Here is a 109,867-nt window from a genome sequence, read left to right on the forward strand (position 1 = left end):
ACGGGATTCAGTGATTACAATCATCAGATAACCGCTAAAAAAAAGTGCATTTTTTGTGGCTTATTTGGTGTGCCCTTAGAAATATTTTACATAGAAGTGTCTCACTGATTTTGTTTTCACACTAAGTCCTCATTTCATTTTGAATGAATGTTGCGCATCTCTATTTATTTAAAAGGAATCGTATAAAAAAAGCAATTATTCAGTTTTGAAATAAGGTAAATTCGCTCAAACTTCCAGCTGTCCTTTCATGCTGTAGCTGAAAAGATTATAATGGTATACAATAGGTTAAGATGCTTTATCAATTAAAAAAACTTGAGGGGGATAAACATGTCGAAGAAAAGATTTGAGACGGCTGTTGTCCATGAAGGATATGATGCAAAGGAGATGTTAGGAAGTTTATCAACTCCATTGTTTCAGACTTCTACATACGAATTTCAGTCTGCCGAACATGGGGAACGAAGTTTTTTAGGTGAAGAAGATGGATATATCTATACAAGGCTTGGAAATCCAACTGTTCAAGTTTTAGAAAAAAGAATTGCTGAACTTGAAGGAGCGGAAACTGGGCTTGCCTTTAGTTCTGGTATGGGAGCGATTTCTGCAGTTCTTATTGCATTAACAAAAGCAAATGATCATGTATTATGTTCATCAGGCTTGTATGGATGTACGTTCGGTTTATTGATGATGATGAAAGAAAAATACAATATGACAGTTGATTTTTCGAACTTTACATCGAAAGAAGAGATTCGCAGTCAAATAAAGAAAGAAACTGCTTGTATTTATATTGAAACACCAATCAATCCAACGATGCAATTAGTTGATTTACAATTGGTTGCAGAGGTAGCTAAAGAATTTGATATTCCTGTTGTTGTTGATAATACATTTTCTTCACCATACATACAAAGGCCTATTGAACTTGGATGTGACGTTGTTGTCCATAGTGCAACTAAATATTTGAATGGTCATGGAGATGTTATCGCAGGGCTCGCAGTGGGTAAAAAAGAATTTCTTGATAAAGTTGCTGCAACCACGCAAAAAGACATTGGGGCAGTGTTGTCACCATTTGATGCGTGGCTTTTACTAAGAGGAATGAAAACATTACCTTTACGAATGGATCGCCACTCAGACAATGCCGAAAAAATTGTCGAAAGAATGTTAAAACACGACAAAATTTCTAATGTTTATTATCCTAAGAATGGTGATGGTGATATTTATAAAAAGCAGATGAAACGAGGCGGCGGAGTAATTTCCTTTGAATATAAAGGAGATAAAAAAGAATCGCAAGCACTGCTTGATCGGCTTTCGTTTGTAAAAGTGGCGGTGAGCTTAGGAGATCCCGAGACACTGATTGAACATCCAGCTACGATGACACACGCAGTAATACCTGAAGAGGAACGATTAAAAATGGGAATTACTGATAATTTAATTCGTTTATCTGTTGGGTTGGAAGCATGGGAAGATATTTGGGAGGATTTAGAGCAAGCGTTAAATAACTAACTGTTTTGATGGATGCCTTTACTTGCAGATAAGAAACCAGTATGGTCCCGCATTCGCAGAAACCACCATCTGTCATGAAAATAGATTGGTTTCATACAAAGTAAAACTTTTTTGACTCGCATAAGTGCATCTATAAAGGCTTGGTGATAAGCCAAGTTTTCTATTATTGTCGTATTGGTTAGGGAAAAGGGGTGAATACCTATGCAATTAATGTCTTTGTTATTAGGTTCTATTATGGTGGTAAACATCGTATTAGCATTTACAGTAATTTTTTTAGAACGAAAAAATGCTACTTCAACTTGGGCATGGTTGATGGTATTATTTTTCATCCCGGTAGTCGGTTTCGTTCTTTACTTGGTTTTTGGTAGAACTTTAACTAAGCAGCGTATATTTACATGGGATACAAAAAGTAGACTCGGGGTAGAGAAGGCCGTTAAATCTCAGCTTGAAATACTAGAAGCAGATCGAATACCTTATAAAGAGGATGTATTGAGGCAATATAAGGAATTATATTATATGCATTTAAAAAATAGTGACGCCATTTATTCACAAAACAATAAAGTTGACCTATTTATTGATGGAAAACAGAAATTCACTCAATTGATAAAGGATCTTGAGGAAGCGAAAGACCATATTCACTTGCTCTATTATATTATTCGTCACGATCAGCTTGGGACAAAAATTGCGAATGTCTTAATCAAAAAAGCAAAAGAAGGGATTGATGTTAGACTACTTTACGATGATATGGGATCTCGTTCGTTAAGTCGTAGTTATATTAGACGCTTGGAAAGAGCCAATATAAAGGTAGGGGCTTTCTTTCCACCAAAAATCCCAAAAATAAATTTTAAGATAAATTTTAGAAATCACCGAAAATTAGCAATAATCGATGGAGAAATTGGCTACATAGGTGGCTTTAATATAGGTGATGAGTATTTAGGACGGTCTGAAAAATTTGGCTATTGGCGTGATACACATTTAAGAATATGCGGTGATGCGGTTAAAACAATGCAAACGAGATTTATATTGGATTGGAACCAAGCGTCTAGAGATCATATACCGTATGAAGAGCGTTATTTTATTGGTGGAGAAGAAGGAGATGTAGGCATACAAATTGTCTCTAGTGGGCCTGATCATGATTGGGAACAAATAAAGTATGGATACATAAAAATGATTATGTCTGCGAAAGAATATGTATATATTCAAACGCCTTATTTTATTCCTGATGAAAGTTTAATGGATGCCCTACGGATAGCCGCCCTTTCCGGAATAAAAATTAAAATTATGATACCGAACAAACCGGATCATATGTTTGTTTACTGGGCAACCTTATCGAATATCGGTGAATTACTAAATGAGGGTGCAGAGGTGTATTTATATCAAAATGGTTTTTTACATGCGAAAACAATTGTAGTAGATGGAAAATTGTCTTCGGTTGGGACTGCCAATATTGATGTGAGAAGTTTTCGGTTAAATTTTGAAGTGAACGCTTTTATGTATGATGCAGATATTGCAGAGAAGTTAGTCGATGTATTTGAAAAAGATATATTAGTTTCAACTCAAATGACAAAGAGTCTTTATGAACAGAGATCCATCGGAATTAAATTTAAAGAATCGATATCGCGCTTATTATCCCCTATTCTATAAGTATGCATTATAATGGATACACGCACGATAAGGAGATGTTTTTATGGAAAAGAAACCTTGTTCAAATTCAAGAACGGTTAAAACTGCACAAATTCTTCCGCCAGATGCAAATGCTTATGGAACCTTGTTTGGTGGAAAATTAATGGCACATATTGATGACGTTGCTGCAATATCAGCAGTTAGACATGCAAGGAAATCTGTCGTTACAGCCTCAACAGACTCTGTAGATTTTTTACATCCTGTAAAGGTTGGAGATTCAATTTGTGTCGAAGGATTTGTTACATCTGTACATAATACCTCGATGGAAGTGTTTGTTAAAGTAGTAAAAGAGGGCTTACTTACAGCAGAAAAAACTGTTTGTGCAACGGCTTTTTTAACATTCGTTGCACTTGGTGAAAATGGCAAACCGGATGTAGTTCCACGAATTTATCCAGAAACTGAAATGGAGAAAATGTTGTACGAAGGTGCGGAACTAAGAAGAGAACGTCGAAATGAAAGAAAGAAAGAATCGCAACGGATGGCAAAATTATTTAGCGCAGAATTTTAATAGGAGGTGCTTTGAAATGGTAGAGCGTATAATTCAAGAAAAATATGCAGATATAACGTTGCAAAAAGGAATAAACTTACAAAAGAATCAGACTTTATTTGTTACAGCCCCTGTAGAAGGGGCTGAATTTGCAAGAATTCTTGCTGAAAAAGCATATGGCTTAGGAGCTAAAAATGTGCATATTAATTGGGAAGACGATACAATCACGAAGTTGAAGTATACAAATGCTGCAGAGGAAGTAATGGAAACCTTCCCTGAATGGCGTAAAGAAATGCAGGAATCTTTTGCAGAAGAAGGAGCTGCTTTTGTTTCGATTCATGCTACAGATCCTGATTTGTTGAATGAAGTTGACCCAAATCGTATTGCAAAAGCGAGTAAAGCTGCAGGCATAGCTTTAAAAAATTTTAGAGAATATATGATGAACGATCGAGTGACATGGACGGTTATCTCAATACCGACGAAAGCATGGGCTAAGAAAATATTCCCTAATCAAATGGATGAAGAGGCTGTTGCGTCACTTTGGAATGAAATTATTAAAATGGTACGTGTCGATCAAGATGACCCGGTTACCGCTTGGGACGAACATAATAATAATTTACAAAAAGCACATGAATATTTAAATGAAAAGCAATATGAGAAGTTAATTTTAAAAGCACCGGGGACAAATTTAGAAGTTGGTTTACCAAAAGGTCATATTTGGCAAGGTGGGGCTGCAGTATCTGAAAAGGGAATTGTTTTTAACCCTAATTTACCAACGGAAGAAGTATTCACTGCTCCTCATAAATATAATGTGAATGGTACTGTTTCAAGTACGAAACCTTTAAATTACGGTGGAACGTTAATTGATAACTTTCAACTAACGTTTAAAGACGGAGAAGTTGTTGATTATAAGGCAGAACAAGGGCAAGATGTAATAAAGCATTTACTTGAAAATGATGAAGGCTCAAGAAGGCTAGGGGAGATTGCGCTCGTCCCGGACGAGTCCCCTATATCTCAATCTGGCCTGATTTTTTATAATACATTATTTGATGAAAATGCCTCTTGTCATATCGCGTTAGGAAAAGCTTATCCGACTAATGTAGAAGGTGGAGCCGATATGAACGAAGCAGAGTTAGACCAAAATGGAATCAATGACAGTATGGTTCATGTTGATTTTATGATTGGTTCTAACGAAATGGACATTGATGGTGTAAAGGAAGACGGAACTCATGAAGCTGTATTTCGTAACGGAACTTGGGCATTTAGTTTATAATAGAAGGAAAATTTCTTAACATATGTAAACGAAAAGAATCCATGACTGTGGATTCTTTTTTTACAAGATAAGAAAGTATATAATTTTACCCTTACCAAGGTGTCGTACACTGTTGTATATTTAATATATGGAGTAAAATATTTTAAAACGAATTTTCTTTGATGAAAATCAGCATTGGGAGTCATTTAAAAAGAAATATGGAGCTAGAATCCGTCCGGTAGTTATCAAGGAGGTAGAGAGGTTTCGTGAATGCTGGAATCCAAAAAAATGGATTTAAGCTCTTTGTTTGCGAAGGCTGCCATGATATTCGAAAAGTACCTTATCAATGTAAAGGGCGTTTTTGCACCACTTGTTCTCTTGGAGAGAGTGAAGAATGGAGTCGTTTACTAACAGAAGATGTACTACAAGTAAATCATCGACATGTTATATTTACGATTGATGAAGGGTTTTACGTGAAATATTTTTGTTGCATCGTCATCTCTTAAAACCTTTAATGGACGAGGCAGCCAAACTTATTTTAAATTACTTTGGGAAAGAAGGCAAAGGTGAAACCGGGTATCATAGTTGGTTTACATACATTTGGTTCAAGAGTGAACTTTAATCCGCATGTACATATGTTGGTCACTATGGGGGGAATAATAAAAAAGGGAGAATGGAAAGGATATGATTTTATCCCTTTTCAAATGCTCAGGAAGCAGTGGCAGACCGTTGTATTAAAGTTAATCAGAAAGAACCTGACAGAGAAAGAAAAGAAACAGGTTCAGCCTCGCTTACAAAAGGCTTTTTCCGAAAATGGGGAAGGCTTCTACGTGTATGCCCCAAAACAAAGAGGAAAAATAAAGGAGCAATTTTGCTACATTGGCCGTTATATGCATCGACCAGCGATTGGAATTAATCGGATTGAGGCATATGATGGACAATATGTTGCATACAAGTATATTAATAAAAAAGATAAGCAAGTGAAGCGTGAAACGCTGACGGTAGAAGAGTTTATCATCCGTTTAATCCGTCTTATTCCGGATGAGCAATTCACTACGATTTGTTATTATGGCATGTATTCGAGAAGAAGTAAAAGCTTAAGCAAAAAAATTCTTGCTACATAGGCAGCAAGGAAGGAAACGATGGATACTGAAAGTAAAGAAAACATTACGCCGCCAAACCTGGAGAGAGCGTGTTATTTCCAGTGACCATAAAGACCCGATGATATGCCCATACTGCGACAATTATTATGATTACATGGGAGAAGTATGTCCTTTAGGATGGCAGACTGGAAATAAAAGCGGCATTAACCGCAGAAGCAAGAAACTATTTGGAAAGGGTGATCAGCCATCTCGAAGGTATCAGGCAAGAGCGGCAAAAAAGGGAAGAGAAAAAGTAGAAAGGAACCGACCACCTACGTTCGAAGAAGACATGTGTCATGAGGAAGAAGAGATTCCGTATGACGTAGTCAGAGAATTTGATTTGATGGATGGAGGAGATCCAAGTACTCCACCCAGATTTAGTTGTGAAAATTGTGGGGGGAGAGATGTATCCAGAGTATTACAAAGGAATACATGGACAGGAATATAAATTATCGGACTTCCGCTAATTATGGTGGATAGAAAAGAACCGGGCGGGGTTTGCCCGGTTTTTCTTATCCCCTCTTAGAATTATATTGATGAATAAATAATCATATATGCGGTAAATTAATTAAAGAAGCCTACGGGAGGTTATTTATATAGCTAATACATTCAAGATGTTAATAATAGTTAACGTGATATGTATAATTTTAACCGGATGTAAACAGATTTATGAAAACTTTGATAATGGTTTTAACGAGGTGGAGAATCTTATTGAGGAGTCAAAGTGGGACGAAGCATTAATAAAGTTAGACAAAATGCAAAAGCAGTATGAGAAATCTCATCAATGGCGAGATTTTTACATAGAACCGGATGATTTAACGACATTGGCTGAACTATTAGGTACATTGAAGGGGTCTATAAAGCAAGAAGAAAGCAAGGAAGCATTGATTCAAATTGAAACAATAAGAGCGTTTATAAAAGAAATTTATTATCAGTAATTTCTCAAAGGAGCTATTACATGCAATTTCTAATTGATTATATAGGCACTCCTATATTTGTATTTTTAATCGGGTATTTACTAGTTAGATTTGCAGGTCAGAAGTCTGTTTCTCAAATGAATAGCTTTGATATCATGATTATATTAATTGTTGGAACATCTATTTCAGAGCCTATTGTATCAAAAAACAACTGGATTTCAGCATGGTATTCGTTTTTAGTTATTTTGACATATGTAGGTTTATCCCGTCTTGTCCTGAATAATAAATTTAAAACGGTTTTAACATATAGTCCCATAGTTTTAATACAAGATGGAAAGATAAAAGAAAAGGGATTAAAAAAGGCAAGAATGAATGTGGAACTTCTTCTCGGTACGCTACGGGTAGAAGGATATTCGAACGTTGCGGATATTAAATTGGCGATGATGGAAGAATCAGGAGATATAAGTGTTATACCAAAATCGGATAAACGTCCACTACAGCCCAGTGATATTCAATTATCTCCGAGTCCTGCATTTGTTTCCATACCCTTAATTATTGACGGGGAAGTTATTAATCACAATTTAAAATTTCTTAATAAAAGTCTCGACTGGTTGTATCAAAAAATGCAAACAAACAATATGGGCAAGGACGATCTCGATAAAATAGCATTAGCTACCTATAATCAACAAGGCATAGTCGATTTTCATACTACTATTCAAAACATTAAGGAAAATAATAATCCATATCAATATAGACCAGGTAATGAGAGTTAACATGACCGCGAAAAAATAGATGCTAGGAAAGAAAACCTAGCATCTACTTTAACTTCCAACTAACTCTTTCTTTTCTTCACTTTGCTGTTGTTTACTTATGTCTTTAATTTGTGCAATGTAAACTGATGGATCTGGACTAATGAATTCCTCTATTTTATTGACTTTATTATTAGATTCTCTCAGTGCAATATGGCGTTTACTAAATTTTGATGGGGAGTCAATCCCACATGAAGCACCAAGCATGAATAACCCTTCACGTCGCATTGTTCGCAAATAGTTAGCTGTTCGGAAACGTTTCTCTTGTACGACAACCCCTGCTTCTAAATGTGGCAGATGTGATGTTATTCCTACCGGACACAGGTTTGTGTGACATTTACCTGCATTAATACAGCCAACTGTATTCATTGCCGCTCTAGCAATATAAATGGATCTGCACCTAGAGAAAGAGCGATAGCCATTTTATCAGCGGTTGCTAGCATGCCTGATGCAAAGATTTTCACCTGATCTCGAACGCCATACTTCTTTAGAGTTTGATCTAAAATATGGATTCCTGAATAAATTGGAACGCCCAAACTGTCAGCCATTTCCTGATACGTTGCACCAGTCCTACCTTCTGCTCCGTCAATGGCAATAAAATCAGGGTGTTGTCCTGTTTCTTGCATAAATTGTGCTAAATCTTCAAAGGAATAATTATCGCCGGCAACTACTTTAATTCCTACTGGTTTTCCTGTAATCTCTTGCCAATGAGTAATCCACTTAAATAACCCTTCCATATCGAAGAATAATGGGAAACGGTTGGGACTTTCGACATCTTTGCCCATCTCTATGCCTCTGATTTTGGCGATTTCTGGGGTAATTTTTTCTTTTGGCAGTTTACCACCACGAACTTTAGCACCTTGTGCCAGTTTTATTTCAATTGCTTTTACTTCAGGCCGTAAAGCACTGTTTAAAAATGTTTCTTCATCGTAAACGCCGTCTTTTCTCGCTCCAAATAGTCCAGAGCCAATTTGGAAAATTAAATTAGCTGTCTTTTGCTCCAAAACACCTTGTTCAACAAGTTGATCCATATGGAACATGACACCTTTTCCGAAACGTTCTTCTAGATCGAAGTTTGAACTGTTCGGATGTTCTTCAAGAAATTCGACGATTTTTTCACTCAATCGATCTCTTAAGTGTTGTTTTCGGTCAATTACTTCATATATGCGTGAAAGATGATACGGAGATATCCCGCCTTCACCTGTATTCATATAACTGCCGCCACTTATGGCGACTCCTTGTGCTAATGCCTTTACTGCACTTTTTGATAAAGCACCATAGCTCATTGCTGAGACCCCCGATCAAATCTTTAACATGAAAAGGATATTTTCTATCTTTTCCTATAATGATTTGATTCTCATCTGATAAATGCCATGGATGTAATTGTACTTGATTACGCTTTTCTTTTATGCTAGCAACTGACTCATTCAGTATTTGGTAAGTGTACGATTGATAAGGTCTTTTATTATCAACACTTAGCTCATTTACGTTTAAGGGAAACATCGAATTTGTTAAGTAGAAACTCGTTAAGGAAAAATCTTTCTTAGAACCAAAACCAATAACCGTATTTGCATATTTTCCTGCTTTTGCAATTGCTTCCTGTGTGTCGCGGTCAATCGGTCTTCCTTCTTTATCGTTTAAGAACCAATATTGTCTGAATTCCGGTCCAATCATTTCAAAAATGTACCGAAGCCTTCCTAAAACAGGATGTGCTTTCAATATTGAATGTTGGTTTTGATACTTATCTTTAATAAATAAATGATAAGAATGATTAGTCCATAGAAAAGAATTAAGGGTAATAGTTTAAATATTGACATCAATATTGACAGTTTAATCACCTCATCTCCATCATATCGCCATTTTATTAATCTTAAAGTCTCTTCATGTAGTTATTCGCTCTTTATCTAAAAAAAGTATAAGACCAATGCCTTTTTGGCATTGATTAGATTGATAAAAAATGATGAGGTATTCGGAAAATAGTGTGGAATTGTCTAGAACTTAATTTCACAAACTACCACATGTTTTAATGTTTATATCACTTTTAAAGTTGCTCTCGGAAATCTTCATTTCACTATTAGAAACTTGCACTTATGTAGTAAGAAAGGTTTATACACAAAAAATAAGAACATCCTTATTAGATGTTCTCAATGAAGTCTTCTTCTTTGTTGGCTTGTTTTATCAATAATTGCTTGGCCATTATCGATTAATCCACTTTGATATTTTTGGAAAGTTACTTGAAAATAACTGCATAAATATTGCATGCTTTCACGTTAATCATAATACAGATTCAAGCATTGTTCATCTTCGTTTCTGAAAAGATAAAATCCATACTTTATATAGGTTTACTGTCTATATCCGGCTAAAAGAATTTCCAGCGTTTTCATGACCTTATTAATTGATTGTTGACGATTTGAATTTTCGGCAATCCATAGAGCAGCTTCATTCATGGCACCAGATAAACAATGGGTCAATACATCAATGGTATCGTTATTATAAATTTCTCCATGTTCTTTCATAAGTTGTAATTGTTCTTTCAAGGAATTCATAGAGTATTTCTGATCCATCTTTCGAAAAGTTCCCATCCTAACACTGCTGGGCCATCAATTAATAAAATTATTTGATTTCGATCCTCAGATGCAGAACTGATAAATGCACGGTAGCCGAAAAGAAGTTGTTCCCAGAGATCTTTTATTGTTTTTTTTCTACATGATGACCTATATCTTTTTGAACCTCTTCAAATACAGCTAAGAAAAGCCCTTTTTTATTTTGAAAATGATGGTAATTGGCACCTCTTGTTAATTCTGCTTCCTTGACAATTTCCTCTAAAGCAACATTGGCATACCCTTTTTCAGTGAAATGATGTCGAACTATTTCTAGTAGTCGTTTAATCGTTAAGTTTGTTTCCTTTTTTGTTTTCCTCATACGTTTTTCACACCTTTACGTCACCGTTTTTCTATTTCATTTATTAAATCTAACGCTTCCTGCTCTTTTTGTTTAATTAATGTTCTTAAACCATGCTTAATGATCCGGGCATTCACATTTTCATGATGAAATTTATATGTTTTTATCCATGATAACACAACTTCAGGAGCGTCTTTTGACAAGTCATTTATGTGATTAGCAACAGACTTCTGAACATATGGTGAAGGGTCTTTCATCAGATTTTCTAATAAACGTAAATTATTTATTGGATCATTTTTCATCGGGTTCATTTTTTTTGCCCATGGAAGCCTTGGGCGTGTACTTTCACTAACAAGTCGTCTTACATGTGAATTTGTATTTATGATCCAATCATGCAGATATGCGAGACATCGATCAATGTCCATGGATAAATATGGACGTATTGCATATTCGGATGTATGTCGCTTTGTTATTTCAACGATAGCAAGCATGGATACATCAAAATGATGTAAACCATATTTCTCCACAAAATAAGCAACTGGCATGAGGAAATAACCTTTTGTAAACATTCCTTCTTCAAATTCGTTTTCTGGGCCAAGAATTTGTAACAAGATTGCTAATGCATCTTCATAATTCTCAGGAAGATGATTTTTTAGTTCATCTCCGATTACCGCAACTCGAGCCTTTAATTCTTTATCCTCCACTTTATTTTGAATATTCTCAATAAATGAAATAGTATTAAAATATGGATAATGTGGTTCTATTAAACGAGATAAATAAACAGCTAATTCCTCATTAAAGTAATATTTTAAAGGGGTATATTCTCCCATAATTATTCATCCTCCCATACTTTTTCTTTATACTGTTCAATATATGATTGATTGGATGGAGTAATTGTAATCACATCAATGAGCACACCATTGGGGTCACTAGTAATAAAATGTCTTTATCCAAATTCCTCATCACGAATATCAAGGTGTATAAGCAGCTGAGCTTCCTTTATAAATTGCTGGTAAATATGATCTGCGTTTTCTACCTCAAAGTTAAGAATAAGTCCTTGAGCAGCTTTTCTATAAGACGACGGAATTGTTTCATGTGTTGCATCGATAATTGCTAACTCATGTCCGGTTTCCTCTTTTTTCAAACTAATGTACCAGTTTGCTTCAAATAGAACTAAAAATCCAAAATGTTTTTTATAAAACTTACTCGTTTTCTTTACGTCGTTTGACATAATCACAGGATAAAAGCTGTTTACTTTCATTTAGTTCACTTCCCTATATGTAATTACTTCGGTATCTCTAAATTACCCCATGTTTAAAAGGATTCACCACTTTTTTAACTACCAAAAAAGCGATCATCTTACAAAGATAATCACATTTTAAAATCTTATTCTACTTTCACTTCATATTCCGCATGTTCATGTAGATCTTCGTTGTCTTGTACATGGATTTGAATATGATATTTCCAGCCTCTTCAAAAGAATGCTGAGCAATATATTCTCCTGTATTGATTTCTTCTGCATCTACCCATTCAGTGCTATCTTCAACGTCATCTTGCCAAATTTCATAACGGACTTCTGCCTCTTCTAGTGCATCTTCATGCATCATTAAATGGACCATTAATTCTGTGTCTTCTCCAGTGGTTACATTTTCAGGTTCCATAAAGTGCATATCAAACCCTTCTGTATGAAAACCATGATCACCATGTTCGTCTTCTCCATGTTCTTCGTGATCATAATCGCCACCTTCCCCTACTGTTATTTCTTTTTTAGTCATTGTGTGCAAGTTTTGTCCGGTGGATTCTTTTTTAAAACGGATAATTAAGGAAGCTATTTTTTATAAATTTTCTGAATAAATTTAATGCTTGTTTGACACTTTACATTCCAATTGTTCCTGTTACAATATTCCCTATATCTATTTTTTGAATAAAAAAATGCCAAATGTAAGGAGCATATCAAATGGAATTATCCCTTTTATTTGTCATAATGTTAATTGGATTTTTAGGGATTTTATCACAATGGTTAGCATGGAAATACAGCTTACCAGCAATTGTCATTATGTCTATTTCAGGGTTATTGATTGGACCGGTGTTCGGCATTATGAATCCAGAGGAAAGTTTTGGAGCATTATATGATCCTATTATTTCCATTGCGGTGGCAATCATTTTATTTGAAGGAAGTCTGAATTTAAACGTTAAAGAACTAAGAGGGTTAGGAAAACCAATATTTCGTATCGCAACAGTTGGTGCATGTATTGCGTGGATATTAGGTTCCTTAACAGCTCATTATATGGCTGGGCTCTCCTGGGAGGTTGCTTTTGTTATAGGTGGGCTGTTCATTGTGACAGGTCCAACAGTTATTATGCCACTTTTGCGACAATCTAAATTAAAACCACGTCCGGCAAAAATTTTAAAGTGGGAAGGAATTATTGTCGACCCAATAGGAGTATTACTTGCAGTTTTTGCTTTTGAAATTATTACGTATTTTACGATAAGTGATAAAAATGGTTCGACCTTATTATTATTCTTTTTAGCTTCGGCTTTTGCTGCATTTTTCGGATGGTTTTGTGGTCGAGTAATTGGCTGGATGTTTGAAATTGGTTATATTCCTGAATTCTTAAAATCTCCTGCTGTCTTCGCAGTCGTTATCTTTTGCTTCACGTTACCGGATGAAATGGTGCATGGTACAGGGCTGTTATCTGTTACAGCGATGGGGATGACGTTAGCAAATATAGGAATCAGTTCATTGAATGATTTTAGACATTTTAAAGAAAATGTTTCGATCCTGCTTATTTCCGCAATATTTATCATGCTTGCAGCTTCATTAAAGATGGAAATAATCATGCAAATATTTAGTCTCAACATTTTGAGCTACGTATTATTTATGATGTTTCTTGTACGGCCACTGTCGATTTTTTTATCAACGATAGGTACAGGACTTTCTTTGCAGGAAAAAACGCTCGTTGGTTGGATTGCACCTAGAGGAATTGTTGCACTAACGGTATCAAGTTACTTTGCAACAATTTTAGAAGAGGCAGGATTTAAGGACGCTGCAATACTGACGACACTTACATTTGGTTTAGTATTTTTCACGGTAGTAGCTCACGGATTCTCATTAGGACCTTTGGCAAAAAAACTCAACTTATCGCTTGAGGGTAGACCGGGAATATTAATCGTTGGAAGTAATCCATTTACTGTTGAACTTGCTAAATCATTTATAAAAAGTGGTTCCCCTGTACTTATTGTTGATTCATCTTGGGAAAATTTACGATATGCAAGAACAGGAGGAGTTCCTTTTTATCATGGCGAGATTTTATCGGAACAGACAGAATATAATTTAGATACAATACCATATGATTTTATAATTGCCGCGACTAATTATCACTCCTATAATTCATTAGTATGTACAACATTCATGCCAGAATATGGTCGTACTAATGTATTTAAAGTTGACCCAGGTGAGGATGAGAATAAGAATAATAAAGATATTGTCGATCGTGTAGGTGGAAGATCTTTATGTAAAGAAGATGTTTCCTTAGATAAATTAAATGAGAGAATAGCTAATGGGTATGTTTTTAGACAAACGACGCTAAGTGATCGGTTCACATATGAAGATTATAAAGAAGAAAAAGATGCAGAGTCGGTGTTTCTATATTTTATAAAGCCAACCGGACAAATGTACTTTTATGCAGAAGATATGCGAGTCCGTCCAAATAAAGGGGACATTATTATTAGCTTGACTCCTCCAAGTAAAGAAATAAAAAAGATTCAAAAGAAATTGGAACAAAAGCTTGGCTGAAAAATAACGTTATTATTAAAAGAATTTATGTTTAATGTATAATCATAAACTGCGACATAAGAGTCTACATGTTATCTATGTATCAACCATGTCTGGGGCAACTCATATATTGGGAATCGACTCAACGTCTTGGAAAATGACTCGACATGTTTGGAAACGACTCGACGTCTTGGAAAATGACTCGACATGTTTGGAATCGACTCGACGTCTTGGAAAATGACTCAACATGTTCGGAATCGACTCGACGTTTTGGAAAATAACTCGACATGTTCGGAATCGACTCGACATCTTGGAAAACGACTCGACATGTTCGAAATCGACTCTACGTCTTGGAAAATGACTCGACATGTTTGGAATCGACTCGACGTCTTGGAAAATGACTCGACATGTTTGAAATCGACTCGACATCTTGGAGATCGAATCATTCTTTTCTAGTGGTGATTAAATAGTTATGTCATTGTTTACTTCACAACTATAAGATAAGAGGATGTTCAAAAAGTCCGGTAAAAATGACACTATGAATTTCTTCATGGCTTGCTTTTCCGCTCCTTGAAAAAGGAAAGCACTTTTTCTGCGTGCTAGATCTTTGCTCATGTATCTAAATGCAGACATTCCGCTACTCGAAACTGCGCCGCCTCGAACTTCTTGGTCCTTTTTATCCTCCGTTTTGAACACGGACTATAAGGAAGTAAAGCAACAATGTTTGAGGTTAGAATCAAAATAAAAGAAGCGAAAAGTTGTTAATCTCAGATTGCAACTTTTCGCTTTATTTTTATTGGTTAATTTCTAACTTTTCAATTTCTTTATTCACTTCTGCAATCTCTTTTTCTAATCGAATGAGCTGCTCTTCTGCGGAGGATACACGTCCGCCAACGAATTCTAATTTGTCCATATCACCTTGAATGCGGATATAGTCTGACTTTAATTCTAATAATTTTGCTTCTAGCTCTTTTTTGTTCATTTATTCACACTCCCTATTTTTAGTTTAGTTGATAATATCTCATAATTACAAGTGTTATAACTTTAGTAGGTTAGAAAAATTTAGTAGAACAAATACAAATTTTGTGATAATATTTGAACATATCACCTTCTTGGGAGGTAAAGTAGTGGGAAAGTGGGAAAGTGTATTCCAAAGCTGGGTTGAATCTGAAGAATTAGAACCAACAGCGAGGAAACAATTGCAGGATTTGAAAAATAATCCAGAAGAAATGAAAGATTCATTTTATCAACATATCACATTAGAAAATGGAAAAATGCAAGGAGTTTTAGGACCTGGCATAAATCGTATGAATATTTACACGGTTAGGAGAGCGATCCAAGGTTTAGCGTACTATTTAAAAGAAAATCTTGTGAATTATAAAGACCGAGGTATCGTAATTGCTTTTGACTCCAGCCATATGTCGAAGGAATTTGCTTTAGAATCAGCAAAAGTGCTAGGGGTACACGGAATAAGAACGTACATATTTGAATCATTGCGTCCAACTCCATTACTCTCATTTGCAGTTCGCTATTTACGAACTGCTGCAGGAATTATGTTCACAGCTAGTCACCATCAGCCTGAATATAATGGGTTTAAAATATATAATGAAGAAGGCAGTCAAATCACATTTGAAGAAACCAGCCATCTAACGAACTATCTTCAACAAGTAAAAGATGAGTTACAGATAGATGTACTACCTGAAGAAGAATTAATAAAACAAAACCTCTTGCATTGGGTGAAAGACGAAGTAGACAATGCTTATGTAAAACAGTTAATTACAATTACAAAAATGGATGAGAAAACAATTAAAGAGAAAAAAGATCTTAAGATTGTTTTTACACCATTGTATGGTACAGCACAGTCTTTAGTCGAAGCAGGATTAAAGCAATTAAATTTTGCCAATATTCACGTTGTTAAAGAGCAAGCTGTAGCTAATTTTGATTTTTCAACTGTAAAATCGCCAAACCTGGAAGAAAGACAAACTTTTGAAAAAGCAATAAAATTGGGCGAAGAGGTCGATGCAGATATTTTATTAGCGACAGACCTAAATGCTGAGCGACTTGGAGTAGCAGTAAAAAATAAACAAAATGAATATACAATACTAACTGGAAACCAGCTTGGTTGCTTATTATTGGATTATATCTTAAAACATGCCAATGAACGTGTATTAAATAATGCCCGTTTGCTTAAGACTATTGTTACAACAGAACTTAGTCGTGCAATTGCAACATCTTATCATGTAAAAACTATCGATACATTATCTGGATTTCAAAATATAAGTGAGAAGATTAATGAATTTGATGCAACCGGTGAAACGTTTATCTTTGGCTTTGAAGAAAACTGTAGTTATTTGATTAATTCATTTTCCAGAGATAAGGATGCTGTTCAAGCAGCAGTCATGACTAGTGAGATGGCATCATTTTGGAAAGCAAAAGGGAAAACGTTATTAGAGGTATTAGATCGTTTATATAAAAAATTCGGATACTATAAAGAAGGATTCGATGAAATTACTTTAGATGGTGTGTCTGGTCAAGAGAAAATGTCTTCAATAGTAAACATATTTAAAAGTGAAGTAGAAGGTCAAATTGATAACCTCCAGATAGAATATATAGAGGATTATTTGACGAAAAAACGGAGATACTGTAATAATAAAGTTGAATTACTCGATTTCCCACACGAAAATGTAGTAAAATATATGTTAGAAGGAAATCGTTGGGTTTGTTTGCATCTTTCTGAAACAACTTCGAAAATTAAATGGTATTATGCTGCTTATGGCAAAACAGCGCAGGAAGCGGATGGGAAATTTAATATGATAAAAAAGTCGTTAAAAGAAACAATTTTACAACCTTTAGAACTTGTGAAATAATATAAAATGTTTAAAAGAAGTAATAAAGGTTATTTAAAATTAAAAAGGGGAGTAGCTGTACAGTTAATGTCGTCATTACGAGGGAATTCCTCCGGCTTAACTGGCAACCGTTGTTGTTAGCAAGACCTTTACTATTTTTTGTTTGGACAAGGAGTGATATTCATTCCATGTTTAAACATAATAAGGTAAAGGTCTTTTTGATTGCATAATTTTAGAATATTAAAGGAGAGAAAAGCCGGTGGATGTTAATTTAATATTGGAATATTTATGGATTTTAATTGTTTTAATTGGCCTGGAAGGATTACTAGCAGCGGATAATGCACTTGTCCTAGCAATAATGGTAAAACATTTACCGGAAAAAAAGAGAAAAAGAGCGTTATTTTATGGTCTTGCAGGAGCGTTTGTTCTTCGTTTTGGTTCTTTGTTCATCATTTCATTTCTTGTCGATGTTTGGCAGGTACAAGCAATTGGGGCAGCGTACCTATTATTTATTTCGATTAAACATTTATTCGATAAAGCAATGAATAGAGATAATACTAAAATACCTAAGCAAAAGGCCGGGAGCGGCTTTTGGATGACTGTTTTAAAGGTTGAAGTTGCTGATTTAGCATTTGCTGTTGATTCTATTTTGGCTGCAGTGGCATTGGCAGTCGCATTACCTCCATCTGGCCTGTTCACGATTGGTAGCTTAGACGGTGCTCAGTTTTTAGTTATTTTTGCTGGTGGAATGATTGGTGTTATTATTATGCGCTTTGCAGCAAATATGTTCGTACAGTTATTAAATAAAAGACCTGGGCTTGAAGTTGCTGCATTTATTATAGTTGGATGGGTAGGAGTCAAACTAGCTGTACTCGTGCTAGGCCACGAAGAAGTAGGTATCCTTTCTGAGCAGTTTGTTCACTCTACTGGTTGGAAAATGACGTTTTATATAGGATTAATTGTCATTGCAGTTGCAGGTTGGTTTTTATCCGACTTTGGGAAAAAGAAAGAAGAAGCTAACAATTAAGTATAACGCAAAACGGAGCGATTACTATGCGAGTAGAGATTAAACTGAAACGAATATACGATAAATCCGACCAGGATGACGGGATTCGAATTTTAATTGACAGATTATGGCCACGAGGCATTTCAAAGGAGGAAGCTAAATTAGATTATTGGTTAAAGGACTTAGCCCCTTCAAATAATTTGAGAAAATGGTTTAATCATGACCCAATTAAATTTGCAGAATTTACAAAAAGGTATCAAGAAGAATTAAAAACTGGAGAACAAATGAAAGCTTTTAAGGAGTTAAAAGAAATTATCAGTAAAAACAACAACCAACGTATTACTCTATTATATGCAGCAAAAGATATAGATAATAATAATGCACAAGTTATTAAGCAACTGATACAATAATAGTATAGGGAGATATTACCGAAATTGTATTGACAATGTGATTTGAAAGACTATATAATCTAAATGGATTAGAGAAGAATTAATTATCACAAGTTATTAGAAAAAAGAATCCCCTTTTTAAAAAGGGGGATATTATAAAAGTAGAGGTAATCAGGAGGAATTGGTTAAGATGGTGGCAAATCATTATCGTGTCGAAGAAGATTTATTAGGGCAAAAAGAGGTTCCGGTGTCGGCTTATTATGGTATTCAAACAGTGCGAGCGCGTGAAAACTTTAATATAACAGGCTATATAATTAACCCAGAATTAATTGTAGCTATCGCACAAGTAAAAAAGGCCGCAGCACTTGCTAATATGGAAGTAGAACGGTTAGATCGCACGATTGGAAATGCTATCGTTCTTGCAGCGGATGAAATCATTGAAGGGAAGCTTCATGATCAGTTTATTGTTGATCCAATCCAAGGTGGAGCAGGTACTTCTGTTAATATGAATGCAAATGAAGTAATTGCTAACCGCGCGCTTGAACATTTAGGGAGAGAAAAAGGTGATTATGAAGTAATACATCCGAATATTCATGTGAATATGGCACAATCAACCAACGATGCTTTCCCGACAGCTATTCATATTGCCACAATTCGTCTTATTGACCAGCTAGTTCAGACATTAGAAGCATTAAAAGAAACCTTTTATAATAAAGGCAAAGAATTTGATCATATAATTAAAATGGGAAGAACTCATTTGCAAGATGCTGTACCTATTCGACTAGGTCAAGAGTTTCAAGCTTATGGTCGTGTTTTATCGAGGGATATAAAAAGAATAAGTAATTCACTTGAATCTCTATTTGAAGTTAATCTTGGGGCAACAGCTGTAGGAACGGGATTAAACGCTGATCTAAGTTACATGGAAAAAGCTGTGGAATTACTTAGAGAAATAACAGAATATCCTTTTCGAAATGCTGAAAATTTAGTTGACGGAACACAGAATACAGATGCTTATACAGAAGTATCCTCAGCACTAAAAATCTGTATGGTTAATATGTCAAAAGTGGCAAACGATTTACGGTTAATGGCTTCAGGCCCTCGTGCTGGTTTTGCAGAAATAAAATTACCAGCGAGACAGCCAGGTTCATCAATTATGCCTGGAAAAGTAAATCCTGTTATTTGTGAAGTAGTTAACCAAGTTGCCTTCCAAGTAATAGGTAATGATCAGACTATTTCTATGGCTTCAGAAGCCGGACAATTTGAACTAAATGTTATGGAGCCAGTGCTGGTATTTAATTTACATCAGTCTCTTCATATGATGAACCAAGTTTTTGATACATTCCGTAAATATTGTATTGAAGGAATTGAGGCAAATATTGATATATGTAAAGCTTATGTTGACAGAAGTGTAGGAATTATTACGGCACTTAACCCTCATGTTGGTTATAAAGTAGCAACTAAAGTGGCTAAAGAGGCGATAGAGACAGGTAAATCTGTACGTGAAATAATCTTACGAGACAACATTTTATCTGAAGTTGCCATGGATCAAATTTTAGAGCCATTTGAAATGACAAGACCGGGAATTGCTGGCGAAGCGATTCAAGCAAATAGTAGAAAGTAACCAAATTATACTTACAAGCTGGAATAATTTTTTAATCATATATTAATCCGAACTCTTATTAAAATTTCTCAAATAAGTTCGGATTTTTATTTTGAATACTTTTGTAAACGTGGTCTCATTTCCATAAACTGTGACATAAGAGTCTATATGTTATGAATCAACTTAGATATCTCGAGGGCAACTCATATATTGATTGCAAATGACTCGACATGTTTGGACTCGACTCGACGTCTTGGAAAATGACTCGACATGTTTGGACTCGACTCGACATCTTGGGAAATGACTCGACATGTTTGGACTCAACTCGACATCTTGGAAAATGACTCGGCTTCTTTTTTTTAAATACACTGGGTAAGCATACCTCCTATAAATTGTTTCTAGTATCTTTCTCCAATTAATGGAACATATATTTTCTAACTAGTCTTAGCGCTCTAAAGCATGGTATTATAGATTATATCTAGATAAAAAGCATTACAATAATGTGAGCGCTTGCAAAATATTGCTGTATACATATTTATGAACTGGGAGTGAAGAAAAATGGCTATTACTGTTCAGGAAATAGTAAATCTTCCAATTTTCAATACTGCTCGAGTGAGAACTGGGATAGATATCTTAGATCAACGAAAAGTAGAATGGATGTCAGCAATTGAAGGTCCTGTAGAGAATTTTGTTCGTAAACAAGAATTTGTATTAACGACAGGGATGGGTTCTGAAAATGATCCTGATTTGCTGTATGAGTTTGTTAAAGATGTCTATGAATCAGGAGCTTCTGCGCTAGGAATAGCAATTGGCCGCTATATATTTGATATCCCTAACGAAATTATCGATTTTGCTGAAAAGAAAAAATTTGTCCTAATTGAACTCCCTTGGGAACTTAGATTTGCCGATATTCAAAGAGAGACAATGAAAGAAATAAATAAAAGACAAGAAAAATTCTCTGAAAAAGCAAGGCATACACAAAAAATGTTAATTGATTTTGTAATTCAAGGGAAAGATTTATCTGAAATCATTCAATATGTTGAAAGAGAGTTAAACTGTACCATTGTTTTTGCAGACAGTAAAGGAAGGTTAAAGTCAACCGGTGTTAATGCTGAAGAAATAATTCGCTTATGGTATACATTAGAGGTAAAAGATGAGATGAATATCAATGAATCTTCCTTTCGACATATTCAGAAGGTTCCGTATAAAGAAGGTTACTTATTAAAAAAAGAAATTACATCCAGTTCTAAAAATCTTGCTGAAGGTTATTTCATTATTTGTTTACGTGATCGAAAACTACTTACGAATAGTGCGCTTCAAGTGTTTGAGAGTTTATCAGCAGCGACGGCTTTATGGATTTCCCGGGAAGATGCCATTGTTAAAACTGAAATACGTCTTCGGAATGAATTTATCTGGGGGTTAGCAAAAACGCCTCATATGAATTTGGATAAAAATGTGCAATCACGTGCAAAGTTATTTGGCTATAATTTAAATGTTCCATATATTTGTTTAGTAGGATATTCTGAAAATCTAGATAAATTAACAGAAGGTCAATATGAGAGTCAAGAAATGGGGTTTAAAAGTATTATTTACTATATCGAGGAAGAGGTAAGGTATGCAGCGTCTGTTGTGGATAAGCATGTTGCATTTACTTTTGATAATGATCGACTTATCATTTTTTTAGAATCTAAAAATGAAGAACAAAATTCGGTCTATCATTTTCTTGATTTAGTTGATAAAAGATTAAACGCACTTATACCTGGTGTGCTTTTTTCATGGGGAATTGGTATGAATCATGATGGAATGATGGAATTTCACGAAAGTTATAAAAAAGCAAATTCAGCTTTAGATTTAGGATTAAAACAAAAGGAACCGGGTGAACGAATTAGTTTTGAAGATACACAGTTGAATCGATTATTACTACATCTTGCAAACAACCCGGAAGTAAAGGAAATTACCCTATCAACAATTGCCCCATTAATTGAGTATGAAGAAAAAAGAGAAATGGATCTAATCGATACATTTATTGCTTACGATAACCAAAATGGAAATGTTAGTCAGGCAGCACGTATATTAAATTTACACAGACAATCATTATTGTATCGTTTAAGAAAAATAGAAAGTTTAACAAAACTATCTCTAGATAATCCGGATGATGTATTTTTGTTAAATATAAGTATTAAAGTTTGGTTGACCGGTGTCTTAAAAACAAAAGAAAAAAAAGATATAAATTGACAATCTTAGCCTAGTTGCTAAGGTTTTTTTATAGAGGATGTATAGGGAAATAAAAAAATACTAAGATCACCGAGGAATTTCGTTATTCGATGAAGGCCGCTGAATTCCAAAGCAAATCTGCTGAATTAAGTTTATACAATTTGTATAGAATTGTTCATAAATAATTCATACAAAATTGTAATTGTTTCGGAAGATTGAAAAGTCGTATAATAAATATACGATATATATTCTAATATTGCCTTTATAAATAAAGTGAATGGGGGCATGTGTATGCTGATTTTTACGGAAAATGAAATCAGACAATGCGTGCAAATGAATGAATCAGTTATAAAAGTAGTTCAATCAGCATTTAACGATCTTGTTACAAAAGATATACAAATGCCACCTACCTCACGTGTTGACGTTCCAAACAATAATGGAGAATTCGTCATAAAAACTGCATTTATTCCAGGGCATGAAATGTTTGCGTTAAAAGTGTCGTCCCATTTTTTTCAGAATTACAGTATGGGTATGTCGAGCACGGGTGGGGTAATGATGCTAATGAATGCCTTAAATGGGAAACCAGAAGCTTTTTTTTATGACAATGGATATTTAACAGATTTGCGAACAGGAGCAGCAGGAGCTTTAGCTGCAAAATACCTAGCGAATGAACATATCAAAGAAGTGGGGGTAATAGGTACAGGTACTCAAGCTCGAGCACAGCTACAAGCGTTAAAATTGGTTCGAAATTTTAAAACGGTATTTGTATACGGAAGAACATGGCAACGAATATCTGAATTTAAGCACGAAATAGAAACATCTCTCCAAGTAGAAGTGAAAATAATGGAAACGCCAAAAGACGTTGTGAGCTCAGCTGAACTACTCATTACAGCAACACCTTCCAAAGAGCCAATTGTGCTTAGTGAATGGATTCGCCCCGGAATGCATATTACTGCGGTTGGTGCGGATGCAACCCATAAACAAGAATTGGATCCAGAAATATTGAAAAAAGCTGATCGGATAGCTTGTGATAAACTCTCGCAATGTGTGGAACATGGTGAAATTGGAGTAACGATGAAACATAATATAAATTTAGATACAACAAAAATTATCGAATTAGGTCATATCTTTGAAAATGAAGAGAATAAAAGACAATCCAAACAAGAAATAACTATTGCAGATTTAACAGGAACTGGAGCACAAGATACAAAAATAGCGCTTTTTGCATATAAAAAATTAACAGAAAAAAGTGAGTGATGTGATGTGAAAATAGTACAAGGAGCTGAATCCTTATTTGATCAATTAAAATTATGGCGTCGCTATTTGCATGAACATCCTGAACTAAGTTTTGAAGAAGAGGAAACTGCAAAATTTGTCGTAAATGAATTGAAAAAAATCAAGAATATTTTTATTGAAACAAATGTAGGAGGTCATGGCATCGTTGCAACGCTGACAACAGGTCAAGGACCTACGATCGCTTTACGAGCAGATATGGATGCCCTACCGATTAAAGAGGAAAACTCACACGATTTTGTTTCCAAAAATGAAGGCGTTATGCACGCATGTGGTCATGATGCTCATACTTCTATGCTTTTGGGGGCAGTTCATTTACTAGCTGAACAATTTAATGAGGGAAAATTATCAGGTACAGTTAAATTTATCTTCCAACCCGCAGAGGAAAGTACAGATATACATGGATTATCCGGAGCTCCATATATGATTAAACAAGGAGTACTGCATAATGTAGACGCTATCATCGCACTCCATGTATGTCCTTGGCACCCAGTTGGAGTTGTTCAGATGAATAATGGATTTAGTATGGCAAATGTTGATGTTTTTGAGGCGACGATTAAAGGGACTGGCGGACATGGGGGATACCCACATTTAGCAACAGATCCATTATGGATGTTAGGGTCGATATTACAAACATTTTATGGAACAGTTGGAAGGAGAATTTCACCACTTGATATTGTTGCTGCAAGTATCGGGAAAATCGAAGCGGGGGCTGTAAGTAATGTGATTCCATCAGATGTAAAAATTGAAGGGACATTACGGTCATATTCCCCTGAAGCAAGAGAAAAGTTAGCGGAAGAAGTCGAAAATGTATTTAAAATGGCGGAAACATTTGGTGGTTCTTATGAATTTGTTTTAGAAAAAGGTGAACCAGCATTAAATAACGACATGGAAGTCAATATGATTATTGAACAATCGATTAAAGAAATTTATCCGGAGATGTACATTCATTGGGAACCATTCGGTATGGGTGGTGAGGATTTTGGATATATGACAGAACAAATTCCAGGTTCCATGTTCTTTTTAGGCTGCTCATTGGAAGATGGTTTAGATCGTGATCTTCACACACCAATTTTTGATATTGATGAAAAATGTTTGCCGATTGGTACTGCGATTTTTGTGGCTACTGTAAATAAATTTTTAAATCGGGAAGAGTTGCATCATCCCTTAAAAAGGAATTCTATTCAGAGAGGTGCGTGAAAATATGATGACGATTGCAAAGGGAAAAAAGATGCTACTAGGTGGAAAGTGGATGGAAAAAGAAGAAACAATTAGTGTTTATGACCCTCAAGACAACTCTATAATTACGACCGTACCAAAGGCATCAAAAGAAGATATGTTAAAAGCAATTACAGCAGCCGAAGAGGGCGCAAAAATAGCGGAAAATATGCCCGCCCATGAACGTATTGCTATCATAAATAAAGCGGCGGATTATGTCGATGAAAAAAGGAATCTTTTTGCAGAAACAATTGCAAGTGAAGGTAGTAAAACAATAGCGGAAGCAAAAAATGAAGTTTTCAGATGTATTCATACGTTACGAGTGTCGGCTGAAGAAGCAAGACGAATTAACGGTGAAACAATTGCCTTTGATCAAATGCCGGGTCATGAAAATCGTGCAGGTTATTATTATCGATTTCCAATCGGTATCATTGCGGCAATTACACCTTTTAATGATCCGCTTAATTTAGTAGCGCATAAAGTTGGTCCTGCGATCGCTTCAGGAAATGCAATTATCGTTAAGCCGGCAACATTAACTCCATTAAGCGCACTGTTATTGGCAGAAGCTTTTGATGCAGCAGGTCTTCCTAGAAAGATTCTTTCTGTAGTAACCGGAAGCGGCAGTGAGATAGGAGATGTATTGATTACTCATCCATCGATTCGTATGGTCTCATTTACTGGTGGACTTGAAACAGGGGAGAATATTGCAAGAAAAGCAGGGTTAAAGAAACTAAGTATGGAGTTAGGATCCAATTCTCCAGCCATTGTTTTAAAAGATGCAGATATTGATGCAGCTGTTAGCAGTTGTGTAGCAGGGGCGTTCGGGGCAGTCGGACAAAATTGTTTAGGGGTTCAAAGAGTATTCATCGAAAAGGAAAACTTCGATAAATTTGTTAGAAAATTCGTACTAATGACTAGTCAATACAAAATTGGCGATAAAAAAGATTTGGTAACAGACATGGGGCCATTAATAACAGAAAAAGAGGCTATCCGAGTTGAACAATGGGTTAATGAGGCGATAGAAGAAGGGGCAAGTCTGTTAGTCGGCGGAAAAAGAGATGGTGCTTTTTATTCACCTACTGTTTTAACCAACGTTCCTGCCGATGCCAAAATAGCTAAGGAAGAAATTTTTGGGCCTGTAGTAATACTATTTCAAGTTAATGATCTTAATGAAGCAATTGAAAAGGCAAATAATGTAAACTATGGACTCCAAGCGGGAATTTTTACAAAAGATATTAATCTTGCATTTACAGCAATTAAAAAGCTAGAAGTTGGCGGAATCATGATTAATGATAGTAGTGATTATCGGATTGATGCGATGCCTTTTGGGGGAGTAAAGGGATCAGGTCTCGGTCGTGAAGGTGTAAAATATACCATTCAAGAAATGACAGAACCAAAAATTGTTAATTTTAAATTAGGATAAATTTTTTATAATAGTTAAAATTTACTATCTACCATGTACAATAACCAAGTATAAAAAGAATTAAGGTTATATCTATTCTGATTAATCAGATACTTTTATTGGATTGTACTGATTGGTTAAGTTACATGAACATAAAGGGAGGAAATAAAAAATGGCTTCAACTACAACAGATAACAAGTTAAAACAGGAATTGGCGGAGCTGGATAAAAAACACTTTATCCATCCGACTTCAAATATGAAACAATTACAAGAGGATGGTCCAACTTTTATCTTTACAGAAGGAGACGGAATTTATTTAAAAGATGTAGAGGGCCGAAAATTAATTGACAGTTTGTCCTCGCTTTGGAATGTTAATATTGGTCATGGCAGAGAAGAACTTGGTGAAGTAGCAAAGGAGCAAATGGGTAAATTAGCTTTCACATCTGCCTTCAGTAACTGGAGTCATGAGCCGGTTATCCGACTTGCAGCAGAGGTAGCGAAATGGACTCCAGGAGATTTAAATGTAACCTTCTTTACTTCCGGAGGTTCTGAAGCAAATGACACCGCTTTTAAAACAGTACGTCATTACTGGAAGATAAACGGACGTCCCGAAAAGAAGAAAATTATTTCAAGAAAAAAGTCCTATCATGGAGTTGCAATGGGAGCAACTAGTGCAACAGGAATACCAGAGTTCCACACGTTTACAACATCTATTGCACCAGATTTTTATTATGTTGACAGTACAATAGAGTCGTTGAAAGAAATGATCGAAACAGAAGGTGCTGATACAATAGCCGCCTTTATCTCCGAGCCTGTTCAAGGTTCAGGAGGGGTTAATTTACCGACTGAAGGTTATTTTGAGGAAATTCGTAAAATTTGTGATGAAAATGACATTCTAATGATTTCTGATGAAGTAATTTGCGGATTTGGTCGTACCGGAACAAACTTTGGGATGGAGAACTTCGGAATTACACCAGACATTATTACGATGGCAAAAGGGGTAACAAGTGGTTATGCCCCTCTTGGAGGAATGGTTATTTCCGAAAAACTTCACAAAGAAATCTATGAAAAAACGGAAGGAAACTTCTGGCACGGCTACACGTATAGTGGTCACCCGACAGCAGCTGCTGTAGCGTTAAAGAACTTAGAAATTATTAAAAATGAAAATCTAATCGAAAATGTTCGAACGATGGGTGAAGAAATGGTTAAAGGTTTCAAATGGATCCAAGAACAAAATGAAAACGTAATTGATGTTAGAGGAATAGGGCTACTCGGAGCTATTAGCCTGGAAAGAGAGTTAGCTGAAGTAGTTCCAGTTGGGCCTAAAGTTGTTGAAGAAGCATTAAAGAGAGGCTTAATCTGCCGTTCCGTTGTCTATGATGGGCAAGACACATTAGCATTTGCTCCACCATTTATTATTAATAAAAAGCAAATGGATGATATAGTTACAATTGTTAATGACTCGATCCAGGCAGTATATAATAAATAAAAACAAAAATACAGGTGGAGTTACCATATACTCCCCCTTTTTTTTATGACTTGGATAAGTTTCCGAGTGTTAATTTTTCCGCTTAAATAGTTTAAAAAGATAGGAGAAAACTAAACTTCCAAAGGTGCTCTAAATTAAGAAAACATTTATGCAAAGTTGGAGGAGTATTAAACTAAATATCGAACCACTTAATTATTATGTCATAAAAAAAGTGCTCCAAACTTTGGTAGAATTGCTGTTGAACACTCTCCAAACTAAAAAAGATGTCAACTAAAGGTTAAAAGCTGACCTCTTCTTCACATGCTCCATGCCGTATAAAACACTTTTTCAACTAATCTCTAATTAGAAACTAACTATGTATCACAGCAACGATAGCCCGTCTTTCTGTACTCCAGTTGTTGCAATTTGCATCCCAGGTAAAGTGGTATTCTCACTAAATGTTCGTCATATGGACAAACGATGAATATATTCATTCCATATGGAGGAGACCGCCTTTCTAGTGTCCCTAACCCAAGTTTCGGCATAATAATATTTTTTAGATCAAAATGGACCTTTTTAGTACTTATAAACCCTGTTGTTAAAGGATCTCAATTTAATATTTGCAATTGTAGTGACCAAACGAAAATTTGATCATTTTCCACTTTTTCCTTTACTGTTATCTTGGAATAAAGAAGGGGTGAAATTTTCTTATTATCAATACAGTAAACTAATTTATAGAATAAACTAAAAAAGGTTGTAGTGACTAAATAAAAAACGAAAATGTTGCTACACGGGGATTTAGTAACCTTTGAATCGAAACTTGGGCTAATAGAATATATGTTTGAGGCTAGAATAGGGTTTTACCAGGAACCGGATTCATCAGATGTTCAAGAAAAAGTAAAGAAATTGTATTGCTTAGCACATAAATAACAACAAATGAAGAAATGGAATCATTAGAATACATCGCTACTACTGATCTTCATGCATTTGGCGAGTGATATACCTGCGACGTGGATGGGTCAAGCGGAGCGAATATGCATGCACTAAATGAATATATTGACTTAGACAGTCTTAAAACTGTAACAAAAACAATAGCCCCATTTATTTTAGATTGGTGTAAGGAGAATAATAGGGCATAATTAATGGTTAAATAAATAAGAGAAAGACAAGTTCATTAGTCTAGTAAAATATTGTACCAGTGAACTTGTCTTCTCATTCATTTTCTTATCCTGCTTTTTTATCTTCTTTTTTTGATATCCTACTCTTCCCTAAAAAGTAAAGGATCATACCTATCATGTACCAGCCTCCAACAATAAGCCATTCGATTGGCCATACAAGAGAAGAAGGCATTCCTGGCATGTAGAATGAAATAAATAGAATACTTAATAGAATTGCTAGAATCCCAGCTGTTTTTCCATATTGAATTTTATATGGGCGTTCTAATTCTGGCTCCAACTTGCGTAATGTAAGGAATGAAATCGATACGATGAGATAACCTAGTACGATTCCAATTCCACCCGCATTTACAAACCAATTTAATGCAGAATGACCTAATAAAGGTGCAAAAAATCCAAGTAATCCTAGGAAGACGATACCGTGAGTCGGTGTCTTGAATCTTGGATGAATATAGGCAAACCATCTCGGGATCATATCACGGACTGCCATCGCATATAAAATACGGCTACCCCCGATAATGAATGCATTCCAACTTGTAATGATTCCGGCAACCCCTGCGATTACAATAATATTAGCGAATGCTTGACTATTAAATAAATTCCCCATCGCATCAGCTGTTGCTAGACTAGAAGTCGTAAGTTCAGCTGGTGTAAGTCCTACCGCAACGCCAAAAGCAATTAAAATATAAAAGATAATCGCTACAATAATAGAAATGATAAGAATTTTTCCGATAAATTTAGGTGGAGCTTTTACCTCTGAAGCAATTTGTGGAATAACATCAAATCCAACAAATAAAAACGGGATCATAATTAATACAGTCATGATACCGCTGATACCTTCACCAAATAGTGGTTGAAGATATTCTGTGTTACCGTTTCCAATTCCGCCACAAACAAGTACCAATCCAATCAGGACAACAGCTGCTGTAAGTATGTTTTGTGCAATAGTCGCTGGCTTGATTCCGAAATAATTAAGTGATGTAAGTAGTAAAGACCCGATGGAACCAATCAATGCCCACGTGAAATAAATTTCAAATCCATCCAAGCTCCACATATAACCTTGATGAGTTACTGGAATAATATAATCAATTACAGTTGGCAGAGCAACTGCTTCAAACGTAATAACTGAAACATAACCAAACAGCACACTCCAGGCTGCTAAGTAACCTAGATTTCGGTGACGCGGGAAGGCACGGAGAACAAAGACCATTCCCCCACCAGCTTCTGGTATTGCGGCTGCAAGTTCTGCATAGGTGAGCCCAATGAAAATAACCAACGAACCACCTAGTCCAAAGGCGATTGCTGTACCTAGAAAGCCAGCATTACTAATCCAAACCCCTGACATAACAACCCACGCCCAACCAAGCATGGCACCCATTGAAAGGAAGAGAACATCGGTCATGGATATGGATTTAGTGAATGTATTACCCCCTGTATTTTTCTTACTCATAAAAAAACACCCCTTGTTTATCTTGATCTTAAGTTTAAAATTTTTAATTCAGTTCAGAATGAAGTGGGCTTGCTTTATATGTGAATGAAACACTCATTAATGTATTTCTTTAATTTTTTTATATCATGTTAACAATGCAATTTATCAAAAGCCCTTCTATTCTAAGATAGGATTTATAAGTTGAAACTCTTTTTATAAAAACTCCATTTATAAGTTATTATCCGCCAAGGAGCAAGTTGGAGGACATTTAAAATGATCTTATAGATTTCCAATCGATAAATATATAGTTTCTAAATAAGGCTCGACTCCCTCACTCTCATCTTTACTACCGATTCCACTTTCTTTCGTTCCTCCAAATGGCGCATGGGTAGTAGATGGTGCTCCGTCGTTCCAACCGACAGTTTCTGGCGCAACCATTTCTGCAAAAAAGTCTTTCAAATCCTAAATGACTCGGTTGGTATATTCATCTTCTGATAATGATTTTGGTCTCTGATATGGATAAGGGAATGGAGCTTGATAGACTTCTGGCGCGAATGAACCAATGCCAATCTTATAAGGCTTTACTTTGTACGGCTATGGAGTCCTCGAATGAACGAGACACCGTCTTGTCTACCTGTATATTTACGAGCTGCTTTAACAGTATTTTCCACCGTCTCTGCATCTGAATTTAAGAGCAGTGCTTGCTTTGTTTTTAGGTGTAATTTCACAAAGTTTTTCGGCAAGCTCAATATAGCCTTCATACATTATGACGTTAATACAGGTGTAAAAATTTATCCATTTGTTTTTTAACCGCTTCTGTTACTTTGGGATGCGTGTGTCCAACTAAAGTATCAATTGCCCCTGCTTGCCCCTGCAAAGTTGATAATTAATTTCCTTCGATGTCCTTAATTAACGCCCCCTGGAAATTCCGGGTAATGTGTAAATCTCCAAACTAACTCCTCAAGGGATGAATATATTTCGTTTATCTTGAAATTCTTCTGTACTTTTAGTTAATGATTCCATTTTATAATGCCTCCCATTTTTAGTATTAATATAATATTATAAGATTCCGTTATAATGAAAAGCGCCAAAATTATAATTAATTTGGTACCAGAAGAAGGGAGAAATGATGATGTTAATCAAAATTGATTGATAAGAGGGATAAAGTTGTGCTTGTGTTGGGATTTGCAATATTTTTATAGAAGAAATTCCGGAAGTGGTCGAACGATTGTAGAGATTCTCACAGAAGATTGAATTAGAGAGGAAGGAAAACCTTTAAGAAAGGAAAAGGGATGGCGAGTCTCATCTTTTTTCATGCAAATTTCTGAATTTTGATTAGTATTTTATGTATTAGAAAATAGTGAGTTTTTTCAATGGTCTTACTGGCGTTCTTGAGAGGTCTTTGTAAGAATTAAGCACATGTCTTTTATGATTAGAATTAGAAATACTTTTCATAACTAGGTACCCCAATTATGAAATACCAATAGTGGAGATATTACACTCGCCAATCCTAATGATGCATTTGTTGCGTTGCAATGATATCTATGTTCTGATAAATGGCGATATTACTGACTAGCACTAAGAGACCGTAAAATAAACCACCAAGAAAGCTACCGATTGCAGCGTGTTTCCCATTTGTCTCATCCCCACCCATAATAAACCACTCACTCCGACTTTTAAGATTGTAGTTGTATATGTGATAATTGAATATAAAGAATGACTCGTGTTTCCTATTATTGGGTACTTTGGAGGCGGCAGTGGTGCATTGTTAGGAAATATGCTATCTTTCTTTGCGGTTGTTTCTGTTGTTCTATATTTAATGATCGGTCAACGAAATGTAAAATCAATTAATCATTGGGTATATAGCTTTCTAGTTTTCTTGGTGGCTGGAGTTACTGTTGTTATCTTTAATTTAATTGGCGGGATCGCTTTTATTGGTTATGGTACAAATGACTGGATCGTCTTCATCATGCTCGCCATTTTTCCAACAGGAGCGTACATCATTTTCAATATGCTATTAAATTATGTCAATACAACAACTGTGTCCATGGCTACGTTAGGAGAACCAATAGGAGCTTCTTTTTAGCAATTTTCCTCTTAAATGAGATGATTACACTAGTGGAAGCCGTTGGTGGTATCCTGATTATTGCTGGAATATTTTATTTTCTAAGGTTGCAGAGAGAATCGAAAAACGGGTGGTTCTCAAGGAATCGGAAAGCTTGTAAAATGAATGGGGACATATCTAAAATATGGATTCATAAAATGAAGGAGGACTAAAATATGATAACTGACACAGATAGGAAGCATTTACGCCGTTGTGTCGAATTAGCACAAATTGCTCTCGAAAAAGGCGACGATCCATTTGGTTCTGTCCTCGTCTCAGCAGAAGGAGAGGTACTTTTTGAAGACCATAACCATGTGGCAAGTGGGGATCACACACAGCATCCAGAGTTCGCTATCGCACGTTGGGCAGCAGAGAATATGACACCAGAAGAAAGAAGCAAGGCGATTGTTTATACTTCAGGTGAACATTGCCCGATGTGTGCAGCGGCTCATGGTTGGGTGGGTTTAGGGCGGATTGTGTATGCAAGTTCGTCCGAGCAACTTGCAGAGTGGATGAGTGAAATGGGAGTTGATCCGTCGCCTGTTCGGAACCTGCCGATTGAAGATGTGCTTCGGGATGCGGTAGTTGATGGGCCAGTTCCCGATCTTGCGGAACAAGTTCGAGAACTACATCGGGAGTTTCATGGAAAATAATATTGTAAATGCGACACCTATGGTTTTTGAATCGGTCGAGGGGCTTGCACCCTCGACCTTTTTTGATAAAAAAACAAAGAGAAGTAAAGCTACACTAGCCATATTCAAGATAATATACATGCAGCTGTATTCGATTCTACTTTTAAGCTACAATCATAAACCATTGCTGTTGGAGAAGTAGAATATATACGGATTAATTACTTAAATTAAACAAATTGTCTAATAATGATTTTTATATTTCATACATATTTCACGTTGATTTAGTACGTATAGATTTTTATAATAAGAAGAAATAAAAGTTCCTATTCCTTACTAGTACCACACATTTATAGCTGTAAGAAAACAACCTTTAGAAGAAGCAGATAGGAGAGAATACAATTGGAATATGCCCCCTATGGTTGGAGAGGAAAAATTGGATTAATTTATATAGCATCAGCTTATTCGATGGAAGTGGAGTTTGCTAATATGGCTCCAAAAGGTGTAACCACCCACACTACAAGAGTTGCGTTATCCGAAGATCCAAATAATTTTACTGTAGACGATTTAAAAGGTTTAAAAGAGGATCTGTTAGATGCAACAAAATTGCTTGCACAAGCCCCATTAAATGCAATTGCATTTGGCTGCACAAGTGGCAGTTTTGTAAACGGTGCCAATTACGATCGTGAACTTGTTAAGCAAATGGAACAAATTGCCAAAGTCCCATGTACAACAACCGCAACTGCAGTTGTAGAAGCTTGTAAAGCCCTACAAATTAATAATATTGCTATTGCAACCCCCTACTCAGAGGAAGTTAACAAATTAGCTTATCAATATTTCACTGAAAGTGGTCTAACTATAACCAATATAACAGGATTAGGAATTATGAATGATTATACAATTTCAAACCTCGGTATAGATTCCATTTTTCAAATGGCCACGGAGGTAAATACAGCTGACGCTGATGCAGTGTTTTTATCCTGTACAGGACTTTCAGCTGTTCCTTTAATCGAAGTATTGGAGGAAGATTTACAAAAACCGGTTATTACATCTAATCAAGCAACTTTCTGGCATGCTTTAAGAATAAGTCAAATAGGTAGTAAATTAAAAAATTGTGGCCAGTTGTTTGATAGATGATGTGAGAAAAATTTTGAAAAGAAACAAAATAAAGTTTCTTAGCGGAGGGGGTGGCAACATGCGAGCTTTACGAGTTGCTGATAAAACGTTGGAGAAAGTTGAAGCAGGAATATTAAGTATTACAACTATTTTAATGAGCGTGATGTTAGTAAGTAATGCAATTAGCCGTTCTTTCTTTAATAAAAGTTGGCCTTTTACAGAGGAAATTGGAAAATGGGGGATTATTGTTATGACATTTATGGGTTTAGGATATGCTGCACGAAAAGGAATGCATATCGAAATGTCTGGACTTTATGATTTATTGCCTAAAAAAGCGCAACGAATTCTAGGGATTTTTGTAAATTTAATATCTGCTCTTGTTCTCATTTTTTGTACGTATTTAGCTATTCAATATGTTCAGCACTTGCATACTACCGGTCAAGTGACTACGATATTACGCTGGCCATTGTATTTAACAATGATGGTCATTCCAATCGGGTTCTTTCTGGCAAGCGTTCGTTATTTTATCGATTTCGGAAAGAGAATAGCTGAAAAAGAGTGACAAAAAACAAAGAAAGGAGGGATAAGATGCTATGTGGTATATGATTGCTATACTTTTTATCTTGTTATTTTTAAATTTTCCTATGATGATTGTGTTGATCGTGCCAGCATTGTTGATGATGCTTATATATGCTCCTAACTTGGATCTTGTTATGTTTAGTCAGCAGCTTTCAAGCAGTATAGAGTCATATGTGTTGTTAGCGATACCTATGTTTATTTTCGCTGCAGATATTATGGTGGAAGGTCGAACAGCAAAGAGATTGCTTGATTTTGTTAATGACTTAATCGGTCATGTTCGTGGGGGAACCGGAATTGTTGCAGCAGCGACAAGTACAATCTTTGGTTCCGTATCAGGATCAGCTCAAGCAACGATTGCTGCAATCGGAAGACCAATACGAGAACGCGCACTCCAATATGGTTACAGTGATTCGCACATCATTGGAAATATTGTAAACTCAGCAGGGATTGCTATTTTAATTCCACCAAGTATCGTAATGATTTATTATGGGATGTTAACGGGTACTTCTATTGGTGATTTATTTGTGGCAGGGATCATTCCTGGGTTAATGGTATTTGCCGGCTTCTCAATTTGGGAATATTTTATCGCGATTAAAAAAGACATTCCTGTAGAACCAAAAGCAACATGGGGTCAACGCTGGAAATCATTCAGAAAAGCCATTCTGACTTTTGGATTTCCTGTCCTTATTTTAGGGGGAATTTATTCAGGGATGTTTAGTCCGACGGAAGCAGCAGCATTTTCCGTTCTATATGCGTTTTTACTAGAAGTTGTAATTTATAGATCGGTTAAACTTAGGGATATTTACCGAATTGCTGTTTCAACTGGGGTTGTTACAAGTATTGTTTTTATCTTGCTTGCTGCAGGTGGGGCTTTTTCTTGGATTATATCGTATTTAAGAATACCCCAAGCGCTTACGGAAACCGTACTTAGCTCTAATCCGTCTCAGCTTGAGATTTTGTTAATAATGTCACTGTTTTTCTTAGTTTCTTGTATGTTCGTGGACTCATTAGTAGCAATTGCAATTTTAACACCAATTTTTTTCCCGATTGCTTCGGCAGCTGACGTTCATCCAGTTGCTGTTGGTATTTTAATTACGATGCAAGCTACACTCGGTACAGTAACTCCTCCATTTGGAGTTAATATATTTACGGCTAGTGCAATATTTAAAAAGCCTTATCTGGATGTTGTAAAAGGGATTGTCCCTTATATTATTATATTTATCGCAATTAACGCGCTATTAATTGTTTATCCAGAAATAATTATGGTATATCAAAATATTTTTGGAACATCGAAAGGTGGCTAATAAATGGTGAATAACCAAGATTTGGGAGGTGTTCCGTTTTCCTATAATAAGTGGGGGTCTTAAAAGTGATAAAAATAAAAGGAGGAAATTATTTGTATAAGAAAAATGAGTTTTATTTATTATTATTAATGTTCATTTTATCAATTGCTTTAGTAGCATGTGGTGGAAATGGCGATGCAGGTTCCGATGATAAAGCAGATAGTGGAGATAATGATGCTGCCTCGGGTGGGGAAGAGTTAGTTCTAAAATTTGCTCATGAAGAAGGGCAAGGGGATGTACAAGATCTCTACGCAAATAAGTTTAAGGAACTAATTGAAGAAAAAACGGATGGAAGAATCACAGTTGATGTATTTACGGCGGGTACGCTTGGAACAAATATGGACGTGCTACAATCTCTCCAAACAGGAGCAATTGAAATTGCAATTACATCTCCAGGATTCTCGGGAGACGTGATCCCAGAATCTAATATTATGTCAATACCATTTTTGTTCTCTGATAGCTTAGAAGTTAACAAGAAAGTCTTGAACGAAAGTGAAGCATTATATGGCCCGTTAGCCGAGAAATATGAAGAACAAGGTCTCACGCCATTTAAATTCTGGCTAGAAGGGTTTATGTGGTGGACAGGAAATAAACAAATTTCTACACCGGAAGAAATGAAGGGTGTAAAATTACGAACAATGCCGTCAAACTTAATTATAGAATCATATGAATACATGGGTGCAAACCCTACTCCGACTGATTCCGGTGAAATTTATACAATGCTTCAAACAAATGGAATTGATGCACAGGAAAACCCATTATTCTATATTATTAGCAGTAACTTCCTAGAAGTGCAAGATTTCTTGATGGATTCCAAACACCATATTTACACGACAGTAACCGCTGCAAACCAAGACTTTTTTGAAGGGTTGTCTGAAGAAGATCAAGAGCTCATCCGCGAAGTTGTTGATGAAGTAAACGAATGGTCTTTCACTATGCAAGATGAGGAGTCACAAAAAGCTCTTGAAGCTGCTCAAAAAGAAGATATTGAAATTATCGAGTTAACGTCTGAACAAAGAGAAGCATTTAAGGAACTATCTTTACCTGTAAGAGAAAAGTATGCAGCAGAAAGTGAAACAGCTAAGGAGATTTTAGAAATAATCGAAAAAGAAATTGAAGAAGCTGAAGCAGAGTTAGGAGATTAATAAAAGGAAATAAAAAGTAAATAAGACTTGCTATTCCTTTTTAACACATATTTCATAAGGAGTCTGATCTCATTTATTAAACCATTTGAATTGGGCTCCTTTTTCTTGTCCAAAAATTAGATACTTCTCTGAACTTTCAATGGTTTGTAGTTGAAGTGAACTGCGGCATAACTATGAAAGAAATACTCGCTCTCCAAGATGTCGAGTCGATTTCGAACATGTCGAGTCATTTACCAAGAAGTCGAGTCGATTTCGAACATGTCGAGTCATTTATCAAGATGTCGAGTCGATTTCGAAGAAGTCGAGTCGATTCCCAAGACGTCGAGTCGATTTCGAAGATGTCGAGTCGATTCCCAAGAAGTCGAGTCGATTCCCAAGAAGTCGAGTCGATTTCGAAGATGTCGAGTCGATTCCCAAGACGTCGAGTCGATTTCGAAGACGTCGAGTCGATTCCCAAGAAGTCGAGTCGATTTCGAAGATGTCGAGTCGATTCCCAAGAAGTCGAGTCGATTCCCAAGAAGTCGAGTCGAACTCAAACATGTCGAGTCATTTCCCAAGAAGTCGAGTCGATTCGCAATATATGAGTCGCCCCCAGACTTGAGTTGATACATAGATAACATGTAGACTCTTATGTCGCAGTTTATGGATTTTGTGGTAAAGCGACTAGTTATTATCGATATTAATTAACTCATAAAAAACAGTAAGAAAGGTAGGATATTATGTTAACTTTTACGAAAGCGGAGTACAAATCAAGATTAACCAAAACAAAAGAAAGCATGGAACAACAAGGGATTGATGTTTTGTTAGTAACTGATCCCGCAAACATGAACTATTTAACAGGATTTGACGCTTGGTCATTTTATGTACACCAATTATTAATCGTCATCGCCGAAGAAGAAGAACCGATTTGGATAGGTCGGGGAATTGACGCTAGTGCTGCAGAAATTACTACTTGGTTAGATAGTAAAAATATCCTTTCATATTCAGATGACCATGTACAATCAACTGTAAAACATCCAATGGACTTTGTTGCTAATATAATAGAAGAGAAAGGTTTATCTAATAAAACCATTGCTGCTGAATATGATGCTTACTATTTTACAGCTAAAAATTATATTCAATTAACCAAGCAACTTCCAAATGCAAAATTTGTCGATGGTACAAGTCTAATAAATTGGATTCGTATTATTAAATCTGATAAAGAAATTGAACTCATAAAACGTGCAGCAACGATTGTAACAGAAACAATGTATAAAGGAATTGAAAGAATAAATGCAGGTGTCAGAGAATGCGATGTCGTAGCAGATATTTTACATACTCAGATTTCCGGTACAGAAGAATTTGGCGGAGATTATACGTCGATTGTTCCACTGCTTCCATCTGGCGAGAAAACATCTGCCTGTCATTTAACTTGGACAGATGAGAAATATAAGAAAGGGGAGCCTGTTATTTTAGAATTAGCCGGATGTCATAAACGCTACCATTCTCCCCTAGCACGAACTCTAGTAATCGGAAAACCAACGTCTGAAATGGAAGAATTAGCAGATGTTGCAATCGAAGGAATCGAAGAAGCACTTGCCGCTGTCAAGCCTGGTGCGACATGTGAAGAAGTAGAATTAGCTTGGAGAAAATCAATCGAAAAAAGAGGATTCGAAAAAGAGTCAAGAATAGGCTACTCTACTGGACTTAATTATCCACCCGATTGGGGAGAGCATACTGCAAGTTTAAGATCTGGAGATAAAACTGTTTTACAACCAAATATGGTTTTCCATATGATTCCCGGAATTTGGCTAGATACGTACGGTATTGAAATCAGTGAGACTTTCAGAGTAACTGATAGTGGAGTAGAAGTGCTCGCTAATGTAGATCGCAAGCTCTTTATAAAATAAAATGTCGTAATCAATCAGAAAGAGTTTAATATAAGTGCGTGTTCAAAAAGGACCAATAAGTTCGAGGCGGCGCAGTTCCCGTCAGCGGAATGTATGCATTTAGATACATGAGCGGCGGAGAAACAAGCATTCGTGCGAAATTCGCAGTGTCATTTTTACCGGACTTTTTGAACATCCTCTATAAACGAATTATTCGAAAGATTTCGCAAGTTATTAAACATATAGCGAAATCTTTCTATTTTTGTTATAATACATTTTTTAACAAAAACTATTGATAAAATATTTAGTCAATTGTATAATGTGAGAAAGAGTCAGTTGAAGAAAGGGGTCTGTCGTGTGGTTGGTTGGATGGAGATGTATGAGATGACTAAGAAGAAACTCGACAGGGAACTGAAACAACAAGAAATTGAATTTTTGAAATGGGTGTATGAAAAGCATAAAGAAGAAGAGATAGAAGAAGAAATAAAATACTAAAGATATAAGGTCTTATCTTAATTCAGATAAGGCTATTTTCTGTGTGGTTTTAGTTTTACGCAGTTTTAAACAATGTTATACTAAAACTAGCATGGTGAGGTGTAATTTGGATGAAAATATCAAGTGAAACAGTAATCAAGAAAATAGAAGAAGAAATTGGTAAAATTAAAAAGGCCGAAAATAATGATCAAATAATTAACCATATTTCCAAAATAAAATTACTAAGTGAATTAATTTTAGAAGAAAGTAACAAAGAAACATGTAAAAAAGAATTAATATTGAAAACGCAAATTTCAAATGAATCTCCCACAAATACTATAAATGATTTAGATGGGGATTCAATTTTTGACTTTTAGCATATGAGAGGAAATGAATGATGAAGGTTTTGTTTATAATTGGAGCAATTAATGGATTTTTAGCAGTAGCTTTAGGAGCATTTGGAGCTCATGGATTGGAAGGCAAAATTTCTGAAAATGCGCTAAAGACATGGGAAAAAGCGGTAAATTATCAAATGTTTCATACGGTTAGTATTCTATTGACTGGAATTTTATTATTAAAGACACAATCAAGCACGCTTTTATGGGCTGGCTGGATGTTTGTGGTAGGAATTTTATTATTCTCAGGAAGTTTATACTTATACTCCACTAGTGGGGTCCGGACTTTAGCAATGATTACGCCATTTGGCGGGGTTGCTTTTTTAATTGGTTGGATTTTATTAGGATATGGGTTAATCAAGGTATTATAAACCTTTCACATATAAGATAAATAAGAATGTGATTAAAAAAAATAATATTACACCTCGTGCTAGCTGCTTCAGACCTTCAAATTTTTGAAATGATATATTGAGCAGTAAAGCATCACAAATGATGCTAATAGCTATAAGTAAAATTGAAAATAGCACTAATAAAAAGGAAAGTTTAAGAATAGCAATGAATCCAATTAATATTGCTAGACCAAGAGTAATCACACTAACGATATTATATCTTTCTCGCTGTTGATACATATTTTCACCTTCTGTTGAAGATCTCATTTCTGTAATTATATGATATGTCTAGCAATGATATGAGTAGGTGAATAGGAGATATAAAAAAGAGAATTTGAGTTATCAAATTCTCTTTATACTTCTAGGTATTTTGGTAATTCTTCTTTTGTAATTTTTGTTCCCACAAAAAACTCTCCAAATTCTCCGTAACGGGAACTAACTTCGTCAAAACGCATTTCATAGACAATTTTTTTTAGTTCAATAACGTCATGTGCAAATAACGTTACACCCCATTCCCAATCATCAAAACCGATTGAACCTGTAACAACTTGTTGTACTTTTCCGGCATATTGTCTACCTGTTTTACTATGTTCGTACAATAATTTTGCTCGGACATCTTTTTCTAATGTATACCAATTATCGTTTGCTTCACGTCTGCGATTCATAGGATAAAACGACATATAGTCCCATTTAGGGAGTGTCGGATAAAGTCGTCCTTGAATGTATGGAGAATTTAGAAGATCCTCTCCAGGCTTTTCTGGCTGATAACGGGAAATTTCAACTACTGACACATAAGAATGTGCAGGGATTAAATATTCAGCGAACTTGGATTTATTTAGCTCAGTTTCAATTTCGTTTAATTCTTCCATCGTAGGTCTTAAAAACATAAAGATAAAATCTGCTTTTTGACCAACGACTTTATAAAAAGCATGACTTCCTTTTTTATCATCTTCAACTTTTTCCCATTTCGATAAAAGTTCCGTGAACTCCTTAATTGCTTCTTGTCTTTCCTCTTCTTGAGCATATTTCCAAGAAGTCCAATCGATAGTACGTAAATCATGTAAACTATACCAACCATCAAAGGTTTCAACTGCTTGTACCATAATATCTTCCTCCAGTATGAATAGAGTATTGTAGACAACCCTACTATACCACACTTGAAGCAAGAAATTCGACATTTGAAAAATTGTCATAAAGATTTCTTGAATTACTTCCTATAACGTTGATATAATTGAACTTGTCTAATAATTCAATATATAAGTAAAATGAATCGTTAGGGTAAAAGAAAAAGGTGGGGGATACTACAGTGAGTGATTTATTTCGCGGTTTAAAAGAAAGTTTACAAAAAAAAGCATTAAAAAACATTGTTTTTCCTGAAGCAACGGATGAAAGAATTATTACTGCAGCATGCAGATTGGCAAATGAAAATTTAGTTAGACCTATTTTGATCGGAAATGTAAATAAAGTAAATCAGTTAGCGGAATCGCTTGATGTAAATATTGCTGGTTGTGAAGTAATTAATCCAACTGATTATGGAAAATGGAATGAGATGGTCGATGCCTTCCTCGAGCGGAGAAATGGACGAGTACAAAGAGAAGAAGCGGAACATGTGTTAAAGGACGAGAATTACTTTGGCACAATGTTAGTTCAAATGGAAGAAGCAGACGGATTAGTTAGTGGTGCAGTTCATTCTACATCAGATACTGTGCGTCCCGCTTTACAGATTATCAAAACAAAAGAGGGTATTAATAAAACATCAGGTGTTTTTGTCATGGTACGAAATGATGAAAAATATATTTTTGCTGATTGTGCGATTAATATCGCTCCAACGAGTGAAGATTTAGCTGAGATCGCTGTTGAGAGCGCTAGGACGTCTAAACTGTTTGATGTTGAACCACGAGTAGCAATGTTAAGTTTCTCAACAAAAGGATCAGCTAAATCCGAAGAAACAGAAAGAGTAATTGAAGCAGTTAAATTTGCAAAAGAGAAACAACCTTCCTTAATTATTGATGGAGAGTTTCAATTTGATACAGCATTTGTTCCAAGTGTTGCGGCTAAAAAGGCTCCTGATTCTGAAATTAAAGGAGATGCGACAGTATTTGTTTTTCCGAGCTTGGAAGCTGGTAATATCGGGTATAAAATAACAGAGCGACTCGGTGGATTTGAAGCGGTCGGTCCCATTTTACAAGGTTTAAATAAACCGGTAAATGATCTCTCAAGAGGATGTAGCACGGAGGATGTCTATAAATTGGCATTAATTACAGCAGCGCAGGCGGAATAAATAGTGTGGAGTTTCAGGGCAAAAAGGTTTGTGCATAGAAAAATTCAGAACTATGATTTAAATTTCTTTCGACTGATTTTGTAAGCTTGATTACTAATTTTCATAAACTGTCCAATGACTTAAGTTGATAATTTATCGGTTAACCTAGATGCTGCCCCGTTGATTTTCGCCTTCGGGCAGTGGCACATCCTTAGTGCATGCTTCAGCCTTCGCTGCACAGGACGTGCTAGCTGCCGGCGTTGGTCACAAATCTTTATGGTGGGACGAAAACGTAGCTACAGTCCCAGGACGTGACCGCTTTTAGCTTCTAGGAGTCGACTGTCCTCCGGCTCTAATCAACTATTGTGACAGTATCAAGCTGCGTAGATGTTACCTTCACCATTACAGCGAAGGAAATACACGGAGACTCCTGTGGGAGGAAAGGCCTCGGTGAGACTACGCAGGAGCGTAGCGACGAGGAGGCTCATCAGCCGCCCACGGAAAGCGGAGTGTATTTCCGTAGCGGTATTTTACTTTGCAACTTGTCTACATTTTCGCAGCGAAAATCAACGAAGCTGTTACTAGTATTTATATTTTCACTACTGCACAGTATACTTCAATTGTGAATTACAATCCCTTGTTGATGTAGCACATTCTAGAGGTTTATCTGTAAACGTCTGCTTTTGAGATGGAATATTTTAGGTAAATCAAATTCATTTATTCTATAAAATTTTGTCATTCCGTTTATGCATTTGTTCTAGGCGTTTTTTAAAAATTTCCTTTTCTTCAGGGATTAGTTCACTGGCTGGATGATCCCCTGTTTCAAGCTGGTGTTGTATTTTTTCGATAAGCCCTTTAACAGTAAAGTCAATTTGTAACAATTCACTGATTGATCCCATTACGTTTGGGTTAACTTCGGGATATTCATATTTCGTCTTTTTTTCTTGCTTGCTTACTTCATAAAATTTTTTAACGATGCTAGCACGCTCAAAACTGCTTCCTTCCACATCAATATAAATCTGAACCGCTACACCATTTCTAACTCGCCGTTGTGAAATGCCGGCAAATTTTATCCCATTAATACTTAAATCATAATCTCCAGGACAATAAGAGCCTTTAATTTCATAGGCTTTTATTTCATTTGTATATTCCTTGAAAAGATAGGTAACCAATTGAAACATAATATGATAACCTTCATGTATAGAGATTTGCTTATTACTTGGTAAGATAAGTGAAATATTAAGAACATCTTTATCGATTAATACAGCGAGCCCTCCCGAGTTACGAATAATTACATTATAATGTAAGCTCCTTAAATATCTTACCCCATCTTCAATACAAGGCAATCTTGAATCGGGGATACCAAGAACAATGGTACGATCGTGAACCCATGTGCGGATGGTCGGAGCTACTAATTTATTTCCTACAGTAGTTGCAATTGCATCGTCAATAGCAAAAGATGCTAGCGCATTATTTGGCTCATTAAATATTGTTCTCTTAGGTGAATGATCTAAAAATCGAATCGTTGAATGTTTAATAATTTCAAAAATATTTTTCACAGTTAGACTCCTTGTTTTTACGATGTTTAAACGTGCACGAAACTATTATATAATAGAATCTAATAGTATGAAAAGAAACGGGTGATCAAGATGTATAAAAATAAACAATTGGATGAAGTTAAAGTTTTTAAAGATCCCGTTCATCGATATGTACGTGTTAGTGATCAAGTAATATGGGACCTAATTGCCACTCCTGAATTTCAGCGGCTTAGAAGAATAAAGCAATTAGGGACTACATATTTGACATTTCACGGTGCAGAACATAGTCGGTTTAACCACTCTTTAGGCGTATATGAAATTGTTAGAAGAATGATTAATAAAATGGAGTCACATGAAGGGTGGAATAAAGAAGAACGGTTAGTTAGTTTATGTGCAGCATTACTCCATGATTTAGGTCATGGTCCATTTTCACATTCCTTTGAAAAAGTGTTTTCCCTAGATCATGAACATTTTACAAAGAAAATTATTTTGGAAGATACGAATGTACATGCAGTATTGAGTCGGGTTGAGCCGGACTTTCCTATAAAAGTTGCGCAAATTATTGATAAATCGTATGTTGATAAATTGGTGGTTAGTATGATTTCGAGTCAAATTGACGCAGACCGAATGGATTATCTATTGAGGGATGCATATTATACCGGAGTTAGTTATGGTCAATTCGATATGGAGAGAATCTTAAGGGTAATGCGTCCAACTGAAGATCAAGTTGTCATTAAATCAACGGGAATGCATGCTGTAGAAGATTATATAATGTCCCGTTATCAAATGTATTGGCAAGTCTACTTTCATCCTGTAACACGTAGTGCCGAAGTGATCTTGACGAAAATTTTTCATCGGGTGAAACATCTTTACGAAAAAGGATATCAGTTCAAGATGAATCCAACTCCACTCCTTTCTTTTTTTAGAGGAGAAGTAAAAATAAATGATTATTTACAGTTGGACGAATCTGTAATTAATTATTACTTTCAGCAGTGGCAGCATGAAGATGATGAAGTACTTCGAGATCTTAGTTCCCGGTTTGTCAATCGGATTTTATTTAAATATATAGAATTTAAACCGGAGAAACATATGGATAAATATGAAACGTTACAAAACCTCTTTCGTGAAGCAGGAATTGACCCAGATTATTATTTAGTTATCGATTCTTCTTCAGATTTACCGTATGATGTCTACCGTGCGGGAGAAGAGCGGATTCCAATTTATTTACAAATGCCATCTGGAGAAGAAAAAGAATTATCAACACACTCTGTTATTGTGGAAGCAATAACTGGAAAAACTAGAGAAGATCATAAAATTTATTTTCCAATTGAAAAAATCAAGATGATACAAGATACTAAACGTAAAGATGAGATAATTGAGCTGTTATATTATCGTTAAATATTGATTATGATACAATGTGAATAAAATACGATTAAAAAGGAGGAGCCTTGACATTATGGAAAATAATAAAAAACCGAAACAACAATTCACAATAATTAAGGATGATTCAACAGATGGACATGGCGGATACGGGATGGGCTCTATTTCTTTAGAAAATATGTCATCTGTCATTGTTGATCCGGTGGAAAATAAAGCCTATGTCGATATGGATGCAATGCATGCTAGAAGTGATATTGAACGCCGTGTTCGCTACTATTCTGATCGAAACGAGGTGCCAGACGGTCGTTTATATTGGATAGTCTGGGTCACTGTTGAGAATGGAGAAAAGGGTCCATATTATTCCGGAGTTGCTGCAAGTGAACTTCGTGTGGATCGTCCAAATAAAAAGGCATATAAATCGATGGCAGAACATGTAACCCATATGGAAAAGTCACTAAAAGGAAAAGTAGTTGTCGAGCATATGGATGAACATTCCCGAACGCTATTAGGTGATTTTCTAAAAAGTTTTGATAACAATATGTGGGAAAATTCAAGTGAAGAATTAAAAAATAACTTTGAAAAGTGAACAGATTGTGACAAATAATTAGTCTCAATGTAAATTCTTGTACTTTAGCTTTATACTTTGTAAGATAGAGATACATGGGCTACAAAGAATTGCTAGGACACTAAAGAAACCGACTCAAAGACGAGTCGGTTTCTTTATTTTGCCAGCTTGTTAGCTAAGCAAGAGGCATCAATCGTTACAATCATGCCAATCGTAAAATAGTTGCGGTTTACATATTTTTTCATGTTCATTAAAAGAATGTAAAAAGCGTCTCATTAAAATTTCTCTCCTTCTTTTTTTAGATTAGAAATTTTGGTCATGCGAGAATGTCTAAAGTTATCATCGAAATGGCATAATGTTTTGTTATCATTCCATAACGGCAATTAACTGAAAAGGTCGAAAAGCCGTTTAAGGAGTCCATCTTCCTTTTCTTGGTTTTGTGGTTGCTCATTCTTAGGAAGATGTGTCGAGCAATAATGGGTAGGTTCTGTTCCTTTTTCGAAATAGGATGTTCTTCTTGTCTCACAATCATTCGTTGCTAACATACCGGTTTCAGGGTCGATCACTCTTTCGACAATGCCCTCAGGAACATTAAAATTATAATCTTTATCCAAAGAATGAGCGGCCTCCATTGTTTCTGCCCATATGTTTTTAGCGACAGATTTTTCACTAGCAAGTTGTATCGGTTGATTGTCGTCATAACCCGTCCAAACGCCAGTTACAACGGATGGGCTAAATCCAATCATCCAGCTGTCTGAATCGGTCGTTCCAGACTTGCCTGCGTAAGGATGATTGATTTTATCGATAATAGAAGAACCTGTTACTTCCATATATCCATTTAATCTTCTGTCAAACATTCCTTGCATTAAATGAGTTAAGATAAAAGCTTTTTTTTGATCGAGAATTTGTTTCTTAGCTGGATCTTCTTTTTCATAGATAATTTTTCCTTTATGGTTTTCAATTTTTTTAATTGTATATCCGTTAACTTCTTCGCCCCCATTTGCGATTCTCCCATATGCTTGTACCATTTCCAAAAGAGTAATTGAGGCGCTTCCGAGTGCAAGGGATGGAACAGCTGGTAAGTCACTTTTAATTCCAAATTTTTTTGTAGTTTCAGCTACGATATCTGGGCTTAGAAAAAGGTTTGTTTTAACGGCATAAATATTGTCGGATAAAGCGATAGCTTGAGCTAAAGAAATCGGTTTGTTAGCGTAATATCCGTTATAATTACTAGGTTTATATACATTTCCTTCATCCATTACAAACGCAGTTGGCTCACTTAAAAGCATTGTCGTTGCTGTATACCCATTTTCGAGTGCAGCGTAGTATAAAAAAGGCTTAAAGGTAGATCCGACCATCCTTTTAGCGTCTGTAGCACGATTGAAAGGGCTTTCCTGGTAGTCTTTACCGCCTACTAAACTAATAATCGCACCATCGTGAGGATCCATAGAAATTGCAGCTATTTCGAATTCACTTTTTGAATCGAGATGAGCTGCGACTTTTTTCTCAAGTTCTTTTTGTAAATGTTGATCCAATGTTGTATAAATTCGGTAGCCACTTGTTAAAATTGTTTCCTCTTTTCCATTTAAAATTTGTCTTGCTTCCTTTAACACGACGTCTTCAAAGAAAGGCGCTAACGTATCGTTTGTGATATTTGGCTTATCGAATTGGAACTCTTCTTTTTTTGCGTTATAGTAAGCCGCTTGTGTAATGATATTTTCTTGTAATAGCAAATTTAATATAAATTCTTGTCGCTTAAAGGCATTTTCTCTATTGTTAAATGGTGAATAATATGTCGGACCTTTAGGGACTCCGGCAAGCATGGCAGCTTCTGCAAGTGTTAAATCTTTAGCACTTTTCTCAAAATAAACATGACTTGCAGCTTCAATTCCGTAAGCTCCATGGCCATAATAAATTGAATTCAAATACCCTTTAAGTATTTCGTCCTTCGAATAAAACATCTCCAGACGAATGGTGTAAAACGCTTCTTTTATTTTTCTAATCCACGTTTTTTCATGAGTGAGATACAAATTTCGGGCATATTGCTGTGTGATGGTGCTGGCGCCTTCTTTTAATCTAGAAGAGCGGATGTTTTTAACGATAGCACGCATGATCCCTTTATAATCAAAACCATGATGTTCATAGAAGTTTTTGTCCTCGGCCTGAACAGTTGCTTCGATTAGTAAAGGTGATATGTCATCCAAACTTAATTGTTTGTGATAGCTGTTCGTATTTTCAATTTCTTTATCATTTTGATCGTATAACACGGTAACATACTCATTGGATAAATCTGGAGGTCCAAGAATATAACTTGCGGTTAGAATGGATCCAATTGTCAATACAATAAAAATTCCTGTATAAAAAGTTAATTTACTAAGTGACTTGATAACCTTCATAATTGCCAGCCTCATTTTTGTTCAGTTATGTACATTATGGTAAAAATTTATTAAAAATAAACGGATTCCTGTTAATTTTGTTATTTTGGTTCTTTTTGTGTGAATGGAAAAACAGTGTATTTATCGCTATAATAAATGGATACAATACAATTTTAAGGAGCGCCAATGAAACTTGTAAAAAAAGACATCGCAGTCGAACTTCGAACTGTCATCGATGACCGAGGAGAAAAAGAACTATCGATTATCAAGCAGATAGGAAATTACGTAAAGAAAGAAAATATTGAAGTGATATCATTTATAGAAAAAACAAACGAATTTGGTGACGTAGAAAACCTTATCACGATTCGACCGAATAAAATCAATATAAAACGTTCAGGGAAAGTATCGATGAATCAACAATTTATTAAGGGGAAGGAGACGGAATGTCTTTATCGTCACCCATATGGTTCATTTCTTTTAGAAATTATGACAAAATCAATTACACACCAATCATTAGCAGATGACCGAGAAGGAAAAGTAATTATACAATATGATGTTAAAGTGAATAAAGAAGAAAGTAGGTATCATCATTTAACACTTACCTACATGGAGGCGAAATTAAGATGAATGCGTTAGTTAAAGTGGAGGAAACACTTAAAAAAGAAATTATAACAGCTATTGAAAAAGCTGACTTGGCCAAGGAAGAAGAAATTCCAACTATTCAATTAGAGAAACCGAAAGAAAAAGTGCATGGAGATTTTGCTGCGAATATTGCGATGCAGTTAGCGAGAATTGCTAAAATGGCTCCAAGGCAGATTGCGGAAAAAATAGTAGATCATATTGATAAGGAAAAGGCAAATGTTAAAAAAGTTGAAATAGCGGGGCCGGGATTTATTAATTTTTTTATGAAACAAGATTTTTTAAGCACTATTATTTCTACTATTTTAGACCAACAAGAAAACTATGGACGAACAGATGCGGGAAAAAATAAACGTGTACAAGTCGAATTTGTTTCAGTTAATCCGACAGGGGATTTGCATTTAGGGCATGCACGTGGAGCTGCATTTGGTGATGTACTATGTAATGTGTTTGACACAGCTGGTTATGACGTAGAACGTGAATATTATATTAATGATGCTGGTAACCAGATAGATCAACTTGCAATCTCAATAGAGGCAAGGTATTTAGAGGCACTTGGTAAAGAAAGTACAATGCCTGATGATGGATATTATGGTGAAGATATAATAAAAATTGGCAAACAGCTTGCTAAAGAATATAAGGATTCTTGGTTCAAAAAAGAGCGAGATGAGAGACTAGCATTTTTCCGAGATTACGGACTCAAATTTGAGTTAGGGAAAATAAAAGAAGATATGGATGCATTTGGCGTCCAGTTTGACAACTGGTTTTCGGAAATGTCTCTTTATAAAAATAACAAGATCGCAGAGACGTTACAACAACTGGAGGAGAAAGGATACACGTATGAAAAAGATGGAGCAATTTGGTTTAAGTCAACAGCTTTTGGTGATGACAAAGATCGTGTCCTCATTAAGCAAGATGGAAGCTACACATATTTAACGCCAGATATTGCGTATCATAAGGATAAATTGGAACGCGGATTTGATAAAATCATTAATGTATGGGGGGCAGATCACCACGGGTATATCCCTAGAATGAGTGCTGCGATTCAAGCACTTGGTTATCCGAAAGAGAAAATGAGTGTGAGTATCATCCAGATGGTAAACGTTTTGGAAGATGGGGAAATTGTTCGCATGAGTAAACGTACAGGAAAAGCAGTCGCTCTAAGAGAATTGATGGAGGAGGTTGGAGTGGATGCGGTTCGTTATTTCTTTACGATGCGCTCAAATGACTCAAAACTTGATTTTGACCTTGATTTAGCCCGTTCTGAATCAAATGAGAATCCTGTTTACTACGTTCAATATGCGCATGCTCGGATTTGTACAATGTTACAACAAGCAGAAGAAAAAGGTTTTAAATTGGAGGCTGATTTTGATTCGACATTGCTTACTTCAGAAAAAGAAACAGCGTTATTAAAACAATTGGCAGAGTTTCCTCAAATGATTGCTGATGCCGCCAAGAGGGAAGCTCCAAACCGGGTAACTCAGTATGTTTACGACTTGGCTTCGCATTTACACAGTTTTTATAATGCAGAAAAAGTGATAAATGAAGAAAATGAAGCCTTGACCAATGCTCGAATTGCGTTGATGAAAGCAGTACAGATTACGATTGCAAATGCGTTGAAAATTCTTGGAGTAACTGCTCCTGAGAAGATGTAGAGCATATTTATTTTTTGAAAAAGATTCCTTAAAGTGTGTGCAAAAAGGAGGATAAAAAGGATCAAGAAGTTCGAGGCGGCGCAGTTTCGAGCAAAGGAATGTATACATTTAGATACATGGGTAGCGGAGAAACAAGCATTCGTGCGAAATTCGTAGTGTCATTTTTACCGGACTTTTTGAACATCCTTTTAAATATGAAACAAAGAATCCGCAATATCTTTTAAACTTATTTTGAAATGATTGAGCGGATTCTTACTCTATTGTTAATAGAAGTTTTGGACAAATCTACCAGTAATATCTACGACGAAATAGATTTAACTAATAAATAGTAACAAATAAAGTTGACTGAATGATCATTCATGTTTTATGATAGAGTTAGTCACACTTTATTAAGGGGGAAGAAAATGAAGTGTAAACGTTAACAAATAATGATAAATAAGAGGAGGAGCGCGGGTGGATACGTTTTTACTCATTAATTGGATCGCTTTTATTGCGGTTACAGCATATGGTATTTTTCTATTTGCGAAAGTGGTTGCAACAAGGATAGCATTTATTAAGCTTGGTAAAAAATCCGAATTTGATCTTGCATTAAAAGAGCGTTTGCGTGATGTTTGGCATATTGTATTTGGCCAATCCAAGTTACTGAAGGATAAAAAATCGGGTATTATTCATGTCATGATGTTTTATGGCTTTATTCTTGTCCAGTTTGGTGCTATAGATATGTTTGTTAAAGGGCTTTCACCAGGAAGTCATTTGCCATTTGGATCGCTTTATCCAGGATTCACTTTTTTTCAAGAGCTAGTAACATTAACGATTTTAGTTGCAGTTATTTGGGCTTTTTATCGTCGTTATATAGAAAAACTAGTTCGCCTTAAAAGAGGATTTTATGCTGGTCTTGTTCTTATTTTTATTGGAACATTGATGGTCTCTGTTTTATTTGGAAATGGTATGTTACAAATTTGGCAGGGTGAACCTGCGACATGGACAGAGCCTGTTGCTAGTTTAATAGCGCTTGCTTTAGGCTGGCTATCTCCAACTGCTGCAATGGTTTTATTTTATGTGGCATGGTGGGTTCATACGATTACGATCTTAGCCTTTTTAGTTTATATTCCGCAGTCGAAACATGCTCATTTAATTGCTGCGCCGGTAAACGTATTTTTAAGTAAACGTGTTCCGGGTAAATTAAAAACGATTAGTTTTGACCTTGACGAGGAATCAGATGAAGAAGATATTTCCTTTGGCGTCGGAAAAGTAGAAGATTTCGATCAGCTTCAAATGCTTGATTTTTATGCGTGTGTTGAATGCGGACGCTGTACAAGCGTTTGTCCGGCTGCAAATACCGGAAAAATGTTATCACCGATGGATATCATGATAAAATTGCGTGATCATTTGAATGAAAAGGGTGCAGCTGTTACAGGGAAGGCCCCTTGGGTTCCGGCGTATGCTTTTGGAAGTAATGGACCAAATAAATATGCAAAGATGGGTCGCGATGAAGCTACTGCAGAAATAAGTCAAATTAGTATGATCGGGGATGTCATTACTGAAGAAGAGTTAGCAGGTTGTACAACGTGTCGAAATTGTGAAGATGCCTGTCCAGTGATGAATGAACATGTCGGCCAGATTATTGACATGCGTAGATATCTTGTGATGACGGAAGGAAAAATGGATTCAGAAATCCAACGAGCAGTCATGAATATTGAGCGTCAAGGAAATCCGTGGGGGTTATCTAAAAAAGACCGGATTAAATGGCGTGAGTTGGATGAAGATGTCTATATTCCAACAGTGAAAGAACTTAAAAAAGAAAAGAAAGATTTTGAATATTTATTTTGGGTTAGTTCGATGGGAGCTTACGACAGTCGAAGCCAGAAGATCGCAATTGCATTTGCAAAGTTAATGAATAAAGCAGGTATAAGTTTTGCAATTTTAGGAAATAAAGAAGCGAATTCTGGAGATACTGCACGTCGAATAGGAAATGAATTTTTATTTCAAGAAATTGCAGAGAAGAACATTAAAGAATTTGAGAAAAATGGTGTGACGAAAATCGTTACAATTGATCCCCATGCTTATAATATATTTAAAAATGAATATCCTGATTTTGGCTTTAAAGCAGAAGTCATCCATCATACACAAATGTTATATGATTTAGTAATGGACGGAAAATTAGATCCAAAGGGAAGAATTGAGCATCGATTAACGTACCATGATTCTTGTTATTTAGGAAGGTATAATGGCGTATATGACCCACCAAGAGAAATTTTAAAAGCAATTCCTGGAATCGAATTAGTTGAAATGGTTCGAACTCGGGATAATGGAATGTGTTGTGGTGCAGGTGGCGGACTTATGTGGACAGAAGAAACAACTGGCAACAGAATCAATGTTGCCCGTACGGAACAAGCATTGGAAGTTAACCCTACAATGATCTCAAGTGCCTGTCCATTCTGTCTAACGATGTTAAGCGATGGAACAAAGGCAAAAGATGTTGAACAAGATATTGGAACGATGGACGTTGCCGAAATCTTAGCATTATCTGTGTTTACTAAAGAAACAGTAAAAACTGCATAATTAATGGAAAAGGGAGTCCTTGTGACTCCCTTTATTTTAAAATAATTCACGTAACGTTTTTCTCCTTATTATACTCAACTTTTGCACCAATAAAGTGAGTGCTAAAAGATACTCGGATTAATATCTTAAATCATTAACTTTAAAATGTTGAGTAGTATTCAAACATACTCAAACTACCATAAAATATGGTCTAAGTTCACAAGATATACTTCCGTACTTAAAACGAATATATTTGTACTTTTTTGATTGAGCGTTCGCTCGACAAAAGAAAGCGATGTCATGTATAATGTAATTAACAAATTTTTCAAGTGACATTTTGTAAAGGAGATGTTCCAGTTGCGAAAAACAGTAATTGTATCGGGTGCGAGAACTCCATTTGGTCGATTTGGAGGTGGCTTAAAATCACTTACTGCCTCAGAGTTAGGTGGAAAAGCGATCCAAGCGGCAATTGAAAAGGCTGACATTGACGTTGGGTCTGTTGATGAAGTAATTATGGGAAATGTTCTTCAAGGTGGTCAGGGACAAATCCCTTCTAGACAGGCAGCAAAAGAAGCGGGGATTCCATGGAGTGTTAAAACAGAAACGATCAATAAAGTTTGTGCTTCGGGTCTTCGAAGCCTTACATTAGCCAACCAGTTAATCCGGTTAGGTGATGAAGAAATTATTGTTGCTGGTGGAATGGAAAGCATGAGCAATGCCCCGTATATTTTGTCAGATGCTCGTTGGGGGTACCGGATGGGCGATAAAAAGGTAGTCGATACAATGGTTCATGACGGATTAACATGCTCCTTCCGTGGTGTACATATGGGAACATACGGAAATAGTACAGCGGAAGCTTTTGAACTAACTCGTGAAGTTCAAGATGAATGGGCTTATCGCAGTCACAATCGAGCAATAAAAGCGATGGAAGAAGGGAAGTTTTCTGAAGAAATTGTTCCAGTAGAAGTGCCACAGAGAAGAGGGGAACCAATTATTGTTGCAGAAGATGAGGCACCTAGGAAAGATACGACAATTGAAAAATTAGTAGGACTAAAGCCCGCTTTTGATAAAGGTGGTACAATTACAGCGGGAAATGCTCCCGGGGTCAATGATGGAGCCTGTGCCTTTGTTGTGATGTCTGATAGTAAAGCTAAAGAACTAGGTAAGAGACCATTAGCAACTATCCTTGCTCAAGCTGAAGTAGCAGTAGAGGCAGAAAACTTTCCGCAAACACCAGGACTTGTTATTAATAAATTACTAGATAAAGTGGGAAAGACAAAAGATGAAATTGATTTGTTTGAAATTAATGAAGCATTTGCAGCGGTCGCTTTAGCGAGTACAAAGATTGCAGGTTTAGACCCTAACAAAATAAACGTAAACGGTGGAGCAGTGGCTCTTGGACACCCGATTGGTGCAAGTGGAGCACGAATTGTTTTGACCTTAGTACATGAATTGATACGACGTGGTGGTGGCTTGGGAGTTGCCGCAATTTGTAGTGGAGGCGGACAAGGAGACGCTATATTAATAGAGGTACCAAAACAGTAAGGGGGCAAATTTCGTGGAGGTTAAAAAAATTGTTGTCATTGGTGCAGGTCAAATGGGTTCAGGGATTGCACAAGTATGTGCTCAATCAGGATATGACGTCTTATTACAGGATATTAATCAAGATGCCGTTGATCAAGGGATCAATTCCATTCATGCATTATTAACTAGAGCTGTAGAGAAAGGGCGAATAACAGACGTTGAAAAAGATGGTACATTAAGCCGTTTAAACACTTCAACAGACTTAGGGGATGTACATGAGGCTGATTTAGTTATTGAAGCCGTAATTGAAAATCTTGATGTGAAAAAAGAATTGTTTCAACAATTAGATAACATTGTTCCGGCGCATACGATATTAGCAACAAATACTTCATCTTTGCCTATTACAGAAATTGCTGCTGTCACAAATAGACCCGAAAAAGTTATCGGGATGCATTTTATGAATCCTGTTCCGATAATGAAATTGGTTGAAATTATCCGAGCGCTTCAGACGGATGATGAAACGTATGAAAAGATCGAACATGTTACAAAAGAGTTGAATAAAACCTCTGTGACAGTGAATGATTTTCCGGGGTTTGTAGCAAATCGAATTTTAATGCCAATGATTAACGAGGCGATTTATACCGTTTATGAAGGAATAGCTACCGTCGAAGATGTGGATACAGTAATGAAGTTAGGGATGAATCATCCGATGGGTCCTTTAACGCTTGCAGACTTTATCGGGCTTGATACTTGTTTGTATATTATGGAAGTGTTGTATGAAGGGTTTGGAGATAGTAAGTACAGACCTTGTCCGCTTTTACGTCAATATGTACAAGCAGGCTGGTACGGGAAAAAATCAGGTCGAGGCTTTTACACGTACGCTTAAGGTTTTGTACAATATCCATAAACTGTGACATAAAAGTCTACTTGTTATGTTATGTATCAACTCCATATCCAGTGGGGCAACTCATATATTGTGAAATGACTCGACATCTTTGAAATCGACTCGACATCTTGGAAAATGACTCGACATCTTTGAAATCGACTCGACATCTTTGAAATCGACTCGACATCTTGGAAAATGACTCGACATCTTTGAAATCGACTCGACGTCTTGGAAAATGACTCGACATCTTTGGAATCGACTCGACGTCTTGGAAAATGACTCGACATCTTTGGAATCGACTCGACATCTTTGGAATCGACTCGACATCTTGGAAAATGACTCGACATCTTGGAAATCGACTCGACGTCTTGGAGATCGAGTCATTCTTTCCTAGTGATAATTAAATCGTTATGTCGCAGTATCCTTCAACTACGACAAAAAAGAAATTAAAATCTACGTAAAGAACGAATAGAATATAATCCATCTAGAAAGTGAGGATATGCTTATGGATATCCATTTAACAGATGAACAAAAAATGATCCAGAATTTAGTACGAGAATTTGCAGAAAAAGAAATCAAGCCACAAATTGAGCAAATGGAAAAAGGTATTTTTCCATCTGAGATCATTAGAAAGATGGGCGAATTAGGGTTAATGGGTATTCCAATCCCCGAAAAATATGGGGGTAGCGGAATGGATTTCACATCGTATATTATAGCGATTCATGAGATTTCTAAAGTAAGTGCAACTATAGGTGTAGTCTTATCGGTTCATACCTCGGTAGGTACAAATCCTATACTTTACTTTGGAAACGATGAACAGAAACAACGTTATTTACCTAAATTGGCATCAGGGCAATATTTGGGAGCATTTGCATTAACGGAACCGCAAGCAGGATCTGATGCAGCAAATATAAAACTACGGGCTAGAGAACAAGATGGCGACTATATACTTAATGGTTCAAAAATGTTCATAACAAACGGAAAAGAAGCAGATACGTTTATTACTTTTGCAAGAACTAGTGAAACAACTGGTTCAAAAGGGATTAGTGCATTTATTGTCGAGAAAACGAATCCCGGACTGCAAATCGGAAAAAGTGAAAAGAAAATGGGATTACATGGTTCCAGTACGGTTTCGTTAAATTTTGATCAATGTAAAGTAAGAAAAGACCAACTGCTTGGGAAAGAAGGAGAAGGCTATAAAATTGCGATGGCCAATTTAAATATAGGCAGAATAGGTATTGCAGCACAAGCTTTAGGAATTGCCGAAGGAGCTTTAGGACACGCTATTTTATATGCAAAAGATCGTGAACAGTTTGGAAAACCGATCTCACACAATCAAGGGATTGCTTTTAAATTAGCTGATATGGCAACAGAAGTTGAAGCTGCAAAACTATTAGTGTATCAAGCCGCCTATTTGATCCAGCAAAATCGGCCTTGTGCAAAAGAAGTTTCCATGGCTAAACTCTTTGCTGCCCAAACAGCAAGGAAGATTGCGATAGAGGCTGTACAGATTTTCGGAGGATATGGTTATACAGAAGATTATCCAGTAGAACGATATTTTAGGGATGCAAAGGTAACTGAAATTTACGAAGGAACGAATGAGATACAACGAATCGTAGTTACAAAAAATTTACTTAAATAACAGGGGGATTTTAAAAATGTTTTTTCAATTAACGGATGAACAAAAAATGTTGCAAAAGATGGTGCGAGACTTTTCCTTAAATGAGGTAGAGCCAACTGCTGCAGAAAGAGACGAGGAAGAACGTTTTGATCGAGAAATATTCGATAAGATGGCAGAGCTTGGTTTAACAGGAATTCCATGGCCGGAGGAATATGGTGGAATTGGATCTGATTTTGTAAGTTATTGTATAGCCGTTGAGGAATTGTCACGTGTATGTGCTTCTACCGGAGTGACATTATCTGCCCACGTATCGCTTGCGAGTTGGCCTATATATAAATATGGTAACGAAGAACAAAAGTTAACATACTTAAAAAGATTAGCGGAAGGTTCTGCACTTGGAGCATATGCTTTGTCTGAACCAGGAGCTGGAAGTGATGTAGCGTCAATGAAAATGACAGCAGTTAAAGAAGGCGACGATTATATTTTAAATGGAAGTAAAGTGTGGATTACCAATGGCGGTGTCGCTGATATTTATGTCGTTTTTGCAAAAACAAATCATGATGCAGGTCACCGTGGAATTAGTGCCTTTATCGTAGAAAAGGGAACAGAAGGTTTTACATTTGGGAAAAAAGAAAAAAAACTTGGAATCCGTTCTTCTCCAACGACAGAATTAATTTTTGAAAATTGTCGTATTCCTAAAGCTAATCTTTTAGGAGATGAAGGGGAAGGATTTAAAATAGCGATGACGACGCTTGACGGGGGAAGAAGTGGGATTGCTGCTCAGGCAGTTGGTATTTCGCAAGGTGCTTTAGACGCTGCTATTGAATACGCTAAAGAACGTGAACAATTTGGAAAACCAATTGCCCATAATCAAGGAATTTCTTTTAAGTTGGCCGATATGGCTACAGAAACAGAAGCTGCCAGACTATTAACATATAAAGCTGCTTGGTTAGAAAGTGAAGGATTGGATTACGGAAATATCTCGGCGATGGCTAAGTTATTTGCTGGTGATGCTGCAATGCGCCATACAGTGGAAGCGGTTCAAATTTTCGGTGGGTACGGATACACGAAAGATTATCCGGTAGAACGATATATGCGTGATGCTAAAATTACACAAATTTATGAAGGAACAAATGAAATTCAAAGACTTGTTATTGGGCGATCTGTTACGAAATAAATGAACAAAAGACAATGGGGAGGAGGGAAACAATTATGTGTTCAGATACCATTTTATCTTCAATAAAAGATTCAACACTAGTAGAAAAACGCAGAAGCCAGATTATTGCTGGAGCCTTAACTTTATTTAAAGATAAAGGTTTCCATCGAACAACGACTAGAGAAATAGCGAAAGAATCTGGCTTTAGTATCGGAACTTTATATGAATATATTAGAACAAAAGAGGACGTATTATTTTTAGTTTATGAAGCGATTAATGACCATGTATATAAACATCTTGAGAAAGTAATTGGTTCTAAGGAACCGTCGATACAAAATTTAATTTATATTATTGATTCGTATTATCGTCTAATGGATGAAATGCAGGATGAAGTTATTATTCTATATCAAGAAGTAAAGTCACTACAGACGAATGTAAAAGGTATTGTGTTAAAGAAAGAGCGAGAAATGGTCATTATGCTTAAAGAAGCAATTATGACTTGTGTATCTGGCACATTGGTAGAAGAAGAAATAGAACTTATTGCAAATAATATTTTTGTTCAAGGACATATGTGGGGATTTAGACGCTGGATGTTGCACCGGAAATTTACAATCGATATGTATATTGAGATGCAGACTAATTTTGTATTACAGTCTTTAGGAATAAAAGATTATTAGTTTCTAGGATTGGCTTTGTGAGTCAAGATAAAGAGGGGGTATAATTCAACAATAAGTGAAGGTGCAGTCCCCTTCAAATTGCAACTGCAATTAGTGGGGGTTAACCTTCACGGTCTTGATTTTGATGTATTCTTTAATTACGGATATAGGTGCTCCCCGGAAGTTAAAATTAAATAACTCCTACTCCAATTTTTGATGACAAGTTGATTAAACAAACAGTTGATCAAAACGTTTAATCAATACTTAACGAAGCTAAACAAAGAAGAGCAGAAGCTGCTTGATTCATGAGATAATATGAAGCAAAAGTATAATGGAGATATATTTATATTTTTGGTAAGAATAAAGAATTAACTATCGATATTACAACCACTTCTTTGTCCGGTCTAAAAATACCTAAAGTTGTTTTCCCCCCACTACTCCGATTGGGGAGATTGCTTAACATGGCTAATGAAAGAGAATGTACCCGGTGAATTCCCATATACGGATGGTGTATTTCCTTTTAAACGAGAAGGTGAAGATCCTACGAGATAATTTGCGGGTGAAGGTACTCCAGAACGAACAAATCGAAGGTTTCATTATTTATCTAGAAGAAAAGGCTATCTACAGTTTTTGACTCCGTAACTTTATATGGAGAAGCCCCTTCCTATGAGCCGGATGTTTATGGAAAAGTTGGGGAAAGTGGAGTAAATGTATGTACATTGGATGTTATGAAAAAATTGTACGATGGATTTGATTTAACGGATCCACAGACTTCTGTTTCGCAGATATTTTAAAAGAAGATCAAGAGCAAAACACTGTATAATCTCAACAGAATTTACACTAAGAATGATGGGCGATATTCAACAGTATTTATTGATTATCAAGTGCGAAATAATTATTCAATTTCTATTTCGGGCTACCATATTGCGGATGCTGGCGCAAATCCAATTACAAATACAGAATCTTAAAAATTTTCACGTAGATAATAAAGGAGTGAAAAATTAAGCAATCGAAAAGCTAAAAAAAGTTACTAATTAAAATGGAAATATATTTGCTGAATTAATGGATACCGTAAAAGTTGTAAGCCTTGGTCAAATTAGTGAGGTTTTATATGAAGTGGGCAGACAATATAGAAGGAATATGTATTGTCAAATGTTAAATTAAATATCGGCGTATTCGTAGCCGATATTTATTTTTTTATAGAAAAATACAACTAATTTCTTGACTAAATTTCTGAAATAGCTATCATATTTTCATGACACTTGATTATAATCTAAAGAATAGTTTATACTACAAAATTATTAGTGTTAATAACTATTTAACAGTAAGAATATTGATAACTTTCTTACTGTATAGGTGCAACTTATTTTTATTATTATTAAAGGATGTGCATAGAAGTGGGCTTAGAAAAGTATAGTGATGATAAAATTCAAAAAATGTCTATGATTGAACTTGCAAATATTATTTTAGCGGATGAGAAAAAAGAGTTGAATTTTCTAGATCTCTTTGCAAAAGTTGCCGAATATAAAAGTTTTACCCAAGAACAGCAAGATGATTTGCTGGCTCGCTTTTATACAGATCTGAATGTTGATGGTCGTTTTACTACATTAGGATCAAATATATGGGGCTTAAAAAGATGGTACCCGGTTGATCAAACAAGTGAAAAATCGTTAGCGGAATCAAGGAAGAGAGATCTGGAAGAAGAAGAGTTAGAAATTGAACTGCTCGATGAAGAACTAGTGGATGAAGAAGTTGATGAAGAGGAACAACTATATGAAGAATATGATGATTTAGAATATGAAAATTATGATGAATAATTTATTCCCTAAGCTGGTAAACTGAATTTTAGTGAACATTAAATAATATATTACATTGAGTATATCTTGACATTTACCAGTATAATGAGTAAAATTTTTATTGGGCTATACAAGAAAAAAGAACTCGTCAAATGCGTTTCCCCTGATTGGGAAACGCATTTATTATTTTACACATGAATGAAAGGGAAAGAGGGTACAAAATTGACAAAGTATATTTTTGTAACTGGTGGGGTTGTTTCATCTTTAGGAAAAGGGATTACTTCAGCATCATTAGGTAGATTGCTGAAAAACCGTGGACTAAAAGTAACACTGCAAAAATTTGACCCATATTTGAACGTCGATCCAGGAACAATGAGTCCCTACCAGCATGGGGAAGTATTCGTAACGGAAGATGGAGCGGAAACAGATTTAGACCTAGGTCACTATGAGCGATTTATTGATATTAATTTAAATAAATTTAGTAATATTACGACAGGAAAAGTATATTCAAGTGTTATCCGTAAAGAACGTGATGGGGAATATAAAGGAGCTACCGTTCAAGTTATTCCTCATATTACGAATGAAATAAAAGATCAAGTATATAAAGCAGGTAAAGCAACAGAAGCCGATGTTGTAATTACCGAAATTGGTGGGACTGTAGGGGATATTGAATCCTTACCATATTTAGAAGCCATCAGACAGATTAAGAGCGATATTGGCCGTGATCAGGTCATGTATATTCATTGTACACTCGTACCTTATATTAAAGCAGCTGGTGAGATTAAGACGAAACCAACACAGCATAGTGTAAAAGAGTTACGTTCTCTTGGAATACAACCAGATGCTATTGTACTACGTTCCGAATTTGCAATAAGTGAAGAAACAAAAGAAAAAATCGCCTTATTTTGTGATACGAGAAAAGAAGCTGTAGTTGAGATGGTGGATACGGATATACTTTATCAAGTACCAATTGCTCTACAAGAACAGAATTTAGATGATTTAGTATGCAGTCATTTAGGATTAGTTCCAAAAGAAGCAGATATGACAGAGTGGAAAGAACTTATTCGCAAAGTTAGAAATTTATCACGAACGGTTGAAATTGGTCTAGTCGGGAAATATGTAGAATTACCGGACGCTTATTTATCGCTAATAGAGTCACTAAAACATGCCGGATATATATATGATACCGATATTTGTGTACATTGGATTAATTCTGAAACATTAGATAAGGAAACGATACATGAAGAACTATCAAATGTAGATGGCATTGTTGTACCTGGTGGCTTTGGTACAAGAGGAATTGATGGTAAGATAGAAGCGATACAATATGCGCGTGAAAATAATGTTCCTTTTTTAGGGGTCTGTTTAGGAATGCAGCTAGCCGCTGTTGAATTTGCTCGCAATGTAATTGGATTAGAGGAAGCTCATTCTGTAGAGATTAACCCAAACACACCGTATCCTATTGTAAAGCTAATTGAAAAACAAAAAAATAATAACGAAATGAGTAATGGATTAAGATTAGGTTCTAAACAAGTTATACTTTTAGATAATACAAAAATAAAAGAAGCATATAATGGAGCAGATAGTGTTGGTGAAAGACATCGCCATCGTTATGAGATTAATGCTGAATACCGTGAACAGTTTGAATCTAACGGTCTCATCATTTCCGCTGTTGGTGAAAAAGCAGAATTCATTAAAGCAATTGAACTAAAAGATCATCCATGGTTTGTTGCATGTCAATACCATCCGGAATTTAAATCAAGACCGACTAAAGCACATCCATTATTGGAAGGATTTATTGATGCAGTGGTTGAAGGGAAATATAATAAATAACATTTGTTTTATTTATTTAAATTGATCATAAACAAGTGAATGGATAGTTGATAAAATTATTTGTTGTTTTGACACAAGATCCATAAACTGCGCAGTTAAATACGCAGTTGATTTTCGCTCCGGGCAGTACGCGCATCCTTAGGGCACGGCGGTCTGCCACTGAAGCAGAAAACCACTGTTTCTGAGTTTCAGACACGTGCTTTTCCCTCAGGAGTCGACTGCCCTCCACTACAATCAACTAGATCGATGACAGAACATTTATCATCCACTGCACCGGCGGAGGAAATACATGGAAACTCCTGCGGAAGGAAAGGCCTAGGTGAGACAACAAAAGTCGCGCAGCAAGGAAGGCTCATCAGCCGCCTGCGGAAAGAGGAATGTATTTCTGTAGCGGTAGTAAATTACGGTCCGAATTAACTGCACAGTTTTCTGCAACAATGAAGATGATAAAACAACAAAACTTTCGAAAGTAGCTAATAAGTGTAAACTACAAGTTGCACCTTGATAATGGACTTGGTATTCTTATGATATGCTTATAATTGAAATTGTCTAAAAACAAAATTAAAGGAGCTGTTCAATATGTCATTAGTTTCGATGAAGGAAATGCTTAATATCGCCAAAGAAAAACAGTATGCAGTAGGTCAATTTAATATTAATAACCTTGAATATACGCAAGGAATCCTTCAAGCTGCCGAGGAAGAAAAGTCACCTGTAATTCTTGGTGTATCTGAAGGTGCCGCAAGATATATGGGTGGATTTAAATTGGTAGTAGTAATGGTAAAAGCGTTAATGGAAGAATATAAAACTACGGTTCCTGTAGCAATACATTTAGACCATGGTTCAAGCTTTGAAAAGTGTGCAAAAGCAATTCATGCTGGATTCACTTCAGTTATGATTGACGGCTCTCATCTACCGCTAGAGGAAAATATTGCTTTAACTAAAAAAGTCGTTGAACTTGCCCATATCCATGGCGTTTCCGTTGAAGCAGAGCTAGGACGTATTGGGGGACAAGAGGACGATCTAGTTGTTGATGATGCAGAAGCAATGTATGCAATTCCTTCCGAATGTGACCAACTAGTTAAAGAAACAAATGTAGATTGTTTCGCCCCAGCACTTGGTTCTGTTCACGGACCGTATAAAGGTGAGCCTAATTTAGGTTTTGATCGTATGGAAGAAGTAATGAAGTTAACGGGTGTTCCGCTCGTATTACACGGCGGTACTGGAATACCATTAAAAGATATCCAACGTGCTATTTCATTAGGTACTGCTAAAATTAATGTAAATACCGAGAATCAAATTATGCAAACAAAGAAAATTCGTGAAGTATTAGCTGAAGATCCAGATGTTTACGATCCAAGAAAATATATGGGTCCAGGGCGTGAAGCAATAAAAGAAACAGTTATTGGTAAAATGCGTGAGTTCGGATCTACGGGGAAAGCATAAACATTTGATAAATGATTTATCTCATTTGAAGGGAGTTGTTATATTATGAAATTTTTTATAGACACTGCAAACATTGACGAAATTCGTGCTGCACATGAATTAGGAGTTTTGGATGGAGTAACAACCAATCCTACTCTTGTTGCAAAAGAGGGTGTATCGTTTCATGACCGTTTACGTGAGATCACTAACGTTGTAACGGATAAATCTGTAAGTGCTGAAGTGATTTCAGAAGATGCAGCAGGGATGATCAAAGAAGGAAAAGAACTTGCTGCTATTGCTCCAAATATTACGGTTAAAATTCCAATGACGTTAGAAGGATTAAAAGCGGTAAAAGCTTTAAGTGATCTAGAAATTGAAACGAATGTGACGCTTATTTTTAATGCGAACCAAGCGCTACTTGCTGCGAGAGCAGGCGCCACGTATGTTTCTCCGTTTTTAGGACGATTAGATGATATAGGTCATAATGGAATGGAGTTAATTGCAACAATTTCAGAAATTTTTACGAACCATCAAATTAATTCAGAGATTATTGCAGCATCTATTAGACATCCTTTACATGTTACAGAAGCGGCTTTAAACGGTGCACATATCGCCACAATTCCTTATAAAGTATTAGCACAATTAGTGAAACATCCGTTAACAGACAAAGGCATTGAACAATTTTTAGCAGACTGGAATCAAGCAAAAGACCTTTAATGTTGTGTTAGAAACTTGGCAGATAAGAAACCAGCATGGCGGGCAGGGGCATGTCGCCACCATCTATCATGAAAATGTTTTCATACAAAAGTATAAAACGTTCTTGACTCGCATAAGTGCAACTAAGGCTTTCGCCAAGACTTGGCGATAAGCCAAGTTTTCTAACCTTTATTTTGTAATGAACATCAATCGTTTGGCTTTTTAGTGAAAAAGTGAGGGTTATAAATGGAAAAAATAATCGTTGAAGGTGGCCGGGTTTTACAAGGGACTGTTAGAGTTAATGGCGCTAAAAATAGTGCTGTAGCATTACTTCCTGCTTCTATATTAGCTGATTCAACAGTTACCATAGATGGGTTACCTAATATTTCTGATGTAGAAACTCTTAATATGATTTTAGAGGATATTGGTGCGAAAATAACGAAGGATTCTAATCAAAAGTTACATATTGATCCGTCGGCTATTGTTTCTATACCACTTCCGAATGGAAAAGTTAAAAAGCTACGTGCCTCTTATTACTTTATGGGAGCAATGTTAGGCAAATTTAAACGAGCAGCCATAGGATTACCCGGCGGCTGTTATCTTGGCCCAAGGCCAATCGATCAGCACATTAAAGGATTTGAAGCTCTCGGTGCTAAAGTAAAAAATGAAAAAGGGGCTATTTACTTACAAGCTGAAGAACTGACAGGAGCAAGAATTTATTTAGACGTTGTAAGTGTCGGGGCAACGATAAATATTATGCTGGCTGCAGTCCTAGCTAATGGGAAGACGACGATTGAAAATGCTGCAAAAGAACCTGAAATTATTGATGTGGCAACGTTACTTACGAATATGGGTGCTAAAATTAAAGGGGTCGGGACAGATATAATCCGAATTGAAGGTGTTGAAAAATTACACGGTTGTAATCATACAATAATTCCTGATCGTATCGAGGCTGGTACGTATACAATTTTGGCAGCTGCTCAAGGGAAAGAAGTAGTTATCGATAATGTCATTCCAGAACATTTAGAGTCTTTGCTTGCTAAGCTAAGAGAAATGGGTGTATCGATAGAGCAAAGTGATGAACAATTATTGGTAACTACTAAACCATCCCTGGCTAGTGTAGATATTAAAACATTGGTTTATCCTGGTTTCCCTACAGATCTCCAGCAGCCATTCACCTCACTTTTAACAAAAGCAGAAGGTACAAGTATTGTTACGGATACAATTTATTCAGCCAGGCTAAAACATATTGATGAGTTAAGACGTATGAATGCAAAAATTAAAGTAGAAGGCGGCTCAGCAATTATTACAGGTCCTTCTACATTGGAAGGCGCTCGAGTAAAAGTCTCTGACCTTAGAGCAGGAGCCGCACTAGTTATAGCAGGTTTAATGGCAAATGGAATTACAGAAATAACTGGTATTGAACATATTGAACGAGGGTACGAGAATATGATTGAAAAATTAGTAAATCTTGGTGCGTCTATTCGTCGGGAACAAATGAGTGAAGCGGAACTAGAACAGTTAAAATCTATTAAATAATTTAATTCGCTAAATTTATAAGGGAGTTGTAACGATGGAAAGAAGTTTAACAATGGAATTGGTTCGTGTCACTGAAGCAGCAGCTTTATCTTCAGCTAGATGGATGGGAAGAGGGCAGGAGAATGAGGCAGACGATGCTGCAACAAGTGCAATGCGTACAGTTTTTGACACAATTCCAATGCGTGGAACAGTTGTGATCGGTGAAGGAGAAATGGACGAAGCCCCAATGCTTTATATTGGAGAGAAATTGGGTACGGGTGAAGGGCCATTAGTCGATGTAGCAGTAGATCCTTTAGAAGGTACAAGTATTGTTGCTAGAGGATCATGGAACGCTCTGTCTGTTATTGCAATTGCAGATGGTGGTAATTTACTACATGCACCTGACATGTACATGAAAAAAATAGCTGTTGGACCTGAATCTGTAGGGAAGATAGATATAAACGCACCGACAATTGATAATTTACGAGCTGTTGCAAAAGCAAAAAATAAAGATATTGAAGATGTTGTCGCAGTCGTTTTACATCGACCACGTCATGAAAAGTTAGTAGAAGAAATTCGAAAATCTGGTGCAAGAATTAAATTAATTCAAGATGGTGACGTTGCAGGAGCCATGAATACTGCATTTGATAAAACTGGTGTTGATGTATTATTTGGAATCGGTGGTGCTCCAGAAGGTGTGCTTTCAGCAGTTGCTTTAAAATGTCTTGGTGGAGAAATCCAAGGGAGACTAATGCCATCAAACGATCAGCAAATTGAAAGATGTAAAAAAATGGGCATACCTGATATCGATCGTGTTTATTATATGGATGATTTCTGTTCAGGAAATGACGCAATATTTGCAGCAACAGGTGTTACAGATGGTGAACTACTAAAAGGTGTGCAGTATAAGGGGCAAATAGCAACTACCGATACAGTTGTTATGAGAGCAAAAAGTGGTACAATCCGCTTTATATCCGGACAACATAGTTTAAAGAAGAAACCAAACCTAGTAATGGAATGATAACTTTTTTTGCGCCAGGATAAAGTAGAGTTGAATATAAGATAAATAACATGTATGATATATCTACTAAATATTTTTGTGTAATCCGTTTTAAAATGAACGAACTTGCTCTGAATATATTAAAGGATGAACATGCACACATAAAATAATCTCCATTCGACTCCTCTTTTCTAAACGCATGTGCTGCGTTATTCTATTAAAAATTTCTATATCTCTCAAAGAATAAATAAAACTTTTCTAACGATTTTATAATGATATAACTCGACTTCGTTCAAATAACAAAACGTACCTGAAAAAATTAAGAATAGGTGTGGTGATGAAGTGTCCGAAATAACAATTTCTCACTTAGAAGACTTAACGCTAAAAGAATTATATACGTTAGCTCGACAATATAAAGTTTCATATTATGCAAAGTTAACAAAAAAGGAATTAATATTTGCTATTTTAAAAGCCCAAGCTGAAAAAGATGGTTATTTGTTTATGGATGGAATATTAGAAGTCATTCCATCTGAAGGCTTTGGATTTTTACGTCCGATTAATTACTCCCCGAGTGCGGAAGATATCTATATATCTGCCTCACAGATCCGCCGCTTTGATTTAAGAAACGGTGATAAAGTTTCTGGAAAGGTAAGACCTCCAAAAGAAAATGAGCGCTATTACGGCTTACTTCATGTAGACGCTGTAAATGATGATGACCCGGAGACTGCTAAAGAGCGAGTTCATTTTCCAGCACTGACTGCTTTATATCCTGACAGATGTATGAAATTAGAAACAAAAGCCCATAATTTATCCACAAGATTAATGGATTTAATGACTCCGGTCGGCTTTGGACAACGTGGATTGATTGTAGCGCCGCCAAAGGCTGGAAAAACAATGTTGTTAAAAGAAATTGCAAACAGTATTTCTACCAATCAACCAGAAGCAAAATTAATAATTTTACTTGTAGATGAACGACCGGAAGAAGTAACAGACATCGAACGGTTTGTACATCCAGATGTGGATGTAGTCAGTTCTACATTCGATGAAGTTCCAGAGAGCCATATAAAAGTCTCCGAACTTGTGCTTGAAAGAGCGATGCGTCTAGTGGAACATAAAAGAGATGTTATAGTTCTTATGGATAGTATTACAAGGCTTGCCAGAGCATATAACTTAGTTATCCCGCCAAGTGGAAGAACGTTGTCAGGTGGGATTGATCCAGCTGCCTTTCACCGTCCAAAAAGATTCTTTGGCGCAGCTAGAAATATTGAAGAAGGTGGAAGCTTAACGATTTTGGCAACGGCTCTTATTGATACAGGTTCACGTATGGATGATGTAATTTACGAAGAGTTTAAAGGCACTGGAAATATGGAACTGCATTTAGACCGCAGTTTAGCAGAAAGAAGAATATTTCCATCCATTGACATTTTACGTTCTGGTACGAGAAAAGAAGAGTTACTCGTTTCTAAGGATCATTTAGAAAAAATGTGGATGATTCGTAAAACGATGCAGGATTCTCATGACTTTACAGAACGCTTCTTAAGAAGATTAAAGAACACAAAAAATAATGACGAATTCTTTCAAATGCTAGATGAAGAAATTAAAAATAAACGATCACAACGTTAAATGAAATTCTTATTTTAGATTTTTCTCTTTCTTGCATTCAACGTTTTATGCTGTTATAATAACAAGATGTGAGGTAAGATATCGTATATAATTTTATTGTTTTAGTAATACTTTCAATGTAAAAGAGGTGGAAGACATGAAAAAGGAAATTCATCCTAAATATCAAAAAGTTATTTTTCTTGATACGGGATCAAATTATAAATTTTTAAGTGGTTCAACAAGAACTTCGGATGAGAAAATGCAATGGGAAGATGGCAACGAATACCCAGTCATCCGTGTTGAAATCAGTTCAGATACACATCCTTTCTATACAGGTAAACAAAAAGCAGACAGAGTTGGTGGACGTGTAGACCGATTCAAGAGAAAATACAATATGAAGTAAAAATGATAACAGAAAACAGGCAGGATTCTTGCCTGTTTTTTATTCGATAAAATTAGTTTCAGAGTAGCGAAGTAGTGTATACTATAGTAAACATAAATTTGTAATATATTTACTTAAGTATTGTCACTTTTAAATTATGTGGTTGATGAATATGTGCAGTAAATTCGTTTAGTAATTAACCTACCGCTACGGAAATACACTACGCTTTCACCACAGGCATAAGAGCGACATCTGGGACTGCACAAGGTTTGTCCCATCAAATACACCTGTTCAAGTTGCGCTATCGCTGCTTTCGCAGTGTCTCCTTTACTGTTGGGCGGCTGCCTTAGCCCACTTGTGCTATGCGTCTTTAGCCGAGACCTGCCTTCCCACAGGAGTCTCTGTGTATTTCCTTCGCTGGGATAGATTTGTTGGACAAAAGGAAATTCTTTAATTTGTGAATTCAAACTAGCGTAGGCAGAATACGAAGACTCCTACGGGAAGAGCAAACGGTTTTCGATGGGACGAACGATAGTGGCAGTCCCACGTGTCTGAAGACCCCGCAGCGCAGCGATAATTTAATGATGGCCGACTAAAAGTGTCCTTTGTGGACAACGTCGCATCCCCCTTGTCGGGGCAAGAAGGCTGTAAGCCGTGCCCGCGGAAAGCGTAGTATTCTGCCGAAGCGGTTTTCATTACAAATTTAGGTTAAAAGTGATCAAGCACTAAGTCTATATACCGTTTTCGATAAATTAATTTCAACTACTCAACAGTTTAAGGTTTTAGTGGCAAATTGAAGGATGGGCGATATGATCTTTTTTTAGCAGTAAGAATGTATAAATCCTTTCTTGACTCGCATAAGTGCAAGAGGCATTTGCGGTTAAGGCGTGGCGAATACCAAGTTTTCTAAGAAAAAAGCTATATTTTATGATGAATGAGGTGATACTTGTGCTAGAGCGATTACAATCATTGGAAGACCGCTATAATAAATTAAATGAGCTTTTAAGTGATCCTGAAGTTATTAGTGATCCAAATAAATTACGAGAATATTCGAAGGAACAGTCTGATTTAGAAGAAGCAGTAGTTGCATTTCGAGAATATAAAAATACAGTAAGTGAATTAAAAGACGCAAAAGAAATGATGCAAGATGATCTTGATACCGATATGTTAGAAATGGTAAGAATGGAAATAGAAGCGTTAACTGAAAAAAATGAACAATTGGAAGAACAATTAAAAATTCTTTTATTGCCAAAAGATCCAAATGATGATAAAAACGTAATCATGGAAATTAGAGCGGCAGCTGGTGGGGATGAGGCAGCATTATTTGCCGGGGATCTGTACCGGATGTATAGCCGTTATGCTGAAGCGAACGGTTGGAAAACAGAAGTGATTGAAGCTCACACAACTGGTGTTGGTGGATTTAAAGAAATAATTTTTATGATTCATGGTAATGGTGCATTTTCTAAATTAAAGTTTGAAAATGGAGCTCATCGCGTCCAGCGTGTTCCAGAGACAGAAGCAAGCGGTAGGGTTCATACGTCTACAGCAACTGTTGCTGTTTTGCCAGAGGCAGAAGATGTAGAAATCGAATTAAATGAAAGTGATATTCGGGTAGATCGATTTGCTTCGAGTGGTCCCGGTGGACAGAGTGTAAACACGACGATGTCTGCTGTAAGATTAACACACCTCCCTACAGGAATCGTTGTTTCTTGTCAGGATGAAAAATCACAAATTAAAAATAAAGAAAAAGCGATGAAAGTACTTAGAGCTAGACTCTATGATAAATATCAACAAGAAGCTCAAGCGGAATATGATGAATCAAGAAAATCTGCCGTTGGAACTGGCGATCGTTCTGAACGAATTAGAACATATAATTTTCCACAAAATAGAGTAACGGATCACAGAATTGGTCTTACGATTCAAAAATTAGATCAAATTTTAGCTGGAAAATTAGACGAGTTTATAGAAGCTTTACTTTTAGATGACCAAACGAAAAAGCTGGAACATATAGGTGAATAAAAATGAATGTAAAGAAACAATATGAAGTCCTTGAATGGGCTTTTTCTTTTTTAAGAAACCATAATAGAGAAGAAAAAGTTGCAGAAATTTTATTACAGCATCATTTAAAAATGTCTAGAGCAGCTTTTTTTGCCAATATGAGAGAGGATATTTCAACAGCAATTGTTGAGCAATTTGCATCTGATATAAAAAAGCATGCGTTAACAGGAGTACCTGTTCAACATCTAACGGGATACGAATTGTTTTATGGGAGAAAATATATAGTAAATGAGCATGTACTAATTCCCCGATTTGAAACGGAGGAACTTGTTGAACATGTCATATCATTAGTGAATAAATATTATCAGGGTCGTCAATTGTTTATAGCAGACATTGGAACTGGTAGTGGTGTTATTGCTATTACATTAGCGTTAGAACTTCCTAATGTAACAGTTTATGCTACTGATATTTCAGAAAAAGCGCTTAAGGTTGCAAAAAAGAATGCTAACGTTCATCATGCTTCTGTCCAGTTTTTGAAAGGGGACTTTTTACAACCGGTTATTGACTCATCAGTAAATCCCCAGATAATTATATCTAATCCGCCTTATATTAGTGTAGAAGAACGTGATTCGTTAGCAGATACAGTGGGAGAATTCGACCCGGATTTAGCTCTGTTTGCCGATAATAACGGACTGGCTGCCTATAAAAAGATAATAACACAACTAAAAGAAATTCCACCTACCGAATCTCGAAGAATATGTTTTGAAATTGGTTATACACAGTCTTTAGCAATTACTAATATGTTAAAACTTGCTTTTGAGGCGGCCAGTGTAAAAACAATTAAAGATATGAATGGATTAGATCGGATTATTTCAGCACATATAAATTAAATTTCCTTGTTTATAATGAATTGATTTTGCCCATACTGTAAATAACTTTTATGGTGGGGGATAATAAGATGAAAAAGGAAATACTATTTATTATATTCATAGTTTTAACAGGATGTAGTACGGAACCGAACGGAGGAAGTAATATTAACTCTGAAAGCACTTTTCAAACTATTCCGGATGATGCCATTCGCTTGCGGATACTCGCTAACAGTGACTCGGAACAGGATCAGTATATAAAGCGGCTCGTACGGGATGAGGTAAATGAATTTATTACAGACTTAGTAGAAGAAATTGATAATATTGAAGAGGCAAGAGAGTTAATTGCTGACAATGTACAGAATATACGACATATCGTCCAGGAAACGTTAAGTAAATTGGAGGTTTCTGATTCGTTTACTGTTGAATACAGTTCCAATGTAACTTTTCCAATGAAAGTTTATGATAATTTTGTATACCCAGCTGGGGAGTACGAAGCGGTTTTAATCTCAATCGGTGAAGGGAAAGGTTCAAATTGGTGGTGTGTTCTATTTCCACCCTTATGTTTTTTAGACTTTTCGAATGGATCAACAGTTGCAGAAGCAAGCGAAGATAAAGAAGAGACAATTGAAGAAGACACTTCATTGGTGGAAAGTGATGATGACAGCATTTCAGAGGATGACCTGGAAGACCTTGATGATATTGAAAACACTGCCGATGACGAAGTGGAAGTAAAATTTTTTCTATTTGAATGGCTTGGTTTATCATAATTCCAATTAATAAAACATAAGGTAGTAGAAGAAAAAATGAGTAATAGAGGTGGAAGAATGAATATCATTGAAGCTTCTGAAGTAACAAAAGAACGCCTGGAACAATTTTTAGAGAACAATAATCAAATCGATATTAGTTCTTTATTAAGTACAGGTTACGTTGTAGAATATGGTGATAAAATTATAGGTTGCTTTGAGTTAGCCCCAATAGAAAATGGTGCTTATTGGCTGAAACAATTATACATTATTCGAAATGAAGCAGTAAAATTACCTGTATTATTGGAATTTATATTGGTTTTTGCAAAACAAAAGAAAGCAAAAGTCGTCTATGCTCACAGTGAACAACCTGTAACAGACTTATTACTTGAGTCTCTTAGTTTTTCATTACAGACGAGCCAATCTCTTAAATTGCAACAAGCTGTTAAACGCAAAGGTCACTGGTGGTCTTATAAATATGCAAATTAAATATATGGTGAAATTGGTCTACTAAAAAAGCTTGTATGAAAAGTGTACAAGCTTTTTTTATTATTGAAAACTTTTAATATAAAGTCCATGCCAAGGTTTCTACTAAAAAATTGTACATAGGTGCACTCTTCGACTAAAATGTAGAAGAGAAATGAGGTAATTTTCATGGGAACAAAACTTTTAATTGTTGAAGGAAAGTCTGGAAAGAAGCAGGTGATACAAGAAGCGGCTGATCTATTAGTTAAAGGTGAAGTTGTAGCTATTCCTACCGAGACAGTCTATGGTTTAGGAGCAAATGCGAGAGACGAAGCTGCAGTCGATAAAATTTTTAAAGCGAAAGGACGCCCCAATGATAATCCTTTAATTGTTCACGTTGCTTCTAAGGAACAACTCTTTAGTTTAGTAAAAAGCTGTCCTACTTATGTAGAGAAATTAATTGATACATTTTCGCCTGGACCAATAACTTATGTACTTGAAAGTAGTGGAAAAATTGCCTCCAATGTAACAGCGGGTTTGTCAACTGTAGGATTAAGAATTCCTAAGAATGAAATAACGCTGACGTTACTAGAGCAAACAAATTTACCAATTGCTGCTCCAAGTGCAAACTTATCCGGTAAACCAAGTCCGACAACCGCACAACATGTATTAGAAGACCTAGATGGAAAAATTGCTGCTGTATTAGATGGAGGACCAGCCAATGTAGGGTTGGAGTCCACCGTTGTTGATTGTACACAAGAAATACCAGTAATATTACGATTGGGAAAAATTACTCCAGATGATATTAAACAGGTGGCTGGAGAAGTTAAGCTTGCAACAAACATCACAGAAAATACACGAACACCTAAATCACCTGGAATGAAATATAAACATTATGCACCAGATGTTCCGTTAATTCTTGTTCAGGATAATAATAAATTACAAGAAATAATTGATGAAGAAGGAAGTAAAGGAAATCGTGTCGGTGTTTTGACGAGCACGGGTATCACGAATGAAATTAAGGCAGACCAAATTATCATACTAGGTCGTGATGAGGAAGAAATAGCGGCAAAATTGTATGATGCGCTACGTTCTTTTAAACAAAATGAAGTAGATATTGTTGTATGTGAATCCTTTCCGAGAGAAGGTGTTGGAAAAGCAGTCATGGATCGAATTGAAAGAGCAGCGAACAAAATAATTTAATCTAATAATCATCTTAACCATATATCCCTTAAAACATATTCTTTTGTCTTCCTGCATAAATTGTACAAGCAGGTCGCAGGGGGGCATAAATATGTTTTATGGACAATTGAGTGAAATAGGTTCAATATTATTTATGGCATTTGCATTAGGGTTAGATGGCTTTTCAGTAAGTTTAGGAATAGGATTGCAAAATATTCGATTAAGAAGAATTGCTATTATTGGTTTTACAATCGGTTTATTTCATATGCTATTACCATTTATCGGAATCTCTTTTGGTCAATTTTTATCTGTGAAATTGGAATATATAACTTCTGTCATTGGCGGGTTTATTTTAGTATTTATTGGATCCTATATGGCTTTTTCAGCGTTACAGCCTAGAGCAAAATTTATAGAAAACCCGGTTGGAATTCAACTTCTGTCTGTTGCATTTATTGTTAGTATAGACAGCTTACCGGTAGGAATAAGCTTAGGTATTTCGGGTGTGGCGACATTATTGATTATCTTTTTATTCGGTATATGTACAATGATCCTATCTTGGATCGGATTAATTGTAGGTAAAAAGGCACATTCTGTTCTTGGTATGTACAGCGAAATAGTAGGAGGGATTATCCTATTCCTGCTCGGTATTAATGTCATTTTTGCAAGTTAAAAGCCTGAGATCAACTCTTTGCTGAAATAAAACCTTTTTTACTATCTTGTTAACAATCTGAAAAATTTTATGGTATATTGAAACTATGAATTAAAAAGGATGAAAAAAATGAATGTATTATTTGTTTGTACAGGAAATACATGTCGAAGTCCGATGGCTGAAGCATTACTAAAAGAAAAGGCTCCGCATATACATGTTCAATCTGCGGGAATTTTTGCACATCCTAACGATAGTGCAAATAAGAATGCTGTTCGAGCACTTGCCGAAAGAGACCTTCATCTAGCACATTGTGCCCAACCAGTAACTGAAAAACTTTTGAAATGGGCAGATCTTGTAATAACAATGACAGAAGCGCATAAGCAATTATTAATCGATCAATTTCCAAAACATAAAGATAAATATCACACATTAATTGCGTACTCTCTAGGTGAAGAGGACAGCCAAGGCGGGGATATTATCGATCCGTTTGGTGGAGATCTACTTATGTATAAACAGACGTTAGCAGAACTTGAAAATTATATTGATGCATTCATTCACAAATTAGACATATGAGCCAGGGAGACAAGTCGATGAAAAAGAAATACCGATTTAACTTACAATTGAAGCTAAATGGGTTCACTACATTATTAGCCTTAATTACGTATTCGACAAGTGGAAATTAGCGGATGAACGTGTACAAGCTGTCCAGCAAATTTTATCATTAATTACAGCGATTCAAAAAGATGTTACCCTCTTTGTAAGTAAAATTAATAGAAGCAAGCTAAAGAGGAAGCGAAATGGTGAGTTGAAGATATGTCAGTTTCAGTTACAGAAGTTGCTGCTGAAATTGAAAGCATTAGAAATTTAGTTAATCGCCAACTTTATTTTATAGAATCTACCGTAGAACAATCTCAAGGAGTTGCGGCAATTGCTAAAGAAACTTCCGCAGCAACAGAAGAGTAAGTGCAGCAATTACAGACACAGGATACAACGATTCACGCAGTTGATAAATTGGCTCGTGAATTAGAGACGCAAGCTGAGGAATTAAAGAAACAAATTAATCAATTTAGTGTATAATTAGACATTACATGAAATGTCTAAAAGGAGGAACATTGTTGTGAAAGTAATTATTACAGGTGACCATGCAGGTATGACACTCCGCAATGAAGTAACATCTGTACTTGATGAATTAGGCTTTACGTATGAAGATGCGGGAGCCGATTGTACAACATCTGTAGATTATCCGGACTATGCTCTCCCAGCCGCAAAACGAGTGGCAAGTGGAGAGTTTGATAGAGGGATATTCGTCTGCGGTACAGGAATTGGTGTGTCAATTTCTGCTAATAAAGTAAAAGGAATTCGGTGTGCTTTAGTGCATGATGTTTTTTCGGCGAAAGCGACTCGCAAGCATAATGACTCAAATATATTAGCAATGGGCGAGCGTGTTATTGGGCCAGGACTTGCTCGTGAGATTGTAAAAACTTGGCTTACAACAGAATTTGAAGGTGGCCGTCATTTGAATAGAATAAATAAAATTTCAGAATACGAAAATGAATAATCCTTATTTATTAATTGTGAAGTGAGGTCATTTTTTTATGCTTAATAAAATTAAGAGTGACGTAGATCTTATAGTAACAGAATGGTTAAAGACAGATTTTATAAACAACGGAGATTTGTTCGTTATAGGATGCTCAACAAGTGAGGTTGCAGGCGAACTTATAGGTACCTCGGGTAGTGAAAAAATTGCTGAGGTAATTTTTGATGGGTTAAAACCTCTTGTAAAGGAAAAAAGTGTCCATTTAGTGTTTCAGTGCTGTGAACATTTAAACCGAGCGTTGGTGATCGAAAGGTCTATTCAACAAAAGTTACATCTTGAGCCTGTTACTGTTATCCCTGTGCCTACAGCCGGTGGATCGATGGCTTCTTATGCGTATAAGCATTTAAAAGATGCTGTAGTCGTTGAAGAAATTGCAGCAAATGCAGGGTTAGATATCGGGGATACTATGATTGGAATGCATTTAAAAAAAGTTGCAGTTCCTCTGCGATTTGAACAAAAAACAATAGGCAACGCTCGAGTAACTGCTGCCAGAACTCGACCAAAATTAATAGGTGGAACCCGAGCACAGTACCCATCGTAAAACAATTTGCCTCGTACCCAGAGTTTATTATAAAAACTTCGTGTTGAAGAGGATGTTCAAAAAGTCCGGTAAAAATGACACTACTAATTTCGCACGAATGCTTGCTTTTCCGCTCCTTGAAAAAGGGAAATCACTTTTTCTGCGTGCCAGAAGCGTTTCCTTGGAAAAGAAGATCACTTTTCCAGCGTGCCAGATCTTTGCTCATGTATTTAAAAGCATACATTCCGCTGCCGGGAGCTGCGCCGCCTCGAACTTCTTGGTCCTTTTTATCCTCCTTTTTATACGAAAATGAGAGATAAGCTCAATTTTGACACAAAAAAGCATCCTCCCTAAAAAGTAAAATTACTTTTTTTGGAAAATAGTCCTATTTGAATTTGATATATGGTGTTTTTATCCTCCATTCTGTTTTTTGATTGGACTTGAGCTTATTAACTACCAAAATGGAAATCTGGACATTATGGATACTTTCTTCCATTAGACGCTCCGCCAGGGCATCCCTTAATGCGAGGAATACTAATCATCGAAAATGTTGTTTCCTCTGGTAGAAGTGTTGGTCATAGAAATGTACGATCACCAAGCTCTGTAGTATCTATAATAAACAAAGTAATTAATTATTAAACGCCGCACCCCCATTTTCATTCATTGCGGTGTCTGTAAAGACATAGGAGTTTTGAACACGCACTTAAAGGAGACTGTGACGTATTTAGCTGGGTCGTTTCTCGCTGTACTCTTTGTGACCTCTAGATTGTCATAAAAAATATCTTTACTTATGTGACCGTCAGATTAGGAATTCATGAAAAACGGTCACCTAGTGAACCTTTATGTGCCCTTCAGAACAGAAGTCCATGAAAACGTTCATCATGTAACTTATTTATTATGTCGCGGTTTATGGATTTTGTAGAACAATTTTCGGCGAGTCTAAAATAATGGAGTAATTTTGTGCAATTTATGTTAAAATAAATTGTTTTTTGTTATTATTAGTCTATATACATTTATTAGGAGGAACGAAAAGTAAATGGACCATTTAAAACAAGCAGATCCAGAACTGTACGAATCGATCGAAGCAGAAAAAAAGCGTCAGCAGGACAATATTGAATTAATAGCTTCAGAAAACTTTGTATCTGAAGCGGTTATGGAGGCAGCAGGTTCTGTTTTAACAAATAAATATGCGGAAGGGTATCCAGGCAGACGTTATTACGGTGGCTGTGAACATGTTGATGTCGCAGAAGATCTTGCAAGAGATCGAGCAAAGGAAATCTTTGGAGCAGAACATGTAAATGTACAGCCGCATTCGGGTGCACAAGCGAATATGGCGGTATATTTTTCTGTTTTAAAACCAGGAGATACGATATTAGGTATGAACCTAAGCCATGGTGGGCATTTGACACATGGAAGTCCTGTAAACTTTAGTGGAATTCTTTTTAATTTTGTTGAATACGGAGTAGACAAAGAAACAGAACGGTTAGATTATGATGCTATTCTTGCACAAGCTAAAGAAGTAAAACCAAAAATGATTGTAGCTGGTGCAAGTGCCTATTCTCGAACAATTGATTTTAAAAAATTCCGCGAAATTGCAGATGAAGTAGGAGCATACTTATTTGTAGATATGGCTCATATCGCGGGACTTGTGGCAGCGGGACTCCATCCAAATCCTGTACCTTATGCTGACTTCGTTACAACGACAACGCATAAAACGCTACGTGGTCCGCGTGGTGGTATCATCTTATGTAAAGAAAAATACGCTAAAGGTATTGATAAATCTGTTTTTCCAGGTATGCAAGGTGGTCCATTAATGCATATAATTGCTTCGAAAGCAGTATCATTTAAAGAAGTTTTATCAGACGATTTCAAGGAATATGCAAACCAAGTAATTAAAAATGCGAAAGTGTTTGGTGAAGCTTTAACGGAAAAAGGCATTCGTATCGTATCTGGAGGCACTGATAATCATTTATTACTACTAGATGTTTCTAAATTAGGTCTTACAGGGAAAACTGCAGAAGAAGCGCTTGATTCTGTTGGGATCACAACGAATAAAAATACGATCCCTTTTGACCAAGAAAGCCCTTTTATAACAAGTGGAATAAGGGTAGGAACAGCTGCTGTTACTACTCGTGGATTTAAAGAAGAAGAAATGAAGGAAATTGCCGAAATTATTTCTTTCGTATTAAATAATATTGATGATGAAGGTAAAAAGAAAGAAGCTTCTGAACGAGTAGCGCAACTAACGAAGAAATTTCCATTATATGCTTAAAAGTAGAAGACACCTGATTTGAAGGTGTCTTTCTTTAAGTTGGTAAAAACTTCTGGAGAAAATTTTGGACAATGATCGTAGAAAAATGTAAGATAGTAACGGCAAAAAGATTCTATTAACGAAAGGGTGGGCAATATGGGCAATCTTTTTATTCTAGATCATCCATTAATCCAACATAAATTAACAATAATTCGTGACGAAAATACAGGTACAAAACAATTTAGAGAACTGGTAAATGAACTGACTCTGATGATGGGTTTTGAAATAACACGAAATCTATCAGTGAAAGAGGTTGAAGTAAAGACGCCAGTAACGACTGCAAAAGCTCAAGTGTTAACTGGAAAGAAAATTGGACTTGTTCCAATTTTACGTGCAGGTCTAGGCATGGTCGATGGGATGCTTGAATTACTTCCTGCTGCTAGAGTAGGGCATATCGGCTTGTACAGAGATCCAGAAACATTTATGCCTGTTGAGTACTATATTAAATTACCGTCAGATATTTCTGAAAGAATGTTAATTTTACTTGATCCAATGCTGGCTACTGGGGGATCAGCGAATGATGCGATAGACTCCTTGAAAAAAAGAGGAGCTAAATCCATTAAATTAATGTGCTTAGTTGCTGCGCCAGAAGGAGTAAAATTAATTCAAGAAAATCACCCTGATGTTGATATATACCTATGTGCATTGGACGATTCATTAAACGAAAAAGGGTACATTGTTCCAGGGTTAGGAGATGCGGGGGATCGATTATTTGGAACAAAATAATTTACTTGTTGGAGCGATAAAAGATGGGGAACAGAATTAACGTATTATCTATTTTTGGAACGAGACCCGAAGCAATAAAAATGGCTCCTTTAATCCAAGAATTTGAAAGTAGACCTAATGAATTTAAGTCTATCGTTGCAGTAACTGCCCAACATCGCGAAATGCTTGATCAAGTGTTAGACGTTTTTCAAATCCAGCCAGATTTTGACTTGAACGTCATGAAAGACAAGCAAACTTTGGCTCAAATTACTACATCAGCCTTAAATGGATTAGATGAAATAATGAAACAGATTAACCCACATATCGTGCTTGTTCATGGAGATACAAGTACTACATTTGCAGCCTCTTTGGCAGCTTTTTATAATGAAACTACAATTGGACATGTAGAAGCAGGTTTAAGAACATGGAATAAATATTCCCCTTTTCCTGAAGAAATGAACCGGCAATTAACTGGTGTTTTGGCTGATTTGCATTTTGCTCCCACTAATAAAGCGAAACAACATTTATTGGATGAAGGAAAAAATTCAAAGACAATTTTTATTACAGGGAATACGGCAATCGATGCATTAAATTTTACCATTGAGGAAAATTATAATCATCCAATTATTGATAAATTAGCCGATCGTAAGTTAGTATTATTAACTGCACATCGAAGAGAGAACCTTGGAGTAAATCTTGAAAATATGTTTCGAGCCATTAAAAGACTTGTTCATGTACATAAAGATATCCATGTCGTTTATCCAGTCCATTTAAATCCAGCAGTGAAACAAGTCGCTTCACAAATTTTAGGTGATGACGAACGAATTGATTTAATTGAACCATTATCCGTTAAAGACTTTCATAACTTTATGGCTAAGTCTTATATTATATTAACTGATTCTGGAGGGATACAGGAAGAAGCGCCGTCACTGGGTGTTCCTGTGCTAGTACTACGAGATACGACGGAGCGTCCTGAAGGAATTGAAGCGGGAACGCTCAAGATGGCAGGTACGGATGAAAAAACAATATTTGCATTAGCAAATGAACTACTAACAAATCCAGACAGTTATAATAAAATGGCAAAAGCGTCTAACCCATATGGAGATGGAAAAGCATCTGCGCGAATCGCAACTATTATTCGTGATTATTTCACCATCTAATGTAACAAAGGTTGTCTAATGTATGTGATAAGAGGACGTATAATGGTTATCCGTACAGTTAGGCAACCTTTAAACCTATTGTTCATATAGGATCTTTCCTGTATGTACAGTGTTGTATCCAAGTGATTTTAATGAATCGATAAAAGACTCCTTTTGGGTAATCTGTAATAAAATTTGGATAAGTTCTCTGTTTTGTTTAGATTTTTCAATAACTAGATCATAACTTTCCTCTATCATTGATAAAAAATCAATGTTTGCCATTTTAGCCGCATGCTCAGTACCAACTCCTGCGTCAGCTAGTCCATTTGCAATTGCACTTGCCACATCAATATGGCTAGTTACTTCGTTGTGATAACCATTGATTTTTTCACGACTAATTTGGTGTAAACGTAATTGTTCATCTAATAAAACTCTTGCCCCTGCACCTGCTTCTCGATTAATGATTGTTATTTCAGGATTATCAAGATCTTTCCACGAACTAATTTCTTTAGGGTTATTTTTGGCAACAAAAAGCCCTGCATTTCTTTGTAATAAATGAATGACAATAAAAGACTTACTTACTAGAATTTTTCGAATATACGGAATGTTGTATGTTGATGTCTCTCCGTCAAACAAATGGGTACTGACAATATCCGCTTTCCCTTGATACATGGCAATTAGTCCATCCAAACTTCCGCTGTAGGAGCGTAGTGATCGATATTCTATGTTAAATGCTTCGATATGTTTAGCTAAAATATCTAGGCAATTATCTTGTCCACTAATAATGATTGACCGACCTTGTTGATGATGCACCGTTGTTTGTTTAGATTCTGGTTGAGAAACAGTACCTTGATTTTTATACGCCTCTAGTGCACTTCTTTCTATTCGGATTTGTCTACCGACACGATAGGACGGGAGTTCCCCTTTTTTTATTAAATCATAAACGGTCAGCTTCGAAACTTTTAATAGTTGAGCAACCTCTTCAGTCGTTAAAGAGCCATTCTGCATTAAACCAATCACCCCAAAATTGATATTATTACCTTCTAGTTTATCATTATTTCGCTTCTTGACTATAAATTAAATAAAAGAAGTAATTGTTTACTTATGAAACATAACTGAATATAATTAATTATAACTAGATATATCTAATTATAATTGAATGAAGGGATGTATGAAATGAAGTCTGCAAAATTATTTTTTACATTAATATTTGTAGTGTTTTTATTAGTAAGTTGTAGTACAGGGGGTAATAAGGAAAGTACATCCACGAATAAGACGGAAGAAAGTGCAACGAATGAAGATAAATCGGAATTATTTATTTCGGCAGCTGCGAGTTTAACGGATGCAATGGATGAAGTGAAAGAAACTTTTGAAAAGGAATATAATGTAGAGCTTACTTTTAATTTTGCTGGATCCGGTAAGTTAGCTCAACAGATTCAACAAGGTGCAGCCATTGATGTTTTTATTTCCGCCAATGAAAACTGGATGGATACCTTAATGGAAGAAGGATTAGTGAAAGAAGATACGAGGAAAAATATTACTGGCAATAAATTAGTGTTAATTGTCGGGGAGGACTCACCGATAAGTTATGATTCTTTCGAAGAATTAGACAGAAATGATGTAGACGAAATAGCGATTGGAAATCCGGAAAGTGTTCCTGCTGGTGAATATACAAAAGAGATCTTGGAAAACTTAGGAAAATGGGGAGAGCTAGAAGATAATCTTGTATATGCACAAGACGTCCGGCAAGTGTTAACATATGTTGAAACGGGAAATGCCGATATTGGATTCGTTTATGAAAGTGATGCAAAAATTTCAGATGCAGTGAAAGTTATCGCAGAATCTGACCCGGACATGCATGATCCAATAATTTACCCGGGTGCGATTATTGCGGATTCAAAGAATGAAGTAGTTGCCGAGCAGTTCATTCAATTCTTGTTATCTGAAGAAGGGCAAGAAATTCTTGAAAAATATGGTTTCACTAAATAATATTGGGTGATAATGATGGAGCAGATAAACTTTTTCCCCCTTTGGTTATCATTGAAAACGGCGGGAATCTCGACTGTAATCGTATTTTTTACAGGGATTTTGTTTTCATATTTTATTGTGCGGAGGGATTTTTGGGGGAAAAGTGTTGTAGAAGCAATTTTTTTACTTCCGCTTGTGCTACCTCCTACTGTTGTTGGATTTGGACTTTTATATTTATTTGGGAAAAATGGTATAATTGGAAGGTTTTTAAATGATTATTTTGAATTTCAAATTGTGTTCACATGGTATGGAGCGGTAATTGCCTCGATTGTAGTGTCGTTTCCGTTAATGTATCAAAGTGCAACTGCAGCATTTAAGCAGTATGATAGAAATCTAGAAAAAGCTGCATTAACAATGGGAAAATCAAGGTGGGTCGTTTTTTGGACTGTATCTTTTCCGTTGGCATGGCCGGGTCTCTTAGCTGGATTAGTACTAGCATTTGCTAGAGGGTTAGGCGAGTTTGGAGCAACGCTTATGCTGGCTGGTTATATTCCTAACGTGACGGATACCATTCCATTAGCAATTTATTTTGCGGTTGAATCGGGAAAGATGGATGAAGCGAAATTTTGGGTAGGAATTATCGTTGCTTTGGGCTTCTTTGCAATTCTTTGGTTAAATTGGTGGAGTGCTAGAAATATGACGAAACATAGACGATAGGAGATTAGAAAGATGCTCACTGTACATATTAAAAAGCGATTATCTCATTTTATGCTAAATGTTCAATTTACAATAAAAAAGGAAATTGCCGTTCTGTTTGGTCCGTCTGGTTCGGGGAAGACGACGATTTTAAATTGTATCGCTGGTCTAAGCAAAATGAATGACGGCTGCATTAAATTAAATGACAGAATACTAAACCAAAATGGAAAAGTGTTAATTCCGGTTCAGGAAAGAAAAATTGGCTACTTATTTCAAGATTATGCATTATTTCCTCATAAAACAGTATGGGAGAATATCGTCTATGGAATGAAACAGGAGAAGTTTACTCGAAATTTAGTTGATGAGTTAAATTTAACGCACTTACTTAATCAATATCCTCATGAAATTTCTGGCGGTGAAAAACAACGTACGGCATTAATTAGAGCGCTTGCGACAGAACCAGAAATATTATTATTGGATGAGCCATTTTCAGCACTAGATGCAAAAACAAAACAGACTAGTTATGAGCAACTGTTACGTATGCAGAAACGATGGAAGATACCTATTATTTTAGTCACTCATAATTTGGAAGAAGTTAATTTATTAGCTGATAAAGTATTTTATATTGAAAATGGAGTTTTGGTGGAAAACTAATCAATGAAAGCATTTACAGTAAAAAACATTTAATAAACCAGTTGACTGTTGATGAAAAAGGTTGTATCATTATCGTCACATTAGTTAGTTAATTCAAAATAAACTTGCAGATATTTTAGGTGAATTAAAGTGGAAAGAAGTGCTGGAGTTGAGTGATCAGTTAATTTATGTAAATGGTGAATTTGTGGAAAAGGAAAAAGCTGTTATATCTATTTACGATCATGGTTTTTTATATGGAGATGGCGTATTTGAAGGGATTCGAGTATACGAGGGCAATGTGTTTAAATTAAAAGAACATATTGATCGTCTCTATGAATCTGCTCATTCTATTAGGTTAGAAATTCCGCATAGTAAGGAAGAGTTTCAACAAATTATTGTTAATACAGTTGTTAAAAATAATTTATCTAGTGCATATATTAGAGTCGTTGTTTCAAGAGGTGAAGGTGATCTTGGTTTAGATCCGAGAAATTGCGCAACTCCAACGGTCATTGTTATTACAGAACCATTAGCTATCTACTCTGAGAAACTTTATACTACGGGCTTAAAACTAGCTTCTGTCGTTAATCGCAGAAGTAGCCCAGATGTTTTAAATCCACAAATCAAATCACTAAATTATTTAAATAATATTTTAGTTAAATTATCCTCTGTTCAAGCAGATGCTGATGAAGCGTTGATTCTTAATAATCAAGGATATGTAACAGAAGGATCTGCGGATAATATTTTTATCGTTAAAAATGGAGTTATAAAAACACCACCTGTATATTTGGGAGCTCTAGAAGGAATTACTCGTAACGTAATTATTGAGATTGTTAAAGAAATTGGGTATACACTTGACGAAAGTCCATTTACACTCCATGATGTTTATATAGCGGATGAAGTATTTTTAACAGGTACGGCAGCCGAAGTGATTCCAGTTGTAGTTGTAGATAATAGAACGATCGGTAATGGAGAACCGGGAGAGGTCACAAAGAACTTACTAAGTGCATTCAGAAAACGAACTTTAATTGATGGGGTCTCCTGTTATGTAGAGGAGAGTAACACATTTTAACAAAGGTGAACATTACATTTTTGTGAATTTTATACTTTATACTGTAATTTTATAAAATTTTGAGTATAATATAAGAATAACAAAATATATATTATAATATTAATTCAATATATAATTCGATGACGGGAAAAAAGGAATTGGATCAAATGTATTTACAGAGATCTAGGGATGCTGAAAGCCTAGAAATACATCCATTCTGACATCATCCTTGAGTGCTATACTGAACGGATCCCTATTAAGTATAGTCAGGTGTTGCTTGCAAGCACCTGTTATCAAAATCGACTTTACAAGTTGTGAAGTTGTTAAGGCAGTATTTCGTGAGAGTACTGTAAACCTCTGGGTGGTACCGTGAAAAGAGCTCTTTTCTCCCCATGAATCTATTCTGAATAGATTCGGGGAGAAAAGGGCTTTTTTTATATTTAGATGATAAGTTAAGTTGTCAGTAGAGGAAGAAATTTCGTAATATTGCAAACTACATGAAATAATTTTAATTTGTCGCTTTCACATAAATGATGTCAATCAAAACTTTTAAGGAGGAAGAAAATTGAAAGCAGAAGCAAAGCAGTTGCAGGTAGAAGCAAAATTGAGTCCTGAAAAACCGGAAAAACCGAAGACAGGTGCTGATTTATTAATTGAATTATTAGTTGAGGCAGAAGTCGACACGATTTTCGGTTATCCAGGTGGAGCTGTTTTACCAATTTACGATGCAATTTATCGTAGTAACGCATCTTTTAAGCATGTTCTTTCAAGACATGAACAAGGATCTATCTTTGCGGCTGAGGGTTATGCTCGAGTAACTGGAAAGCCCGGTGTTGTTTTAGCTACTTCAGGTCCAGGTGCTACGAACTTAATTACAGGAATAACAGATGCTATGATGGACTCGCTCCCGTTAGTAATTTTTACAGGGCAAGTTGCAAATCATGTTATCGGAACAGATGCATTCCAAGAATCCGACGTCTTAGGGATTACGACACCTATCACAAAATATAATTATCAAGTAAAAAACATCGCTGACTTACCACGAGTAGTAAATGAAGCATTCCATATTGCTACAACTGGAAGACCGGGTCCTGTTGTAATTGATATTCCGAAAAACATATCAGAAGCATTGCCAAGTGATACGTTTGAAACAGACTTTTTTCTACCAGGTTATCAGCCAACTACAAAGCCAAACCCGCTTCAAATTACCAAGTTATCGGAAGCACTAAGTAAATCGAAAAGGCCAGTAGTATTAGCAGGGGCAGGAATTCTTTTTTCCGAAGCAACTGATGAATTGCAAGCATTTGTTGAAAAATATGAATTACCAGTTGTTAATACATTGTTAGGACTTGGAAGTTTTCCTGGATCGAATCCGTTGTCACTAGGAATGGGCGGAATGCACGGATCCTATACAGCGAACATGGCATTGTACGAATGTGATTTGTTATTAAATATTGGTGCTAGATTTGATGATAGGCTAACAGGTAATTTAAAACATTTTGCACCACATGCAAAAGTAGCACATATCGACATTGATCCTGCAGAAATAGGTAAAAACGTTCCGACAGAAATACCTGTTGTTGCGGACGCTAAAAAAGCTTTACAAGCATTATTAAAGAAAAATATTAATAGACCTAATCATCAAGAGTGGAAAGCCCATTTAGAAAAAAATAAGAAACAGTATCCACTTTGGAATGAGCGGTCAGATGAAGCAATTTCACCACAAGGCTTAATAAAGAAAATACATGAATATACCAATGGTGAAGCAATTGTAACCACAGATGTTGGCCAGCATCAAATGTGGGCTGCCCAGTATTACACACTTGATAAGCCGAATAATTGGGCAACATCCGGAGGGCTTGGCTCCATGGGATTTGGATTCCCAGCTGCAATTGGCGCTCAGCTTGGGAGACCAGATGAATTAGTCATTTCTATCTCCGGTGATGGTGGTTTTCAAATGAATATGCAAGAGTTAATGTTACTTAAAAAGTATAACTTACCGGTAAAAGTAATTATTCTGAATAACTCAGCACTTGGTATGGTGAGACAGTGGCAAGAGAGTTTTTATGATGAAAGATATTCAGAATCATTGTTTGATGCAAATCCTGATTTTGTAAAATTAGCTGAAAGTTTTGGCATTCGAGGAATAAAGGTTGAAACAGACTCTGAGGTAGAAGCAGCATTGGAAGATATTTTATCTCATGATGGCCCTATTGTTGCAGACTTCAGAATCATTAAAAAAGAAAAAGTCTATCCAATGATTGCTCCTGGAAAAGGTATACATGAAATGATAGGGGTGACGAAATGAAACGAATTATAACAGCGACCGTTCAAAATCGCAGTGGTGTACTAAATAGAATAACTGGAATGTTGCAACGAAGACAATTCAATATCGCAAGTATTTCAGTTGGCGAAACGGAGGTACCAGGGATCTCTAAAATGACGCTAGTAGTTGAGGTTAGTGACAATCAAAAAATTGAACAATTAACAAAACAATTAAACAAACAAATCGATGTTATAAAAGTTTCAGATATTACAGATAATGCGATTGTTGCCAGAGAGCTTGCTTTAGTCAAAGTGGCTTGCTCTCCTCAGCTAAGTAATGAAATACAAGGGCTTGTTACACCATTTCGGGCAACGGTAATTGATATTAGTAAAGACAGTATGACGATACAAGTTACTGGAAAACCGGAAAAGATAGATGCGCTCATTTCTCTGCTACGTCCATACGGTATTAAGGAATTAGCGAGAACAGGTGTAACAGCTTTTTTACGAGGACACCAGCCACAGGCACAAGTAACAGAACTCAATCAATTTTCTGTATAGTAATCAGCCGTTCTAAAAAACTACTTACGGTGTAGCGAAAAGCCCTTTTTATCAGGGTGGTTCGCACAATAGAATTCATATTTTCTTATTTGAAAATAAATAAAATATAGCATATATGCAAAAAGGAGAATTCATCTATGTCGAAAGTATTATACGAGAAAGATATTAACAAAGAGGTACTACAAGGGAAAAAAATCGCTGTTATCGGATATGGTTCACAAGGTCATGCACATTCACTGAACTTACGCGATAGCGGTCATAATGTAGTGATTGGAATTAGACCAGGAAAGTCACAGCAAAAAGCAGAAGAAGATGGTTTTAACGTGCTACCGGTTGCTGAAGCTGTTAAACAAGCAGACATTGTAATGGTTCTACTACCAGACGAATTACAAGCAAAAGTTTATGAAGAAAGTATTAAAGACAACTTAAAAGAAGGCAGTGCCTTAGCATTCGCACATGGATTTAATATTCATTATTCCCAAGTTCAACCACCAGCAAATGTGGACGTATTCCTAGTTGCTCCAAAAGGACCTGGACATTTAGTCCGTAGAACATTTGAAGAAGGTGCAGGAGTACCTGCATTATATGGCGTTTACCAAGACTATACAGGTAATGCGAAAGAAATCGCATTAGCATATTCAGCTGGCGTGGGCGGTGCTCGTGCTGGAGTTTTAGAGACAACTTTCCAAGAAGAAACAGAAACTGACCTTTTTGGTGAGCAAGCTGTCCTATGTGGTGGACTAACAAGTCTAGTAAAAGCAGGATTTGAAACTCTAACAGAAGCAGGTTATCAGCCTGAGGTAGCATATTTCGAAACATTACATGAAGTTAAGTTAATTGTTGACTTAATGTATGAAGGTGGGTTAGAGAACATGCGCTATTCTGTTTCTGATACAGCTCAGTGGGGTGACTTTGTATCCGGGCCACGTGTCATTAATGAAGATACAAAAGCGCGCATGAAAGAAGTGCTAGCAGATGTACAATCTGGTGAATTTGCGAAAGACTGGATCTTAGAAAACCAAGCAAATAGACCGCGTTTTAATGCAATTAATGCGAGAGAAAAACAACATCCAATCGAAGTAGTTGGAAGAGAATTACGTGAATTAATGCCTTTTGTAAAAAATCCATTGAAATAATTGAAGCAATAGAGGTGAAATATTTTACCACGACATTAAGAGATGGTGAATAATCACCGGGACTAAATTTAAATAAGTTAGAAAAATTAGAGATTGCAAAACAATTAGACCGCTTTGGGGCAGGTAAGAATGGAGGCGGGATTCCCCGCTTCCTCCAAAGGTGATTTTGAAGCAGTAAGATGATAGCTGATACGATTAAAGGGTCGTCTGTTACAACAGGACTTGCTGTTCCGTAAAGCCTTACATTGACTCAGCCTGGGATGCTTTATAAGGAGCGGATGAACCATGTTTACATGTATTCTTAGCAACCCCTCCTATCCATATGAAATATAAACTTCAAAAATCCCCAGAAGAGGTCATTGATCTTGCGGTAGAAATGGTTCGATATGCAAGCCAAAAGTTTTCTACTGTTCCAAGTACAATATGGTTCTAACCAGATCCCAACGGCAACAATTGAGTTACAAACACCTGAAAATAATCTTGTGCAAGAAACTTGTACAGGTAGTGGTAGTGTGGAAGCATTTACGCTACACTTGATAAATTGATCGATGAAGATCTTGAACCCTGTAAATCGCTATATTTTTCAAAGGAATTCAGAAGTAATTCGGAAAATAAATCATGTTTAAACCGAGAGGGGCGAAGTGAATGAAGAAAAAAGTGGTTGTCCTTCCTGGTGATGGGATCGGGCAAGAAATCATGGATGCTGCAATTCAAGTACTAAATAAAGTTTCCGATACGTATAATCATAACTTTACATTTGAGCAGTATGAAATTGGTGGTTCTTCTTATGATAAATACGCTGAACCTCTAACAGATGAAACAGTAGAAGCATGTTTACAGGCGGATGCAATTTTACTTGGCGCTATTGGAGGCGAGAAGTGGGATTCACTTCCACCGCATTTGCGTCCAGAACAAGGACTTTTAAAGATTAGAAAAGCATTGAACTTATTTGCAAACATTAGACCTATTAAAGGATTTGCTCCTCTACTACATGCTTCACCTTTAAAGGAATCTGTTATTAATGGCAGTGACATCTATATTGTTAGAGAATTGACTGGTGGTTTATATTTTGGAACTCCTAGAGAACGTCGGGAAGATGGAAATGTTGCAGTGGATACATTACTTTACCATCGAGAAGAGATTGAACGAATTGTAGAAAAGGGCTTTGAAAGTGCAAGAATTAGAAATAAACATTTAACGTCTGTAGATAAAGCAAATGTACTAGAGTCTAGTAGGTTGTGGCGAGAGATTGTAGAAGAAAAGAAAGAGCAGTATCCGGATGTTAAAGTTGATCATATGTTAGTCGATTCTGCTGCAATGAAGTTGATAACAGATCCGACAAGTTTTGATGTAATTGTTACGGAAAACTTATTCGGTGATATTTTAAGCGATGAAGGTTCTGTTTTAACAGGATCAATCGGCATGCTTCCATCTGCTAGTCTATCAGAGACAGTCGGACTTTACGAACCAGTTCACGGATCTGCTCCTGATATAGCTGGTAAAGGAATTGCAAATCCGCTTGGAATGATATTATCAGCTGCTATGATGTTACGTTATTCATTCGATTTAAACGAGGAGGCTGAGAGAATAGAACAGGCAGTAGAGAAAAGCCTAGAACAAGGTTATCATACAGCAGATTTAAATATTAATAATGGCGTTGAAGTGGATACAAAAAAAATGACAGAAGTTGTCATTAGCAATTTGTAGTCAAGGGCTAAATAATTTTGGAGGTGTTCACATGGGAAAACCAAAGACGATAATTGAAAAGATTTGGGAGAAAAAAGTCGTCCATGAAGAAGAGGGGAAACCCGATTTAATATATATCGATTTACATTTAATCCATGAAGTAACTTCTCCACAGGCATTTGAGGGACTTAGATTAACAAACCGTAAAGTACGTAGGCCAGATCTAACTTTTGCTACAATGGATCACAACGTTCCGACGAAAAATCGTGAAACAATAGAAGATCCAATTGCAAAACTTCAACTGGAAGCTTTGGAGAAGAATTGTAAAGAATTTAATATTCCGCTTGCAGATATGTTTCACCCTGATCAAGGAATTGTCCACGTAATTGGACCTCAGCTAGGTTTAACACAACCAGGTAAGACAATTGTTTGTGGAGATAGTCATACATCGACACATGGGGCATTTGGTGCGATTGCATTTGGGATCGGGACGAGTGAAGTAGAGCATGTATTTGCTACACAGACACTTTGGCAAGATAAGCCAAAAACATTGAATGTCCGTGTAGACGGTGATTTAGGCCCCGGTGTAACTGCAAAAGATCTTATTTTAGCGATTATTGCAAAATATGGTGTACGTATGGGGACTGGGTATATCATTGAATATACAGGAGAAGCAATACGAAAAATGTCGATGGAAGAGCGAATGACTATTTGTAACATGTCGATTGAAGCAGGGGCTCGAGCTGGTTTAATTAGTCCAGATGAAACGACCGTTGATTTCTTACGTGGAAAACGTCATGTTCCTAAAGGGGAAGAATTTGATCAGCTTACCGAAGAGTGGTTAGCTCTAGCAACAGACGATGGAGCAACGTATGATAAAGTACTAACCATCCAAGCCAGCGATGTAGAACCTCAAGTAACATGGGGAACAAATCCTGGTATGGGTGTTCCTGTTAGTGGGTCAACACCTAAACTTTCTGAAGTAGATAATAAAGAAGAAGTTCGGTTAGCATTGGAATATATGGGATTAGAGGAAGACCAGTCGATTACATCTATTGAAATAGATCATGTTTTCATTGGCTCTTGTACAAACTCAAGATTGGATGACCTTAGAAAGGCATCAAGAATTGTAAAAGGGAATAAAGTAAAAGATTCTGTCCGCGCAATTGTTGTCCCTGGATCTTTCTTAGTCAAAATGCAAGCTGAAGAAGAAGGAATCGATCAAATTTTTAAAGAAGCGGGATTTGAATGGCGCGATGCAGGATGCAGTATGTGTTTAGGAATGAATGATGACATTGTTCCTCCAGGAGGGAGATGTGCTTCTACATCTAACCGAAACTTTGAAGGTCGACAAGGAAATGGTGCACGTACACATTTAGTCAGTCCGGAAATGGCAGCTGTAGCAGCAATCGAAGGGCATTTTGTTGATGTTCGCACTTATGAGAAGGCAGTACACTAGGAGGGAATGTCATGGAAGCAATTAAACAACATAAAGGGCTTGTGTATCCACTAGATCGAACGAATGTGGATACAGACCAAATTATTCCAAAACAATTTTTAAAACGAATTGAACGCACAGGCTTTGGACAATTTTTATTTTATCATTGGCGATTTGATGATGATGGGAATAAACGGGATAGCTTTAACTTAAATAATCCAAAATATGAACATGCATCCATTTTAGTTACAGGTGAAAACTTTGGGTGCGGTTCTTCAAGGGAACATGCTCCTTGGTCGTTATTGGACTTTGGTTTTAAAGTCATTATTGCACCTAGTTTTGCGGATATATTTTACAATAATTCATTTAAAAATGGACTTATACCAATAAAAGTAGATGAAGAACAAGTAAATACATGGTTGAAACAAGCCGAGGAGTCCGAATTAACATTAACAGTCGATTTGGAATCAAAACTTATTTTGGATCAAAAAGGACAGGAAATAAAGTTTGAAATTCCTGAATACCATCGCCAAAATTTAATAAATGGCTGGGATGAAATTGCGTTAACTTTACAATTAGAAGAAAAGATTAGTAATTATGAACAAACTAGACTATAGTATTTAGTAAGTGGAATCTTTAGGGAGTGTGGAGTTATTGGGGATTTATTAACGGGTGAAAAAGTTTATAAGGCGTTAGAACGTTTAAAGCCAATCGTCCATCGAACACCATTGATCACATCAGAAACGACAAATAATATTGTTGGAAAAAAAGTGTATTTTAAAATGGAAAATCAACAAAAAACGGGTGCTTTTAAGTTTAGAGGTGCGACCTTTAAATTGATGCAATTAACGAATGAACAACTTGAAAAAGGGGTTATTACTGCATCAGCTGGAAACCATGCACAAGGAGTTGCATATGCTTCAAGAAAATTAGGGGCGCAGGCAACGATTTATATGCCTGAAAAAACACCCCATAGTAAAATTGAAGCAACACAAAATTATGGAGCAGAAGTTGTTTTAACTGGGAGTTCATTTCAAGAAGCGTATGAAGCATCAATGGTTAGACAAAAGGAAACTGGAGCAACATATGTACATCCATTTGATGATTATGATGTGATGGCTGGTCAAGGGACGATTGCAATGGAAATATTAAGACAAGAAGATCGAATTGACACGTTTCTTGTGCCAATAGGTGGAGGAGGACTTATAAGCGGAATTGCGGTAGCTGCGAAGCATGTTAATAAAAATATTCGTATTATTGGCGTTCAAGCAGATCGGATACCTGCAGTTTATAATAGCTACCATCATATTAAACCGACACAACCTCTCCGTGCTGATACAATAGCAGAAGGAATTGCCGTAAAAAACCCAGGTAAGCTCACTTTACCACTTATTAAACAATACGTGGATGATATTGTAACAGTTACTGAAGAAGAAATTGCTAGCGCTATTCTTTATATGCTTGAACGTAATAAGACATTAATGGAAGGCGCTGGAGCAGCTGCACTAGCAGCATTATTTGCACATAACAATTATATAAAATCCAGACATTGTGGTGTAATTGTTAGTGGAGGTAATTTTGATATTGATAAAATACCTCTCATTCAGCAATTAGCTAACAAACATACAGCATAAATAAAAAAGCAATGAGGAAAATTACTCCTCATTGCTTTTTATTTGACGTTTGTTTATTTAAATGTTGAACATCTTCATCTAGGAATCCATCCATGTAATCTGCTACTTCTTCCTCTTCAGTTCCTAACCATTTTTCTTTTAAAAACTGGCTAATCATTAATTGATTTTCGTCATAAAAATATTTTTTATGATCAACTGGTTCCCAGTTTTCTGTAGGTGAATAGAAACGTAATAAATCACCTTGTAATACTTTATCAGACAGACCTAGTTCTTGTTCAACTTTACGTTTTAAGTTCTCTAATTTATCATTCGGTTCAAGTTCCTCACCAGTTTTAGTGTCGTAAAATACACCTCTTACCATCGCATATTCTTCTGTGAAAAAGTCACCATTTCGGAATGCGACTAAACCATTATGATCCTCTGAGAATAAGTCAGTACCAAATTGGATATAGTTTTGCGCATTTATACCTAGTAAATGTAGTAATGTCGGCACTGCATCTATCTGACCAGAATATTTGCTTACAATACCTTCACCATCTACTCCAGGTATTTTAATCATAAATGGTACACGTTGTAGTTCTGCGTACTTAAATGGAGTGATTTCTTCACCAAATAATTCGCTTAAGGCTTGAGTGTGATTTTCAGAAATCCCATAGTGATCACCATAGATCATGATGATGGAATCGTCATAAAGCCCAGCTTCTTTTAAGTCATTAAAGAATTGTTCCAATGATTCGTCTAGATAACGTGCTGTTTGGAAATATCGATCAACTGAACTGTCATTTGTTTCTGCAGGTTCAATTGTTGCGTCCTCTTCATCAATTAAATATGGGTGATGATGCGTTAAAGTCATCATATGTGCGTAAAAAGGTTGCTCCATTGTTTCCAGTATAGGCATTGATTCTTTAAAAAATGGTTTATCCTTTAATCCATACCCAATTACTTGCTCTTCACTCATATCGTAATAAGCTTCATCAAAGAAGTAGTCGATTCCCAGTTGTTTATAGATCTCATCCCGGTTCCAAAAGGATTTACTATCACCATGAAACACAGCGCTTGTATAACCCTGTTCCTGGCTCAAGATAGCAGGTAATGCCTGGTACGTATTTTTTCCTTTTGTAACAAATGCAGCCCCTTGAGGTAAACCGTATAGTGAAGCATCCATAATTAACTCAGCATCCGCGGTTTTCCCTTGTTCAGTTTGGTGGAAAAAATTTTCAAAATACGTAAAGTCTTCTGTTTCATCATGTACTAAAGAATTAATAAAAGGAGTTACTTCCTCTCCGTGTAATTCATAGTCAATTAGAAAGGATTGAAAAGACTCTAAATGAATCTTAATAATATTTTTCCCTTTTGCAATACCGAAAAGTTCTTCATTTGGTTCAGCATATTTATTATCTGTATAATTTTGGACTTCTACAATATCGTTACTATCAGCTAGTACTCTTTCAGTAGATGACTTCAAATTTTGAAGAGTATCATAGATTGCAAAGTTATAAGCACCTAAGTATTTAACGATATAATTTCGATCAAACGTTCTTTTTAAAAGTTGTGGACGATCTGTTTCAGCTAATCCTAGATTAATAGAAAAAACTAGTACACCCAATGCCATAATGATGAGAGGGCGTTTTATTTTCATTCGATCAGCAGACCAAACTTGTTTACTCCAGTTAAATAAAACGATTAAGATCAGGATATCTAATATATAAAAAATGTCTGTCCAAGTTACTAAACTAACAATACTACTTCCTAAACTACCAAAGTTACTCGTTTGAGTGAGTACAGGTAATGTAATAAAGTCACTATTAAATCGATAAAAGACAGCATTTGCATATAATAATAAACTCATTATGGAGTGAATGATTATAATATATCCTCCGACACGTCTACCTCTACCAAAAAGTGCAATTCCAAGAAAGACTAGTGTAGAACTTATAGGGTTGATTAATAACAAGAAATGTTGTAACAAATTTTGTATGTCCAAGTTGAATTCGGTCAAATAGATTACATAGGATTTTAGCCATATGAATAAAGCCGCAACTGTAAAAAATCCCATTTTTGAAGAAATGAAATTCCTCATATTTATATTCACCTCTAATTTTCCAATTATATGGAGTGGTTGGACAAATATATATAATACTAAAGTTTGTGTAAAAAATCAATTGGTTTCACAGAAATATAATATTTATTTCAATTGCTTTAAAAAGATCAACATAAAAAATCACCTATTAAATGAATAGGTGATCTCATACAAAGGCTATTATATGCTTCATGATGAAAAAAATTACAACAAATCAAAAATTATTTGATTAGTGGGGCATATTACCCTGTATAGGAGCATGTTCATTTATTACCGCTTGCATATCTTGTTGAGATAGTTGAGGCACTTGGTAATACTGGTTCTTGTTTTGATATAAATAGATCTCATATGCCATTTCAATGACATTTGGAATGCTATCCGCAAAAATTCTTCTTAATACAGGATTGGATGCTTCTAAAGCAGTCAATGTAAAAGAAGAAGCAATTGATTTTAAATGTCCTAATATAAAACCCGAAATACACTCGTCATTTAATTCATTTACCGACTGAATTGGAGTTTTTGGACTAGAAGGCTTCGTGCCAAATATAGTTGTATTATTTTCTTCCATCAAATAAGTTTGTGTTTTTACCGCAGGATCTTTCCCTGATTTTAATGTATCTAAAATAGTATTATACATTTGAGTCATAAACGTTTTTTGACGTTGCATAATACCGGATAGTTCCTGATCTTGTACGTGTTGCTCGTATAATACAAAGTGTTCTAAGCCTCCTACCACTGCTCCTATCGCTTCGTGCGCTTCCATTAATTCATGCGCACCAAACTGTTGCTCCTGAGGCATATGTGTTGATGATTGTTGTTGTTGATTTTGCTGTTGGTTTTGATTAAACAAAAAAATTCCTCCTTCATTTTTCTTAATGTTATTTTTAACTGTTTAGATAAAAATATTCCTTAAATTAAAAAATAATTATGGAGAGGTGTATGTAGCTATTTAAAAAGTTTTATATGGTTATTTAAAATAGGACATGGGATATGATAAGATAGATCAAAGCAAAAATGAATGTTTACAGAAAGAGTTGATCACAATTGCGGGAATTAAAAGACACAAAAAACTGGATCGCAGGCATACAATGGTTCTTTTTTATTTTTGCAAATATCGTTATTATTCCAATCACAGTAGGAGAAGCATTTGGGATAAGTCAAGCGGAAATTGTCCCACTCTTACAATTATCGTTTATTGTTACAGGATTAGCGTGTTTAGGTCAGGCATTTCTAGGTCACCGTAGACCGATATTAGAAGGTCAGTCAGGCCTATGGTGGGGGATTTTTTTAACATTAGTAGCAACTACATCCGCCCAAGGGATGCCGATTGAAGTATTGGGAGGCAGCTTAGCACTAGGTGTAATCATATCAGGATTGATAACGATTTTGATTGGGATAACAGGAATAGGGCCAGTTGTGGCTAAATTATTTAACCCTGGAGTAATGGGCGTTTTTATGTTTTTACTTGGGTTAACATTAATTCAAATATTTTTAAAAGGTATGCTCGGTATTCCTTTTGGCGCAAGTGCCGATGCAGCCACCATTAATTTACCGATTTCTGGATTGGCAATTTTTATAGCAGTGTTAGTGATAGTAATAAGTATAAAGTCCCCAGCACGAATTAGAAGTTATGCATTACTTATCGGAATTATTTTAGGATGGATTCTTTATACAATTATCTTTGGAGCAGAACCAGCGACAAATGGACACGGGTCTGGTTTTAAACTGTTTCCATTCGGAGCGATAACATGGGATTTTGGTGTTGTTGTCACAGCTGTTTTAGCGGGATTATTGAATATATCAAACACATTCGGCTCTTTAAAAGGAACGGATGAAATGTTTCAAGCGACGACAACCAAAAAAGATTACCTGTCATCCTTTTCAATTACGGGATTAGCAACAATCGCAGCTGGATTTTTCGGACTTGTTCCGTACGCTCCCTTTGTTTCATCAATTGGATTTTTAAGACAGACAAATATTTTAGATCGACTGCCTTTTATCATTGGTAGCTTTCTATTTTTAATCATGGGAATTATTCAACCAATCGGTACATTTTTCTCGACATTGCCACTAAGTATTGGAAGTGCAGTATTATTTGTTGCGTATTTACAATTATTTAATTCTTCCATTGAATTTTTTAAAGGAGTATTTTTTAATACATTGAATGTTTATCGATCTGCAATCCCATTATTTGTTGGTGCGATTATTATGACACTTCCAGCGGGCTATTTTGAATCAATACCAGGTTTTATTCGACCGTTTATGAGTAATGGATTGTTAGTAGGTATTATTTTGGCATTAATCTTAGAGAATATGTTGAACTGGGATCGAGTTGGAGTGACCATGGAAGATCAAAAAAGAATAGCGAAATAATTAATGTTTAAAGCTTTAACAGCGCTTATAATGTCGAAAGAGACTATTAGAAACATTTAGAGAAGGGCAAGCTGATTGTAGGCATGTTAGAAAGGTTTAATTTCAAAGGCGAAATAAATGAATCTGTGAAAAGTAAAAAAACTTAATGAAAAAAATCGTATAATAAAAATAAAGATATAGAAGGATAAACGATCCGGTGATCGTACGTTTCATGTAATTTTTAGTAGTTTTTCATCAGGTGTGTGTTTATCTGCTAAAACATATGATTTACTAAAGAACAACGAATGTTAATAGTGCGTGTTCAAAACTCCCATGTCTAATTAGACACCGCAATGAATGAAAATGGGGGTGTGGCGTTTAATAATTAATTACTTTGTTTATTATAGATACTACAGAGCTTGGTGATCGTACATTTCTATGACGAACACTTCTACCAGAGGAAACAACATTTTCGATGATTAGTATTCCTCGCATTAAGGGATGCCCTGGCGGAGCGTCTAGTGGAAGAAAGTACCCATAATGTCCAGATTTCCATTTTGGTAGTTAATAAGCTCAAGACCAAAAAAGCGACCCTTTATTAAGAGTCGCTTTATACTAAGGTTTTTCTAAACTCCCTTAGCTATTCAGTTTTTATCATCGAATCCATGTTTACCTAAAGCTTCTAAACTCCTACCTCTGCTTTTCCACCACTTGCTTAATTTATAAAATGCTTTACTTTATTTTTTGGCAAATCCTCGATGCGTTTGTAAAAAATCTTTAAGTGGGGATCACTTTCAATGCGTATCGAGTGAACCTCTCCACCTAAATCGAAGACTTTGGTGAAGCTTCCCTTGACTTCCGATCACCTCAACAATACCCATAATTCACGACTCATACAACACACTATTCCCTTGCATACGCCTATATAACTGTTTTATCGAGCCTCTAATTCAGCCCCAAAAATAACCTCAAATACGTTCTTTTTAGTGATTAACTTGCAAACTTCAAATTTTCGTTTCGTTTAATTCAAGAAGAATTGGACAATGGTCGCTACCCATTATAGATGGCTCTGTAATAGACTTTTCAACGCTTTCAATGATTTTTTCGGAGACGATAAAATAATCAATCCGCCACCCAATATTACGTTCCCGCACTGTGCGCATATAAGACCACCATGTATATAACCCTTCCGTATCAGGTTGAAAGTACCGTAAAGAATCGACAAATCCTGCCTCAATTAAACGGGAAAGTTTTTCTCTTTCTTCTATTGTAAAACCAGAATTACCTTTATTTGCTTTTGCGTTTCTTATATCAATTGGTTTATGGGCAACATTTAAATCTCCGCATAATATGACTGGCTTTTGTTGTTCAAGCATCAAAATATGACAATATAAATCATCTTCCCATTCAAGTCGATGCGAAAGTCGGGCTAAATCGCGTTGAGCATTTGGAGAGTATACATTTACTAAAAAGAAGTCATCAAATTCTAAAGTAATGATTCTACCTTCGGGGTGTTCATCATATTCACCAAGCCCATACCGAACGGTAATAGGTGTATGTTTAGTGAAAACAGCTGTTCCTGAATATCCTTTTTTACTTGCATAATTCCAATACTGTTCATAGCCTTCTAAATTTAAATCTATTTGTCCTTGTTGTAATTTAATTTCTTGTACACAAAAAATATCTGCATTTGTTTCGTTAAAGTAATCCAAAAAACCTTTTTTTACACAAGCTCGAAGTCCATTAACATTCCATGAGATTAGTTTCATTTAAAAATTCCCCCTTACAATAGAATAAGTATAATACGATAGACAAAAACAAGATAATTTTTTTGCTTGAATGATAAAAATTATCTTGACAGTTCATCTGTATTACGCGTATAATACAGTCAGTGTATGAGTTAAATAATACACATGAATTGAATTGGATTGGGTTGGACGTTTTTAAAAATCTGGTGTATTAAGTGGATGATACAAATGTTTCGTAATTTAGTTAGAGTAGGGGTGGTGAAATGCGTTTAAAATTGGATAGTCGTGCCCCTGTTTATATACAGGTGATTCAATATTTTAAGGAACAAATCGCAAGCGGTTCGCTTGATATGGGTGAAGAAATTCCATCACGACGGGAATTAGCTAGTGAATTAAAGATTAATCCAAATACGGTACAAAGAGCGTATAAGGAAATGGAGGAAGCGGGTTTGATTTATACAGATGGAAATATGCCAAGTAAGATTACGAAGGATGAACATGTAATAAAGAATGTACGGGAAAGTTTACTTAATGAGGCGATACAAAATTTTATTACTTCTGTTCATACATTGAATATTCCACTAGAAGAACTTATTCCGCTTATAAAAAAGAATTACGAAAAGGGATTACAGGATAGGGGTGAATCACATGATAGAAGTAAAAGATATACATAAGTCTTTTGGAAGAAAAAAAGTGTTAAAAGGAGTTTCTTTTACCGCACAAAAAGGTGAAATAACTTGCCTCATCGGAGTCAATGGCGTTGGTAAAACAACTGTTATGAATGCAATCATGAATTTAACTCCAATGAATCGTGGGGAAATTTTAATCGATGGTGAGAAAATTAATAAACGAAGTTATGAAAAAATTACATTTATACCAGATACCATTACGATGCTTCCAACGATGCGAATTCAAGATGCATTTGAATTCATGAATGATTATTATAATTCTTGGAATCAAGAAAGAGCCGAGGAGTTACTGAATTTTTTCCGGTTACAGAAAAGTGATCGAATTGCAGAGTTATCGAAAGGTAATAAAGCTAAAGCTAATTTGCTTTTAGGACTGGCTTTGGATGTTGATTATGTATTAATGGATGAACCTTTTTCCGGTATTGATATTTTCAGTCGCGAACAAATTGCCAATGTATTTACCTCTCATTTAATTGAAGACCGTGGTGTTATAATCACTACTCATGAAATAACTGATATTGAGCATTTAATTGATAAAGTTGTGTTACTAGATAATGGTATTGTTGTAAAGGAATTTAATGCCGAGGAAGTTCGTGAGGAACAAGGTAAATCTATTGTAGATGTCATGAGGGAGGTTTTTCGAATATGAAAAATTTCTTTAAGTTATTAAATTTTGAATTGAATCGATTTATGAAATTGTTTATTATATTACTCGTAACAATTGCTGTCATTCAAATAATAGGTACGATCATTCTTGCTAGATCATATATGATGCAAGCGAATCAAGCAGTCCTTCAGGGAGGAATGTCGCAGCAAGAATTTATCGACATGTATTCCCCTTTTAGCATGATACATGTCATTTATTCTTTATGGTTTATGGGACCGATAGCAATAGGTGTTGCGGCATTAATGTTTTATGTATTTTTTATATGGTACCGTGATTGGTTTGCCAGAAATACATTTATTTACCGATTATTAATGCTTCCGACATCAAGAATGAATATATTTTTTTCAAAAGCAACAACTATAATGTTAACTGTACTAGCTATGGTCGCTTACCAAGTCATTTTGTTGAATATAGAGAAGACTATTGTTAAATGGTTAGTTCCGAAGGTGTATAGGCAAGATCTTAGAGTTGTCGATCTTACTGTAGGTTCAGAGTATTTATCAAAAGTGCTTCCGCAAGGTATTGTTGAGTTTTTAATTGCTTACGGATTAGGACTTGGGTTTATTGTAGTTATATTTACTGTAATTTTATTTGAGAGAAGTTATCGAATCAAAGGAATTATTTTTGGATTACTATATGCATTTATTGCCTTTGTCTTATTTGTATTACCGCTCTCTCTGCAATTATTTGGTTGTATCTATTTGTATCCAATGGAAACTTTAATTGTACAAATTGTCATGTGGATTATTATTGTTGGTGCTTCCTTAATATTAAGCAGATATTTATTGAAAAATAAAGTGACAGTGTAAGGAGGGAAGACATGAGAAAGTATTGGAAATCAATCTTTTTAATTACATTTATTGTTGTGGTGGTTGGCATTTTCTATATTAAGGCAGATACAGTTTCGAATAGTTTTGCTCAATTTAAATTTGAAAAGAAAGAAGGAAATGATGCGGCGGTCGAAGAACTGGTAGTTAATGGAGATATGCTTAACGGTATGTTTAGTTATGAGCCGTTTCGAATTGATAATCAAGGAACAACTTATTTGCGGGATGAATCATTTATTAAACGGTTGAGTGGAGTCTACCCGGATATGTATATTGAACGATTACAAAAGGAACATCGGAAATTCATGCGTGGGAAGGTTGAGGAGCCCAAAAGTTACTATGAAGATGAAAATGTTTTAGCATATGGGGCTACTCCTTATGAATTTTGGACGGCTGATAATTTTAAATTTGACATTGCCGTTTTAGACAAAAAGACAAATGATACAGTTTCATTTTCGTTACCAATACCAAACAGAGCTGATTATTGGTATGTGGAACCATATGGTGTCCTACTAGATGGTAAAGAATTATCTATCATTACTGTAAATGAAGCAACGAATAATGCTATGGTAGAAAGTGTATCTGCACAAGCACATATTTATACATTTGATATAGAGAAAGAGCAGCTTATAAACGAAGAAATAATTGGTTCATTAGATTATACAGATGATAGTGAAGGATATAGTGATTACAGTATCTTTAAAGATGGAGATTCTGTAATTATAGCTGGGCTTAATATAACACCAGTAGAATATGATGAAGAACTAGAATATGATGAAGAACCAGAATATTATGAAGAAGTTGGCGAGTTAACTAAATTATATATATATAATATTAAAAATAAGGATGTTGAGGAAATTTCGATTTCAGAAAAAGAAGATATTGGAATTCCGATTTCAAAAGATGGGGATCAACTTTATTTTGCAAATGTGAAAAATAATCAACTTTCCCTATCTACTTTAAATACCAAAACAAAAAAGGTTACTGATACGTTAGAAATAGATGATATCAAATCGTATATGTCAATAGATGAGATTCAGCAAGCTGAAGTGAAAAATGGCAAATGGTATTTCGTGCCGTCAACGCAAAATATTGAGGGTTTTACTCCGATTATAGTCGTAGATTTAAGCAGTTTATCGCTTGATTATATTGGCCAGATTGTCAACACGAAACCGCCTGAAAATAATGAAACGAGTGAAATATATTTCAATTTTCTTGAATTAAAATAATGATAAATCTGGTCAGCTAGAAATCAGTTGGCCAGATTATTATATATCCGGGTAATTTTATTCTGTAGTAATTCAGTTTGCACAAAACGAGCTTCTCTAATATATTCTTTTCCATTTACAAAAAGAAGTAGTACAGGAGCTGTAAAAACAGTAAAGCGTCCCGCAATTTCTGTAATTTTACTAGCATCTACTTTGTAAGCAGCTATTTTAGGAAAGCTAGCTAATATCCTTTCGATTTGGGGTTGTAATCCATGACAAACACTGCAATTTGGCATTGTTATGTACAGAAATGCTAATTGGTTGTTTGAAATTAAATTTTCTATATCTTCTAATGAAGTTAGTTCTTTAAACGTGTTCATAGGGACTCCTTATTTGATATATTATACTTAGCATACATATTTTTGATGTAAAATACTCGTGTTTTGTTTTACCTAAACAAAAAACTGCGCTGAAAGATGCGCAGTTTTTAAAATCTATGCTCGCACTGGTGTAATTGGGTCTAGGCAAGTAATTCCGCAGAAGCAGTTTAAGTCTACAGTGATGCACAGGCCAGTTTCGCGGAAGTTTTCGATTCTTCTACTTCCGAATTGATCGCAGAAAGAACCTTTTGGATGATGATCATGATGTCCAATCTCTTCTATTTGTTCTCCCTCATGTTTATGACTTCCGCCACCTCTTCTGCCGCTAACAGGTAATAAGAGTTCAAGTCTTACACAATTATTTGAACCTCTAACAAATCCTTTAACTTTAAAGACAGGTGATTCTAGGCATTCAAAATGACTACGTCTGGAACCATCTCTGTTTCTACTGACAAAACCAGAACCGACAAAAGGTTTACAGTTTTCTTTACAGAATAACATGATAGGGATTGTAGTATATCTAGAAGGTCTCTTCTCCCGGCAAGGGGATAGTAAATCTTCAATTGATTGCTCGCAGCTAGTTACACATCCTCTTGTTCCCTCTTCAGCAGCTTCAAGCTGTGCATTTACAATCCGTTTAACGATATCCCTAATACAGCCATCGCTTTCATAGCCAGTATTGTGACAACCCATTATAAAACAACTCCTTTATGATGTTTTTCTTATTACACTAATACTATATGTGGGTAGCCGTTTATAGGTTGTTTGATCGTCTATTTTTGGTAAAAATGAGTGAACTATCACGGAAATACAAGAAATTGTGCGGCTATCTTAGTGTAAATATCGCTACCATTTTTCTCGCATCAAATATAATGATACTATCTAGCCAAGTCTTGGAAAGATAATTCCCAACCCATGTTGAAAAGCCAGCTGATCACTGGCTTTTTTTATGTAAAGCGAGACGTTTCTCATATTAAGATAACATTTCCGGGCAAAGATTTGTCTGTTTTTAGATTTACCTTTTGTTTGAATCAATGAATAATTTAAACAAAATATTGAAATATGTGGCATAATGTGCTAAGTTTTATAACAACTGGATAAGTCTTAGATTCTTAAGAATGAACTCTTCAAGATAATATTAATATGTTGTCTACTCGAACTACTGTTAACGTAAGCTTTTACTTTTAACCGGTTCCCAATATAAATAATATAGTGAACAATGGGGGATAAAGGAATGACAGATACAATTTTAAATATAAATGAGTTGCACACGCATTTTTTTACAGATGATGGAGAAATACCAGCCGTCGATGGTGTTAGTTTACATATCAATAAAGGTGAAATTGTCGGCATTGTTGGAGAGTCTGGCTGTGGTAAAAGTGTTACTTCTTTATCAATTATGCAATTGGTACCTGATCCTCCTGGTAAGATTGTAAGCGGTGACATTGACTTTAAAGGAGAAAATTTAGTAAACGTAAACAACAAAAGAATGAAAAAAATCCGTGGGAAAGAAATAGCAATGATTTTTCAGGAACCGATGACTTCACTTAATCCGCTTTTCACTATCGGAAATCAATTAAGAGAGTCGATTCGAATTCATGAGAAAATAAATAAGCAAGATGCACATCAAAAATCTATTAATCTATTAAAATTAGTTGGTTTACCAAGGGCTGAAGAAGTAATAAATGAGTACCCACATCAATTGTCCGGAGGGATGAGACAACGGGTTATGATTGCGATGGCTATGGCCTGTGAACCCGAGTTGCTCATTGCGGATGAACCGACAACTGCCTTAGATGTTACGATTCAAGCGCAAATATTAGATTTAATGCGTAAGTTAAATGCAGATAAAAATACCGCAATCCTATTAATTACTCACGATCTCGGTGTTGTCGCAGAAATGTGTGACCGGGTTATCGTCATGTATGCCGGTCAAGTAGTTGAAGAAGGAACGGTAAGGGATGTGCTGAAAAATCCTGAACATCCTTATACAAAAGGCCTTATCCGATCATTACCACGGTTGGATGAAAAAAATCAAAAACTATATTCTATAAAAGGGACTGTTCCTAGACCGAAAATGGGGAGAACTGGGTGTCGTTTTGCCCCTAGATGTGAATTTGTATTCAGTAAATGTGTGAAAGAAAATCCGGAATTATATCCATTAGATAATAACCGCCTAAGTAGGTGTTTTTTACACGAAGAGCTAAAAGGAGAGAAAACTAAAAATGGCCAAGCCACTATTGGAAGTTAGCGGGTTAAAAAAACACTTCGATATTAAAGGCGGAGTATTGGGAAGAACAATAGGAAAAGTAAAAGCAGTAAATGATATTTCTTTTACCGTCATGGAAGGTGAAATACTAGGAATTGTCGGCGAATCTGGCTGCGGAAAGTCAACCACTGGAAAAGCAATTTTACGTCTAATAGAACCGACGGAAGGTACGGTTAAGTTTGAAGATCATGATATTACGAAATTAAGTGATGAGGAAATGCGTAAATTAAGGCGGGATATGCAAATGATCTTCCAAGATCCTTACGCATCGCTTAATCCAAGGCATACAGTAGAGAAAATTATTTCAGAACCTTTATTAGTACACGGATTAAAGTCTGATGAAAAGCGTAAAGAAAGAGTCCATGAATTGTTAGAAGTTGTAGGGCTTAGTTCGTATCATGCCTACCGTTATCCACATCAATTTAGTGGTGGACAAAGACAGCGAATAGGAATTGCAAGAGCTTTGGCAAATAATCCGAAACTTATTATCTGTGATGAGCCTGTATCGGCATTGGATGTTTCTGTTCAGTCTCAAATATTAAATTTAATGAATGAACTTCGAGATAATTTTAATTTAACCTACATATTTATTGCCCATGACCTAAGTGTGGTTAAGCATATAAGTGATAGAGTTGGTGTTATGTACCTCGGAAATTTGGTGGAATTAACTGATAAAGAAAAGCTTTATGAAGATCCGAAACACCCATATACACAGGCATTATTGTCTGCAGTACCCTCACTTGATCCTGACATTAAAAAAGAGAGGATCATTCTTGAAGGAGATGTACCTAATCCGGCAAATCCACCAAAAGGCTGTGTATTCCATACACGATGTCCGAAAGCAATGGATATTTGTAAAATAGAAAAACCGGTTTTTGCTGAAGTGGAAGATCATCATTTTGTAGCTTGTCATTTATATGACTGAGCAAGGAATGATTTATCTTATATAGCAAATGCCAATTAGGAAAAGGCATTTGCAAAAATCTAAAAAGGGGGAAAATCAATGAAATTGAGAGGCTCATTTTTGTTGATGCTCTTGGTCTCACTCGTTCTTATTTTAGGAGCATGCGGTGGCGGAGGAGATGAAGAGTCGGATGCTGATTCGTCAGAAGGTTCTGATGAAAGTAGCGAGGGAGCAGCGGATAGTGAAGGGGAAAAGACATTAATATTTGCAAGAGGTGGGGACTCCGAAAGTTTAGACCCTGGCAGTACTTCTGATGGAGAGTCTTCTAGGGTAACTCAGCAAGTTTTAGAAACGTTACTTACGTTTGAAGCAGAATCGTTTGAATTAGAGCCAGGGCTTGCCCATGATTGGGAAGTTTCTGATGATGGACTGACCTATACCTTCTATCTAGAAGAAGGAGTCAAATTCCATGATGGAACAGATTTTAATGCGGAAGCTGTTAAAATCAACTTTGACCGTTTTGCAGATCCGGAACATGAATATGCGTTTGCCGATCATGAATACGTATACTTTATGTATGGTACAATGTTTGGTGGGCATAAAGGTGATGAAGGCCATGTAGTAGACGATGTAAAAGTAGTTGACGATTACACGGTGGAGTTTCATCTTAATAAACCTTTAGGGTTCTTCTTGCAGAATATGGGTATGTCTTACTTTGCAATTACATCTCCGGCCGCATTAGAAGAATATGGACCGGAAATTAATGAAAATCCAGTGGGAACTGGACCATTTAAATTTGTTAGTTGGACAAAAAATGATTCTATCGTATTAGAAAAGAATGAAGACTACTGGAAGGAAGGATTACCAAAGTTAGATAAAGTTATTTTTGAAGTAATACCTGATAATGCTGCAAGATTAATTGCATTAAGATCAGGTGATATTGACATTATGGATGGGTTAAATCCAGATGACGCGGCAGGGGTTGAATCAGACGATGATTTAATTTTATATAGTCGCGCTGAAAACAACTTTGGATATGTAGGATTCAACGTGCAAAAAGAGCCGTTAGATAATGAATTATTAAGACAGGCTATTAGCCATGCAATTGATCGTGAAGCGATTGTTGAGGCACTATATGCAGGCTACGGTACAGTTGCAAAAAATCCATTACCACCAAGCTATTTAGGGTATAACGATGACGTAGAAGGTTATCAGTATGATGTTGACAAGGCGAAAGAGTTATTATCTGAGGCAGGATATGCAGACGGATTAGAAATTGACTTATGGACAATGCCTGTTGCAAGACCGTATATGCCAGATCCTGAAACGACAGCAGAAATTATTCAAAACAACCTTGCAGAAATTGGTGTTACGGTTAATATAGTTCGTGAAGAATGGGCTCCATACTTAGAAAAGACGATGAATGGAGAACATCAAATTTATATGCTAGGTTGGTCAGGTACAAATGGTGACCCAGACTATTTTATTAGTAGTCTATTGCATGGTGATTTGATTGGAGATAGTAACCGTGAATATTATCAAAACGAAGAAGTTGACAAACTTTTAAATGATGCAAAAGTAGAAATCGATCAAGATAAACGTGCTGAAATGTACAAAGAGGCCCAAGCTATTATTGCTGAAGATGTGCCGATGGTTCCATTAGTACATTCTACTCCGGTTATGGCATCATCAAATAAGGTGAAAAATTACGTCCCACATCCATCTACTAGTGAATCATTAGAAGAAGTAGACATAGAGTAAAAAATTAGGGTAGTAGCAAATTCTACTACCCTAACTCTTTATGAAACTATTTTCTAGAAAAGAGTATTTAACACAAAACCATAAACTGTGACGTAAAAGTCTATATGATCAACTCCGAATCTCAGGAAAAGGCATATATTGCGAAACGACTC

The 109,867-nt window shown here is 35.9% G+C and carries 96 protein-coding genes and 6 pseudogenes; 80 read left to right on the top strand and 22 right to left on the bottom strand.

Features of this window, described 5'->3' with window-relative positions; translation table 11 throughout:
- Window positions 1-327 precede the first annotated feature (327 nt).
- From megL to SPD89_RS06665, 7 genes and pseudogenes are all read left to right on the top strand, one after another.
- Window positions 328-1,494, top strand: coding sequence for a methionine gamma-lyase (megL, locus tag SPD89_RS06625; protein WP_336261172.1), 1,167 nt, complete (start codon window positions 328-330; stop codon window positions 1,492-1,494).
- Between the two features lie 201 nt (window positions 1,495-1,695).
- The gene (gene cls, locus SPD89_RS06630; RefSeq protein ID WP_336261173.1) at window positions 1,696-3,138 is read left to right on the top strand and encodes a cardiolipin synthase; all 1,443 of its coding nucleotides are present in this window, start codon (window positions 1,696-1,698) and stop codon (window positions 3,136-3,138) included.
- A 43-nt stretch (window positions 3,139-3,181) separates the two neighbouring features.
- Window positions 3,182-3,685, top strand: coding sequence for an acyl-CoA thioesterase (locus tag SPD89_RS06635; RefSeq protein WP_336261174.1), 504 nt, complete (start codon window positions 3,182-3,184; stop codon window positions 3,683-3,685).
- A 16-nt stretch (window positions 3,686-3,701) separates the two neighbouring features.
- Window positions 3,702-4,937, top strand: coding sequence for an aminopeptidase (locus tag SPD89_RS06640; RefSeq protein WP_336261175.1), 1,236 nt, complete (start codon window positions 3,702-3,704; stop codon window positions 4,935-4,937).
- A gap of 139 nt (window positions 4,938-5,076) precedes the next feature.
- A pseudogene (locus SPD89_RS22940) lies at window positions 5,077-6,312 on the top strand (IS91 family transposase); the annotation flags it as partial.
- 360 nt (window positions 6,313-6,672) lie between these two features.
- Entirely contained in the window at window positions 6,673-6,996 is a 324-nt protein-coding gene (locus SPD89_RS06660; protein ID WP_336261179.1) for a DUF4363 family protein, read from the top strand.
- Between the two features lie 20 nt (window positions 6,997-7,016).
- Window positions 7,017-7,748: a DUF421 domain-containing protein gene (locus SPD89_RS06665; protein ID WP_336261180.1), complete on the top strand. Its 732-nt coding sequence runs from the start codon at window positions 7,017-7,019 to the stop codon at window positions 7,746-7,748.
- A gap of 48 nt (window positions 7,749-7,796) precedes the next feature.
- On the opposite strand, the pseudogene SPD89_RS06675 reads toward SPD89_RS06665, so the two are convergent.
- From SPD89_RS06675 to SPD89_RS06710, 7 genes and pseudogenes are all read right to left on the bottom strand, one after another.
- Window positions 7,797-9,070: pseudogene (locus tag SPD89_RS06675) on the bottom strand (glutamate synthase-related protein).
- Window positions 8,982-9,458 (bottom strand): hypothetical protein, encoded by a 477-nt coding sequence (locus SPD89_RS06680; RefSeq protein ID WP_336261183.1) that lies wholly within the window; start codon window positions 9,456-9,458, stop codon window positions 8,982-8,984. The pseudogene SPD89_RS06675 and the gene SPD89_RS06680 overlap by 89 nt, the downstream one beginning before the upstream one ends.
- Window positions 9,459-10,126: 668 nt before the next feature.
- Window positions 10,127-10,476, bottom strand: a pseudogene (locus SPD89_RS06685) (hypothetical protein).
- Window positions 10,473-10,706, bottom strand: coding sequence for a TetR/AcrR family transcriptional regulator (locus SPD89_RS06695; protein WP_336261185.1), 234 nt, complete (start codon window positions 10,704-10,706; stop codon window positions 10,473-10,475). The pseudogene SPD89_RS06685 and the gene SPD89_RS06695 overlap by 4 nt, the downstream one beginning before the upstream one ends.
- Before the next feature lie 20 nt (window positions 10,707-10,726).
- A complete protein-coding gene (locus tag SPD89_RS06700; protein ID WP_336261186.1) occupies window positions 10,727-11,515 on the bottom strand; it encodes a DNA alkylation repair protein in 789 nt (262 codons plus the stop codon).
- A gap of 116 nt (window positions 11,516-11,631) precedes the next feature.
- Window positions 11,632-11,946, bottom strand: coding sequence for a VOC family protein (locus tag SPD89_RS06705; protein ID WP_336261187.1), 315 nt, complete (start codon window positions 11,944-11,946; stop codon window positions 11,632-11,634).
- A gap of 136 nt (window positions 11,947-12,082) precedes the next feature.
- Window positions 12,083-12,460: a FixH family protein gene (locus SPD89_RS06710; RefSeq protein WP_336261188.1), complete on the bottom strand. Its 378-nt coding sequence runs from the start codon at window positions 12,458-12,460 to the stop codon at window positions 12,083-12,085.
- Between the two features lie 182 nt (window positions 12,461-12,642).
- On the opposite strand from SPD89_RS06710, the gene SPD89_RS06715 reads away from it, so the two are divergent.
- Entirely contained in the window at window positions 12,643-14,481 is a 1,839-nt protein-coding gene (locus SPD89_RS06715) for a cation:proton antiporter (RefSeq protein ID WP_336261189.1), read from the top strand.
- Window positions 14,482-15,253: 772 nt separating this feature from the next.
- Here the strand turns inward: SPD89_RS06715 and SPD89_RS06720 are convergent.
- Complete coding sequence (locus SPD89_RS06720; protein WP_336261190.1) at window positions 15,254-15,442, bottom strand: SE1832 family protein; 189 nt, start codon at window positions 15,440-15,442, stop codon at window positions 15,254-15,256.
- Window positions 15,443-15,587: 145 nt separating this feature from the next.
- Here SPD89_RS06720 and SPD89_RS06725 point away from each other — a divergent pair, with 145 nt between their 5' ends.
- The 9 genes from SPD89_RS06725 to SPD89_RS06765 all read left to right on the top strand — a co-directional run bounded on the left by SPD89_RS06725 (window position 15,588) and on the right by SPD89_RS06765 (window position 27,917).
- Window positions 15,588-17,327: a phospho-sugar mutase gene (locus SPD89_RS06725; RefSeq protein WP_336261191.1), complete on the top strand. Its 1,740-nt coding sequence runs from the start codon at window positions 15,588-15,590 to the stop codon at window positions 17,325-17,327.
- A gap of 238 nt (window positions 17,328-17,565) precedes the next feature.
- Window positions 17,566-18,333, top strand: coding sequence for a TerC family protein (locus tag SPD89_RS06730; RefSeq protein ID WP_336261192.1), 768 nt, complete (start codon window positions 17,566-17,568; stop codon window positions 18,331-18,333).
- A gap of 26 nt (window positions 18,334-18,359) precedes the next feature.
- On the top strand, window positions 18,360-18,722 hold the full coding sequence (locus SPD89_RS06735; RefSeq protein ID WP_336261193.1) for a DUF488 domain-containing protein: 363 nt from the start codon (window positions 18,360-18,362) through the stop codon (window positions 18,720-18,722).
- 169 nt (window positions 18,723-18,891) lie between these two features.
- Window positions 18,892-20,322 carry an aspartate ammonia-lyase gene (aspA, locus tag SPD89_RS06740; protein WP_336261194.1) on the top strand — a complete coding sequence of 477 codons (1,431 nt, stop codon included), beginning with the start codon at window positions 18,892-18,894 and terminating at the stop codon, window positions 20,320-20,322.
- Window positions 20,323-20,859: 537 nt separating this feature from the next.
- The gene (locus SPD89_RS06745) at window positions 20,860-22,536 is read left to right on the top strand and encodes a PucR family transcriptional regulator (RefSeq protein WP_336261195.1); all 1,677 of its coding nucleotides are present in this window, start codon (window positions 20,860-20,862) and stop codon (window positions 22,534-22,536) included.
- A 270-nt stretch (window positions 22,537-22,806) separates the two neighbouring features.
- Window positions 22,807-23,772 (top strand): ornithine cyclodeaminase family protein, encoded by a 966-nt coding sequence (locus SPD89_RS06750; protein WP_336261196.1) that lies wholly within the window; start codon window positions 22,807-22,809, stop codon window positions 23,770-23,772.
- 6 nt (window positions 23,773-23,778) lie between these two features.
- Window positions 23,779-25,008, top strand: a complete 1,230-nt coding sequence (locus SPD89_RS06755) for a M20 metallopeptidase family protein (RefSeq protein ID WP_336261197.1) — start codon at window positions 23,779-23,781, stop codon at window positions 25,006-25,008.
- 4 nt (window positions 25,009-25,012) lie between these two features.
- Window positions 25,013-26,449 (top strand): aldehyde dehydrogenase family protein, encoded by a 1,437-nt coding sequence (locus SPD89_RS06760; protein ID WP_336261198.1) that lies wholly within the window; start codon window positions 25,013-25,015, stop codon window positions 26,447-26,449.
- A 151-nt stretch (window positions 26,450-26,600) separates the two neighbouring features.
- Window positions 26,601-27,917 (top strand): aminotransferase family protein, encoded by a 1,317-nt coding sequence (locus SPD89_RS06765; protein ID WP_336261199.1) that lies wholly within the window; start codon window positions 26,601-26,603, stop codon window positions 27,915-27,917.
- A gap of 1,203 nt (window positions 27,918-29,120) precedes the next feature.
- Here SPD89_RS06765 and SPD89_RS06770 read toward each other — a convergent pair.
- The 4 genes and pseudogenes from SPD89_RS06770 to SPD89_RS06785 form a co-directional block, all read right to left on the bottom strand.
- On the bottom strand, window positions 29,121-30,521 hold the full coding sequence (locus SPD89_RS06770) for an APC family permease (protein ID WP_336261200.1): 1,401 nt from the start codon (window positions 30,519-30,521) through the stop codon (window positions 29,121-29,123).
- 258 nt (window positions 30,522-30,779) lie between these two features.
- Window positions 30,780-30,920, bottom strand: a pseudogene (locus SPD89_RS06775) (aldehyde dehydrogenase family protein); the annotation flags it as partial.
- Between the two features lie 161 nt (window positions 30,921-31,081).
- Window positions 31,082-31,243, bottom strand: coding sequence for a hypothetical protein (locus SPD89_RS06780; protein WP_336261201.1), 162 nt, complete (start codon window positions 31,241-31,243; stop codon window positions 31,082-31,084).
- 767 nt (window positions 31,244-32,010) lie between these two features.
- Window positions 32,011-32,154 carry a hypothetical protein gene (locus SPD89_RS06785; protein ID WP_336261202.1) on the bottom strand — a complete coding sequence of 48 codons (144 nt, stop codon included), beginning with the start codon at window positions 32,152-32,154 and terminating at the stop codon, window positions 32,011-32,013.
- A gap of 111 nt (window positions 32,155-32,265) precedes the next feature.
- Between SPD89_RS06785 and SPD89_RS06790 the strand changes: the two genes are divergently transcribed.
- The 9 genes from SPD89_RS06790 (at window position 32,266) to SPD89_RS06830 (ending at window position 40,524) form a co-directional block, all read left to right on the top strand.
- Window positions 32,266-32,586, top strand: coding sequence for an EamA family transporter (locus SPD89_RS06790; RefSeq protein WP_336261203.1), 321 nt, complete (start codon window positions 32,266-32,268; stop codon window positions 32,584-32,586).
- 194 nt (window positions 32,587-32,780) lie between these two features.
- The gene (locus SPD89_RS06795) at window positions 32,781-33,257 is read left to right on the top strand and encodes a nucleoside deaminase (protein WP_336261204.1); all 477 of its coding nucleotides are present in this window, start codon (window positions 32,781-32,783) and stop codon (window positions 33,255-33,257) included.
- Between the two features lie 378 nt (window positions 33,258-33,635).
- A complete protein-coding gene (locus tag SPD89_RS06800; protein WP_336261205.1) occupies window positions 33,636-34,370 on the top strand; it encodes a maleate cis-trans isomerase family protein in 735 nt (244 codons plus the stop codon).
- Window positions 34,371-34,428: 58 nt separating this feature from the next.
- Window positions 34,429-34,911, top strand: coding sequence for a TRAP transporter small permease (locus SPD89_RS06805; RefSeq protein WP_336261206.1), 483 nt, complete (start codon window positions 34,429-34,431; stop codon window positions 34,909-34,911).
- A gap of 31 nt (window positions 34,912-34,942) precedes the next feature.
- The gene (locus SPD89_RS06810) at window positions 34,943-36,232 is read left to right on the top strand and encodes a TRAP transporter large permease (RefSeq protein ID WP_336261207.1); all 1,290 of its coding nucleotides are present in this window, start codon (window positions 34,943-34,945) and stop codon (window positions 36,230-36,232) included.
- A 92-nt stretch (window positions 36,233-36,324) separates the two neighbouring features.
- The gene (dctP, locus tag SPD89_RS06815) at window positions 36,325-37,416 is read left to right on the top strand and encodes a TRAP transporter substrate-binding protein DctP (RefSeq protein WP_336261208.1); all 1,092 of its coding nucleotides are present in this window, start codon (window positions 36,325-36,327) and stop codon (window positions 37,414-37,416) included.
- 719 nt (window positions 37,417-38,135) lie between these two features.
- On the top strand, window positions 38,136-39,305 hold the full coding sequence (locus SPD89_RS06820) for a M24 family metallopeptidase (RefSeq protein WP_336261209.1): 1,170 nt from the start codon (window positions 38,136-38,138) through the stop codon (window positions 39,303-39,305).
- 584 nt (window positions 39,306-39,889) lie between these two features.
- The gene (locus SPD89_RS06825; RefSeq protein ID WP_336261210.1) at window positions 39,890-40,135 is read left to right on the top strand and encodes a DUF5327 family protein; all 246 of its coding nucleotides are present in this window, start codon (window positions 39,890-39,892) and stop codon (window positions 40,133-40,135) included.
- A gap of 20 nt (window positions 40,136-40,155) precedes the next feature.
- Window positions 40,156-40,524, top strand: coding sequence for a DUF423 domain-containing protein (locus SPD89_RS06830; RefSeq protein WP_336261271.1), 369 nt, complete (start codon window positions 40,156-40,158; stop codon window positions 40,522-40,524).
- Here SPD89_RS06830 and SPD89_RS06835 read toward each other — a convergent pair.
- Together SPD89_RS06835 and hemQ are read right to left on the bottom strand one after the other, a co-directional pair.
- Complete coding sequence (locus SPD89_RS06835) at window positions 40,519-40,782, bottom strand: hypothetical protein (protein ID WP_336261211.1); 264 nt, start codon at window positions 40,780-40,782, stop codon at window positions 40,519-40,521. The two genes, SPD89_RS06830 and SPD89_RS06835, sit on opposite strands and share 6 nt — an antisense overlap.
- Before the next feature lie 113 nt (window positions 40,783-40,895).
- Window positions 40,896-41,645: a hydrogen peroxide-dependent heme synthase gene (gene hemQ, locus SPD89_RS06840; RefSeq protein WP_336261212.1), complete on the bottom strand. Its 750-nt coding sequence runs from the start codon at window positions 41,643-41,645 to the stop codon at window positions 40,896-40,898.
- Window positions 41,646-41,848: 203 nt separating this feature from the next.
- Here hemQ and pta point away from each other — a divergent pair, with 203 nt between their 5' ends.
- A complete protein-coding gene (gene pta / locus SPD89_RS06845) occupies window positions 41,849-42,823 on the top strand; it encodes a phosphate acetyltransferase (protein ID WP_336261213.1) in 975 nt (324 codons plus the stop codon).
- A 701-nt stretch (window positions 42,824-43,524) separates the two neighbouring features.
- Here the strand turns inward: pta and SPD89_RS06850 are convergent.
- The gene (locus tag SPD89_RS06850) at window positions 43,525-44,361 is read right to left on the bottom strand and encodes a lipoate--protein ligase family protein (protein ID WP_336261214.1); all 837 of its coding nucleotides are present in this window, start codon (window positions 44,359-44,361) and stop codon (window positions 43,525-43,527) included.
- Between the two features lie 90 nt (window positions 44,362-44,451).
- On the opposite strand from SPD89_RS06850, the gene SPD89_RS06855 reads away from it, so the two are divergent.
- Window positions 44,452-45,738: an HD domain-containing protein gene (locus SPD89_RS06855; protein WP_336261215.1), complete on the top strand. Its 1,287-nt coding sequence runs from the start codon at window positions 44,452-44,454 to the stop codon at window positions 45,736-45,738.
- A gap of 58 nt (window positions 45,739-45,796) precedes the next feature.
- Window positions 45,797-46,306: a YwhD family protein gene (locus SPD89_RS06860; protein WP_336261216.1), complete on the top strand. Its 510-nt coding sequence runs from the start codon at window positions 45,797-45,799 to the stop codon at window positions 46,304-46,306.
- A 362-nt stretch (window positions 46,307-46,668) separates the two neighbouring features.
- Here the strand turns inward: SPD89_RS06860 and SPD89_RS06865 are convergent, their stop codons facing one another.
- A complete protein-coding gene (locus tag SPD89_RS06865; protein WP_336261217.1) occupies window positions 46,669-48,681 on the bottom strand; it encodes a transglycosylase domain-containing protein in 2,013 nt (670 codons plus the stop codon).
- 165 nt (window positions 48,682-48,846) lie between these two features.
- Here SPD89_RS06865 and SPD89_RS06870 point away from each other — a divergent pair, with 165 nt between their 5' ends.
- The 30 genes and pseudogenes from SPD89_RS06870 (at window position 48,847) to wecB (ending at window position 81,786) form a co-directional block, all read left to right on the top strand.
- Window positions 48,847-49,287 (top strand): DUF1934 domain-containing protein, encoded by a 441-nt coding sequence (locus tag SPD89_RS06870; protein WP_336261218.1) that lies wholly within the window; start codon window positions 48,847-48,849, stop codon window positions 49,285-49,287.
- A complete protein-coding gene (gene argS, locus SPD89_RS06875) occupies window positions 49,284-50,954 on the top strand; it encodes an arginine--tRNA ligase (RefSeq protein WP_336261219.1) in 1,671 nt (556 codons plus the stop codon). The genes SPD89_RS06870 and argS overlap by 4 nt, the downstream gene beginning before the upstream one ends.
- A gap of 453 nt (window positions 50,955-51,407) precedes the next feature.
- On the top strand, window positions 51,408-53,516 hold the full coding sequence (locus tag SPD89_RS06880; RefSeq protein ID WP_336261220.1) for a (Fe-S)-binding protein: 2,109 nt from the start codon (window positions 51,408-51,410) through the stop codon (window positions 53,514-53,516).
- 336 nt (window positions 53,517-53,852) lie between these two features.
- The gene (locus SPD89_RS06885) at window positions 53,853-55,040 is read left to right on the top strand and encodes an acetyl-CoA C-acetyltransferase (protein ID WP_336261221.1); all 1,188 of its coding nucleotides are present in this window, start codon (window positions 53,853-53,855) and stop codon (window positions 55,038-55,040) included.
- Window positions 55,041-55,053: 13 nt separating this feature from the next.
- Entirely contained in the window at window positions 55,054-55,905 is an 852-nt protein-coding gene (locus tag SPD89_RS06890; protein WP_336261222.1) for a 3-hydroxybutyryl-CoA dehydrogenase, read from the top strand.
- Between the two features lie 505 nt (window positions 55,906-56,410).
- Window positions 56,411-57,547, top strand: coding sequence for an acyl-CoA dehydrogenase (locus SPD89_RS06895; RefSeq protein WP_336261223.1), 1,137 nt, complete (start codon window positions 56,411-56,413; stop codon window positions 57,545-57,547).
- A 16-nt stretch (window positions 57,548-57,563) separates the two neighbouring features.
- The gene (locus SPD89_RS06900) at window positions 57,564-58,703 is read left to right on the top strand and encodes an acyl-CoA dehydrogenase (RefSeq protein ID WP_336261224.1); all 1,140 of its coding nucleotides are present in this window, start codon (window positions 57,564-57,566) and stop codon (window positions 58,701-58,703) included.
- A gap of 35 nt (window positions 58,704-58,738) precedes the next feature.
- Window positions 58,739-59,359, top strand: coding sequence for a TetR/AcrR family transcriptional regulator (locus SPD89_RS06905; protein ID WP_336261225.1), 621 nt, complete (start codon window positions 58,739-58,741; stop codon window positions 59,357-59,359).
- Between the two features lie 288 nt (window positions 59,360-59,647).
- Window positions 59,648-60,291 (top strand): annotated as a pseudogene (locus tag SPD89_RS06910) (methylmalonyl-CoA mutase family protein); the annotation flags it as partial.
- 444 nt (window positions 60,292-60,735) lie between these two features.
- Window positions 60,736-61,155: a DNA-directed RNA polymerase subunit delta gene (gene rpoE / locus SPD89_RS06915; protein ID WP_336261226.1), complete on the top strand. Its 420-nt coding sequence runs from the start codon at window positions 60,736-60,738 to the stop codon at window positions 61,153-61,155.
- A 201-nt stretch (window positions 61,156-61,356) separates the two neighbouring features.
- Entirely contained in the window at window positions 61,357-62,967 is a 1,611-nt protein-coding gene (locus SPD89_RS06920) for a CTP synthase (RefSeq protein WP_336261227.1), read from the top strand.
- 579 nt (window positions 62,968-63,546) lie between these two features.
- The gene (gene fba / locus SPD89_RS06925; RefSeq protein WP_336261228.1) at window positions 63,547-64,410 is read left to right on the top strand and encodes a class II fructose-1,6-bisphosphate aldolase; all 864 of its coding nucleotides are present in this window, start codon (window positions 63,547-63,549) and stop codon (window positions 64,408-64,410) included.
- 45 nt (window positions 64,411-64,455) lie between these two features.
- On the top strand, window positions 64,456-65,106 hold the full coding sequence (gene fsa, locus SPD89_RS06930) for a fructose-6-phosphate aldolase (protein ID WP_336261229.1): 651 nt from the start codon (window positions 64,456-64,458) through the stop codon (window positions 65,104-65,106).
- A gap of 225 nt (window positions 65,107-65,331) precedes the next feature.
- On the top strand, window positions 65,332-66,624 hold the full coding sequence (locus SPD89_RS06935) for a UDP-N-acetylglucosamine 1-carboxyvinyltransferase (RefSeq protein ID WP_336261230.1): 1,293 nt from the start codon (window positions 65,332-65,334) through the stop codon (window positions 66,622-66,624).
- Between the two features lie 34 nt (window positions 66,625-66,658).
- Entirely contained in the window at window positions 66,659-67,624 is a 966-nt protein-coding gene (glpX, locus tag SPD89_RS06940; RefSeq protein WP_336261231.1) for a class II fructose-bisphosphatase, read from the top strand.
- 321 nt (window positions 67,625-67,945) lie between these two features.
- Entirely contained in the window at window positions 67,946-69,226 is a 1,281-nt protein-coding gene (gene rho / locus SPD89_RS06945) for a transcription termination factor Rho (protein ID WP_336261232.1), read from the top strand.
- Between the two features lie 136 nt (window positions 69,227-69,362).
- Entirely contained in the window at window positions 69,363-69,608 is a 246-nt protein-coding gene (locus tag SPD89_RS06950; protein WP_336261233.1) for a type B 50S ribosomal protein L31, read from the top strand.
- A gap of 927 nt (window positions 69,609-70,535) precedes the next feature.
- Window positions 70,536-71,606: a peptide chain release factor 1 gene (prfA, locus tag SPD89_RS06955; RefSeq protein WP_336261234.1), complete on the top strand. Its 1,071-nt coding sequence runs from the start codon at window positions 70,536-70,538 to the stop codon at window positions 71,604-71,606.
- A 2-nt stretch (window positions 71,607-71,608) separates the two neighbouring features.
- Window positions 71,609-72,475, top strand: coding sequence for a peptide chain release factor N(5)-glutamine methyltransferase (prmC, locus tag SPD89_RS06960; protein ID WP_336261235.1), 867 nt, complete (start codon window positions 71,609-71,611; stop codon window positions 72,473-72,475).
- A gap of 68 nt (window positions 72,476-72,543) precedes the next feature.
- Window positions 72,544-73,221 (top strand): stage II sporulation protein R, encoded by a 678-nt coding sequence (gene spoIIR / locus SPD89_RS06965; protein ID WP_336261236.1) that lies wholly within the window; start codon window positions 72,544-72,546, stop codon window positions 73,219-73,221.
- Between the two features lie 36 nt (window positions 73,222-73,257).
- Complete coding sequence (locus SPD89_RS06970) at window positions 73,258-73,686, top strand: hypothetical protein (protein ID WP_336261237.1); 429 nt, start codon at window positions 73,258-73,260, stop codon at window positions 73,684-73,686.
- 165 nt (window positions 73,687-73,851) lie between these two features.
- Window positions 73,852-74,865 carry an L-threonylcarbamoyladenylate synthase gene (locus SPD89_RS06975; protein ID WP_336261238.1) on the top strand — a complete coding sequence of 338 codons (1,014 nt, stop codon included), beginning with the start codon at window positions 73,852-73,854 and terminating at the stop codon, window positions 74,863-74,865.
- Window positions 74,866-74,956: 91 nt separating this feature from the next.
- Window positions 74,957-75,514: a manganese efflux pump MntP gene (locus SPD89_RS06980; protein ID WP_336261239.1), complete on the top strand. Its 558-nt coding sequence runs from the start codon at window positions 74,957-74,959 to the stop codon at window positions 75,512-75,514.
- Window positions 75,515-75,622: 108 nt separating this feature from the next.
- Window positions 75,623-76,066 (top strand): low molecular weight protein arginine phosphatase, encoded by a 444-nt coding sequence (locus tag SPD89_RS06985; protein ID WP_442961076.1) that lies wholly within the window; start codon window positions 75,623-75,625, stop codon window positions 76,064-76,066.
- Window positions 76,067-76,306: 240 nt separating this feature from the next.
- Window positions 76,307-76,456 (top strand): hypothetical protein, encoded by a 150-nt coding sequence (locus SPD89_RS06990; RefSeq protein WP_336261241.1) that lies wholly within the window; start codon window positions 76,307-76,309, stop codon window positions 76,454-76,456.
- Window positions 76,457-76,610: 154 nt separating this feature from the next.
- A complete protein-coding gene (rpiB, locus tag SPD89_RS06995; protein ID WP_336261242.1) occupies window positions 76,611-77,051 on the top strand; it encodes a ribose 5-phosphate isomerase B in 441 nt (146 codons plus the stop codon).
- Between the two features lie 37 nt (window positions 77,052-77,088).
- Complete coding sequence (locus SPD89_RS07000; protein WP_336261243.1) at window positions 77,089-77,631, top strand: TIGR01440 family protein; 543 nt, start codon at window positions 77,089-77,091, stop codon at window positions 77,629-77,631.
- Between the two features lie 1,015 nt (window positions 77,632-78,646).
- Window positions 78,647-79,882 (top strand): serine hydroxymethyltransferase, encoded by a 1,236-nt coding sequence (gene glyA / locus SPD89_RS07005; protein WP_336261244.1) that lies wholly within the window; start codon window positions 78,647-78,649, stop codon window positions 79,880-79,882.
- A 135-nt stretch (window positions 79,883-80,017) separates the two neighbouring features.
- Window positions 80,018-80,647 (top strand): uracil phosphoribosyltransferase, encoded by a 630-nt coding sequence (gene upp / locus SPD89_RS07010; RefSeq protein ID WP_336261245.1) that lies wholly within the window; start codon window positions 80,018-80,020, stop codon window positions 80,645-80,647.
- Window positions 80,648-80,670: 23 nt separating this feature from the next.
- Window positions 80,671-81,786 (top strand): non-hydrolyzing UDP-N-acetylglucosamine 2-epimerase, encoded by a 1,116-nt coding sequence (gene wecB, locus SPD89_RS07015; RefSeq protein WP_336261246.1) that lies wholly within the window; start codon window positions 80,671-80,673, stop codon window positions 81,784-81,786.
- Window positions 81,787-81,861: 75 nt separating this feature from the next.
- Here the strand turns inward: wecB and SPD89_RS07020 are convergent, their stop codons facing one another.
- Complete coding sequence (locus tag SPD89_RS07020; protein WP_336261247.1) at window positions 81,862-82,773, bottom strand: helix-turn-helix transcriptional regulator; 912 nt, start codon at window positions 82,771-82,773, stop codon at window positions 81,862-81,864.
- A 168-nt stretch (window positions 82,774-82,941) separates the two neighbouring features.
- On the opposite strand from SPD89_RS07020, the gene modA reads away from it, so the two are divergent.
- The 13 genes and pseudogenes from modA to ilvA all read left to right on the top strand — a co-directional run bounded on the left by modA (window position 82,942) and on the right by ilvA (window position 94,830).
- Entirely contained in the window at window positions 82,942-83,754 is an 813-nt protein-coding gene (gene modA, locus SPD89_RS07025) for a molybdate ABC transporter substrate-binding protein (RefSeq protein WP_336261248.1), read from the top strand.
- 15 nt (window positions 83,755-83,769) lie between these two features.
- Window positions 83,770-84,450 (top strand): molybdate ABC transporter permease subunit, encoded by a 681-nt coding sequence (gene modB, locus SPD89_RS07030; RefSeq protein ID WP_336261249.1) that lies wholly within the window; start codon window positions 83,770-83,772, stop codon window positions 84,448-84,450.
- Window positions 84,451-84,462: 12 nt separating this feature from the next.
- Entirely contained in the window at window positions 84,463-85,083 is a 621-nt protein-coding gene (locus SPD89_RS07035; RefSeq protein ID WP_336261250.1) for an ATP-binding cassette domain-containing protein, read from the top strand.
- Between the two features lie 148 nt (window positions 85,084-85,231).
- A complete protein-coding gene (gene ilvE, locus SPD89_RS07040) occupies window positions 85,232-86,131 on the top strand; it encodes a branched-chain-amino-acid transaminase (RefSeq protein WP_336261251.1) in 900 nt (299 codons plus the stop codon).
- A 565-nt stretch (window positions 86,132-86,696) separates the two neighbouring features.
- A complete protein-coding gene (gene ilvB, locus SPD89_RS07045) occupies window positions 86,697-88,418 on the top strand; it encodes a biosynthetic-type acetolactate synthase large subunit (RefSeq protein ID WP_336261272.1) in 1,722 nt (573 codons plus the stop codon).
- Window positions 88,415-88,936, top strand: coding sequence for an acetolactate synthase small subunit (ilvN, locus tag SPD89_RS07050; RefSeq protein WP_336261252.1), 522 nt, complete (start codon window positions 88,415-88,417; stop codon window positions 88,934-88,936). Before ilvB ends, ilvN begins: the two co-directional genes overlap by 4 nt.
- Window positions 88,937-89,073: 137 nt before the next feature.
- The gene (ilvC, locus tag SPD89_RS07055; RefSeq protein WP_336261253.1) at window positions 89,074-90,072 is read left to right on the top strand and encodes a ketol-acid reductoisomerase; all 999 of its coding nucleotides are present in this window, start codon (window positions 89,074-89,076) and stop codon (window positions 90,070-90,072) included.
- An 8-nt stretch (window positions 90,073-90,080) separates the two neighbouring features.
- Window positions 90,081-90,484, top strand: a pseudogene (locus tag SPD89_RS07060) (2-isopropylmalate synthase); the annotation flags it as partial.
- Window positions 90,459-90,617 carry an alpha-isopropylmalate synthase regulatory domain-containing protein gene (locus SPD89_RS22945; protein WP_442961077.1) on the top strand — a complete coding sequence of 53 codons (159 nt, stop codon included), beginning with the start codon at window positions 90,459-90,461 and terminating at the stop codon, window positions 90,615-90,617. The pseudogene SPD89_RS07060 and the gene SPD89_RS22945, both read left to right, overlap by 26 nt.
- 100 nt (window positions 90,618-90,717) lie before the next feature.
- Window positions 90,718-91,779 (top strand): 3-isopropylmalate dehydrogenase, encoded by a 1,062-nt coding sequence (gene leuB, locus SPD89_RS07065; RefSeq protein WP_336261254.1) that lies wholly within the window; start codon window positions 90,718-90,720, stop codon window positions 91,777-91,779.
- 31 nt (window positions 91,780-91,810) lie between these two features.
- Entirely contained in the window at window positions 91,811-93,217 is a 1,407-nt protein-coding gene (leuC, locus tag SPD89_RS07070; RefSeq protein WP_336261255.1) for a 3-isopropylmalate dehydratase large subunit, read from the top strand.
- Window positions 93,218-93,228: 11 nt separating this feature from the next.
- Window positions 93,229-93,813 (top strand): 3-isopropylmalate dehydratase small subunit, encoded by a 585-nt coding sequence (leuD, locus tag SPD89_RS07075; RefSeq protein ID WP_336261256.1) that lies wholly within the window; start codon window positions 93,229-93,231, stop codon window positions 93,811-93,813.
- Window positions 93,814-93,849: 36 nt separating this feature from the next.
- A complete protein-coding gene (ilvA, locus tag SPD89_RS07080) occupies window positions 93,850-94,830 on the top strand; it encodes a threonine ammonia-lyase (protein WP_336261273.1) in 981 nt (326 codons plus the stop codon).
- Between the two features lie 28 nt (window positions 94,831-94,858).
- Here ilvA and SPD89_RS07085 read toward each other — a convergent pair whose 3' ends face one another.
- Window positions 94,859-96,910 (bottom strand): LTA synthase family protein, encoded by a 2,052-nt coding sequence (locus SPD89_RS07085; RefSeq protein WP_336261257.1) that lies wholly within the window; start codon window positions 96,908-96,910, stop codon window positions 94,859-94,861.
- 229 nt (window positions 96,911-97,139) lie between these two features.
- Entirely contained in the window at window positions 97,140-97,760 is a 621-nt protein-coding gene (locus SPD89_RS07090; protein WP_336261258.1) for a spore coat protein, read from the bottom strand.
- A 194-nt stretch (window positions 97,761-97,954) separates the two neighbouring features.
- Here SPD89_RS07090 and SPD89_RS07095 point away from each other — a divergent pair, with 194 nt between their 5' ends.
- Complete coding sequence (locus tag SPD89_RS07095) at window positions 97,955-99,283, top strand: uracil/xanthine transporter (protein ID WP_336261259.1); 1,329 nt, start codon at window positions 97,955-97,957, stop codon at window positions 99,281-99,283.
- 983 nt (window positions 99,284-100,266) lie between these two features.
- Here SPD89_RS07095 and SPD89_RS07100 read toward each other — a convergent pair.
- Entirely contained in the window at window positions 100,267-101,031 is a 765-nt protein-coding gene (locus SPD89_RS07100) for an exodeoxyribonuclease III (protein ID WP_336261260.1), read from the bottom strand.
- Between the two features lie 242 nt (window positions 101,032-101,273).
- Here SPD89_RS07100 and SPD89_RS07105 point away from each other — a divergent pair, with 242 nt between their 5' ends.
- The 4 genes from SPD89_RS07105 to SPD89_RS07120 are packed head-to-tail and all read left to right on the top strand — an operon-like array spanning window position 101,274 to window position 104,422.
- Window positions 101,274-101,684, top strand: a complete 411-nt coding sequence (locus SPD89_RS07105) for a GntR family transcriptional regulator (protein ID WP_336261261.1) — start codon at window positions 101,274-101,276, stop codon at window positions 101,682-101,684.
- Complete coding sequence (locus SPD89_RS07110; protein ID WP_336261262.1) at window positions 101,659-102,348, top strand: ABC transporter ATP-binding protein; 690 nt, start codon at window positions 101,659-101,661, stop codon at window positions 102,346-102,348. Before SPD89_RS07105 ends, SPD89_RS07110 begins: the two co-directional genes overlap by 26 nt.
- A complete protein-coding gene (locus tag SPD89_RS07115; RefSeq protein WP_336261263.1) occupies window positions 102,345-103,175 on the top strand; it encodes a hypothetical protein in 831 nt (276 codons plus the stop codon). Before SPD89_RS07110 ends, SPD89_RS07115 begins: the two co-directional genes overlap by 4 nt.
- Window positions 103,176-103,186: 11 nt before the next feature.
- Window positions 103,187-104,422 (top strand): hypothetical protein, encoded by a 1,236-nt coding sequence (locus SPD89_RS07120; protein ID WP_336261264.1) that lies wholly within the window; start codon window positions 103,187-103,189, stop codon window positions 104,420-104,422.
- A gap of 23 nt (window positions 104,423-104,445) precedes the next feature.
- On the opposite strand, the gene SPD89_RS07125 is transcribed toward SPD89_RS07120, so the two are convergent.
- Both SPD89_RS07125 and SPD89_RS07130 read right to left on the bottom strand, forming a co-directional pair.
- The gene (locus SPD89_RS07125) at window positions 104,446-104,781 is read right to left on the bottom strand and encodes a thioredoxin family protein (protein ID WP_336261265.1); all 336 of its coding nucleotides are present in this window, start codon (window positions 104,779-104,781) and stop codon (window positions 104,446-104,448) included.
- Window positions 104,782-104,895: 114 nt separating this feature from the next.
- Window positions 104,896-105,474: a CotY/CotZ family spore coat protein gene (locus SPD89_RS07130; protein WP_336261266.1), complete on the bottom strand. Its 579-nt coding sequence runs from the start codon at window positions 105,472-105,474 to the stop codon at window positions 104,896-104,898.
- A gap of 541 nt (window positions 105,475-106,015) precedes the next feature.
- On the opposite strand from SPD89_RS07130, the gene SPD89_RS07135 reads away from it, so the two are divergent.
- From SPD89_RS07135 to SPD89_RS07145, 3 genes are all read left to right on the top strand, one after another.
- Window positions 106,016-107,032 (top strand): ABC transporter ATP-binding protein, encoded by a 1,017-nt coding sequence (locus tag SPD89_RS07135; protein ID WP_336261267.1) that lies wholly within the window; start codon window positions 106,016-106,018, stop codon window positions 107,030-107,032.
- The gene (locus SPD89_RS07140) at window positions 107,007-107,975 is read left to right on the top strand and encodes an ABC transporter ATP-binding protein (protein WP_336261268.1); all 969 of its coding nucleotides are present in this window, start codon (window positions 107,007-107,009) and stop codon (window positions 107,973-107,975) included. Before SPD89_RS07135 ends, SPD89_RS07140 begins: the two co-directional genes overlap by 26 nt.
- Before the next feature lie 78 nt (window positions 107,976-108,053).
- Window positions 108,054-109,715, top strand: coding sequence for an ABC transporter substrate-binding protein (locus SPD89_RS07145; protein ID WP_336261269.1), 1,662 nt, complete (start codon window positions 108,054-108,056; stop codon window positions 109,713-109,715).
- Window positions 109,716-109,867 lie beyond the last annotated feature (152 nt).

Origin of the sequence: Pseudogracilibacillus sp. SO30301A, from assembly GCF_037072025.1 — a bacterium.
In the GTDB taxonomy this organism is placed as follows: domain Bacteria; phylum Bacillota; class Bacilli; order Bacillales; family Amphibacillaceae; genus Pseudogracilibacillus.

Excerpts from the sequence above, each read along its gene's own strand:
- modA (WP_336261248.1), top strand. The coding sequence starts at position 82,942 with ATGAAGTCTGCAAAATTATTTTTTACATTAATATTTGTAGTGTTTTTA.
- SPD89_RS06770 (WP_336261200.1), bottom strand. The coding sequence starts at position 30,521 with ATGAGTAAGAAAAATACAGGGGGTAATACATTCACTAAATCCATATCC.
- SPD89_RS06810 (WP_336261207.1), top strand. The coding sequence starts at position 34,943 with ATGTGGTATATGATTGCTATACTTTTTATCTTGTTATTTTTAAATTTT.
- SPD89_RS06830 (WP_336261271.1), top strand. The coding sequence starts at position 40,156 with ATGAAGGTTTTGTTTATAATTGGAGCAATTAATGGATTTTTAGCAGTA.
- SPD89_RS06990 (WP_336261241.1), top strand. The coding sequence starts at position 76,307 with ATGTCAGTTTCAGTTACAGAAGTTGCTGCTGAAATTGAAAGCATTAGA.
- SPD89_RS06720 (WP_336261190.1), bottom strand. The coding sequence starts at position 15,442 with ATGAACAAAAAAGAGCTAGAAGCAAAATTATTAGAATTAAAGTCAGAC.
- SPD89_RS06985 (WP_442961076.1), top strand. The coding sequence starts at position 75,623 with ATGAATGTATTATTTGTTTGTACAGGAAATACATGTCGAAGTCCGATG.
- glpX (WP_336261231.1), top strand. The coding sequence starts at position 66,659 with ATGGAAAGAAGTTTAACAATGGAATTGGTTCGTGTCACTGAAGCAGCA.
- megL (WP_336261172.1), top strand. The coding sequence starts at position 328 with ATGTCGAAGAAAAGATTTGAGACGGCTGTTGTCCATGAAGGATATGAT.
- leuD (WP_336261256.1), top strand. The coding sequence starts at position 93,229 with ATGGAAGCAATTAAACAACATAAAGGGCTTGTGTATCCACTAGATCGA.
- SPD89_RS06935 (WP_336261230.1), top strand. The coding sequence starts at position 65,332 with ATGGAAAAAATAATCGTTGAAGGTGGCCGGGTTTTACAAGGGACTGTT.
- prmC (WP_336261235.1), top strand. The coding sequence starts at position 71,609 with ATGAATGTAAAGAAACAATATGAAGTCCTTGAATGGGCTTTTTCTTTT.
- SPD89_RS06635 (WP_336261174.1), top strand. The coding sequence starts at position 3,182 with ATGGAAAAGAAACCTTGTTCAAATTCAAGAACGGTTAAAACTGCACAA.
- SPD89_RS07130 (WP_336261266.1), bottom strand. The coding sequence starts at position 105,474 with ATGGGTTGTCACAATACTGGCTATGAAAGCGATGGCTGTATTAGGGAT.
- ilvC (WP_336261253.1), top strand. The coding sequence starts at position 89,074 with ATGTCGAAAGTATTATACGAGAAAGATATTAACAAAGAGGTACTACAA.
- SPD89_RS06710 (WP_336261188.1), bottom strand. The coding sequence starts at position 12,460 with ATGACTAAAAAAGAAATAACAGTAGGGGAAGGTGGCGATTATGATCAC.
- SPD89_RS07120 (WP_336261264.1), top strand. The coding sequence starts at position 103,187 with ATGAGAAAGTATTGGAAATCAATCTTTTTAATTACATTTATTGTTGTG.
- aspA (WP_336261194.1), top strand. The coding sequence starts at position 18,892 with ATGGTGGCAAATCATTATCGTGTCGAAGAAGATTTATTAGGGCAAAAA.
- SPD89_RS06970 (WP_336261237.1), top strand. The coding sequence starts at position 73,258 with ATGAGTAATAGAGGTGGAAGAATGAATATCATTGAAGCTTCTGAAGTA.
- wecB (WP_336261246.1), top strand. The coding sequence starts at position 80,671 with ATGGGGAACAGAATTAACGTATTATCTATTTTTGGAACGAGACCCGAA.
- SPD89_RS06665 (WP_336261180.1), top strand. The coding sequence starts at position 7,017 with ATGCAATTTCTAATTGATTATATAGGCACTCCTATATTTGTATTTTTA.
- SPD89_RS06825 (WP_336261210.1), top strand. The coding sequence starts at position 39,890 with ATGAAAATATCAAGTGAAACAGTAATCAAGAAAATAGAAGAAGAAATT.
- SPD89_RS06695 (WP_336261185.1), bottom strand. The coding sequence starts at position 10,706 with ATGAGGAAAACAAAAAAGGAAACAAACTTAACGATTAAACGACTACTA.
- SPD89_RS06905 (WP_336261225.1), top strand. The coding sequence starts at position 58,739 with ATGTGTTCAGATACCATTTTATCTTCAATAAAAGATTCAACACTAGTA.
- SPD89_RS06765 (WP_336261199.1), top strand. The coding sequence starts at position 26,601 with ATGGCTTCAACTACAACAGATAACAAGTTAAAACAGGAATTGGCGGAG.
- SPD89_RS06805 (WP_336261206.1), top strand. The coding sequence starts at position 34,429 with ATGCGAGCTTTACGAGTTGCTGATAAAACGTTGGAGAAAGTTGAAGCA.
- SPD89_RS06975 (WP_336261238.1), top strand. The coding sequence starts at position 73,852 with ATGGGAACAAAACTTTTAATTGTTGAAGGAAAGTCTGGAAAGAAGCAG.
- SPD89_RS07115 (WP_336261263.1), top strand. The coding sequence starts at position 102,345 with ATGAAAAATTTCTTTAAGTTATTAAATTTTGAATTGAATCGATTTATG.
- SPD89_RS06795 (WP_336261204.1), top strand. The coding sequence starts at position 32,781 with ATGATAACTGACACAGATAGGAAGCATTTACGCCGTTGTGTCGAATTA.
- argS (WP_336261219.1), top strand. The coding sequence starts at position 49,284 with ATGAATGCGTTAGTTAAAGTGGAGGAAACACTTAAAAAAGAAATTATA.
- SPD89_RS22945 (WP_442961077.1), top strand. The coding sequence starts at position 90,459 with ATGCAAGCCAAAAGTTTTCTACTGTTCCAAGTACAATATGGTTCTAAC.
- fsa (WP_336261229.1), top strand. The coding sequence starts at position 64,456 with ATGAAATTTTTTATAGACACTGCAAACATTGACGAAATTCGTGCTGCA.
- SPD89_RS06865 (WP_336261217.1), bottom strand. The coding sequence starts at position 48,681 with ATGAAGGTTATCAAGTCACTTAGTAAATTAACTTTTTATACAGGAATT.
- ilvN (WP_336261252.1), top strand. The coding sequence starts at position 88,415 with ATGAAACGAATTATAACAGCGACCGTTCAAAATCGCAGTGGTGTACTA.
- cls (WP_336261173.1), top strand. The coding sequence starts at position 1,696 with ATGCAATTAATGTCTTTGTTATTAGGTTCTATTATGGTGGTAAACATC.
- SPD89_RS07140 (WP_336261268.1), top strand. The coding sequence starts at position 107,007 with ATGGCCAAGCCACTATTGGAAGTTAGCGGGTTAAAAAAACACTTCGAT.
- SPD89_RS07020 (WP_336261247.1), bottom strand. The coding sequence starts at position 82,773 with ATGCAGAATGGCTCTTTAACGACTGAAGAGGTTGCTCAACTATTAAAA.
- hemQ (WP_336261212.1), bottom strand. The coding sequence starts at position 41,645 with ATGGTACAAGCAGTTGAAACCTTTGATGGTTGGTATAGTTTACATGAT.
- spoIIR (WP_336261236.1), top strand. The coding sequence starts at position 72,544 with ATGAAAAAGGAAATACTATTTATTATATTCATAGTTTTAACAGGATGT.
- upp (WP_336261245.1), top strand. The coding sequence starts at position 80,018 with ATGGGCAATCTTTTTATTCTAGATCATCCATTAATCCAACATAAATTA.
- SPD89_RS07110 (WP_336261262.1), top strand. The coding sequence starts at position 101,659 with ATGATAGAAGTAAAAGATATACATAAGTCTTTTGGAAGAAAAAAAGTG.
- SPD89_RS06700 (WP_336261186.1), bottom strand. The coding sequence starts at position 11,515 with ATGGGAGAATATACCCCTTTAAAATATTACTTTAATGAGGAATTAGCT.
- leuB (WP_336261254.1), top strand. The coding sequence starts at position 90,718 with ATGAAGAAAAAAGTGGTTGTCCTTCCTGGTGATGGGATCGGGCAAGAA.
- SPD89_RS06715 (WP_336261189.1), top strand. The coding sequence starts at position 12,643 with ATGGAATTATCCCTTTTATTTGTCATAATGTTAATTGGATTTTTAGGG.
- SPD89_RS07100 (WP_336261260.1), bottom strand. The coding sequence starts at position 101,031 with ATGAAACTAATCTCATGGAATGTTAATGGACTTCGAGCTTGTGTAAAA.
- SPD89_RS06705 (WP_336261187.1), bottom strand. The coding sequence starts at position 11,946 with ATGAAAGTAAACAGCTTTTATCCTGTGATTATGTCAAACGACGTAAAG.
- SPD89_RS06980 (WP_336261239.1), top strand. The coding sequence starts at position 74,957 with ATGTTTTATGGACAATTGAGTGAAATAGGTTCAATATTATTTATGGCA.
- SPD89_RS06835 (WP_336261211.1), bottom strand. The coding sequence starts at position 40,782 with ATGTATCAACAGCGAGAAAGATATAATATCGTTAGTGTGATTACTCTT.
- SPD89_RS06735 (WP_336261193.1), top strand. The coding sequence starts at position 18,360 with ATGCGAGTAGAGATTAAACTGAAACGAATATACGATAAATCCGACCAG.
- SPD89_RS07125 (WP_336261265.1), bottom strand. The coding sequence starts at position 104,781 with ATGAACACGTTTAAAGAACTAACTTCATTAGAAGATATAGAAAATTTA.
- SPD89_RS06900 (WP_336261224.1), top strand. The coding sequence starts at position 57,564 with ATGTTTTTTCAATTAACGGATGAACAAAAAATGTTGCAAAAGATGGTG.
- SPD89_RS06745 (WP_336261195.1), top strand. The coding sequence starts at position 20,860 with ATGGCTATTACTGTTCAGGAAATAGTAAATCTTCCAATTTTCAATACT.
- SPD89_RS06680 (WP_336261183.1), bottom strand. The coding sequence starts at position 9,458 with ATGATTGGACCGGAATTCAGACAATATTGGTTCTTAAACGATAAAGAA.
- SPD89_RS06855 (WP_336261215.1), top strand. The coding sequence starts at position 44,452 with ATGTATAAAAATAAACAATTGGATGAAGTTAAAGTTTTTAAAGATCCC.
- SPD89_RS06870 (WP_336261218.1), top strand. The coding sequence starts at position 48,847 with ATGAAACTTGTAAAAAAAGACATCGCAGTCGAACTTCGAACTGTCATC.
- SPD89_RS06785 (WP_336261202.1), bottom strand. The coding sequence starts at position 32,154 with ATGGGTGGGGATGAGACAAATGGGAAACACGCTGCAATCGGTAGCTTT.
- SPD89_RS06660 (WP_336261179.1), top strand. The coding sequence starts at position 6,673 with ATGTTAATAATAGTTAACGTGATATGTATAATTTTAACCGGATGTAAA.
- glyA (WP_336261244.1), top strand. The coding sequence starts at position 78,647 with ATGGACCATTTAAAACAAGCAGATCCAGAACTGTACGAATCGATCGAA.
- leuC (WP_336261255.1), top strand. The coding sequence starts at position 91,811 with ATGGGAAAACCAAAGACGATAATTGAAAAGATTTGGGAGAAAAAAGTC.
- SPD89_RS06750 (WP_336261196.1), top strand. The coding sequence starts at position 22,807 with ATGCTGATTTTTACGGAAAATGAAATCAGACAATGCGTGCAAATGAAT.
- SPD89_RS06820 (WP_336261209.1), top strand. The coding sequence starts at position 38,136 with ATGTTAACTTTTACGAAAGCGGAGTACAAATCAAGATTAACCAAAACA.
- SPD89_RS06895 (WP_336261223.1), top strand. The coding sequence starts at position 56,411 with ATGGATATCCATTTAACAGATGAACAAAAAATGATCCAGAATTTAGTA.
- SPD89_RS06860 (WP_336261216.1), top strand. The coding sequence starts at position 45,797 with ATGGAAAATAATAAAAAACCGAAACAACAATTCACAATAATTAAGGAT.
- SPD89_RS07105 (WP_336261261.1), top strand. The coding sequence starts at position 101,274 with ATGCGTTTAAAATTGGATAGTCGTGCCCCTGTTTATATACAGGTGATT.
- modB (WP_336261249.1), top strand. The coding sequence starts at position 83,770 with ATGGAGCAGATAAACTTTTTCCCCCTTTGGTTATCATTGAAAACGGCG.
- SPD89_RS07085 (WP_336261257.1), bottom strand. The coding sequence starts at position 96,910 with ATGAGGAATTTCATTTCTTCAAAAATGGGATTTTTTACAGTTGCGGCT.
- SPD89_RS06760 (WP_336261198.1), top strand. The coding sequence starts at position 25,013 with ATGATGACGATTGCAAAGGGAAAAAAGATGCTACTAGGTGGAAAGTGG.
- SPD89_RS07145 (WP_336261269.1), top strand. The coding sequence starts at position 108,054 with ATGAAATTGAGAGGCTCATTTTTGTTGATGCTCTTGGTCTCACTCGTT.
- SPD89_RS06640 (WP_336261175.1), top strand. The coding sequence starts at position 3,702 with ATGGTAGAGCGTATAATTCAAGAAAAATATGCAGATATAACGTTGCAA.
- SPD89_RS07135 (WP_336261267.1), top strand. The coding sequence starts at position 106,016 with ATGACAGATACAATTTTAAATATAAATGAGTTGCACACGCATTTTTTT.
- SPD89_RS07035 (WP_336261250.1), top strand. The coding sequence starts at position 84,463 with ATGCTCACTGTACATATTAAAAAGCGATTATCTCATTTTATGCTAAAT.
- SPD89_RS06950 (WP_336261233.1), top strand. The coding sequence starts at position 69,363 with ATGAAAAAGGAAATTCATCCTAAATATCAAAAAGTTATTTTTCTTGAT.
- fba (WP_336261228.1), top strand. The coding sequence starts at position 63,547 with ATGTCATTAGTTTCGATGAAGGAAATGCTTAATATCGCCAAAGAAAAA.
- SPD89_RS07000 (WP_336261243.1), top strand. The coding sequence starts at position 77,089 with ATGCTTAATAAAATTAAGAGTGACGTAGATCTTATAGTAACAGAATGG.